This is a genomic window from Klebsiella sp. PL-2018, from assembly GCF_019048985.1.
GTDB lineage: Bacteria > Pseudomonadota > Gammaproteobacteria > Enterobacterales > Enterobacteriaceae > Klebsiella > Klebsiella michiganensis.
The window spans coordinates 4,078,266-4,193,608 of record NZ_CP077673.1; the positions used below are offsets into that span (position 1 = coordinate 4,078,266).

Annotated in this window: 108 protein-coding genes (2 of these 108 cut by a window edge); 24 read left to right on the plus strand and 84 right to left on the minus strand. The window is 56.1% G+C overall.

Annotated features, from left to right (window positions below):
- Positions 1–271, minus strand: the 5' portion of a protein-coding gene (locus tag MKleb_RS18975; RefSeq protein ID WP_025106697.1) for a nicotinamide mononucleotide deamidase-related protein YfaY. It extends 926 nt beyond the left edge of the window; the window shows 271 of its 1,197 coding nt (coding positions 1–271); it begins with the start codon at positions 269–271; its stop codon lies off the left edge, out of view.
- 96 nt (positions 272–367) lie between these two features.
- Positions 368–910: a YfaZ family outer membrane protein gene (locus MKleb_RS18980; RefSeq protein ID WP_004123076.1), complete on the minus strand. Its 543-nt coding sequence runs from the start codon at positions 908–910 to the stop codon at positions 368–370.
- A gap of 269 nt (positions 911–1,179) precedes the next feature.
- On the opposite strand from MKleb_RS18980, the gene MKleb_RS18985 reads away from it, so the two are divergent.
- The gene (locus MKleb_RS18985; protein WP_025106696.1) at positions 1,180–2,628 is read left to right on the plus strand and encodes a catalase; all 1,449 of its coding nucleotides are present in this window, start codon (positions 1,180–1,182) and stop codon (positions 2,626–2,628) included.
- 48 nt (positions 2,629–2,676) lie between these two features.
- Here MKleb_RS18985 and MKleb_RS18990 read toward each other — a convergent pair whose 3' ends face one another.
- The gene (locus tag MKleb_RS18990) at positions 2,677–3,657 is read right to left on the minus strand and encodes an Rpn family recombination-promoting nuclease/putative transposase (protein ID WP_025106695.1); all 981 of its coding nucleotides are present in this window, start codon (positions 3,655–3,657) and stop codon (positions 2,677–2,679) included.
- Positions 3,658–3,794: 137 nt separating this feature from the next.
- On the opposite strand from MKleb_RS18990, the gene nudI reads away from it, so the two are divergent.
- Positions 3,795–4,220, plus strand: coding sequence for a nucleoside triphosphatase NudI (gene nudI / locus MKleb_RS18995; protein WP_014230231.1), 426 nt, complete (start codon positions 3,795–3,797; stop codon positions 4,218–4,220).
- On the opposite strand, the gene MKleb_RS19000 is transcribed toward nudI, so the two are convergent.
- Positions 4,212–5,627, minus strand: a complete 1,416-nt coding sequence (locus MKleb_RS19000) for a sensor histidine kinase (protein WP_025106694.1) — start codon at positions 5,625–5,627, stop codon at positions 4,212–4,214. The two genes, nudI and MKleb_RS19000, sit on opposite strands and share 9 nt — an antisense overlap.
- Positions 5,614–6,288, minus strand: a complete 675-nt coding sequence (gene tctD / locus MKleb_RS19005; protein WP_014230233.1) for a transcriptional regulator TctD — start codon at positions 6,286–6,288, stop codon at positions 5,614–5,616. Before tctD ends, MKleb_RS19000 begins: the two co-directional genes overlap by 14 nt.
- Before the next feature lie 140 nt (positions 6,289–6,428).
- Between tctD and MKleb_RS19010 the strand changes: the two genes are divergently transcribed.
- The 4 genes from MKleb_RS19010 (at position 6,429) to MKleb_RS19025 (ending at position 10,111) form a co-directional block, all read left to right on the plus strand.
- Positions 6,429–7,403, plus strand: coding sequence for a Bug family tripartite tricarboxylate transporter substrate binding protein (locus tag MKleb_RS19010; protein ID WP_171820948.1), 975 nt, complete (start codon positions 6,429–6,431; stop codon positions 7,401–7,403).
- Positions 7,404–7,418: 15 nt separating this feature from the next.
- Entirely contained in the window at positions 7,419–7,850 is a 432-nt protein-coding gene (locus MKleb_RS19015; RefSeq protein ID WP_025106692.1) for a tripartite tricarboxylate transporter TctB family protein, read from the plus strand.
- Between the two features lie 11 nt (positions 7,851–7,861).
- Positions 7,862–9,382, plus strand: coding sequence for a tripartite tricarboxylate transporter permease (locus MKleb_RS19020; protein WP_025106691.1), 1,521 nt, complete (start codon positions 7,862–7,864; stop codon positions 9,380–9,382).
- A gap of 105 nt (positions 9,383–9,487) precedes the next feature.
- On the plus strand, positions 9,488–10,111 hold the full coding sequence (locus MKleb_RS19025; RefSeq protein ID WP_025106690.1) for a DUF2238 domain-containing protein: 624 nt from the start codon (positions 9,488–9,490) through the stop codon (positions 10,109–10,111).
- Here the strand turns inward: MKleb_RS19025 and menE are convergent.
- The 7 genes from menE to MKleb_RS19060 form a co-directional block, all read right to left on the minus strand.
- The gene (gene menE / locus MKleb_RS19030) at positions 10,088–11,479 is read right to left on the minus strand and encodes an o-succinylbenzoate--CoA ligase (protein ID WP_025106689.1); all 1,392 of its coding nucleotides are present in this window, start codon (positions 11,477–11,479) and stop codon (positions 10,088–10,090) included. The two genes, MKleb_RS19025 and menE, sit on opposite strands and share 24 nt — an antisense overlap.
- Positions 11,476–12,441: an o-succinylbenzoate synthase gene (gene menC / locus MKleb_RS19035; RefSeq protein WP_025106688.1), complete on the minus strand. Its 966-nt coding sequence runs from the start codon at positions 12,439–12,441 to the stop codon at positions 11,476–11,478. The genes menE and menC overlap by 4 nt, the downstream gene beginning before the upstream one ends.
- Entirely contained in the window at positions 12,441–13,298 is an 858-nt protein-coding gene (menB, locus tag MKleb_RS19040) for a 1,4-dihydroxy-2-naphthoyl-CoA synthase (protein ID WP_004123101.1), read from the minus strand. Before menB ends, menC begins: the two co-directional genes overlap by 1 nt.
- Positions 13,299–13,312: 14 nt before the next feature.
- Positions 13,313–14,071: a 2-succinyl-6-hydroxy-2,4-cyclohexadiene-1-carboxylate synthase gene (gene menH / locus MKleb_RS19045; protein ID WP_025106687.1), complete on the minus strand. Its 759-nt coding sequence runs from the start codon at positions 14,069–14,071 to the stop codon at positions 13,313–13,315.
- Entirely contained in the window at positions 14,068–15,738 is a 1,671-nt protein-coding gene (gene menD / locus MKleb_RS19050) for a 2-succinyl-5-enolpyruvyl-6-hydroxy-3-cyclohexene-1-carboxylic-acid synthase (protein WP_025106686.1), read from the minus strand. Before menD ends, menH begins: the two co-directional genes overlap by 4 nt.
- Positions 15,739–15,815: 77 nt before the next feature.
- Positions 15,816–17,111, minus strand: coding sequence for an isochorismate synthase MenF (gene menF / locus MKleb_RS19055; RefSeq protein ID WP_025106685.1), 1,296 nt, complete (start codon positions 17,109–17,111; stop codon positions 15,816–15,818).
- 97 nt (positions 17,112–17,208) lie between these two features.
- Complete coding sequence (locus MKleb_RS19060; RefSeq protein WP_004852808.1) at positions 17,209–17,670, minus strand: GNAT family N-acetyltransferase; 462 nt, start codon at positions 17,668–17,670, stop codon at positions 17,209–17,211.
- A gap of 184 nt (positions 17,671–17,854) precedes the next feature.
- Between MKleb_RS19060 and rnz the strand changes: the two genes are divergently transcribed.
- Entirely contained in the window at positions 17,855–18,775 is a 921-nt protein-coding gene (gene rnz, locus MKleb_RS19065; RefSeq protein ID WP_014230243.1) for a ribonuclease Z, read from the plus strand.
- A 46-nt stretch (positions 18,776–18,821) separates the two neighbouring features.
- On the opposite strand, the gene MKleb_RS19070 is transcribed toward rnz, so the two are convergent.
- The 21 genes from MKleb_RS19070 to MKleb_RS19170 all read right to left on the minus strand — a co-directional run bounded on the left by MKleb_RS19070 (position 18,822) and on the right by MKleb_RS19170 (position 42,583).
- Positions 18,822–19,352 carry a tyrosine-type recombinase/integrase gene (locus MKleb_RS19070; protein WP_025106684.1) on the minus strand — a complete coding sequence of 177 codons (531 nt, stop codon included), beginning with the start codon at positions 19,350–19,352 and terminating at the stop codon, positions 18,822–18,824.
- A 33-nt stretch (positions 19,353–19,385) separates the two neighbouring features.
- Positions 19,386–19,895 carry a fimbrial protein gene (locus MKleb_RS19075; protein WP_025106683.1) on the minus strand — a complete coding sequence of 170 codons (510 nt, stop codon included), beginning with the start codon at positions 19,893–19,895 and terminating at the stop codon, positions 19,386–19,388.
- Positions 19,896–19,907: 12 nt separating this feature from the next.
- Positions 19,908–20,948: a fimbrial protein gene (locus tag MKleb_RS19080; RefSeq protein WP_025106682.1), complete on the minus strand. Its 1,041-nt coding sequence runs from the start codon at positions 20,946–20,948 to the stop codon at positions 19,908–19,910.
- 19 nt (positions 20,949–20,967) lie between these two features.
- The gene (locus MKleb_RS19085; protein WP_025106681.1) at positions 20,968–23,517 is read right to left on the minus strand and encodes a fimbria/pilus outer membrane usher protein; all 2,550 of its coding nucleotides are present in this window, start codon (positions 23,515–23,517) and stop codon (positions 20,968–20,970) included.
- A 30-nt stretch (positions 23,518–23,547) separates the two neighbouring features.
- The gene (locus tag MKleb_RS19090; protein WP_014230248.1) at positions 23,548–24,210 is read right to left on the minus strand and encodes a fimbrial biogenesis chaperone; all 663 of its coding nucleotides are present in this window, start codon (positions 24,208–24,210) and stop codon (positions 23,548–23,550) included.
- A 62-nt stretch (positions 24,211–24,272) separates the two neighbouring features.
- The gene (locus tag MKleb_RS19095) at positions 24,273–24,809 is read right to left on the minus strand and encodes a fimbrial protein (RefSeq protein ID WP_014230249.1); all 537 of its coding nucleotides are present in this window, start codon (positions 24,807–24,809) and stop codon (positions 24,273–24,275) included.
- A 425-nt stretch (positions 24,810–25,234) separates the two neighbouring features.
- Positions 25,235–25,786: a tyrosine-type DNA invertase gene (locus tag MKleb_RS19100; RefSeq protein ID WP_025106679.1), complete on the minus strand. Its 552-nt coding sequence runs from the start codon at positions 25,784–25,786 to the stop codon at positions 25,235–25,237.
- A gap of 201 nt (positions 25,787–25,987) precedes the next feature.
- Positions 25,988–27,445, minus strand: a complete 1,458-nt coding sequence (gene nuoN / locus MKleb_RS19105) for an NADH-quinone oxidoreductase subunit NuoN (protein WP_004852828.1) — start codon at positions 27,443–27,445, stop codon at positions 25,988–25,990.
- 6 nt (positions 27,446–27,451) lie between these two features.
- Complete coding sequence (gene nuoM, locus MKleb_RS19110) at positions 27,452–28,981, minus strand: NADH-quinone oxidoreductase subunit M (protein ID WP_004104059.1); 1,530 nt, start codon at positions 28,979–28,981, stop codon at positions 27,452–27,454.
- Positions 28,982–29,144: 163 nt separating this feature from the next.
- On the minus strand, positions 29,145–30,986 hold the full coding sequence (gene nuoL, locus MKleb_RS19115; protein ID WP_217076072.1) for an NADH-quinone oxidoreductase subunit L: 1,842 nt from the start codon (positions 30,984–30,986) through the stop codon (positions 29,145–29,147).
- Positions 30,983–31,285, minus strand: coding sequence for an NADH-quinone oxidoreductase subunit NuoK (gene nuoK, locus MKleb_RS19120; RefSeq protein WP_004104062.1), 303 nt, complete (start codon positions 31,283–31,285; stop codon positions 30,983–30,985). The genes nuoL and nuoK overlap by 4 nt, the downstream gene beginning before the upstream one ends.
- Entirely contained in the window at positions 31,282–31,836 is a 555-nt protein-coding gene (nuoJ, locus tag MKleb_RS19125) for an NADH-quinone oxidoreductase subunit J (protein WP_014230252.1), read from the minus strand. The genes nuoK and nuoJ overlap by 4 nt, the downstream gene beginning before the upstream one ends.
- A gap of 10 nt (positions 31,837–31,846) precedes the next feature.
- On the minus strand, positions 31,847–32,389 hold the full coding sequence (gene nuoI, locus MKleb_RS19130) for an NADH-quinone oxidoreductase subunit NuoI (RefSeq protein WP_004104066.1): 543 nt from the start codon (positions 32,387–32,389) through the stop codon (positions 31,847–31,849).
- A 14-nt stretch (positions 32,390–32,403) separates the two neighbouring features.
- On the minus strand, positions 32,404–33,381 hold the full coding sequence (gene nuoH, locus MKleb_RS19135) for an NADH-quinone oxidoreductase subunit NuoH (RefSeq protein ID WP_004104068.1): 978 nt from the start codon (positions 33,379–33,381) through the stop codon (positions 32,404–32,406).
- Entirely contained in the window at positions 33,378–36,104 is a 2,727-nt protein-coding gene (nuoG, locus tag MKleb_RS19140; protein WP_025106677.1) for an NADH-quinone oxidoreductase subunit NuoG, read from the minus strand. Before nuoG ends, nuoH begins: the two co-directional genes overlap by 4 nt.
- Before the next feature lie 32 nt (positions 36,105–36,136).
- The gene (nuoF, locus tag MKleb_RS19145) at positions 36,137–37,474 is read right to left on the minus strand and encodes an NADH-quinone oxidoreductase subunit NuoF (RefSeq protein WP_004852841.1); all 1,338 of its coding nucleotides are present in this window, start codon (positions 37,472–37,474) and stop codon (positions 36,137–36,139) included.
- A complete protein-coding gene (gene nuoE / locus MKleb_RS19150; RefSeq protein WP_004104075.1) occupies positions 37,471–37,971 on the minus strand; it encodes an NADH-quinone oxidoreductase subunit NuoE in 501 nt (166 codons plus the stop codon). The genes nuoF and nuoE overlap by 4 nt, the downstream gene beginning before the upstream one ends.
- A 2-nt stretch (positions 37,972–37,973) precedes the next feature.
- Positions 37,974–39,782, minus strand: a complete 1,809-nt coding sequence (gene nuoC, locus MKleb_RS19155) for an NADH-quinone oxidoreductase subunit C/D (protein WP_025106676.1) — start codon at positions 39,780–39,782, stop codon at positions 37,974–37,976.
- 86 nt (positions 39,783–39,868) lie between these two features.
- Positions 39,869–40,543 carry an NADH-quinone oxidoreductase subunit NuoB gene (gene nuoB / locus MKleb_RS19160; RefSeq protein ID WP_002913178.1) on the minus strand — a complete coding sequence of 225 codons (675 nt, stop codon included), beginning with the start codon at positions 40,541–40,543 and terminating at the stop codon, positions 39,869–39,871.
- A gap of 15 nt (positions 40,544–40,558) precedes the next feature.
- Positions 40,559–41,005: an NADH-quinone oxidoreductase subunit NuoA gene (gene nuoA / locus MKleb_RS19165; protein ID WP_004123140.1), complete on the minus strand. Its 447-nt coding sequence runs from the start codon at positions 41,003–41,005 to the stop codon at positions 40,559–40,561.
- Between the two features lie 651 nt (positions 41,006–41,656).
- The gene (locus tag MKleb_RS19170; protein ID WP_014839121.1) at positions 41,657–42,583 is read right to left on the minus strand and encodes a LysR family transcriptional regulator; all 927 of its coding nucleotides are present in this window, start codon (positions 42,581–42,583) and stop codon (positions 41,657–41,659) included.
- An 888-nt stretch (positions 42,584–43,471) separates the two neighbouring features.
- On the opposite strand from MKleb_RS19170, the gene alaA reads away from it, so the two are divergent.
- Positions 43,472–44,689 (plus strand): alanine transaminase AlaA, encoded by a 1,218-nt coding sequence (gene alaA, locus MKleb_RS19175; protein WP_004852849.1) that lies wholly within the window; start codon positions 43,472–43,474, stop codon positions 44,687–44,689.
- Positions 44,690–44,776: 87 nt separating this feature from the next.
- On the plus strand, positions 44,777–45,376 hold the full coding sequence (yfbR, locus tag MKleb_RS19180; RefSeq protein WP_004852850.1) for a 5'-deoxynucleotidase: 600 nt from the start codon (positions 44,777–44,779) through the stop codon (positions 45,374–45,376).
- 52 nt (positions 45,377–45,428) lie between these two features.
- On the opposite strand, the gene MKleb_RS19185 is transcribed toward yfbR, so the two are convergent.
- From MKleb_RS19185 to yfbV, 4 genes are all read right to left on the minus strand, one after another.
- A complete protein-coding gene (locus MKleb_RS19185; protein ID WP_025106673.1) occupies positions 45,429–47,261 on the minus strand; it encodes an SLC13 family permease in 1,833 nt (610 codons plus the stop codon).
- A 76-nt stretch (positions 47,262–47,337) separates the two neighbouring features.
- Positions 47,338–47,997: a sugar phosphatase gene (locus MKleb_RS19190; protein WP_009654668.1), complete on the minus strand. Its 660-nt coding sequence runs from the start codon at positions 47,995–47,997 to the stop codon at positions 47,338–47,340.
- A gap of 11 nt (positions 47,998–48,008) precedes the next feature.
- Complete coding sequence (locus MKleb_RS19195) at positions 48,009–48,503, minus strand: YfbU family protein (RefSeq protein ID WP_004123152.1); 495 nt, start codon at positions 48,501–48,503, stop codon at positions 48,009–48,011.
- An 86-nt stretch (positions 48,504–48,589) separates the two neighbouring features.
- The gene (yfbV, locus tag MKleb_RS19200) at positions 48,590–49,045 is read right to left on the minus strand and encodes a terminus macrodomain insulation protein YfbV (RefSeq protein WP_004104090.1); all 456 of its coding nucleotides are present in this window, start codon (positions 49,043–49,045) and stop codon (positions 48,590–48,592) included.
- 336 nt (positions 49,046–49,381) lie between these two features.
- Between yfbV and ackA the strand changes: the two genes are divergently transcribed.
- Together ackA and pta are read left to right on the plus strand one after the other, a co-directional pair.
- Positions 49,382–50,584, plus strand: a complete 1,203-nt coding sequence (ackA, locus tag MKleb_RS19205) for an acetate kinase (protein WP_025106672.1) — start codon at positions 49,382–49,384, stop codon at positions 50,582–50,584.
- Positions 50,585–50,784: 200 nt separating this feature from the next.
- Positions 50,785–52,929, plus strand: a complete 2,145-nt coding sequence (gene pta / locus MKleb_RS19210; RefSeq protein WP_014230257.1) for a phosphate acetyltransferase — start codon at positions 50,785–50,787, stop codon at positions 52,927–52,929.
- Positions 52,930–52,975: 46 nt separating this feature from the next.
- Here the strand turns inward: pta and MKleb_RS19215 are convergent, their stop codons facing one another.
- From MKleb_RS19215 to MKleb_RS19235, 5 genes are all read right to left on the minus strand, one after another.
- Positions 52,976–53,929, minus strand: coding sequence for a transketolase family protein (locus MKleb_RS19215; RefSeq protein ID WP_046877181.1), 954 nt, complete (start codon positions 53,927–53,929; stop codon positions 52,976–52,978).
- Complete coding sequence (locus MKleb_RS19220) at positions 53,922–54,752, minus strand: transketolase (RefSeq protein WP_163586175.1); 831 nt, start codon at positions 54,750–54,752, stop codon at positions 53,922–53,924. The genes MKleb_RS19215 and MKleb_RS19220 overlap by 8 nt, the downstream gene beginning before the upstream one ends.
- Positions 54,749–56,140, minus strand: coding sequence for a PTS ascorbate transporter subunit IIC (locus MKleb_RS19225; RefSeq protein ID WP_004852862.1), 1,392 nt, complete (start codon positions 56,138–56,140; stop codon positions 54,749–54,751). The genes MKleb_RS19220 and MKleb_RS19225 overlap by 4 nt, the downstream gene beginning before the upstream one ends.
- 20 nt (positions 56,141–56,160) lie before the next feature.
- Entirely contained in the window at positions 56,161–56,433 is a 273-nt protein-coding gene (locus MKleb_RS19230; RefSeq protein WP_004870916.1) for a PTS sugar transporter subunit IIB, read from the minus strand.
- A 79-nt stretch (positions 56,434–56,512) separates the two neighbouring features.
- Positions 56,513–56,956, minus strand: a complete 444-nt coding sequence (locus MKleb_RS19235) for a PTS sugar transporter subunit IIA (RefSeq protein ID WP_025106670.1) — start codon at positions 56,954–56,956, stop codon at positions 56,513–56,515.
- Between the two features lie 235 nt (positions 56,957–57,191).
- Between MKleb_RS19235 and MKleb_RS19240 the strand changes: the two genes are divergently transcribed.
- Positions 57,192–58,211: a LacI family DNA-binding transcriptional regulator gene (locus MKleb_RS19240; RefSeq protein ID WP_014230261.1), complete on the plus strand. Its 1,020-nt coding sequence runs from the start codon at positions 57,192–57,194 to the stop codon at positions 58,209–58,211.
- Between the two features lie 4 nt (positions 58,212–58,215).
- On the opposite strand, the gene yfcD is transcribed toward MKleb_RS19240, so the two are convergent.
- The 3 genes from yfcD to yfcF are packed head-to-tail and all read right to left on the minus strand — an operon-like array spanning position 58,216 to position 60,081.
- Entirely contained in the window at positions 58,216–58,770 is a 555-nt protein-coding gene (gene yfcD / locus MKleb_RS19245) for an NUDIX hydrolase YfcD (protein ID WP_004852867.1), read from the minus strand.
- 58 nt (positions 58,771–58,828) lie between these two features.
- Positions 58,829–59,380, minus strand: coding sequence for a phosphodiesterase (yfcE, locus tag MKleb_RS19250; protein ID WP_128334602.1), 552 nt, complete (start codon positions 59,378–59,380; stop codon positions 58,829–58,831).
- Between the two features lie 56 nt (positions 59,381–59,436).
- A complete protein-coding gene (yfcF, locus tag MKleb_RS19255; protein WP_116280128.1) occupies positions 59,437–60,081 on the minus strand; it encodes a glutathione transferase in 645 nt (214 codons plus the stop codon).
- Between the two features lie 209 nt (positions 60,082–60,290).
- Here yfcF and yfcG point away from each other — a divergent pair, with 209 nt between their 5' ends.
- From yfcG to MKleb_RS19285, 6 genes are all read left to right on the plus strand, one after another.
- The gene (gene yfcG / locus MKleb_RS19260) at positions 60,291–60,920 is read left to right on the plus strand and encodes a GSH-dependent disulfide bond oxidoreductase (protein ID WP_025106668.1); all 630 of its coding nucleotides are present in this window, start codon (positions 60,291–60,293) and stop codon (positions 60,918–60,920) included.
- Between the two features lie 65 nt (positions 60,921–60,985).
- Positions 60,986–61,348: a dihydroneopterin triphosphate 2'-epimerase gene (gene folX / locus MKleb_RS19265; RefSeq protein WP_004104107.1), complete on the plus strand. Its 363-nt coding sequence runs from the start codon at positions 60,986–60,988 to the stop codon at positions 61,346–61,348.
- 20 nt (positions 61,349–61,368) lie between these two features.
- On the plus strand, positions 61,369–62,262 hold the full coding sequence (locus tag MKleb_RS19270; RefSeq protein ID WP_148850896.1) for a TIGR01777 family oxidoreductase: 894 nt from the start codon (positions 61,369–61,371) through the stop codon (positions 62,260–62,262).
- Between the two features lie 215 nt (positions 62,263–62,477).
- Entirely contained in the window at positions 62,478–62,732 is a 255-nt protein-coding gene (locus tag MKleb_RS19275; protein ID WP_025106666.1) for a hypothetical protein, read from the plus strand.
- A gap of 3 nt (positions 62,733–62,735) precedes the next feature.
- Positions 62,736–63,302, plus strand: coding sequence for a hypothetical protein (locus MKleb_RS19280; RefSeq protein WP_025106665.1), 567 nt, complete (start codon positions 62,736–62,738; stop codon positions 63,300–63,302).
- A 67-nt stretch (positions 63,303–63,369) separates the two neighbouring features.
- On the plus strand, positions 63,370–63,867 hold the full coding sequence (locus MKleb_RS19285) for a GNAT family N-acetyltransferase (protein ID WP_025106664.1): 498 nt from the start codon (positions 63,370–63,372) through the stop codon (positions 63,865–63,867).
- A gap of 41 nt (positions 63,868–63,908) precedes the next feature.
- Here MKleb_RS19285 and hisP read toward each other — a convergent pair whose 3' ends face one another.
- The 15 genes from hisP to pdxB form a co-directional block, all read right to left on the minus strand.
- The gene (hisP, locus tag MKleb_RS19290; RefSeq protein ID WP_004852881.1) at positions 63,909–64,682 is read right to left on the minus strand and encodes a histidine ABC transporter ATP-binding protein HisP; all 774 of its coding nucleotides are present in this window, start codon (positions 64,680–64,682) and stop codon (positions 63,909–63,911) included.
- Positions 64,683–64,689: 7 nt separating this feature from the next.
- On the minus strand, positions 64,690–65,406 hold the full coding sequence (gene hisM, locus MKleb_RS19295; RefSeq protein ID WP_004852883.1) for a histidine ABC transporter permease HisM: 717 nt from the start codon (positions 65,404–65,406) through the stop codon (positions 64,690–64,692).
- A complete protein-coding gene (locus MKleb_RS19300) occupies positions 65,403–66,089 on the minus strand; it encodes a histidine ABC transporter permease HisQ (RefSeq protein WP_014230269.1) in 687 nt (228 codons plus the stop codon). Before MKleb_RS19300 ends, hisM begins: the two co-directional genes overlap by 4 nt.
- Before the next feature lie 66 nt (positions 66,090–66,155).
- Complete coding sequence (gene hisJ, locus MKleb_RS19305; protein WP_004123203.1) at positions 66,156–66,938, minus strand: histidine ABC transporter substrate-binding protein HisJ; 783 nt, start codon at positions 66,936–66,938, stop codon at positions 66,156–66,158.
- 257 nt (positions 66,939–67,195) lie between these two features.
- Positions 67,196–67,978, minus strand: a complete 783-nt coding sequence (gene argT / locus MKleb_RS19310; protein WP_025106663.1) for a lysine/arginine/ornithine ABC transporter substrate-binding protein ArgT — start codon at positions 67,976–67,978, stop codon at positions 67,196–67,198.
- A 291-nt stretch (positions 67,979–68,269) separates the two neighbouring features.
- A complete protein-coding gene (locus tag MKleb_RS19315; RefSeq protein WP_004852887.1) occupies positions 68,270–68,839 on the minus strand; it encodes a UbiX family flavin prenyltransferase in 570 nt (189 codons plus the stop codon).
- A 135-nt stretch (positions 68,840–68,974) separates the two neighbouring features.
- Positions 68,975–70,492, minus strand: a complete 1,518-nt coding sequence (gene purF, locus MKleb_RS19320) for an amidophosphoribosyltransferase (RefSeq protein WP_004123211.1) — start codon at positions 70,490–70,492, stop codon at positions 68,975–68,977.
- Between the two features lie 33 nt (positions 70,493–70,525).
- Entirely contained in the window at positions 70,526–71,014 is a 489-nt protein-coding gene (cvpA, locus tag MKleb_RS19325; protein WP_004104143.1) for a colicin V production protein, read from the minus strand.
- A gap of 199 nt (positions 71,015–71,213) precedes the next feature.
- Positions 71,214–71,903, minus strand: a complete 690-nt coding sequence (gene dedD / locus MKleb_RS19330; RefSeq protein WP_025106662.1) for a cell division protein DedD — start codon at positions 71,901–71,903, stop codon at positions 71,214–71,216.
- Complete coding sequence (gene folC, locus MKleb_RS19335) at positions 71,893–73,161, minus strand: bifunctional tetrahydrofolate synthase/dihydrofolate synthase (RefSeq protein WP_025106661.1); 1,269 nt, start codon at positions 73,159–73,161, stop codon at positions 71,893–71,895. Before folC ends, dedD begins: the two co-directional genes overlap by 11 nt.
- Before the next feature lie 72 nt (positions 73,162–73,233).
- Complete coding sequence (gene accD / locus MKleb_RS19340) at positions 73,234–74,148, minus strand: acetyl-CoA carboxylase, carboxyltransferase subunit beta (protein WP_004870882.1); 915 nt, start codon at positions 74,146–74,148, stop codon at positions 73,234–73,236.
- A 194-nt stretch (positions 74,149–74,342) separates the two neighbouring features.
- Positions 74,343–75,002 carry a DedA family protein gene (locus tag MKleb_RS19345; RefSeq protein WP_217076074.1) on the minus strand — a complete coding sequence of 220 codons (660 nt, stop codon included), beginning with the start codon at positions 75,000–75,002 and terminating at the stop codon, positions 74,343–74,345.
- A gap of 27 nt (positions 75,003–75,029) precedes the next feature.
- Positions 75,030–75,842 (minus strand): tRNA pseudouridine(38-40) synthase TruA, encoded by an 813-nt coding sequence (truA, locus tag MKleb_RS19350; protein ID WP_009654666.1) that lies wholly within the window; start codon positions 75,840–75,842, stop codon positions 75,030–75,032.
- Positions 75,842–76,855, minus strand: a complete 1,014-nt coding sequence (locus MKleb_RS19355) for an aspartate-semialdehyde dehydrogenase (protein ID WP_025106660.1) — start codon at positions 76,853–76,855, stop codon at positions 75,842–75,844. Before MKleb_RS19355 ends, truA begins: the two co-directional genes overlap by 1 nt.
- Positions 76,856–76,917: 62 nt before the next feature.
- Positions 76,918–78,054, minus strand: a complete 1,137-nt coding sequence (gene pdxB / locus MKleb_RS19360) for a 4-phosphoerythronate dehydrogenase PdxB (RefSeq protein WP_025106659.1) — start codon at positions 78,052–78,054, stop codon at positions 76,918–76,920.
- Positions 78,055–78,177: 123 nt separating this feature from the next.
- Here pdxB and flk point away from each other — a divergent pair, with 123 nt between their 5' ends.
- On the plus strand, positions 78,178–79,137 hold the full coding sequence (gene flk / locus MKleb_RS19365) for a flagella biosynthesis regulator Flk (RefSeq protein WP_025106658.1): 960 nt from the start codon (positions 78,178–78,180) through the stop codon (positions 79,135–79,137).
- 39 nt (positions 79,138–79,176) lie between these two features.
- On the opposite strand, the gene MKleb_RS19370 is transcribed toward flk, so the two are convergent.
- Together MKleb_RS19370 and fabB are read right to left on the minus strand one after the other, a co-directional pair.
- A complete protein-coding gene (locus tag MKleb_RS19370) occupies positions 79,177–80,352 on the minus strand; it encodes an MFS transporter (RefSeq protein ID WP_014230275.1) in 1,176 nt (391 codons plus the stop codon).
- Positions 80,353–80,556: 204 nt separating this feature from the next.
- Positions 80,557–81,774: a beta-ketoacyl-ACP synthase I gene (fabB, locus tag MKleb_RS19375; RefSeq protein ID WP_025106657.1), complete on the minus strand. Its 1,218-nt coding sequence runs from the start codon at positions 81,772–81,774 to the stop codon at positions 80,557–80,559.
- A gap of 158 nt (positions 81,775–81,932) precedes the next feature.
- Here fabB and mnmC point away from each other — a divergent pair, with 158 nt between their 5' ends.
- Positions 81,933–83,921: a bifunctional tRNA (5-methylaminomethyl-2-thiouridine)(34)-methyltransferase MnmC2/FAD-dependent 5-carboxymethylaminomethyl-2-thiouridine(34) oxidoreductase MnmC1 gene (mnmC, locus tag MKleb_RS19380; RefSeq protein WP_025106656.1), complete on the plus strand. Its 1,989-nt coding sequence runs from the start codon at positions 81,933–81,935 to the stop codon at positions 83,919–83,921.
- A gap of 54 nt (positions 83,922–83,975) precedes the next feature.
- On the opposite strand, the gene MKleb_RS19385 is transcribed toward mnmC, so the two are convergent.
- From MKleb_RS19385 to prmB, 6 genes are read right to left on the minus strand one after another with little or no spacing between them, the layout of a single operon-like run.
- Positions 83,976–84,254 carry a YfcL family protein gene (locus MKleb_RS19385; protein WP_217076076.1) on the minus strand — a complete coding sequence of 93 codons (279 nt, stop codon included), beginning with the start codon at positions 84,252–84,254 and terminating at the stop codon, positions 83,976–83,978.
- A 31-nt stretch (positions 84,255–84,285) separates the two neighbouring features.
- Positions 84,286–84,834 carry an elongation factor P hydroxylase gene (locus tag MKleb_RS19390; protein WP_014230279.1) on the minus strand — a complete coding sequence of 183 codons (549 nt, stop codon included), beginning with the start codon at positions 84,832–84,834 and terminating at the stop codon, positions 84,286–84,288.
- Positions 84,834–85,643: a sulfite exporter TauE/SafE family protein gene (locus MKleb_RS19395; RefSeq protein WP_014230280.1), complete on the minus strand. Its 810-nt coding sequence runs from the start codon at positions 85,641–85,643 to the stop codon at positions 84,834–84,836. The genes MKleb_RS19390 and MKleb_RS19395 overlap by 1 nt, the downstream gene beginning before the upstream one ends.
- Positions 85,643–86,467, minus strand: coding sequence for a penicillin-insensitive murein endopeptidase (mepA, locus tag MKleb_RS19400; protein ID WP_032750757.1), 825 nt, complete (start codon positions 86,465–86,467; stop codon positions 85,643–85,645). The genes MKleb_RS19395 and mepA overlap by 1 nt, the downstream gene beginning before the upstream one ends.
- The gene (gene aroC, locus MKleb_RS19405; protein WP_014230282.1) at positions 86,468–87,556 is read right to left on the minus strand and encodes a chorismate synthase; all 1,089 of its coding nucleotides are present in this window, start codon (positions 87,554–87,556) and stop codon (positions 86,468–86,470) included.
- Between the two features lie 37 nt (positions 87,557–87,593).
- Positions 87,594–88,526, minus strand: coding sequence for a 50S ribosomal protein L3 N(5)-glutamine methyltransferase (gene prmB, locus MKleb_RS19410; RefSeq protein WP_009652591.1), 933 nt, complete (start codon positions 88,524–88,526; stop codon positions 87,594–87,596).
- Positions 88,527–88,693: 167 nt separating this feature from the next.
- Here prmB and smrB point away from each other — a divergent pair, with 167 nt between their 5' ends.
- On the plus strand, positions 88,694–89,245 hold the full coding sequence (gene smrB, locus MKleb_RS19415) for an endonuclease SmrB (RefSeq protein ID WP_004123257.1): 552 nt from the start codon (positions 88,694–88,696) through the stop codon (positions 89,243–89,245).
- A 20-nt stretch (positions 89,246–89,265) separates the two neighbouring features.
- On the opposite strand, the gene sixA is transcribed toward smrB, so the two are convergent.
- The 4 genes from sixA to MKleb_RS19435 all read right to left on the minus strand — a co-directional run bounded on the left by sixA (position 89,266) and on the right by MKleb_RS19435 (position 93,859).
- Positions 89,266–89,751, minus strand: coding sequence for a phosphohistidine phosphatase SixA (gene sixA / locus MKleb_RS19420; RefSeq protein WP_014230284.1), 486 nt, complete (start codon positions 89,749–89,751; stop codon positions 89,266–89,268).
- Positions 89,752–89,960: 209 nt separating this feature from the next.
- Complete coding sequence (gene fadJ / locus MKleb_RS19425; protein ID WP_217076078.1) at positions 89,961–92,105, minus strand: fatty acid oxidation complex subunit alpha FadJ; 2,145 nt, start codon at positions 92,103–92,105, stop codon at positions 89,961–89,963.
- Entirely contained in the window at positions 92,105–93,415 is a 1,311-nt protein-coding gene (fadI, locus tag MKleb_RS19430) for an acetyl-CoA C-acyltransferase FadI (RefSeq protein ID WP_025106653.1), read from the minus strand. Before fadI ends, fadJ begins: the two co-directional genes overlap by 1 nt.
- A gap of 159 nt (positions 93,416–93,574) precedes the next feature.
- Positions 93,575–93,859: a YfcZ/YiiS family protein gene (locus MKleb_RS19435; RefSeq protein WP_014230287.1), complete on the minus strand. Its 285-nt coding sequence runs from the start codon at positions 93,857–93,859 to the stop codon at positions 93,575–93,577.
- Positions 93,860–94,230: 371 nt separating this feature from the next.
- On the opposite strand from MKleb_RS19435, the gene fadL reads away from it, so the two are divergent.
- Entirely contained in the window at positions 94,231–95,595 is a 1,365-nt protein-coding gene (fadL, locus tag MKleb_RS19440) for a long-chain fatty acid transporter FadL (protein ID WP_014839142.1), read from the plus strand.
- A gap of 62 nt (positions 95,596–95,657) precedes the next feature.
- Here fadL and mlaA read toward each other — a convergent pair whose 3' ends face one another.
- Entirely contained in the window at positions 95,658–96,419 is a 762-nt protein-coding gene (mlaA, locus tag MKleb_RS19445) for a phospholipid-binding lipoprotein MlaA (protein WP_217076080.1), read from the minus strand.
- 257 nt (positions 96,420–96,676) lie between these two features.
- On the opposite strand from mlaA, the gene MKleb_RS19450 reads away from it, so the two are divergent.
- Together MKleb_RS19450 and MKleb_RS19455 are read left to right on the plus strand one after the other, a co-directional pair.
- Positions 96,677–97,573, plus strand: coding sequence for a formate/nitrite transporter family protein (locus MKleb_RS19450; RefSeq protein ID WP_032694845.1), 897 nt, complete (start codon positions 96,677–96,679; stop codon positions 97,571–97,573).
- A 267-nt stretch (positions 97,574–97,840) separates the two neighbouring features.
- A complete protein-coding gene (locus MKleb_RS19455) occupies positions 97,841–98,080 on the plus strand; it encodes a DinI family protein (RefSeq protein ID WP_217076082.1) in 240 nt (79 codons plus the stop codon).
- A 54-nt stretch (positions 98,081–98,134) separates the two neighbouring features.
- Here MKleb_RS19455 and MKleb_RS19460 read toward each other — a convergent pair whose 3' ends face one another.
- The 11 genes in view from MKleb_RS19460 to MKleb_RS19510 are tightly spaced (at most 58 nt apart) and all read right to left on the minus strand, a layout consistent with a single transcriptional unit that may run on beyond the window.
- Positions 98,135–107,770, minus strand: a complete 9,636-nt coding sequence (locus tag MKleb_RS19460) for a TipJ family phage tail tip protein (RefSeq protein ID WP_217076084.1) — start codon at positions 107,768–107,770, stop codon at positions 98,135–98,137.
- A gap of 10 nt (positions 107,771–107,780) precedes the next feature.
- Entirely contained in the window at positions 107,781–108,392 is a 612-nt protein-coding gene (locus MKleb_RS19465) for a tail assembly protein (RefSeq protein WP_217076086.1), read from the minus strand.
- A 58-nt stretch (positions 108,393–108,450) separates the two neighbouring features.
- Positions 108,451–109,164 (minus strand): C40 family peptidase, encoded by a 714-nt coding sequence (locus MKleb_RS19470; RefSeq protein WP_217076088.1) that lies wholly within the window; start codon positions 109,162–109,164, stop codon positions 108,451–108,453.
- 11 nt (positions 109,165–109,175) lie between these two features.
- Positions 109,176–109,928: a phage minor tail protein L gene (locus MKleb_RS19475; RefSeq protein WP_217076089.1), complete on the minus strand. Its 753-nt coding sequence runs from the start codon at positions 109,926–109,928 to the stop codon at positions 109,176–109,178.
- Entirely contained in the window at positions 109,925–110,272 is a 348-nt protein-coding gene (locus MKleb_RS19480) for a phage tail protein (protein WP_217076091.1), read from the minus strand. Before MKleb_RS19480 ends, MKleb_RS19475 begins: the two co-directional genes overlap by 4 nt.
- A gap of 4 nt (positions 110,273–110,276) precedes the next feature.
- Positions 110,277–113,333: a phage tail tape measure protein gene (locus tag MKleb_RS19485; protein WP_217076093.1), complete on the minus strand. Its 3,057-nt coding sequence runs from the start codon at positions 113,331–113,333 to the stop codon at positions 110,277–110,279.
- A complete protein-coding gene (locus MKleb_RS19490) occupies positions 113,317–113,625 on the minus strand; it encodes a phage tail assembly protein T (protein WP_217076760.1) in 309 nt (102 codons plus the stop codon). Before MKleb_RS19490 ends, MKleb_RS19485 begins: the two co-directional genes overlap by 17 nt.
- 8 nt (positions 113,626–113,633) lie before the next feature.
- The gene (locus MKleb_RS19495) at positions 113,634–114,092 is read right to left on the minus strand and encodes a phage minor tail protein domain-containing protein (protein ID WP_127719118.1); all 459 of its coding nucleotides are present in this window, start codon (positions 114,090–114,092) and stop codon (positions 113,634–113,636) included.
- Positions 114,093–114,103: 11 nt separating this feature from the next.
- A complete protein-coding gene (locus MKleb_RS19500) occupies positions 114,104–114,841 on the minus strand; it encodes a phage tail tube protein (RefSeq protein WP_416381395.1) in 738 nt (245 codons plus the stop codon).
- 9 nt (positions 114,842–114,850) lie between these two features.
- Complete coding sequence (gpU, locus tag MKleb_RS19505; protein ID WP_217076094.1) at positions 114,851–115,252, minus strand: phage minor tail U family protein; 402 nt, start codon at positions 115,250–115,252, stop codon at positions 114,851–114,853.
- Positions 115,253–115,284: 32 nt separating this feature from the next.
- Positions 115,285–115,343, minus strand: the 3' end of a protein-coding gene (locus MKleb_RS19510) for a phage tail protein (protein ID WP_217076095.1). It continues 520 nt past the right edge of the window; only the last 59 of its 579 coding nucleotides appear in the window; its start codon lies off the right edge, out of view — the gene reads right to left on this strand; its stop codon occupies positions 115,285–115,287.

The following is a 115,343-nucleotide window of genomic DNA, read 5'->3' on the forward strand; positions in this document are numbered from 1 at the left end:
TTAACCCTTCGCCTTTGGCCGTCGCCGCGGCCAGCGCGCTCAAATCGTCGCTGGTCGGCCCCAGGCCGCCGTTAACGATCAGCACGTCAGCGTGTTCGCTGCGCTCGCGTAAAATCGCCACCAGGGAGTCGAGGTCGTCACCCACGGTATGGCGACGCTTTAAGGGTAATCCTTGATTAAAAAAGAAATCCGCCAGCCACGCGGCATTGGTGTCGATGATTTGCCCATGCAGCACTTCATCGCCGGTGGACAGCATTTCCACGTTTAACATTGTGAACTCCAGCCTGATAAGTAGAAATACTATATCGCAAAGCGGCTGGTGAAAAAGCCTGAAAATCAGGCGCGGCGGAATACCGCGCCGGAGAGATTAGAAGCTGGCGTTGACGCCGACGTACGGACCGTCCGCGACCGCGTTATCGCGGTTGCCGTCTTTACCCGCCAGGTTAAGGTAGCGGTAACCAGCTTCGATGCTCAGAGGGCGCATAATGGTAAAGCGCGCGCCGGCATTGGCTTCCTGATAGCTGTCGATACCGCTGGAGAGTGAATCGGGAGAGTAATAGTATTCGCCGAACAGACGGAAGCTGTCGCCGATTTTCCACTGCAGACCGCCGCCAACCGCCGCCGCGTAGCCCTCATCGCCATTGTTCGGGTTGGTGTAAACGCCTTTTCCGCCCACGGTGGCCAGGAATGGCCCCAGGGGAATGTTCAGGCCCAATCCCAGCCCCGCCGCATCGCCGTCGTCATCATTGTGCAGCCAGTTGCCGGTTACCGCCAGGCCGGTCGATTCCGTACCGAATCCGACGCCAAGGTTAGTGTAGTGCTCGCCGGCCTGCCCGCTGACGCTGATCGCATTTGCCGCCGTCGAGACGAACATCATGCCGGCCAGGGCCATAAATATGCTTTTTTTCATTTTTATCTATCCAGAAAATAATAATAAGAAAATCCCAAAAAACCGCGAAATTGTACTGCTCCGTTTTAAGGAATCAATGCGTTATAGCGCGCTTTTACCGCGTGATTGTAACCAGTTGCTTCGGGAGCCTTGTTAACGGTCTCAGATATCAATTCAATAGTCAGGGTCAAATTGCTGGGTCTCAGCCTTTATTATACAAATAGGCTCCAGCTTATTTCGTCGTCGCAAAGAGATGAATAAGTTACATAAAACTTTGTCAGGAGATAAAGATGAGCAAAAAAGGATTAACCACCGCCGCCGGCGCCCCGGTTGTCGATAATAACAATGTCGTCACCGCAGGCCCGCGCGGCCCGATGCTGCTGCAGGATGTCTGGTTTCTGGAAAAACTGGCCCACTTCGACCGTGAGGTTATCCCGGAACGCCGAATGCACGCTAAAGGCTCCGGCGCTTACGGTAAACTGACCATTACCCGCGATATCACCCGCTATACCCGCGCAAAACTGTTTGGCGAAATCGGTAAAACCACCGATCTGTTCCTGCGCTTCTCAACCGTCGCCGGAGAACGCGGCGCCGCTGATGCCGAGCGCGATATTCGCGGTTTCTCGATCAAGTTTTATACCGAAGAAGGCAACTGGGATCTGGTGGGCAACAATACGCCCATTTTCTACCTTCGCGACCCGCTGAAGTTTCCCGACCTTAACCACGTCGTGAAGCGCGACCCGCGCACCAACCTGCGTAACCCCACCTGGAAATGGGACTTTTTCTCCCTGCTGCCGGAAACGCTGCATCAGTTAACGATTGATTTCAGCGACCGCGGCCTTCCGCGCTCCTATCGCCATATGCACGGTTTCGGCAGCCACGCGTTCAGCTTTATTAATGCCGATAACGAACGTTTTTGGGTGAAATTCCACTTCAAATCCCAGCAGGGGATCGCCAACCTGATGGATGATGAAGCGAAACGCCTGGTGGCAGAGGACCGCGAGAGTTCGCAGCGCGATCTCTATGAGTCGATTGAAAAAGGCGATTTCCCGCGCTGGACCTTCTACGTGCAGATCATGCCGGAAGCGGACGCCAGCCGGGTCCCTTATAACCCCTTCGATCTGACCAAAATCTGGCCGCACGCTGATTATCCGCTGATGGAAGTCGGCGTGCTGGAGCTCAACCGCAACCCGGACAACTACTTCGCAGAAGTTGAGCAGGTCGCGATGAATCCGGCCAATGTGGTGCCCGGGATCGGCTTCTCTCCGGATCGCATGCTGCAGGGACGGCTGTTCTCCTACGGCGATACCCAGCGCTATCGTCTGGGCGTCAACCATCATCAAATTCCGGTCAATGCGCCGCGCTGCCCGTTCCATAACTACCACCGCGACGGCGCGATGCGCGTTGACGGCAATAGCGGCAACGGCGTCACCTATGAACCCAACAGCTTTGGCGCGTTTCAGGAACAGCCGGACTTTAGCGAGCCGCCTTTAAGCCTTGAAGGCGCGGCGGTCCACTGGAATCATCGGGAAGATAACGACTACTTCAGCCAGCCGCGCAGGCTGTTTGAGCTATTAAGCGAAGATGAACATCAGCGTATGTTCCAGCGTATCGCCAATGATATGCGGGATGTCCCTGAGTTTATTCAGCAGCGACAAATTGGCCTGTTCAGTGAAGTCCACCCCGACTACGGCGCGGGCGTGGCTGCGGCGCTGAAAGCCTTAAAGCACGGAGAGTAATACTGATGGCAGCCCTTGCGGCTGCCATTTTACTGTTTTTAAACGCGCTTAGTGCCGAAGCTTAGCGAGCTGCCGCAGCGACAAACCGGTTAGCTTTGCGACCTGAGAGGGCTCAAGCCCATCATCCAGCATCGCCTGAGCAATGCGCTGCGTCGCCTCCTGCCGTCCTTGATGACGGCCTTCATTCCGGCCTTCCTGTCGACCCTTTCGTAAACCTTTTTCTATCCCCGCCTTCATTCCCTGAAGGACCCCCTCTTTACGGCCACGCTCTTCCAGAAAATGAGCAATATTCATCAGCGTCTCCTTATGCGGCTTGAGTGGCGTCTTTTGCGCGAGCTTGCGTAAAAAGGCCACCGGATCGGCGGCGTTGCCCGCCTGAAGCATATAATTCAGCAAAGTTTTAAACTGCCGACGCGTAGTGTATCCCAAGGATAATATCCTGACCAGTTGCTCAGAAATGTCCATCAAATCCCGCTGGCGGATATGTTTTTGCAGCAGTTCCAGCATAGCGACACGGCGGTGCTGCACAAGCCGATCGTCAGGAATCACCGTGACGTCTATCAGTGGAAAACGCTGGCTATACAGCCGCTCGGCCACCTCTGGCTGAGGGAAATCATCCAGCCAGCGCGTCGAGTACGGGTAAGGAGCGATCCTGCCGTGATAAAATAGCAGAGGAATAACCAGCGGCAGCTGATGATGCCCTTTATCAAGGTGGCGCTGCATGGCCGCGATGGCGTATCGCATCAGGCGAAACGCCATATGCCTGTCGGGAGAGCTTTGATGCTCTATAAGAATGTAGATGTACCCCTCTCCGTGCTGGGTTTTTAGCGAATAAAGAATATCCGAATGGCTTGCGCGTAGGTCCTCTTCAATAAAACTGCCGGATTCCAGCTGCAGCGTTCGCAGATCGCACTGTTCCCGCAAATGCTTCGGCAAATGAATAGACAAAAAATCGCGCGCCGTTGCCCGTTGGGACAAAAGGTGTTTAAACACCGCATCGTGCGGTGAGTGGCTTGCTATCTGTTCCATGATGGCCCCTGACCCGTTAACCTACGCTCACCCTACCACCGCACGCGTTCGCCGCGCGTTTTCGCTTGCGGTTTGCCGAGGCGGCTCGCAAACTGGGCCTTCCCGTTAGTTATCCCTGTCATCAGTAAGGAGAAATCATGCGTCAAAGGACTATCGTCTGCCCGCTCATTCAACATGAAGGCCACTATCTGCTGTGCAAAATGGCCGACGATCGCGGCGTATTTCCCGGCCAGTGGGCGCTCTCCGGCGGCGGCGTCGAGCCAGGCGAGCGCATTGAAGAGGCGCTGCGGCGAGAAATTCGCGAGGAGCTGGGCGAAAAACTGCAGCTGACCCAGATTACGCCGTGGACCTTTAGCGACGATATCCGGGTTAAAACCTACGCCGATGGCCGCCGGGAAGAGATTTATATGATTTACCTGATCTTCGACTGCATCAGCGCCAATCGCGAAGTGACGATCAACGAGGAGTTTCAGGACTACGCCTGGGTGAAGGCAGAAGATCTTCCCCACTATGATTTGAACGCGGCGACCCGCAGGACGCTCACCCTGAAAGGCCTACTCTGAACCCACGGTCAAAAAGCGCAGTCTGACCTTCAGCCCGCCCAGCGTTTCGCTACGCAGCAGCTGCGGATGGCTGCGGTGCAGGCGCGCAATATCGCTGACCAGCGCCAGTCCAAGCCCGGCGCCGGGGTTGTCACCCACGTTTTCCAGACGATGGAACGGCATGAGCGCCTGCTGAATCTGCGCATCATCGATCCCCGGCCCGCTGTCTTCGACGTCCAGCAGCACCGCCTCTCCGTCACGATGCAGGCTGACCGTGACGATACCGCCCTGCGGCGTATAGCGAATCGCGTTATCCAGCAGATTCGCGCACAGCTCGCTCAACAACACGCCATCGCCGGCAATGGTCACCGTCGAGGGTTCCCCCTCATAGCCGAGATCGATAGCCTTGCTCCGCGCCTGCTGAAGACGCGAAAAACAGCTGTTGTGGACGATCTCATGCAGGTCCACCGGCGGGAACGCGTGTTCGCCCTGCTCTTTCCGTTTGATGGTAGCCAGCTGCAGCAGGCGTTCGGTAAGCAGAATAGTACTGTCAAGCGTGCCGCTCATCGCCTCCAGGCTCTCTCGCCACAGCCGGGGATCGCCGCTCGCCAGCGCCACTGAGGCCTGCGTTTTCAACACCGCTAACGGCGTTTTGAGCTGATGCGACGCGTCGGCGCTAAAGCGCTCCTGGCGGGAGATCATCACCCGTAACCGGTCGATATAGCGGTTAAAGGCCACGATCAGCAGACGGGTTTCCGACCACGGCAGCAGCTCCGGCAGCGGCGTCAGCAGGCCGGGTTCGCGCCGCACCATGAGCGCCGAAAGCCGGCGCATCGGCCGCAGCACGCGGCGCAGCAGCCAGCCGGTGAGCACCAGCGTCAACAGCACTAATAGCCCCTGCGAGATCCATGATGAAAACAGTAGCTGTCCCGCCAGCCAGCGCCGCGACTGCAGCGTTTCGGCGATGTAGATTTCCGCCATGCCGACAACGCCGCCTTCGTTAACCGGCTGCAGCAGGCGCGCCACGCGGATGGCCTGACCGCGATATTCAGTATGATAAAACCACGCCAGCGCCGGATAGAGCTCGGTTCGAGAGGTCGATGGCGGCATCGATGGCAGGTCGTCAAAACCGGAAATCACCCGCTTCTCGGGATCGAGTACCTTATAGTACAGCCGATCGTTCATATTCAGCTCGAAGCTGTCCAGCACCACCCAGGGGACATTCACCTCCAGCCTACCGCGGCGAACCACCAGGCGTTCCGCCACCGTGCGGGCGGATGAAAGCAGCGTGCGATCGTAAGCCTGGGTTGCCGCCTGCAGAGCGCTGACGTAGCTATTGAACGCCGACAGCCCCCATAGCAAAACCAGCGGCAGGCCGAGAAACAGCAACAGTTGAGCGAATAACGACTGCGGTTTACCCCACCTCATGAGCGAGCTCCAGCACGTAGCCCAGGCCGCGCAGGGTCACGATACGCACGTTGCTCTCCTGAAGTTTCTTACGCAGACGATGGATATACAGCTCGATGCTTTCCGGGCTGACGTCATCGTTCAGGCTGAAAACCTGTTCAAACAGCTGCTGGCGCGACACCGGCCGCGTACGGCGAAACATCAGCACCGTCAGCAGCGCCTGCTCGCGCGGCGTCAACGACAGCGTTTGTCCGCAGAGTAAAAAATAGCCTTCATCGCGATATTCCAGCGCGCCGATCTGCTGAACCTCATGCACCTGGCCTTCGCTACGCCGCAGCAGCGCGCGCAGCCTGGCATCCAGCTCTTCAAGCTCAAAAGGTTTCGGCAAATAGTCATCGGCGCCGACGTTCAGCCCTTTAACCCGATCCGCCACCGCGCTGCGGGCAGTGAGTAGCAAGACGGGAAGGGTCTGCCCGCGCTTTCGCAGGCGCTGCACCACCTCCAGACCGTCGAGTCCCGGCATGCCAATATCCAGCACCGCCAGCGCATATTTTTCGCTTTGCAGCAGATGATCGGCCGCGCGACCATCCAATACGCAGTCCACGGCAAACCCGCCCTGCACCAGCGCTTTCTCCAGCCAGTGAGCCAGCTCACGGTTATCTTCTGCCAGTAAGAGACGCATATCACATCCTGAAAAGTTGCTGCCGCATTGAAAGGGAAATGAAAGGTAATTGTTTTAACAATCACGCAACCGAATAGCCACATGCCGGTTCACATAATTAAAAAAACGTCTCCTGTATCTGACTGAGGAAGCTTATGAATATGCCATTCCTGCGCCGTGCTGGCGCCATTGCATTATGCCTTTTAACCGCCTCTGCCCTGGCCGCCGAGGCGCCTTCCCGTACCGAATGTATCGCGCCCGCCAAGCCCGGCGGCGGCTTCGACCTCACCTGCAAGCTGATCCAGGTCAGCCTGATGGAAACCGGCGCCATCGAAAAACCGATGCGCGTCACCTACATGCCCGGCGGCGTAGGCGCTGTGGCCTACAACGCGATCGTCGCCCAGCGCCCCGGCGAACCCGGTACCGTAGTCGCGTTCTCCGGCGGCTCGCTGCTCAACCTGGCGCAGGGCAAGTTTGGCCGCTACGGCGTGGATGATGTGCGCTGGCTGGCCAGCGTCGGCACCGATTACGGCATGATCGCCGTCCGCGCCGACTCGCCGTGGAAAGACCTGCCGTCGTTTTTGGCGGCGATGGAAAAAAATCCCGCCAGTATCGTCATCGGCGCCGGCGCCTCCATTGGTAGCCAGGACTGGATGAAAGCGGCGCTGCTGGCGCAAAAAGCCAACGTCGATCCGCACAAAATGCGCTACGTGGCGTTTGAGGGCGGCGGCGAACCGGTCACCGCGCTGCTGGGCAATCACGTGCAGGCGGTCTCCGGCGATCTTAGCGAAATGGTGCCTTATCTCCAGGGCAATAAAATCCGCGTGCTGGCGGTGTTCGCTAACGAAAGGCTGCCGGGTGACCTCGCCGATGTGCCGACCGCCAAAGAGCAGGGCTATGACCTGGTCTGGCCGATTATTCGCGGCTTCTTCGTGGGTCCGAAAGTCAGCGACGCCGACTATCAGTGGTGGGTGGATGAGTTCACGAAATTGCAGCAGACCGACGCGTTCAAAAAGCAGCGCGAGCTGCGCGGCCTGTTCGAATTCAACATGAACGGTAAGGAACTGGACGCCTACGTTAAACAACAGGTGGAAGCGTATCGCCTGCAGGCGAAATCCTTTGGCCTGGCCAAATAATTTACGGAGGTTGCGATGAGCGATCGTATTTTTGCCGGAGTGTGGCTGCTGCTCTGCGCGGGTGGAATGTTTATCGCCTGGCAAATTCACAGCGAATACGCCTATGAGCCCGTCGGCCCACGCCCTTTCCCGGTCGGCATTATCGGCCTGATGCTGGCATGCTCTGTTTTGCTGCTTCTGCGTCGGCCCGACGCCATCACGTGGCCCGGGCGCCGGGTTTTACAACGACTATTAACCATGGTGGTTGCGCTGGGGATCTATGCGTGGGGTTTTGAATGGCTGGGTTTTCCTCTGGCCACCGCGCTGCTGACCGCCGCGTTTGGCCTGCTGTTTGGCGCCACCCTGCCCGCCGCCGGGGTAGCCGGCGTCGCGATGGGCATCGCGCTGTGGTACGTCTTTGACGCCCTGCTTGATGTCACCCTGCCGCTCGGCGTTTGGTTGAGTTAACGGAGAAGGTTATGGATATCTGGATTTATTTATCACAGGGCTTCGCCGTTGCCATGACGCCGGGCAACCTGACCATCGCGCTAATTGGCTGCTTTGTTGGCACTATCGTCGGTCTCCTGCCGGGTCTGGGCCCGATTAACGGTGTCGCGATCTTACTGCCGCTGGCCTTTGCTCTGCACCTGCCCGCGGAATCAGCGCTAATCCTGCTGGCTACGGTCTATATTGGTTGTGAATACGGCGGGCGCATTTCGTCTATCCTGCTTAACGTACCCGGTGATGCCGCCGCCATTATGACCGCTCTCGACGGTTATCCGATGGCGCAGCAGGGGCGCGGCGGCGTAGCGCTGTCGATCTCTGCCGTGAGCTCCTTTGTTGGTTCAATGATCGCTATCGGCGGGATCATCCTGTTCGCCCCGGTGCTGGCGCAGTGGTCGCTGGCGTTCGGCCCGGCGGAATATTTCGCCCTGATGATTTTTGCCATCGCCTGCCTTGGCAGCATGATGGCGGAAAATCCGCTGAAGTCATTTCTCGCCGCGTTAATCGGTTTGGGGCTGGCGACGGTGGGCGTTGATGCCAATACCGGCGTGTACCGCTTCACGTTCGACAGCGTTCATCTTTCCGACGGCGTGCAGTTTATCGTGGTGGTGATTGGGCTCTTTTCGGTTTCGGAGATTTTGCTGATGCTGGAGAGCACCAGCGGCGGGCAGAAGCTGGTACGGAAAACCGGACGCATGCTGTTTAACGCCAAAGAGGCGGGCCAGTGCGTGGGCGCGACCCTGCGCTCATCGGTGGTGGGTTTCTTTGTCGGCATTCTGCCGGGCGCAGGGGCGACCATTGCCAGCGCCATCACCTATATGACCGAGAAAAAGCTTAGCGGCAATAGCGCTACCTTCGGGAAGGGCGATATTCGCGGCGTCGCGGCGCCGGAAGCGGCGAACAACGCCTCCGCCTGCGGCTCGTTTATTCCGATGCTCACGCTCGGCGTTCCCGGCTCCGGGACCACCGCGGTGATGATGGGCGCCCTGACCCTCTACAACATCACGCCGGGACCGGCGATGTTTACCGAACAGCCGGATATCGTCTGGGGGTTAATTGCCGCGCTGCTCATCGCCAACGTGATGCTGCTGATTATGAACATTCCGCTGATCGGCCTGTTCACCCGCATGCTGACGATTCCGTTATGGTTTCTGGCCCCGGCCATCGCCGCCGTGTCCGCGGTCGGCGTCTACGCGGTGCACAGCACCACCTTCGACCTGCTGTTGATGGTTGGGCTGGGCCTGCTGGGCTACATTATGCGTAAGATGCACTTCCCGATGTCGCCGCTGATCTTAGGGTTTGTGCTGGGAGAGATGCTGGAGCAGAACCTGCGCCGCGCGCTGTCCATCAGCAACGGCAACGTGGCGATTCTGTGGCAAAGCGGCGTAACGAAAACGCTTCTGTTTCTGGCCATCGCGGTGATTGTTGTCCCTCCGCTGCTGCGGTACTGGCGGAAGCGCCAGCTTAATACGCAGGGCGACCTGCCCTCTTCCTGATGCTCAACGTCATTGGCGGTCGCTCAGCGCCGCCAATGACGGTATACGTTGAATTTCCACCACATCTGCCTGATAGTTATCGTTTTAACTTTCTGGTGATCCGTTATGACCGTCGCCGCATCCCGTTCGGGGTTAACATTCGCCGCGCTGGCGCTGGCCCTGATGCTTGTTTACACCGGTATCAGCGCAGGGGATAAGCTCACCTGGCTGATGGAAGTGACGCCGGTGATTATCATCGTTCCGCTTTTGCTGGCCACGCGCTCGCGTTATCCGCTAACGCCGCTGCTTTACACGCTGATTTTCTTCCATGCCATCATTTTGATGGTCGGCGGTATGTACACCTACGCGAAAGTGCCCATCGGCTTTGACGTACAGGCGTGGCTGGGACTGAGCCGTAACCCCTATGACAAGCTGGGGCACTTTTTCCAGGGGCTGGTGCCGGCGCTGGCGGCGCGGGAGATTCTGCTGCGCGGCGGCTACGTTCACGGGCGTAAAATGCTCGGTTTCGTGGTCTGCTGTATTGCGCTGGCGATTAGCGCCGTCTATGAACTGATCGAATGGTGGGCGGCGCTGGCGCTGGGACAGGGCGCGGATGAGTTTCTCGGCACCCAGGGCGATCCCTGGGATACCCAGTCGGATATGTTTTGCGCCCTGCTCGGCGCGCTGACCACCGTTTTAGCGCTGGGCCGCTGGCATACGAAGCAGCTACTGACCGTCCAGCGCGTCTGAGTCGGGCATCGCCTGCTGGTTGACCCAGTCACGTAGCGCCCGGCGGGAAATTTTAATTCCGCCGGTTTTCAGCGATTCAGGCAGCCGCAGCCAGCGCACCGGCTGCTGAAACCGCGCCAGCTTATCGGCGCACCAGCCCGCCAGCGCGGACGGGTCGTCATTCTCGCCGCACTCCACCACCGCCACCGGCCGCTGGCCAAACTCCGCATCATCCTGCGGCACGATGAAAACTTGCGTAATCCACGGATGAGCGCCAATCACCCGCTCCACTTCTTCCGGCTGAATACCTTCTCCGCCGCTAAAAAAGAGGTTGTCCACTCGTCCGAGGATAGTCAGCCTGCCGTGCTCCAGCCGGCCCCGATCGCGAGTGGCGAACCAGCCGTCGGCATTAGCGAGGGGGACAATTTGCCCATCGCGCCAGTAGCCTGCGGCGATGCTGTCCGACCGCAGCCACACTTCACCATCGACAATCCGCACTTCGCGCCCCGGCAGCGGCTGCCCGACATCCGCCAGGCCGTCCGCCTCCTTGGCGCATACCGTGGAGGCAAACTCGGTGAGGCCGTAGCCGCACCAGCAGCGAATACCGCGCTTACCGGCCTGCTCGGTTAGCGCCACCGGGATCGCCGCGCCGCCGAGCAGAACCGCTTTCAACGACACCTCGGCGTCGCCGCTGAGCAGGCGCCAGAGCTGGGTCGGCACCAGAGAGGCATGGGTACAGCCGCGTAACGCCTGTTCCAGCGGCTGCTTGTCGCGTACCGTCAGGCCTGCGCCAGCTAACAGCCAGCGCCAGAGAATCCCCTGGCCGGAAACGTGAAACAGCGGCAGCGACAGCAGCCAGTCGTCCTGCGGCGCAAAGGGTATCATCGCCAGCACGCCTTCTGCGCTGGCAAGATGGGCGCGAAAAGCGTGCACCGCCGCTTTCGGTAGTCCCGTCGACCCCGAGGTTAGCGTCATGGACGCGATACGATCTTCTCGCCAGGCGACCGCGTGCACGCCGTCGCCGGCGCACAACGCTAATGAATTAAGCGCCACCGGAAGGTCGCCGCCGTTTAGCACCAGCGCGTGGCGCAGTCCCAGAGACGGCAGCAGTTCCACCAACAGAGGAGCAGGCAGCTGCGGATTCAGCGGCAGGACGCGCGCGCCGCACTGCAGGAGGGCCAGCCACGCCAGCAGAGCATCGGGCTGGTTGTAAGCGCGAAGCAGCACGCCATCGCCGTCGCGAACGCCCTGGGCGTGAAATCCCCCCGCCAGCGCATCAATTTGCGCGCACAGTTCCCGCCAGCTTAGCCGCCGCTCGTTCAGGCGCAGCGGCTGAGCCTCTTCCCTCAGCCGCCTCCAGTGGCGCCAGGGCCAGTCGCTAAAGGTCACAGCAGCGGTTCCAGCTCATCAACGTTCAGACACGGCAGCTCGCTTTCCGGCCAACGGCGCACCAGCTGGGCACGCATCAGGCTCAGCGTGTCCAGACCGGGGATCGTGTCCGGGGTCAGCCAGGCGGCGATTCGCGCCAGCTGCGTCAGGCCAAGGCTCGACTCAATGGCTGAACTGATGACCGCCGTCAGCCCCAGGGCATGCGCCTGCGCCACCTGCTGCCGCACTTTTTGCAGACTGCCGGTCAACGTCGGTTTAATCACCACCGCCCGCAGCCCCGGCTCGGCGGCAAAGGTAAAGTCCGCCTCGCGCAGGCTCTCATCCCAGGCGATAGCGATACCCGTTTGTTGGGCGAAAGCGCGCGAATCATCGCGGTTTTTACAGGGTTCTTCGAGAAAGGCGATGCGGCTGCGATAGTGCGGATCCACGTATTTGGCAAACTGCTGCGCTTTCAGCGGCGTCCAGGCGCGGTTAGCGTCGAGGCGTAGCGTCAGATCGGGAATCGCCTCCAGCAGCAGGTTGACCACCATGCCGTCGCGCACCGCCTCATACAGGCCGACTTTGACCTTAGCGACTTTTTCGCCGGGCATCAGCGAAAGCCTGGCGAACAGCTCGTCCGGATCGCCGGCGCAGAGCGGCGCCGCGCGATAGTCCGCCGCCTGCGGCAGCTCGCCGCACAGTTCCGCCAGTGCGCAGCTCGCCCCGAAAGCCGCCGACGGCGGCGTTGGCAACGCGCCCTCTTCGCCATCGCGCCAGGCGCTCGCCCACGCCAGCAGCGCAGCCTGTGCCTCATCCAGCGTTTCCAGGCTGAATCCGGGCAGGGGAGATATTTCCCCCCAGCCTTCGCGCTCGCCGTCGCGTAGGCGCAGAAGCAAACCATCGCGGGTTTTTAACCGCCGTTCACGCAGCACCACTCCCGCGTCCATCGGTAGCTGCCAGCGGTAGACCTGCGCCTGCCGCATTACGGATTCCGTTTAAATTTGCTGAAGTCCGGCTGGCGCTTCTGATTGAAAGCGTTGCGCCCTTCCTGACCCTCTTCGGTCATGTAAAACAGCATGGTGGCGTTACCCGCCAGCTCCTGCAGTCCCGCCTGGCCGTCGCAGTCGGCGTTCAGCGCCGCCTTCAGGCAGCGCAGCGCCATCGGACTGTTCTGCAGCATTTCCCGGCACCAGCGCACGGTCTCTTTTTCCAGGTCCGCCAGCGGCACCACCGTATTCACCAGCCCCATATCCAGCGCCTGCTGCGCGTCGTACTGGCGGCACAGGAACCAAATCTCACGGGCTTTTTTCTGCCCGACGATGCGCGCCATATAGGAGGCGCCCCAGCCGCCGTCGAAAGAGCCGACTTTCGGGCCGGTCTGCCCGAAGATGGCGTTTTCCGCCGCGATAGTCAGATCGCACATCATATGCAGGACGTGGCCGCCGCCGATGGAGTACCCCGCCACCATCGCCACCACCGGTTTCGGGCAGGTGCGGATCTGGCGCTGAAAATCGAGAACGTTGAGGTGATGAACGCCGGAATCATCCTGGTAGCCGCCGTAGTCGCCACGGACTTTCTGATCGCCGCCGGCGCAAAATGCTTTATCGCCTTCACCGGTCAGAACGATGACGCCAATATTGTCGTCATAGCGGGCATCCGCCAGCGCCTGAATCATCTCTTTGACGGTCAGCGGGCGGAAAGCGTTGCGTACCTGCGGGCGGTTGATGGTAATTTTGGCAATCCCGTCCGCCGATTTTTGGTAACGAATGTCGGTGTAGCCTTCGGAGCAGTCCTGCCATTCAATCGGGGCGTAAAGCATGGCTTCATCAAGAGAGATCATAAAGTGTCCTTCGGTTAACTCGCTAAAAACTGCGCCAGACAAGCCACGACAGCATCGGGGTTTTCCCGATGCGCGTTGTGTCCGGCATGATTAATCACGTGCGCGGTGGCGGAGAGTTCATCGGCGATGGCGCGAAACTTGCCGTCGCGTTCGCCGCAAAGGTAATGAAAAGGGAAATCGCGCGCCCGTAACGACGCGCGCAGATCGGGTTGTTCCGCCAGCGAGCTGGCCTGCAGCATCGCCGCCAACGCTCCGCCGTTATTGCGGCTGCGTAGCGCAACCAGTGCCGCCCGCTGCGCTGCGTCCAGGGAAGCGAAGACCGGCTGCTGATACCAGTCGGCAAAGACCTGGGTCAGCGGCTCGCGGCGAAAGCGTTCAGCCCAGGCGGCATCGCTGTGCCGGCGCAGCCTACGCTGGTTATCATCCCCCAGGCCCGGATGCCCCCCCTCGACGACAAGCCCGCAGAGCCCTTCGCGCGGCTGGCTGACATAGAACATCGCCACCCGTCCGCCGAGGGAGTATCCCACCAGCCAGTACTTAAGTATGTTGTAACTATTAAGCGTATTCTTAATCAGCTCGCTGACATCGGCAAAATGGTTGACGGTAATATGCGCCGATCCGCCGTGGCCAGGCAGGTCAATATAGAGACGCGGATACGCGCCAAACGCCTGCCCCACCGTGCGCCACTCATGACTATCCCCGGCAAAACCGTGCAAAAAGACCAGCCAGGGATAGCCCGGCAGGCCGCTTTCAGCCACCGCGTGCAGCGTCATAGCTGACTCACCTGCGCCAGCAGCTGCTGAAGCGTTTGCGTACCGTCGGTTTCATTAACCGCCAGCTCAATCAACGTCGCGCCGGGTCCTCGCCAGGCAACGTCCAGCGCCTGCTCCAGCTCATTCCAGTCCGCAGGGCGATGGTAAGTCAGATTGAACATCGCCGCCGCGTGCGCGAAATGGATATTCTGCGGCATCAGATAGAACTGGCTGCGCTGCTCCTGCGGCGTGGGCAGCAGGGAAAAAATCTGCCCGCCGTTATTGTTGACGACAATCAGCACCAGCGGCGCGGAGGCCTGATGCAGCAGGGCCAGCGAGTTGAGATCGTAAAGCGCCGAAAGATCGCCGACGATAGCCAGCGTCGGACGCGCGCTGGCGCGCTGTACCCCGGCCGCCGTCGCCAGCAGGCCGTCTATTCCGCTGGCCCCGCGATTGCTGTAGACCGGGTAACCTACCGGTAGCTGCGACAGCGCGTCAATTAAGCGCACCACCAAGCTGTTGCCGACAAACAGCTGGCCCTGTTCCGGCAGATAGCGCCGGATTCGCTGCGCCAGCTGGGCTTCGCCGAAATCCTCGCTGCTGGCGACCGCCGCCTGCCATGCCTGGCGCGAAAGCTCGGGAATGACGGTGGGCCACGGCTGTCGTTTTTCCGCCGGATGCTGTTCAAGCCAGCGGTCGATGGCGCACACCAGCCGGCGACCGCGATGCTGGGCGGGATCCAGTCGCCCCGGCAAATTATCCACCAGCCAGTACTCTTCGGGTTCGCAGGTGGCCTGCCACTGCAAAACGCGTTTGCTGGTCAGGCTGCTGCCCAGTTGAACAACGATTTGCGCCTGCGCCAGTTCACTGACCGCCTTGCCGTTGCCCAGCCACAGGTCGGCGCAGGGGAGCGGCTGCCCGGTTTGCGAGAGCACATCGCCAATCAGCGGCCAGCCGAGGGTTTTCGCCCACTCGGCCACCTTGACGCCCTCTTCCGCGCTCATCCGTCCGGCGACCACCACGCCGCGTTTCTGCCGCCAGAAAAACCAGTCGCGCTGCTTTTCACTTTCCAGATGCAGAGAGTGACGCAGCCAGGGCTTGTCGCTCTGCCACCAATCACCGAGCTGCTGCTGCCACTCGGCGCCGGTGTCGTCCATATCGCCATACAGCGGTTCGGCAAACGGACAGTTAATATGAACGCCGCCGCAGTGTAGCGCGCCGAGCGCCTGGTCGAGGGTCGAGACCAGCCAGCGGGCGGAGATATCCTGCGACGGACGCGGCAGGGATAGCGTCTGCGACGGGTGCGAAGCAAACATGCCCGGCTGGCGAATCGCCTGATTCGCGCCGCAGTCAATCAGCTCCGGCGGCCGGTCGGCGGTCAGTAAAATGAGTTTTTCACCGGTCAGCCCGGCTTCAATCAGCGCCGGATAGAGGTTAGCCGTCGCGGTACCGGAGGTCACAATCACCGCCACCGGCTGACCGCTGGCTTTCGCCAGCCCTAACGCCAGATGGCCGAGGCCGCGTTCATCAAAGTGGGTATGGTGAATAAATGCGCGGTTTTCCGCCGCCGCCAGGGTTAAAGGTGTCGAGCGCGATCCGGGCGCAATGCAGATATGCTGCACGCCGTGGCGCGTCAATGCTTCAAGGATCACCGCCGCCCAGCGTCGGTTAAATGCGCTTACAGACATGAATTTGTCCAGTATCAAATATTGAGGCTAAGTATAGATAAAGCAAACTGTTGCCGTTTTGATATGCATCGTTTTCTCTATACTTCTGACAGCAGTAACGAACGCAATCCCGCGGCTTTATTTTCAATTTCCTGCCACTCCTGCTCCGGGTCGGAACCGCTGACGATCCCCGCACCGGCGTAGAGTCTGAGCGTACGCTGTTCGATTTTCGCCGAACGCAGAGAAACGCAAAATTCGCTTTGCGCCAGCGACAGATAGCCGGCGGAGCCTGCATACCAGCCGCGGGTAAAAAGCTCATTACGGGTGATAAAATCCAGCGCAACCCGGCGCGGTAAACCAGCAACCGCCGCCGTGGGCTGGAGCTGATGAAGGCAGCGGGCATCGTCAGGCTTCTCCAGCTCGGCCCAAATACAGCGCCGGAGATGCTGTACTTTCCGCAAACGGACAATCTGCGGCGGCAGGACTTCCAGCGCGCGGGTCTCCCCTTGCATCCGCTGACAGATATCCTCCACCACCAGCATATTTTCGCGCTGGTTCTTATCGTCGGCCATCAGCCAGCTACCCAAACGCTGCGCCTGGCGATCGTCCGCATGACTGGCAACGGTTCCCGCCAGCGCTTCGGTACGCAGCAGCGCCCCGCGACGCCGCCACAGCCGTTCCGGCGTAGAGCCCATAAAGGCCTCTTGCGCGTTAAAGACCATCAGGAAGTGGAAGCAGTTAAGGTTGCTGCGGCGGCTGGCCGCCATAATCGCTCCGGCGTTTAACGGGGCGGCGAAGTGCAAATCGGTGGCGCGAGCCAGCACCACTTTATCCATCTCCCCCGCCGCTATCGCCTGCGTCGCCTGCGCAATCAGCTCTCGCCACTGCGGATAAGCCGGGAAATGCTGTTCGCTCAGCAGAGAGGGCATCGCGGTAGTCTGCGCCTGTTTCGCCACCAGCGAATCGAGAAATTCACGTGCCGCACGGGCATCGTCGCGGAGCGAGGTCTCGCTATATAACACCAGGCGTAGCGTGGCGCTGCCGCCCAGTCGACGCCACTCCAGCCTCGGTAAGATCAACAGACCCTGCTGAGGATGAAAGGCGTTAAGGCCGCAAATTCGCAGATCGTCACGCCCCTGCTGGCGCAAAAAAGCGTGCGCCTGCTCAAGGGAAGCAAAGATTTGCACCGCCCCCAGCGCGGCCAACTCTTCATCGCCGCTGCGCTGCTGCCAGTAGAACTGCGGCCACTGCGGCTGATGCGTGCACCACAGAAGGGGATCAAATGCGTCATTCAGCGCGAAGGGGATATCGAAAATTCGCGTACCGGGCAAGTGCGGGAACGCTTCATCCAGGCAGCGATACAGGCTTTCCAGCGCGGTGGATACAGACAGCACGCAAACCTCCACGGAGTAAAAACCCCACATTATACGGGGTACTACTGAGGAATAGCAGTACCCACGATGAGGGAGCGGTTTTTAATTAGCGCGGCGGTTAGTGGGTGGCGATTTCGAAGGCCATGCCGATATGGTCGATGCCGTCCTCGTCGTAAACCTCGGTCACCGGCACAAAACCGAAGCTGGCGTAGAATTTTTGCAGGTGCGCCTGGGCGCCAAGATAGATAGCCTTTTGCGGCCAGTGTTGCCGGCAGCTGGCCAGCGCCTGTTCCATCAGCTGATAGCCCAGCTTCTCGCCGCGCACCGCCTGGCTGACAATCACCCGGCCAATCACCACCGGTTCAAACTCATCATCGCTCTTGAGAATGCGCGCGTAGGCTACCAGCTCATCGCCGCGCCAGCCGAGAAGATGGCGATTCTCCCCCACCAGATCGTCGCCGTCGACGTCCTGATAGGCGCAGGTTTGTTCGACAACGAACACCGCACAGCGTAATTTCAGCACGGCGTAGAGCTGTGGGACGGTCAGTTCACCGTGGTGAAGATCCTGCCATGTAATCATCTGCGCTTCCTTAATTAATTTTAACCCTAAATAATTCAAGTGGCATGAAGGCGGCCAGCGAGCGAATCCCCTGGAGCTTACATGAGTAAGTGACTGGGGTGAACGAGTGCAGCCAACACACATGCAACTTGAAGTATGACGGGTATACTTTGTTTTTTGACTCACGCCCTAAGGACACTGGACGATGGAATTACTCTTTTTGGGGACATCCGCTGGCGTGCCTACCCGTACGCGTAATATGACGTCGATAGTGCTGAATTTGCAACAGCCAACAATGGCTGAGATGTGGCTGTTCGACTGCGGGGAGGGAACTCAGCATCAGTTTCTGCGCACCCCTTACCATCCCGGCAAGCTGAATAAGATTTTTATTACGCATTTACATGGCGATCATCTCTTCGGTCTCCCCGGCCTGCTGTGCAGCCGCTCGATGCAGGGTAATTCTCTGCCGCTGACGCTGTACGGACCGAAAGGACTTAAAGCGTTCGTGGAAACCGCGCTGCGCCTCAGCGGCTCCTGGACCGATTACCCGCTGACGATTATCGAAGTCGGGCCGGGACTGGTGCTCGATGAAGCCGGCTTCCGGGTCACCGCCTGGCCGCTCAACCACCCGGTCGAATGCTACGGCTATCGTATCGAACAGCATGATAAGCCGGGCACCCTTGACGCCGCGCAGCTTATCGCCGAAGGCGTGCCTCCCGGTCCGTTATTTCAGCGCTTAAAACAGGGATTAACGGTTGAGCTGGAAGATGGACGGCGGATTGACGGCAGCCGCTACCTCGGCCCGGCAACGCCGGGTAAGAAGCTGGCTATTTTCGGCGATACCGCCCCCTGCGAGGCGGCGCGGGAGCTGGCCTGCGGCGTGGATGTCATGGTTCACGAGGTGACGCTCGAACAGGCGATGGCGGAAAAAGCGAACAGCCGCGGGCATTCAACCAGCCAGCAAACGGCGGCGCTGGCGCGCGACGCGGGCGTCGGCACGCTTATCGCCACCCACTTTAGCTCTCGCTATGACGCTGAAGGCTGCCAGCGTCTGCTGGCAGAGTGCAGAGAGATATTTCCGTCTACCGTGCTGGCGGAAGATTTCATGGCGTATAGCGTAGAATAAAAAAGCGGCGTACCGCGGCAGAGAGACGCCGCGAATACGCCAGCCATTACTCTTCAGCGTAGCTGTTATAACGCAGAATAGATTTTAAATTGCGATAGCCCAGGTAATCCTGGATCGAGTCGTCATCAATTCCTTTTTTTCCCAGCTCATAGCCGCACGCGTGGCGCAGCATCCTGGGATGAATATTTTGCTTCAGCTTCGCCAGCTCGCAGCACTCGCGAATAATTTGATAAAAACGCTGGCGCGTCATCTGATTGCCCCGGGAAGAGATAAACAGCAAATCGTTATGAGCCGGGTAACACTCTCTGGCCAGTAGCCAGCGCTGTAATGAGATAATTTCTTTGGGTTGTAAGGGATGATACCCAGAGATACCGTGACGCGCCCGGCGAATATAAACCCGTTTTCGCGACAGGTCGACATCCCGCAAGGTCAAGGCGGTAATTTCGTTAATCCGACAACCGTGCAAAAAACACATCTGGATCATGCAGCTATTTCTTTCCGGGTGCGCACAATAATGTGCAGCAAGTACCAGACGCTCAACGTCCTTGACGCTAAGATATTCCGTATCTACCTGCATACGTTATTCCTTTTCATCCATTTGACTATAAAATTACTGATAGGTAAATGTCAGCTGTACAATAGACTCAAATTTACCCACCGTTGCTCCACCCCGGGTTGAATATAAACGGGCAGCCAGCGGGAATACGCCTTTCCCGGTACTGCCGTCGATAGCAATACTCATCTGGTCCTGATTTTTATAAAGAGTAGAGTGATCGCTACTGGTGATTTGCAGTGCGATATTCTGCGCCGCATCGCTGGCGGCCATATTGGCAAAATGTCTGGCATCATCAACGTCGATAACGCCGTCAAATTTTACCGTTGCTTTTGTTGTCCCCGCCGGGCAGTTTTCGACATTCAGGTAAAAGGATTTCCACTCTGAAGCGTTGCCGGCCGTTTGAAAGTCAATATTCAGGAGCGGGCCAAAATTAACCTCTTGATACTTCGTGTCGGTACTGACGTCACAGGGGAGATAATAAATATTGCCGGTAATATTCAAAGGGATCCCGCCCGAGGATGAAAAAACAGGCAGCAATAATGCCAGCCATAACGTCTTTTTCATTATCTACTCCTGCTATTCAATTTCTGCCTGAATGGTTGCCGTAGCGGTAAAGCCTCCGCCGCTGGGTAAATTCCCGGTGGTATTAATCGGATAAATTTTCATAGTGGTGTCCCCGGTCTGACTCGGGTAATTAAAATTGACCGGCAGCAGACCTGAAATGACCGGTATTTTGACGCCGGTAATATTTTCAATGCGCACCGCAATATCGCGATTGGTGGTCGCCAGCGCAGTGCTATCGTTAGTATCCGCCATTCCCTGGAACGACAGCGCGATTTTTACCCCGGCGGAAATATTGGTACAGGCCACCGTCATATTAACAACATGTGGAGAGAAGCCCTTCGGCATCTGGCCCGCGGTTTTAAAATGGTTGGCGGCAATATCCTCAAAATCAATATTAATCGCTTTACCGGTATTAATCTCGCAGGACTGCGGAACCGTTACCGACCCGCTCATTGAAATTTGCGTCAGGGGGATACCGCTGTAGCTGCCCGTTTTTCGCGTCCCGTAAACACTCAGGATAACCGTCGGAGGGATCGTCACCTGGCCAACAAAAGGCCGGGTAAAATAAAGCGAAATATATCCCAGTGACCCTGTGTCAAAAATGGAGCCGCCGGGATTACAGGCAAAACCTTGATTATTCTGATTACTCTTATCCTCAATCGGCGTAGGAATATACTTATTCACACCCCCTGCAATAAATAACTCGGTGGCAATTTCCAGGTATTTATTTAGCTGGTAATAATTTAATCCGTTGCGGCTTTGCGTCGCGGTAAGGCCTGGCACCGTGGCTTTAAAATACGTCACCCCGCTGGCACTATCACAGTCACACTTTGCCTTGTAGGTTCCCCCGGTACTCCAGTGGTACAAACGGGAAAACTCCATTCCGGCCTGATTTTGTGAGGGATTAGTAAAGCTTTCAATAAATGAAAAGCTATCCTGAAAAGGCGCCCCGCCATTACCGGTATTCTGACACCACCCGGTTGCCGCCATCGCCTGCGGCGCGATCGCCAGCGCCGTCAGGCCCGCTAATATTCCCCATGAAAATCGTTTCATTGTCTCTGCATCCTTTCGATTATCGGCATTGCGCCTGGGCCACAATAATGCCGGTAAGTTCTTTTGCTGACGGCAGCGCATAGTGGATCTGGCAGCGGTCTTGCGTCCCGGAGCCCCACTTCACGTTGAGTACGCCGTTAGATTCCAGTCCGGTCAGGTAGACCTGTCCGCCATCGCCAACGATGAACGCCTGCTCAGAGGATGCCGCCCCGGGGACGCTGACCATGGCCCCGAAAGGCAGGGGTTGCCCGTTCTCCTGGCGTACCGTCATCAGTACCCGGTTACCCACGCTGGTGGCATAATTTGCGCGAACCACCGCCCCACGGGTAGGCACAACCGTCTGCGTCGCCAACTCGAGGTCGACATCGTCCGGCATCGTCGTGGTATCGAGCGTCAGGATATTCTTACGATACGGCGAGGCGTAAGGCACGACGGTATAGCCTCGCCAGTCGGTTCTGACCCCTGTCTGGCTATTCACGCCGACGCCGGCGGCGCCGGGCGCCCTGATGAGAGCGACGGTTTCGCCGAAAGGCTGCCCCAGCGTCAGGCCGTTTTCATGTACCAGCGCTCCGCCGCGCAGGGCGTAGTTCAGCCGATGGCTGTATTTATCATGGCTGTAGCCGCCGGTAAGTTCAGCATAGGTTGCACGCCAGTCCGCATTGACGCTGCCGCTCTCCCCTCTTCCCTGGCTGGTGTAGCCTTCCTGCACGCTCCAGCTCAGGTTATTACGCTCCAGCAAGGTGCCGGAGAGGCCCAGATTGTTGCTGGTGGAGCCATTTTTACTGCTGTTCAGGGAGTAGTTGGCATAAACCGGCTTCGGTAGCCATTCCCCCAAAGGCACGCTGATGCTCAGGGCAAAAAGGTGGTCTTCATCATTACGCTTACCGGTGTTCTGGTCGGTCGTATTGCGGTTATAGCTGTAGTTCATACTATAGCTGATGCCGCGCCAGCTATTGTTGTATCCGACGCCCACTGACTCCATAGTGCGGCCGGTATTCCAGTAATCTTCGCGAATATAGCTCAGCGACAGCGACCCCATTTCTTCGCCAAGGCTCTGGCTGATCGTCACCTCCCCGCGGTTGCGCCTCCGTTCAATAGAAGGCGTGTAGTTGTCATCCCGATAGGTATCCAGCACTTCCTGCATATCCCAGTAACCGCTGGTCGCATAGCGATATCCCGCCAGGCTTACGTTAGTCCCCAGGCCCGGGAGGTCTTTGCTGTAACGCAGACGTACCGACTGCCCGCTCTCTTTATCTTTATCCTGTCGGGTCGACCAGGCCTGGATGATATCGGTCGATACGGCGCCCAGTTCACCGAGGTTTTTCCCCATTCCCAGCGCCACCGACTGGTACTTACTGCTAAACTGGCCGCCGCCGTACAGGGTTAACCCCCAGGGCAAGCCGTAGATTGCCGTCGCCTGCGTGAGGGGCGTTTCGTCAATGCTGTTGTCGTAGGCGCGATACACGCCGGAGGTCATGCTATATTTCAGCCGCCCTTCGCGCTGCAGGACAGGGAGCGAAGCGTAAGGTACGATCAGGTTCTGCTCGCTGCCGTCCGCCTCTTTGATGGTGACGGCTAAATCACCCGAGCCGCCGGTCGGGTACATATCGGTGATTTCAAAAGCGCCAGGCGCGACGTAGGTCTGGTAAATCTCATAGCCGTTCTGGCGAATAATGACCTGAGCATTAGTGCGCGCAATCCCGCGAACGACGGGCGCGTAGCCGCGCAGGCTTTCCGGCAGCATATCGTCATCGGAAGCCAGCATCGCCCCGCGAAAGGGAACGCCCTCAAAAACGTCGGCGTCCGTGCTGCTATCGCCCAGCGTCATCACCCCCTGTAGCGATTTGATGTTGCGCTGCGCATAAGTATAAACCGTGTCCCAACTATTGCTGGACTCTCCCCCGCTGCTGCTGCGCGACCAGGTCGTGTAGTTACGTAAACGCCACGGCCCGACGTTGATACCGGGGCGCAGGTTAACGTATTGATTATCGCTGTCCGGCGTATCGTTCTGACGTGACCAGTTATTTGCCCCGCTAAAGGAGTAATTCAGCAGGATCGCCGGCACCCCCTCATCCCACTGTTTCGGATCCACCCAGCCGCGGGCGGCGCTGGTCACCGCCGCCTGCGGGAAGCTCAATAGCAGGCGCTGCTGGCTGAAGCGAAAATCAGATTTTGCCTGCGGTATCACGCTGATATCCGCGCAGCCGGGCGATCTGCGGCCCAGCTCTGGAAATTGGGAGACGCGCACGCCCCATTCGGCCAAATCGTCTACCGTCAGGCAAGGCTGTAATTCCGTTATTCCCGGCCCTTTGCTCTGCTGAAAAACCACATCGCGGGTGTCCATAAAAACGTTATTAAGATAAATATCTACCCGATAGGTCCCCGGCAGCTGTCCGCCAGCCTGCTCGTAAGCGGATAAATCCCTGACGCCCGTATGCGGGCCGTCCATTTCCAACAGGGCCGGGTTAAAAACCTCCCGCGCCAGGACATCTTCACACAGCGGTAGCAGCGCAACGGCCAGAGCGCCGGCTATCCGGTTAAGCCGCCATTTATTATGATTATTTTTCATTTTCCCTGGAACTCCCTGGCCTGAAAGCCTCTACAAATTCGCGTGGTGCAGCGCGCCGGTACCGCCATAATCGTTAATCAGTTTCCACTGCAAAGCGCCCGCGCTGACGCCCGGCAGTTGAAAGCGCGCCGTTTCTCCTGGCCCCACCCAATTGGCCTCTTTAACTTCGGCGCCCCCCACTTTGACCTCGGCAAAATTCATATAAAAGGCGGTGGGATTCATGACCTGTAGCGTATTGCCGCTGCGCGTCCAGCGAAGCTGCTCCGTCACCATCTCCGGCGTTCCCTCAACGGATTTAGGTCGATAAATTAATTTGATGCGCGTTTTGATAGCGATCTGTAGGGTATTGGCGCCGGCTTTAGCCTGCGAGGAGGGAATCGCTTTGATGTTCATCCAGAACATACTTTCTTTATTTTCCGGTAAGCCGCCGCTGTAAATTACCCGCAGTCGGGTTTGCTGCTCGCCCTCAAGGCGAAATAAAGGCGGCGTTAACAGAAAAGGGGCTGCGCCCTTATTACTTTCAACCCAGCTTTGAATGAGATAAGGCGTAGCATCATTATTGGTTACGCTCAGTGAGGACTCTTTTTTACCGCCGGGATAAATCAGACGAGTTCCGCCGGTCACCACGCCCGCATGCGCCGCAGCGCCGACCAACAGCCATCCAGCTATTAGCACTTTCAGGTATTTTTGCATCTCCAGCTCCCTGGAAAAGCGAGCCACATAGGGCTCGCTAACACTGTCATATAGACGGAAAATTAGTTATAGCTGATGGTAAAGTTGGCTGTACCGTCAGCTTTACCCGCAACGATAGTGCTTTCAGTCTGGATATAACGGACGCGGAACGGCAGATCGATATTGCCGGTAGCGGGGATGGTCAGGCTGGCAGAACGCGTATAGAGCGGCAGCGTCGCGTTGCTGCTGGCGTCAACCAGCTGCAGGGCCACGCCTTCGGCAACGGCAGGATCGGTACCCGCTCCGGTCAGCTGCAGTTTATCATTATCACCGTTGACGTTAGCGCCGGAGAACAGTACCGATGCTTTGGTGACGGTAGTCGGGCAGTTTTCCAGTTTAATCGCGAAATTCTGTTCAGCCGCAGTAGACCCCGTACCGCTAAACGCGGTCTTGGCAATCTGCCCCATCTGAACTTCCAGCGGGTTGGACAGGTCGTTCACCACGTCGCAGCCCGCATCGATAATATCGCCGATAAACTTCACCTGACCGTCATCCGCCAGCGCAGCACCAGAGAACGCCGCGCAACCGGCGACAACAGCAGCAAGTAATGTTTTTTTCATGATTTATCCTTTTCAATGCAGTCGATGCATTAACTTATAAGCGCAATACCCTGCGCATCCTTTTATTTACGTTTGATATTAATAACGCAACAAAACATTGACCCATGAAATGGATATAATATTTTGAAGTGGTCATTATGTATCAATATGACCACTTCAATTAATTAGAATATAAATTGCCAGGGAAGGCGTTTTTGATTTCATATTTATCAGGAAAAATCCCAATAAACACGATAAAAAGCTAAAGAATGAGAGGCGGAACAAACCATACATAAAGCCAATTAAAACAATTAAAAAATACATGACACCTATACTTAATATAACTATATGAAAATAATAGTAAAAAATATTGTTAATCATAAATTGACATTGTTACTACCTGTGGATAGCATAGGAGTCAGTTTGATACAAAATGACTATTCCGTTTACCAAACTTCTCTAAACCTCGCATCGTTACTGGCTGTATAGATAACCGTGTGCTGAATATTCCGGTGTCCAAGAAAGTCCTGAATTAATCGCGTATCCACCCCCTTATTAGCCAGCGCGAAACCGCATGCGTGGCGCAGCATATGCGGATGCGCGTTGATTTCCAGCTGGGCGACGAGGCTCAGGTTCTTCATCATCTGGTATATTCTCTGCCGGGATAAAGGCTGGCCATTTCGTGACAGAAAGAGCCAGCCAGAATTATTTCCGGGATAATTATCACGCACGCGCAGCCATTCGTTGAGTACCTTTACCTCTTGTTTATAAATAGGATGAGTGGTTGAAAAGCCGTTCTTCAGTCGACGAATATAAATGACCCCGCTTTGAATATCGATATCAGAGAGCTTCCAGTGACGAATTTCGCTCACTCGACAACCATGATTAAAACACATCCACAGTAAACAGACATCGCGCTCCGGGTTTGCTCCCCGCCTGGCCGCTTCAACCAAACGCTGAACCTCCCCGACAGTCAAATGCTTACGTCTTGTTTTCATTCACTTTCTCCATCTACAAAACACAATAGCGTGCGTAGTAATAATAGTACGGAAAATAAGAGGATGAGTGGAAACGTAAAGTGAGATTAATATGATAAAAAGCATGAATAATACGAAAAAGAGTAAAGAAAGCGCCTGGCGCTTTTGCGTAGATAAAAAAAGGACCGCCGAAGCGATCCTTTTCTCTGGCTAAAGATAGCATTACATCAGCGGCGTAGCCAATTGTACGATGCTGATGAGCGGCTGCGGCCAAACGCCCAGCACCAGCACCAGCAGCGCGGAGATGAGCACCACGATGCCTCCGGCGCTGTACTGCCAGTTAGACGGCGCATCGCGATTCAGTTTCTCCGGCGCGCTCAGATAGAGGCTTACCGCCACGCGCAGGTAGTAGTAGAGGCCAATCGCTGAACCCACCACTACCGCGCCGACCAGCCACCACAGGTGCGCATGCACACCCACCGCCAGCACGTAGAACTTACCGATAAAGCCCAGCGTCATCGGAATACCGGCAAGAGACAGCATCATCACCGTCATTACCGCCGACAGAATCGGACGATGCCAGAACAGGCCACGGTAGGAGTAGAGCGAATCGGCATCCGGGCCGCGGTACGGGCTGGACATCAGGCTCACCACGCCAAACGCGCCGAGGCTGCTGAACAGGTACCCTGCCAGATAAACGCCCACCGCTTCCATCGACATCTCACCGCTCTGCAGAGCAATCAGCGCCACCAGCAGATAGCCAAGATGAGAAATGGAAGAGTAGCCGAGCAGACGTTTAATATTGGTCTGGCTCAGGGCCATCAGGTTCCCGAAGATAATCGAAGCAAAGGCGATCAGGCCCAGCACCACGCGTACCGCCTCGCTGTCGCCCACCGGCATATAGAGGAACAGGCGCATGACCACGCCAAAGATGGCGATTTTACTGGCGGTCGCCAGGAAGGTGGAAACCGGAGCAGGCGCGCCCTGGTATACGTCCGGCGTCCACAGATGGAACGGCACCAGCGACAGCTTAAAGCCGAGACCGACAATCATCAGACCGAGACCAGCCAGCAGCAGCGGCTCGTGCAGCATGCCATCCGTCAGGCTCTTACCGAGCGCCAGGAAGGAGAGGTTACCGGAGTTGGCATACACCAGCGCCATACCGAACAGCAGAAACGAAGAGGCAACGGCGGACAGAATCGTATATTTGATACTGGCTTCCAGCGAACGTTTCTGGCGGAAGGCGTAGCCCACCAGGCCGAACAGCGGCAGCGAAATCAGCTCAATGCCGAGGAACAGCGCCGCCAGATGGTTAGCGCCCGCCAGCAGAATACCGCCCAGCGCGGCGATCAGCACCAGAAGATAGAACTCTTCTTTGTTGTCCTTGTAACCCTCAAGCCACGGGTAGGCGAAAGTACAGGTGGCGAGGCTCGCCAGCAGCACCAGCCCGGTATAGAGCATCGCGTAACCGTCAACGCGAATCAGCGGCGTGACGTCCATCGCTCCGTTCTGACCCACGAACCAGAGTGATATCAGCGCGGCGTTCAGGCCGAGAACCGACAGCGTGGCATTGAGGAAATGATTGCGTCGCCACGCAATGGAGAGCATCACAACCACCACCGTCAAGCCGACGATCAGCAGCGGTAGCAGTGCGATCAGTTGTTGTGGAGTTATTGTCATGGCGAATTACGGCCTTGTAGTAGAAACAGAATTAACAAACCACTGCTGAATGTTGCTCATCGCAGAGTGCGAGGTGTCCAGAATCGGCTGCGGGAAGAAGCCCAGCAGCACCAGCAGAACGACCAGCAGCAGGATGATCGACAGTTCACGCAGGGACATTCCCGGCAGCGCTTTCGCGGCGATTTCGCTTTTTGCTTTACCAAAGTACGCGCGATGCAGCATCGACAGCGAGTACACGGAAGCGAACACCAGACCAAAGGTCGAAATAACGGTAATCACCGGCACGGTTTTATAGCTGCCGAACAGAATCATAAATTCGCCGACGAAGTTACCGGTACCCGGCATCCCGAGGGTCGCGACCGCAAAGAACATCGACAGCGCAGGCAGCCACTTGATCTTGCTCCACAGACCGCCCATCTGACGCATATCGCGCGTATGCAGACGCTCGTAAAGCTGACCGCAAAGAATAAACAGGCCGGCAGCGGACAGACCGTGAGCAATCATCTGAATCACCGCGCCCTGATAAGCCAGCTGGCTGCCGGTGTAGATAGCAATCAGCACGAAGCCCATGTGGGAAACGGAGGTGTAAGCAATCAGACGCTTGATATCGTACTGGCTGAAGGCCATCCACGCGCCGTAGAAGATACCGATGACGCCCAGCCACATCGCGATGGGGGCAAATTCGGCGGAAGCGTTCGGGAACAGCGGCAGCGCAAAGCGCAGCAGGCCGTAGGCCGCGGTTTTCAACAGGATCCCCGCGAGGTCAACGGAACCCGCGGTCGGCGCCTGAGAGTGCGCATCCGGCAGCCAGCCGTGCAGCGGAACCACCGGCATTTTTACCGCGAAAGCGATAAAGAAGCCCAGCATCAGCAGGTATTCCACGCCGTGGGACATCGGCGTCTTCAGCAGCTCTTCATAGTTGAAGGTCCATACGCCGGTAGCGTTGAAGTGAACAAACGCCAGCGCCAGGATGGATATCAGCATCACCAGACCGCTCGCCTGGGTATAAATGAAGAACTTGGTTGCCGCCGTGATACGCGTTTTACCGTCGGAAGCCTTATGGCCCCACAGCGCGATCAGGAAGTACATCGGCACCAGCATCATTTCCCAGAAGAAGAAGAACAGGAACAGGTCGATAGCCAGGAATACGCCGATCACGCCGCCCAGGATCCACATCAGGTTAAGATGGAAAAACCCCTGATATTTCTCGATTTCGCGCCATGAACAGAGCACCGCCAGCACGCCGAGCAGCCCGGTCAGCACCACCATCAGCAGCGACAGACCGTCGATAGCCAGATGAATGCTAATCCCGAATCGCGGGATCCACGGCATCACGAATTCCGACTGCCACTGCGGAATACCGGTAGATTGCGTGAGAGAATAGCCGCCCTGCATCCACAACTGCAGGCCAAGCAGAAACGTCAATCCCATAGTGATCAGCGCGATCCAGCGCGGCATCTTCACGCCAAAGCGTTCAGTCTGCCAGCACAGGAAGCCGCCGATGAAGGGAATTAATATTAGCCAGGGTAATAACATGGCGATCTTTATTCCTTGTTAAAGTCCCGTTCAGGACCGATTTTCAACGAATTCTCACAGAAAATTCACTTCGGATTGCGGGTGTTATTGCCCGGCAGCGCTATGCTTGCCGGGCCTACTGCTTGTAAGTCGGGTTAACCGACAACGCCCACAATCCTCAAACTCAACGCAATACCATCAGCAGCGCCAGCACCACGACAGCGCCGATGCCCATAGAAGCCACATACCAGCGCAGATAGCCGTTCTCGCTCACCACCAGGCCTTTGCCTGCGAAACGGGAAAGGATCGCCGGAATGTTCATCAGGGCATTCAGCGGATCGCTCTTCAGCAGCCACGCCACGCCGAGGAACGGCTTAACGAACACTTTGTCATACAGCCAGTCAAAGCCCCAGGCGTTGTACCACCAGGTATCGAGCAGACGACCCGGCGCGCTGTTGGCAATCGACGTCACCAGCGTGCGTTTACCCAGCCACAGCCAGGCGGCAATCAGAATACCGGCGATAGCAATCACCCCGGAGGCAATTTCCAGCGTCATGACGCGTCCGTGTTCAAGCTCGGTGGTCTGCGGCAGTACGCCTTCCAGCGGCGGCACAATCAGCGCGCCAACAAAGGTCGAGAGCACCAGCAGCACAATCAGCGGCAGATGATGGGTAATCCCCTTCCCTGCGTGAGCGTGAATTTGTTCTTTGCCGTGGAACACGATGAAAATCATACGGAAGGTGTACAGGGAGGTCATAAACGCCCCGACCAGGCCGGCAACCATCAGATTCAGATGACCGTTCGCCATCGCGCCCGCCAGAATCTCATCCTTACTGAAGAAGCCCGCCGTCACCAGCGGCAGCGCGGACAGCGCCGCGCCCCCCACCAGGAAGCAGACGTATACCAGCGGAATAGACTTACGCAGGCCGCCCATCTTGAAGATATTCTGTTCGTGGTGGCAGGCCAGAATCACCGAACCGGACGACAGGAACAGCAGCGCTTTAAAGAACGCATGGGTCATCAGATGGAAAATCGCCGCATCCCACGCCTGCACGCCGAGCGCGAGGAACATGTAGCCAATCTGGCTCATGGTGGAATACGCGAGCACGCGTTTGATATCGGTCTGCACCAGCGCGGCGAAGCCTGCCAGCACCAGCGTTACCGCTCCGACGATACCCACCAGATGCAGAATTTCCGGGGTCATCAGGAACAGGCCATGGGTACGCGCAATCAGGTAGACGCCAGCGGTCACCATGGTGGCGGCGTGGATCAGCGCGGAGACCGGGGTTGGGCCGGCCATCGCGTCCGCAAGCCAGGTCTGCAACGGCAGCTGCGCGGATTTACCCACCGCGCCGCCCAGCAGCATCAGGGTTGCCCACCACAGCATGTTATTACCGGCTTCGAAGTGCGCAGGCGCCAGTTCAACCATTTCGCGGAAGTTCAGGGTGCCCAGCTCGTTGTAGAGAATGAACAGCGCGAACGCCAGGAACACGTCGCCGACGCGGGTCACCACAAAGGCTTTCATCGCCGCCGCGCCGTTCTTCGGATCGGTGTAATAGAAGCCGATCAGCAGATAGGAGCACAGGCCCACGCCTTCCCAGCCGAGATACATCAGCAGCAGGTTATCAGCGAGCACCAGAACCACCATGCTGGCGATAAACAGGTTGGTATAGGCGAAGAAGCGGGAGTAGCCCTCTTCGCCGCGCATGTACCAGGAGGCGAACATATGGATCAGGAAGCCGACGCCGGTCACCACGGACAGCATGGTCAGAGAGAGACCGTCCAGCACCAGGTTGAAGCCGACGTTGAAGTCGCCCACCGACATCCAGGTCCACAGCGGCACGCTGACCGCCTGTTTGCCGTTGGCGAAGAAGTCAACGCCGACAAACGCCGTGACCAGCGCCGCCAGGCCTACCGAGCCTACCCCCACGGTGGCGGATAAGTTTTCCGACCAGCGGCCGCGAGAGAAGGCCAGCAAAACAAAGCCAATCAATGGCAAAAGAATGGTTAAGGCAAGCATGTTCATCCGCGCAACTCACTTACTGAATCGATGTTCAGGTTCTGGCGACGACGATGGAGCTGCAGCAGCAGCGCCAGGCCGATACTCGCTTCCGCGGCGGCGAGGGTGATGGCGAGGATATACATTATCTGGCCATCGGTCTGGCCCCAGTAGCTCCCTGCAACCACGAAAGCCAGCGCCGCGGCATTGATCATGATCTCCAGGCTAATCAGCATAAACAGCAGATTGCGGCGGATGACCAGCCCCGTCAGGCCGAGGACAAACAGGACAGAGGCGAGGATCAGTCCATGTGTTAAGGGGATCATGCGTGTTCCTCCGTTTTTCTTTTATCGCTGTCGTTCGGACGGTTGCTCAGCACTTCCCCGACGCGCTCTTCACGGCCGATATGGAAGGCAACAACCAGGCCCGCGAGCAGCAGCATGGAGGCCAGCTCCACCGCCAGAACGTACGGACCAAACAGCGCAATACCGACCTCTTTGGCGTTAATCGCCGCGCCGTCGATACCCTGATCGTTAATACCAAGGATGGCGTAAACGATAACCACCAGCAGTACCGCTGCGAGAATGGCCGGACCGATCCAGATCCCAGGTTTCAGCCACTGGCGCTCCTGCTCGATTTCGCTGCCGCCCAGGTTGAGCATCATCACCACGAACACGAACAGCACCATGATGGCCCCGGCGTAGACGATAATTTCCAGCGCACCGGCGAAATAAGCCCCTAAGGAGAAGAACACCCCGGCGATCGCCAACAGCGAAATGATCAGGTACAGCAGCGCGTGCACCGGATTGGTGTGGGTGATCACCCGCAGGGTTGCGAGGATGGCTATCAGGCCACAGATATAAAAAGCGAATTCCATTGCCCTCTCCTTACGGTAACAGGCTCTTGACGTCGATAGGCTTAGCTTCGTTCTCTGCTTCGCCCTTATCTTTGCCGTCGATTGCCATACCAGCCATCCGGTAGAAGTTATATTCCGGGTATTTACCCGGACCGGAAATCAGCAGATCCTCTTTTTCGTACACCAGATCCTGACGTTTGTATTCGCCCAGCTCAAAATCCGGGGTCAACTGAATCGCCGTGGTCGGGCACGCTTCTTCGCACAGGCCGCAGAAAATGCAGCGCGAGAAGTTGATGCGGAAAAACTCCGGGTACCAGCGGCCGTCTTTGGTCTCCGCTTTTTGCAGAGAGATACAGCCTACCGGACAGGCTACCGCACACAGGTTACAGGCAACGCAGCGCTCTTCGCCGTCCGGATCGCGCGTCAGCACGATGCGGCCACGGTAGCGCGGCGGCAGATATACCGGCTCTTCCGGGTACATCCGAGTTTCACGTTTGGCAAAGGCGTGCATCCCGATCATGCAGATACTGCGGACCTGGGTGCCAAACCCTACCAATAATTCTTTTAAGGTCATGGTCAATTCACCCCTTATTGCGCCTGCCAGAGAATGACAGCCGCCGTTACCAACAAGTTGATCAGCGTTAACGGCAGGCATACCTTCCAGCCAAAGGACATTACCTGGTCATAGCGCGGACGCGGTAATGATGCGCGGATCAAAATGAACATCATCATAAAGAACGCGGTTTTCAGCGCGAACCAGATGAAAGGAGGTAACCATGGGCCATTCCAGCCGCCGAAGAACAGCGTCACAATCAGCGCCGATACGGTAACAATCCCGATATATTCACCGACGAAGAACAGACCGAACTTCATGCCGGAGTATTCGATGTGATAACCGTCAGCCAGCTCCTGTTCCGCTTCCGGTTGGTCAAACGGGTGACGGTGACATACCGCTACGCCCGCAATCGCAAAGGTCACGAAGCCGAAGAACTGAGGGATGACGTTCCACAGATGCGCCTGGTTGTTGACGATATCGGTCATGTTGAATGAACCGGCCTGCGCCACCACGCCCATCAGGGAAAGCCCGAGGAACACTTCGTAGCTCAGGGTCTGGGCAGAAGCACGCATCGCGCCAAGCAGCGAGTATTTGTTGTTGCTCGACCAGCCGGCGAACAGCACCGCATAGACCGCCAGACCTGCCATCATCAGGAAGAACAGGATCCCGATGTTCAGATCGGCCACCACCCACGTCGGGCTGACCGGCACAATGGCGAAGGCCAGCAGCAGCGAAGTAAAGGCAATCACCGGCGCCAGAGTAAAGATCACGCGATCCGAGAAGCGCGGAACCCAGTCCTCTTTAAAGAACATTTTGATCATGTCGGCGACGAGCTGCAGCGAACCGCCCCAGCCCACGCGGTTAGGCCCGTAACGGTTCTGGAACAGGCCCAGCAGACGACGTTCGCCAAAGCTCATAAACGCGCCGCAGGTCACCACCACCAGCAGAATCACCACCGCTTTAAGGATGCCTAACAGAATGTCGATGAGATCGGGAGTTAACCAACTCATGCTTTCGCCTCCTGCAGAGTATCAATACGCGCTCCGGTCAGCACCGGTGCAATCCCTGGCATGCCCATCGGTAAGCCAACCTGCCCTGCCGTCAGCCCCGCCGAGATTACCAGCGGCAGGCTAAGCGCCTGGCCATCAACGCTGAAGGAAACCATCGCCCCTTCGTTCACGCCAAGCTTCGCGGCATCTGCCGGGTTCAGCTTAACGTACGGCTGCGGCATGCGGCTCTGGAATACCGGAGCACGCTGCGACAGCTCGTCGCTGCCGAACAGATGATAGTAAGGCGCGATACGCCATTTCCCTTCTTCAGCCTGGAAGCTTGCCGGTACCGCGGTAAAGTACTCAAGACCGCTGGCGGAGGCTTCAATCAGACGCACGCCCGGATCGCCGTGGCGCAGTTTACCACCCACTTCATCCTGGAACTTGTTCCACGCCTGCGGGGAGTTCCAGCCCGGAGCCCAGGCAAAGGGAATTTGCGAGCGCGGCGCGGACGGCTGGTTGTTCCCTTCCATGGAGAAGGCAAACATGGTGTCTTTATCCTGCGGCTGACGGGGTTCATGCACGCTAATGTTGGCGCGCATCGCCGTACGACCGCTATAGCGATGCGGTTCACGGGCAAGCTTCTGACCGCGAATGCGGAAGGTCGCATCCGGCGCGGCGTCTTTGATACCGGCCAGCTGCGGCAGCGCGGCAATGGCGGCGTCAATCACGTGGTCCAGCTGCGTCCAGTCAACCTGGCGGTTGTTAACGGTGCTGTGCAATGAGTGCAGCCAGCGCCAGCTTTCCAGCATCACGGTTTTCGCGTCGTAGTAGGCCGGGTCGTAAACCTGGAAGAAGCGCTGGGCGCGACCTTCGTTGTTGACCACGGTACCGTCGCTTTCCGCGAAGCTTGCCGCGGAGAGCACCAGATGCGCTTTTTCCATAATCGCCGTACGCTGATGGTCAACCACCATGACCAGCGGCGCTTTCGCCAGCGCCGCGTCAACGCGGGCGGCTGAAGCGTGGCGGTGCAGGTCGTTTTCCAGCACGATAACCGCATCGGCGTTACCGGTCTCCAGTTCGCTCAGCGCCTCTTCAAGCGAGCCGCCGCCGATCATCCCGAGGCCTACGCTGTTTACTGCCCGGGCAACCATGGTCACGCCAACGTCAGCGCCGCGGCCTTTCAGGGCTTTCGCCACGTTCGCGGCGGCCTGAATCACCTCGATGCTGCCGGCGTTGGTTCCGGAAACAATCAGCGGTTTTTTCGCTCCGGCTAACGCCTGAACGATCACGTCGATTTTGCCTTTCAGCTCGCTGCTCAGCCCTTCGACCGCCGGCGCGCTATCGTCCAGCGCGTGGGCGATGGCGAAGCCAAGACGCGCCTGATCTTCCACCGGCGCGCGGTAGGTCCATGCGGCGATATCATCAAGACGCGTGTCGTCGATATTGGTCACGAACAGCGGATGCTTCGCGCGCTGGCCGATGTTAAGGATCGCGGCGATCTGCCAGTCGGCGACTTTCTGCGCCGCCGCCATTTCACGCGCTTTGCCTTTCACCGCCTGACGCACCGCCAGCGCGATACGCGCGCCGGTCTGGGTGATGTCCTCACCGAGGATCAGCACCGCATCGTAGGATTCGATCTCGCGCAGCGCCGGGGTATGAATACCGCCTTCGCGCAGCACTTTCAGCATCATCTGCAGGCGCGCTTGTTCGCCCTTCGCGATGCCGGTATAGAAGTTTTCGGCGCCGACCAGCTCGCGCAGCGCAAAGTTGCTTTCAATGCTGGCGCGCGGGGAGCCGATACCAATTACCTTCTTCGACTGGCGCAGGATATCTGCCGCCCCCTGCATCGCCTGTTCGGCGTTGAGGGTGATCAGATCGTCGCCGCGGCGCTGAACCGGCTGACGCGGACGATCTTTCAGATTGACATAGCCATAGCCGAAACGACCGCGGTCGCAGAGGAAGTAACGGTTAACAGTACCGTTATAACGGTTTTCGATACGACGCAGTTCGCCGTAGCGCTCGCCGGGGCTGATGTTACAGCCGATGGAACACTGCTGGCAGATGCTTGGCGCAAACTGCATGTCCCACTTACGGTTATAGCGCTCGGAGTGCGTTTTATCGGTAAAGACGCCGGTCGGACAGACTTCCACCAGGTTACCGGAGAACTCGCTTTCCAGCGTACCGTCTTCCGGACGGCCAAAGTAGACGTTGTCGTGAGCGCCGTAGACGCCCAGGTCGGTACCGTCAGCATAGTCTTTGTAGTAGCGAACGCAGCGGTAGCAGGCGATGCAGCGGTTCATTTCGTGAGAGATGAACGGCCCCAGATCCTGGTTGCGGTGGGTACGCTTGGTAAAGCGGTAGCGACGGAAGCTATGACCGGTCATTACGGTCATATCCTGTAAGTGGCAGTTGCCGCCCTCTTCGCACACCGGACAGTCGTGCGGGTGGTTGGTCATCAGCCACTCAACTACGCTTTCGCGGAACTGCTTCGCTTCTGCGTCGTCGATGGAAATAAAAGTGCCGTCGGATGCCGGTGTCATACAGGACATCACCAGGCGGCCACGCGTGTCTTCCGCGTTCTGATATTGCTTCACCGCACACTGGCGGCAAGCACCAACGCTTCCCAGCGCCGGATGCCAGCAAAAGTAAGGAATATCAAGACCCAGAGAGAGACAAGCTTCTAACAGGTTGTCCGCTCCGTTGACCTCGTACTCTTTGCCGTCTACATGAATCGTAGCCATTAGCGTGCTTCCAAAATAAAAAAACCTTTAGATTACCAGCGCGTCTTAAGCAGGTTCGGCTGAATCCCGTTAATTGCATGGGTATTGCTGAACTGCTGTTTAATGCCAGCTTCGAATTCTTCGCGGAAATATTTAATCGCGCTCTGTAGCGGCTCAACCGCACCCGGCGCGTGCGCGCAGAAGGTTTTACCCGGACCGAGGAATCGACACAGTTGCTCAAGCGTCTCGATATCCCCCGGCTGGCCTTCGCCGCGCTCGAGAGCGCGCAGAATTTTCACGCTCCACGGCAGACCGTCACGGCAAGGCGTACACCAGCCGCAGGACTCACGGGCAAAGAACTCTTCCAGATTGCGTACCAGCGGCACCATGCCGATCTCATGGTCAACCGCCATCGCCAGCGCGGTGCCCAGACGGCTGCCCGCTTTACCAATGCTTTCGAACTCCATCGGCAGGTCGAGATGCGCTTCGGTCAGGAAGTCGGTGCCCGCGCCGCCCGGCTGCCAGGCTTTGAACTTCAGGCCATCGCGCATGCCGCCCGCGTACTCTTCGAGGATCTCGCGCGCGGTGGTGCCGAACGGCAGCTCCCAGACGCCCGGATTCTTCACGCGGCCGGAGAAACCCATCAGCTTGGTGCCGGCGTCTTTACTGGTCGAAATGTTCTGATACCACTCGACGCCGTTGGCCAGAATCGCCGGGACGTTGCACAGGGTTTCAACGTTGTTTACGCAGGTCGGTTTGCCCCAGACGCCGGAGCTGGCCGGAAACGGCGGCTTCGAACGTGGGTTGGCGCGGCGGCCTTCGAGGGAGTTAATCAGTGCGGTTTCTTCGCCGCAGATATAGCGCCCTGCCCCGGTGTGCACAAACAGTTCGAAGTCAAAACCGGTACCAAGGATATTTTTACCCAACAGGCCCGCTTCGGTCGCTTCGGCAATGGCCCGGCGCAGATGCTGCGCCGCTTCGATATATTCGCCGCGCAGGAAGATATAGCCGCGCCAGGCTTTCAGCGCGAACGCGGAGATCAGCATGCCTTCCACCAGCAGGTGCGGCAGCTGTTCCATCAGCAGGCGGTCTTTATAGGTGCCCGGCTCCATTTCATCAGCGTTACACAGCAGGTAACGGATGTTCATGGACTCGTCTTTCGGCATCAGGCTCCACTTCAGACCGGTGGAAAAGCCCGCGCCGCCGCGCCCTTTCAGGCCAGCGTCTTTTACCGCAGTGACGATTTCATCCGGCGCCATGCCGGAGAGCGCTTTACGCGCCCCGGCGTAGCCGTTTTTACTCTGGTATTCATCCAGCCATACCGGCTGTTTGTCGTCGCGCAGACGCCAGGTTAACGGATGGGTTTCGGCAGTACGAATAATGGTTTTCATTTATACCGCTCCAGGAGGTCAGGAATCGCTTCCGGCGTCAGATAACTGTGAGTGTCCTCATCAATCATCATGGTCGGCCCCTTGTCGCAGTTGCCCAGGCAGCAGGTCGGCAGCAGGGTGAAGCGGCCATCAAAGGTGGTTTGACCCGGTTTGATATCCAGCTTCTTCTCAATCGCCGACTGAATGCCCTGGAACCCGGTGATGTGGCACACCACGCTGTCGCAGTAGCGAATCACGTGACGGCCCACCGGCTGGCGGAAAATCTGGCTGTAGAAGGTCGCAACGCCTTCTACGTCGCTGGCCGGGATCCCCAGCACATCGGCGATAGCGTAGATTGCGCCGTCCGGCACCCAGCCGCGCTGCTTCTGAACGATCTTCAGCGCTTCAATGGACGCCGCACGCGGGTCTTCGTAGTGGTGCTTCTCGTGCTCAATCGCCTCACGCTCTGCCGCACTCAGCTCAAAAGCCTCGGTTTGTGGTTGTTGATTCTCGTGCATAATTAGCGGTCCACGTCTGACATAACAAAATCGATACTACCCAGATAGACAATCAGGTCGGAGACCAGACTGCCGCGAATAGCGGCCGGGATCTGCTGCAGGTGCGCGAAGCTTGGCGTGCGCACGCGGGTGCGGTAGCTCATGGTGCTGCCGTCGCTGGTCAGGTAGTAACTGTTAATACCCTTGGTCGCTTCAATCATCTGGAAGGATTCTTGCGCCGGCATGACCGGGCCCCAGGAAACCTGCAGGAAGTGCGTAATCAGGGTTTCGATATGCTGCAGCGTGCGCTCTTTTGGCGGCGGCGTCGTCAGCGGATGATCCGCCTTGAACGGGCCTTCCGGCATGTTATCGAGGCACTGCTGAAGAATGCGCAGGCTCTGGCGCAGCTCTTCCACTTTCAGCATCACGCGGGTGTAGCAGTCGGAGACGCCACCGCCGGTCGGGATCTCAAAGTCGAAGTTTTCATAGCCAGAATAGGGACGCCATTTACGTACGTCGAAGCCGATGCCGGTCGCGCGCAGGCCCGCGCCGGTGGTGCCCCACTCCAGCGCTTCTTTCGCGTTGTAGGCGGCAACCCCTTTCGAACGACCGATGAGGATGGTGTTGCGCAGCGCGGCTTTCTCATAGGAATCCAGACGCTTCGGCATCCACTCGAGGAATTCGCGCAGCAGGCGATCCCAGCCGCGGGGCAGGTCGTGCGCGACGCCGCCGATGCGGAACCAGGCCGGGTGCATACGGAAACCGGTGATCGCTTCCACCAGATCGTAGATCTTTTGACGGTCGGTAAAGGCAAAGAACACCGGCGTCATCGCCCCGACGTCCTGAATAAAGGTGGAGATGTACAACAGATGGCTGTTGATACGGAACAGCTCGGAGAGCATCACGCGGATCACGTTGACGCGATCCGGCACGGTTATTCCCGCCAGTTTCTCAACCGCCAGCACGTAAGGCATTTCGTTAACGCAGCCGCCGAGATATTCAATACGGTCGGTATACGGAATGTAGCTGTGCCAGGACTGGCGCTCGCCCATTTTCTCGGCGCCGCGGTGGTGGTAGCCGATATCTGGCACGCAGTCGATGATCTCTTCGCCATCAAGCTGCAGAATAATACGGAACGCACCGTGAGCGGAGGGGTGGTTCGGGCCGAGGTTAAGGAACATGAAGTCCTCGTTTTCGGTCCCGCGCTTCATGCCCCACTCTTCCGGTTTGAAGGTCAGCGCTTCCATTTCCAGATCCTGTTTGGCTTTGGTCAGCTCAAACGGGTCAAATTCGGTGGCGCGCGCCGGGTAGTCTTTACGCAGCGGGTGACCTTCCCAGGTCGGCGGCATCATGATGCGGCGCAGATTCGGGTGACCATCGAAGGTCACGCCAAACATCTCCCAGGTTTCACGCTCATACCAGTTGGCGTTAGGGAACAGTTTGGTGAAGGTCGGCAGATGCAGATCGTTTTCAGACAAGGCAACCTTGAGCATGATGTCGCGGTTGCGGTCTATGGAAATCAGATGATAGAAAACGGAAAAATCCGCGGCGGGTAAACCGTCGCGGTGCGTGCGCAGACGTTCATCCATGCCGTGCAGGTCAAACAGCATCACGTAAGGCTTCGGCAATTTCCTCAGGAAATCACCCACCTCAAGCAGCTGTTCACGCTTCACCCAAACCACCGGAACGCCGGTGCGGGTTGGCTGAACGGTAAAGGCATCCGGCCCAAAACGGTTGCGCAGTTCGCCGATCACCGGGTCATCAAGGTGATCGCGGGTTTGCCAGGCTGGTGCGGCGTCATGCGCGGTTAAATCGGTCATATTGTTCACCATTGCAAAAGGTCCGTGGTGACTGCCGGCGAGGCTTCGCGCTGTAGTAGATTGATTTGCGAAGTTTTTATCCCGCCCGCAGGCGCAAGTTAAATCTCGTCCGGAGTCCGCAGATTGGTCACTGCAATACGTTCGCCGCGTTTACGCTCGCGTTCCGACTGCATATTGGCGCGGTACACGCCCTGATCGCCAACCACCCACGAGAGCGGACGGCGTTCTTTACCAATGGATTCCTGCAGCAGCATCAGCGCCTGCATATAAGCTTCCGGACGCGGCGGGCAGCCCGGGATGTAAACATCGACCGGAATAAACTTATCTACGCCCTGGACGACAGAGTAAATATCGTACATTCCGCCGGAGTTGGCGCATGCGCCCATCGAGATAACCCACTTCGGCTCCAGCATCTGGTCATAAAGACGCTGAATGACCGGCGCCATTTTGGTAAAGCAGGTGCCGGCAACCACCATCAGGTCAGCCTGACGCGGGGAGGCACGTAATACTTCTGCACCAAAGCGCGCAACGTCATGCACCGCGGTGAATGACGTCACCATTTCCACGTAGCAGCAAGAAAGGCCGAAGTTGTAAGGCCAGATTGAGTTCTTACGGCCCCAGTTCACCATGTCATGCAAGGCGTGTTCGAGTTTCCCCATATACACGCTTTTATTGACTTCTTGCTCCAGGGGGTCGGTTACGATCTCCTGTTTTTGCAGGGGGTAACGGTCGTTCTCACCGTTAGGATCGATGCGGGTGAGCGTATAATCCATCTTATTGCCTCGCTTTTACTGCGTATGACGGTTAGTGGGACTGTCTGTTTCCGGGTTAACCAGCGTGCGACGGGAGCGCGCAGGCGTCCAGTCCAGTGCGCCGATACGAACGAGGTAAACCAGACCAGCCAGTAGCACTAAAATGAAAATTGCGGCTTCCACAAAGCCGACCCAGCCGCTTTCACGGATAGAAGTCGACCATGCGTAGAGATACAGGGCTTCCACGTCGAAGATAACGAAGAACATGGCAACCAGATAAAACTTCGCAGAAAGACGTAAGCGAGCCGAACCGACGGAGTCGATCCCGGATTCAAACGGCGTGTTCTTGCTTCGCGCGCGCGCGCGTCCGCCAAGGTACCAGCCGCCGACGAGCATCAGGCAGCACAGGCCGATAGCGATGATGAGAAATATAGCGAATGCCCAATGATGAGCGATGACTTCAGTGGATGTTGACATACGCATTGCTTAACCAAAAAAGTGTAGCGCTAAAACCCTCTGCTCTTACTGGCAGATGAACGCCACAGCGTTTCACGGGGAGGAATAAAAAAATAGCCGTGCAAAAAAGCGTCCCTGGGTGATGTGGAAGGCCAGTTGCGGTGGCTTTTTACTCCTTTCATTAACCTTTTGTCAACTTTAACAAAAGTTTTCACAACATTAATTTACATTGGATTTTTTTCATTAACATTAAATGCCCTTTCATGCGGAATAACCTTGCATACTGTTCGGCTTTAGTGTTGTTGAATCGTGTCCGTTTCCGCCGTAAATCAAAATGGCCCGCCTATTTTGACAGGATTCAGACACGATTCCTCCCCCTAAGGAGGGGTATTTTCTTGATCTGCGACACGCTTTTGTTAATTCAACCAAGAAAACAGCAACAAACCAGATGGTTTTTTAACATTAGCAGGAAGTATTGAAAGTGCAGAGAAAAGTCGAGAAATGAGAGGAGGAGCGGATCTAACCTACTGATTTAGCTCAAAAGAAATCAACAAAAGTTTCTATTAATCAATAAAATTTGAAAAAAACGAACCGCAGCGGCAATTTCACACGTCTGGGGTTCGTTTTTACACTTACATTTTGTTACCAGTTTTTGTGATGTTTGTTAGCTTTTCCCGCTCAGGAAATAAGGGAATTATCTCCCCCTTCGGGAGTATAAACGCGTTGCGTTGACCACGGCTGGTACTCTGCGCTCAACGACTGAAAAATGGCCTGCGTCAGCTCGCTTGCCTTCTGCGGATTGCAGTTCAGCATGTAGCGGGTATCCGGCAGTACGGGTAAACCGTCACTCCGGCCCGGTACGCGAAATTCGGGGCTCATCATCTCTACCGGCTGCGCGGTCACGCCAAGCCCGGCTTTCACCGCCGCCTTCACCCCCGCCATTGAGCTTGCCGCATGGGAAAGATGCCACGCAACGCCGGCGGCGTTGAGTACCTCAACGATCTCTTCCCGAAACGGATCCGGGGCATCCAGCAAAACAAGCGGGACAGACTCGCCCTGAGGGAGGACATAATCCGCTGCGCAGTACCACAGCGTTGGCGACGTGCGCAGCGTCAGCATGTCAGAACCCTTGGTTTGTCGGGTCGTCAGCGCAAGATCGATTGCCCCGCTCTTCAGCATATCGACGATATCAAGGTGTTTGAGGACTTTGATTTCCAGCGTCAGCCTGGGATAAAAACTACCAATCCGGTTTAACAGGCACGGTAAAATGGTATCCGCCGTCTCATCAGAGGCTCCGACGGTCAGCGTTCCCTGCAGGCTGCCAAACATGAGCGACATACAGGCTTCATCGTTAAAGCGCAGAATTTTCCGCGCATAGCCCAGCAGCTGAATGCCCTGCTCGGTCAGAAGCTTATTGCGCCCGTGGCGAGCAAAAAGCTCTTTGCCAACCAGCTGCTCCAGCCGCTGCATCTGCTGGCTCACCGCTGACTGGGTCCGGCGCACCGCGACGGCGGCAGCGGCAAAGGTACTGAGATCGGCGACGGCAACAAAGGTTCTCAAGAGATCGAGGTCTAAATTTAGTATCGAACGATTTTCATTTATCATATTTGCTTCACATTCAGGCGGCTAATGCTTACCTGCCTTGTTGATGCTGTGCTCCAGGCTTCCGGCTAATCCTTAAGCTTCGCGTTACCCGCCAGAGACGGACGGATGAACAACTGGACGAACGTTATTGCATTAGAAAGCACTCATCCGCAGCAAATGCGCGGAATTTCAGAGTAATATTTTGCTCGTACGCCTAAGCGCTTTTAATTACGACGCATTTGTTTTTGTGATGTGACGCAAAAAAATAGCCGTCAATGACCATTGTCTGCATCCTCACCGGCGACAAACCTTGCCATCGGGCTCAGGCAGAACAAAAACCTGCAATAACAATGTATTAATAAAGAAATAAGCTATCTGGCATAGCCATATGTCGGTATTAACGGCGATATTCTAACCGAAAACCACAATATTTATAAGCGTTAATCAGTATTATCTCAGGCCACTTTAAATGCTGGTCAGCACTTTAATTAAATTAACAGATCTAAGAATATTCCTTGCATAAAATAAAACTCATTTAGCTATTAAATACTTTCATTAAAAATATCTAGCAAAGTTGTTACAACCTTCAGCGTATTGTGAATTAAACGTTCACCAGACGATGATTCGTTTTACGCGCAAAAAACAAGCGCCGGTCCTCTTTAAATCAACAAACCAGATAAACGTTCGCCAAAACACCACCAGGCACAACATAAGACCATCAATAAAATTATTAAAGGTGTAATGTATAAACAAAATCGCTTTCCACCAGAGAAATTGATTAAACAAAAAAGCGATGAATAGCAAAATCTTCTCCTGTTAACCCTTCAAAACAGCGGGGAGGCGGAGTACATTATTCCGTGCTGACTTCCACGGCAGGGAGTGGCGATAACAGCTAAAAGGTCAAGGTTCATGTCCCCCATCGAAAAATCCAGCAAGTTAGATAACGTCTGTTACGACATCCGCGGCCCGGTTCTGAAAGAGGCGAAACGCCTTGAAGAAGAAGGCAATAAAGTCCTGAAGCTGAACATCGGCAACCCAGCGCCGTTTGGCTTTGACGCGCCTGACGAGATCCTCGTTGACGTTATCCGCAACCTCCCTACCTCGCAGGGCTACAGTGATTCAAAGGGCCTCTATTCCGCCCGTAAGGCCATCATGCAGCATTACCAGGCCCGCGGTATGCGTGATGTGACGGTCGAAGATATCTATATCGGTAACGGCGTTTCGGAGCTTATCGTCCAGGCCATGCAGGCGCTGCTGAACAGCGGCGATGAAATGCTGGTCCCGGCGCCGGATTATCCGCTGTGGACCGCCGCGGTCGCGCTTTCCAGCGGTAAAGCGGTGCACTATCTTTGCGATGAGTCTTCCGACTGGTTCCCGGACCTCGACGATATCCGCGCGAAAATCACCCCGCGTACCCGCGGCATCGTGATTATCAACCCGAATAACCCAACCGGCGCGGTGTACTCAAAAGAGCTGCTGATGGAGATCGTCGAGATCGCCCGCCAGCATAACCTGATTATTTTCGCCGATGAGATCTACGATAAGATCCTCTACGATGAAGCGCAGCACCACTCAATTGCGCCGCTGGCCCCGGATCTACTCACCGTTACCTTTAACGGCCTGTCAAAAACCTACCGCGTTGCCGGCTTCCGCCAGGGCTGGATGGTGCTGAACGGGCCGAAGAAACACGCAAAAGGCTATATCGAAGGCCTGGAGATGCTGGCCTCTATGCGCCTGTGCGCCAACGTCCCGGCCCAGCATGCGATCCAAACCGCTCTCGGCGGCTATCAGAGCATCAGCGAATTTATTGTTCCCGGCGGACGCTTGTATGAACAGCGTAATCGCGCCTGGGAGCTGATTAACGACATTCCGGGCGTCTCGTGCACTAAGCCGAAAGGCGCGCTGTATATGTTCCCGAAAATCGACGCTAAACGCTTTAATATTCACGATGACCAGAAGATGGTGCTCGATTTTCTGCTGCAGGAGAAAGTCCTGCTGGTTCAGGGTACCGCCTTTAACTGGCCGTGGCCGGACCACGTGCGTATTGTGACCCTTCCGCGCGAAGACGATCTTGAAATGGCAATTACCCGTTTCGGGCGTTTCCTTTCCGGCTACCACCAGCTCTGATTTTATCTGTCCAGCCGCCGGGATTTGCATCCGGCGGCAATCCCTGCGCACAATGGCACCCGACGTCGTAACTGATTAAGGGTTCCTATGAGTCAGAGTCATTTCTTTGCCCACCTCTCCCGCCTGAAACTGATCAACCGCTGGCCGCTGATGCGTAATGTGCGCACCGAAAACGTCTCCGAACACAGCTTACAGGTCGCGATGGTGGCCCATGCGCTGGCGGCGATCAAAAATCGTAAATTCGGCGGCCGGGTTAACGCCGAACGCATCGCGCTGCTGGCGATGTATCACGATGCCTCGGAAGTCCTGACCGGCGACCTGCCGACGCCGGTAAAATATTTCAATTCGCAGATCGCGCAAGAGTACAAAGCCATCGAAAAAATCGCCCAGCAGAAGCTGGTCGATATGGTTCCTGATGAACTGCGCGACATTTTTGAACCGCTGATCGATGAACATCACTACAGCGAAGAGGAAAAATCCCTTGTCAAGCAGGCGGATGCGCTTTGCGCCTACCTGAAGTGTCTGGAAGAGCTATCGGCGGGGAACAATGAATTTCTGCTGGCCAAAGGCCGCCTTGAGAAAACGCTGGAATCGCGCCGCAGCGCAGAGATGGACTACTTTATGCAGGTGTTCGTCCCGAGCTTCCATCTTTCCCTCGATGAAATCAGCCAGGATTCGCCTTTATAACCCCACACTTCCCCGGCCAGCGTCAGCCTGACCGGGGAAGGATGCCGCTGAATCAGAACGGAAACAGCGCCGGGATCAGCAGGACGCACACCACCATCACCAGGAGGGTGAACGGCACGCCGATTTTGACAAAATCGCTGAATGAATATTTCCCCGGCCCCAGCACCAGGGTGTTCACCGGCGACGATACCGGGGTCATAAACGCCGCCGAGGCCGCCATGGCGACCACCATCGCAAAGGGATAAGGCGAAACGCCCATCGACTTTGCCGCGGCCAGCGCAATGGGCGCCATCAGCACCGCGGTGGCGGTATTGGAAATAAACAGGCCGATAGCCGCGCACATTACGAACAGGCAGCCAAGCATCAGGTACGGTCCTTTGCTCCCCGCCACATCCATGAGTCCCTGAACCACCAGATCCACGCCGCCGGTTTTCTGCAGCGCCAGAGCAAAAGGCATCATTCCGACAATCAAGATAATGCTCGGCCAGTGGATAGCTTTATAGGCGCTCTCGGCGTTAATACAGCGGAATTTCCCCATCAGCAGGCAGGCAATGATGGCCGCTATAGGGTTAGGAATTTCGTCAGTCAGCATCAGTGCGACCATCAGCACCAGACAGAAAATCGCGTGCGGCGCCTGGCTGTGCGCCGGCGAGGCGTCGTTGACCTCGATGGGCATATTCAGCACCACAAAGTCACGGCCCCGCTTAGCCAGCAGCGCTATCTGCCGCCAGTTGCCCACCACCAGCATGATATCGCCAAGCTGCAAGGCTTCATCGGTCACCGCGCCGTCAAGGGCTTTGCCATCGCGTTTCAGCCCCACGATGTTCAAATCGAAACGGGTACGAAAAGCGATTTCGCGCACCGACTTGCCAATCAGTTCTGAATCCGGGATCAGAGAGACTTCCGCCATCCCCACGTCCAGCGCCTGATCGGAAAAATATTCGCCGCGCAGCACCATCGGTTCGAGCATCTGCTCGCCGCAGAACTGGCGTAAATCCACGTCTGAGGCCGACATATCGATCAGCAAGACGTCGCGGGCGCGGAATTCCGATACGCCGTTAACGTTAACGATAACCCGTCGAAAGCGCCGCCAGCGCTCAACGCCGATAACGTTCGCCCCGTAGCGCTCGCGTAGCTTCAGGTCGTCCAGGCGCTGGCCAATCATCGGCGAGCCGGGGCGTATGGCCAGGCGGCGCGCGCGCCCCGTGAGATGATAATCTTTAATGAGATCGCGGAAGGTGCTTCTTTTTCGGCCATCTCGCGCTTGCTCGCCCTCTTCCCCTTTGAGCATAAAGCGCATCACCAGCATATAGAAAACGCCCAGAACCAGCACCACCAGACCTATCGGCGTAACGCTAAAAAAGCTGAATCCTTGCAGCCCTTCGCGTAAAAGTTCGCTGTTAACGACCAGGTTGGGCGGTGTGGCCACCAGGGTCATCATCCCGCTGATAAGTCCGGCAAAACTGAGCGGCATCATCAACCGCGAAGGGGAGGTGTTCATGCGCATCGACACGCTGAGCACCACGGGGATAAAAATGGCCACCACGCCGGTCGAGCTCATAAACGCCCCTAATCCGGCAACGGTTAACATCAAATAGACCAGCATTTTGGTTTCGCTGTTGCCGGCAACCTTCACCAGCCAGGAGCCCATTTTGGTGGCGACCCCGGTGCGCACCAGCCCATCGCCAATAATAAAAAGCGCGGCAATAAGAATAACGTTAGGATCGCTAAAGCCGGAGAAGGCCTCGCTGAGCGTTAAAGTGTCGCTGAGGACGAAAGCGACAATCACCAGCAATGCGATAGCGTCCATGCGCACTTTTCCGGTGGCAAAGAGCACGACGGCTACGGCAAGAAGAGATAACACCCAAATCAATTCACCGTTCACAACTTATCCTTGTCAGAAGATGGAGTTGGAAGTCTGGCATAAAAAAGCCCCGCCGGCGCGGGGCTAAATCATGAGATTAATCTTTAAGGATAATATTCACGTTGCCGTCAGGCAGGCGTTCAACCTGCAGGCTCTCCAGCGTCGTTAATACTAAATCCGCTTCATCAAGACGCGGCGCATCGGCGGGCACATTGACCGCGATGGTGCGACAGCCGGCATTCAGCCCGGCGAGCAGACCGGCAGGCGCATCCTCCACGACGGCGCAATCCCCCGGCGCCAGCCCCAACAGTTCAGCCCCCAGCAGGTAGGCGTCCGGTGCGGGTTTCCCGTGCTTTACGCGCTCGGCGGTAACAAAAACCTTCGCCTCAGGCAGCCCCGCGGCACGATGACGAGCGTGGGCGACGGGTATCGAACCCGACGTCACGATCGCCCACGGAATCCCCGCGCGATCGAGCGTCCTGAGCAACGCCACCGCGCCCGGCAGCGCCGTTACGCCATCCGTATCCGTTGCTTCTACCGTTTCCAGCAGGGTGAACTCTGCCTGAATCTCCTCTTCGCTGCGGCCGGGGAGAAAATGACGCAACGAGGTTATCGCCTGTTTGCCATGAATGAAGTTCAGCACTTCATCATGAGGGATACTGAACCGATCCGCCCATTTGCACCACGAACGCTCCACTACCGGCAACGAATCGACCAATGTCCCGTCAAGATCAAACAGGAAACCTTTACACTGCACGGGAACCTCCATCAGGCGTTGATAATTTGGTTAATTTCGTTACTGCTTAAATGGTACTGACGCGGGCAGGAGTGCCAGGTGCTCAGCATGCGCTGGTATTTTTCCCACATCGGGGTCTGGGAGTTAAAACCGTGAGTGCCGGCGTCAAAGTGGCTGTAGCGCCCTTCAACGTTAACCATAAAGCGAACATAGCCGAGATAGCGGGCTTCGGTCGCCACGTCGAAGCCGAGGAAGGTGACCCGACGCTCGTCAATTCCGCTGGCATCCTTCAGGTTCGTCCAGGAGACATGCAGCGCGTGATACATCTCCATGATATCAATGATGGTACGACACGTTTCCTCGGTAAGCTGGCCAAACTCGCGGTCCAGCTCGCGCATCTGCAGCCCGTATCCACGCTCAATGATGGTCTGCAGGCGGCGGTAACGTTCAGCGTTGTCCGGATCGAGCATCGTCATCATTTTGTATTGATTCGACAGAATCAGACGCTGCGCATTGGTCATTTCCATTTTTGACTCCTGTGGCACTTTTACGACGTGAAAAAAGAAGGCGCATAATTCATGCGCCTTCTTTTATATGCGTTTTCCCGATGCAATTACAAATCATCAAGGAAAGTTTTATCCAGTTGTTTGAAGGCGCGCTTAAGCGTGTCAGCTAAAGCCTGATAATCCGGCTTGCCGTCAACCGGCGTCAGCGCTTGTCCCGCCTCCTGCAGTTTACCCCGTACTTCATAAAACCAGTTCAGTATCGACGGCGGCAGCGGCGTTACCGAACGCTTACCCAGCCACCATAAGCCTTGCATCGGCAGACTCAGCGCGAACAGCGCGGTAGCCACGGCAGGGCCCAGCTGGCCGCCGAGGGCGATTTGCCAGCACAGCGTGAAAATCGCCACCGGCGGCATGATGCGAATCGCATAGCGCGTGGCGCGAATAATACGGTTTTCAATAAACACCGGGGCAAGGCGCTTATCCAGGGGCCAGGTCTTTGCATAGTGCTGCCCGTGGCGAAACAAGCCAAAAAAACTCACAGGGCGATTCTCGGGACCGGACATGGCTTACCTCAACTTTACATATAAAACTTAAAAAATTTGTGCAAAACACCAACTGTGCATGACAACGTTCAAAAGATTTTGGCAATGGCGGCCTCAATCAGGTATTCTGTGCGCACCTGAGGGGCGGTTAGACCCTTTTACCAGGTTAGTCAAATTATCGCATATTCTGCCACCGGCTGAAAATTATGCAAAATGACATAAAATCAAATGTACTTCTCTCATCGTGCCCGAAAACAGTACAAGGCATGATGTTAATCATAAATGTCGATGTCATCCTGCGCTACGCTTTGTGACACACTGACGTTTTTTTAGCCACGTATCATAAAAGGTACTTCCATGTCGAGTAAGTTAGTACTGGTTCTGAACTGCGGTAGCTCCTCTCTGAAATTCGCTATCCTTGATGCCGTCAACGGCGACGAATACCTGTCTGGTTTAGCAGAATGTTTCCATCTTCCTGAAGCCCGTATCAAATGGAAAATGGACGGCAGCAAGCAAGAAGCCGAATTAGGCGCTGGCGCTGCTCACAGTGAAGCGCTGAACTTTATCGTTAACACTATTCTGGCACAAAAACCAGAACTGTCTGCTCAGCTGACCGCAATCGGCCACCGCATCGTTCACGGTGGTGAAAAATACACCAGCTCCGTCGTTATCGATGACTCCGTGATTCAGGGAATCAGAGACTCCGCCTCTTTCGCTCCGCTGCACAACCCGGCGCACCTGATCGGTATCGCTGAGGCGCTGAAATCTTTCCCTAATCTGAAAGACAAGAACGTTGCCGTGTTCGACACCGCGTTCCATCAGACCATGCCGGAAGAATCTTACCTCTATGCCCTGCCGTACAGCCTGTACAAAGAACACGGCGTACGTCGCTACGGCGCGCACGGCACCAGCCACTTCTATGTGACTCAGGAAGCCGCGAAAGTTCTGAACAAACCGGTTGAAGAACTGAACATCATCACCTGCCATCTGGGCAACGGTGGTTCCGTTTCCGCTATCCGCAACGGTAAATGCGTTGACACTTCCATGGGGCTGACTCCGCTGGAAGGTCTGGTTATGGGTACGCGTTCTGGCGATATCGACCCGGCAATCATTTTCCATCTGCACGATGCCCTGGGCATGAGCGTAGATGCCATCAACAAAATGCTGACCAAAGAGTCCGGTCTGCTCGGTCTGACCGAAGTGACCAGCGACTGCCGCTACGTTGAAGACAACTACCAGGAAAAAGCTGACGCTAAACGTGCCATGGACGTTTACTGCCACCGCCTGGCGAAATATATCGGCTCCTACACCGCGCTGATGGACGGTCGTCTGGACGCCGTCGTATTCACCGGTGGTATCGGTGAGAACGCCGCGATGGTTCGCGAACTGTCTCTGGGCAAACTGGGCGTACTGGGCTTTGAAGTTGATCACGAGCGCAACCTGGCTGCCCGTTTCGGCAAGTCTGGCTTCATCAACAAAGAAGGCACTCGCCCGGCTATCGTCATTCCGACCAACGAAGAGCTGGTCATCGCGCAAGACGCCAACCGTCTGACCGCCTGATTCCACACCGCCAGCCATAACCCTAAATAATTCGAGTTGCAGGAAGGCGGCGACGCAGAGAATCCCCAGGAGCGTACGAGTAGTACGTAACTGGGGTGAGCGAGTAAAGCCAACGCACATGCAACTTGAAGTATGACGGGAAGCTGGTGGTGCAGTTTTGTATCCCGCCTGATACTGGCGGTAACGAAAGAGGATATATCGTGTCCCGTACAATCATGCTGATCCCTACCGGAACCAGCGTAGGCCTGACCAGCGTCAGCCTCGGTGTTATCCGTGCTATGGAACGTAAAGGCGTTCGTCTGAGCGTCTTTAAACCTATCGCTCAACCGCGTGCCGGTGGCGATGCGCCAGACCAGACTACCACTATTATTCGCGCGAACTCCGACCTTCCGGCCGCAGAACCGCTGAAGATGAGCCACGTTGAGTCGCTGCTCTCCAGCAATCAGAAAGACGTGCTGATGGAAGAGATCATCGCCAACTACCACGCCAACGCGCAGGATGCGGAAGTGGTGCTGGTTGAAGGTCTGGTCCCGACCCGCAAACATCAGTTTGCCCAGTCTCTGAACTACGAAATCGCGAAAACGCTGAACGCTGAAATCGTTTTTGTGATGTCCCAGGGTACCGATACTCCTGAACAGCTGAAAGAGCGCATTGAGCTGACTCGCAGCAGCTTCGGCGGCGCGAAAAACACCAGCGTCACCGGCGTGATCGTCAACAAGCTGAATGCGCCGGTTGACGAACAGGGCCGTACTCGCCCTGACCTGTCGGAAATCTTCGACGACTCTTCCAAAGCAAAAGTCGTGAAGATCGATCCGGCTCAGCTGCAGAGCGGTAGCCCATTACCGGTTCTGGGCGCGGTGCCGTGGAGCTTCGATCTGATCGCCACCCGCGCGATTGATATGGCGCATCACCTGAACGCCACCATCATCAACGAAGGCGACATCAATACCCGTCGCGTGAAGTCCGTCACCTTCTGTGCGCGTAGCATTCCGCACATGCTGGAACACTTCCGCGCAGGTTCCCTGCTGGTCACTTCCGCAGACCGTCCTGACGTTCTGGTCGCCGCCTGCCTGGCCGCGATGAACGGCGTGGAAATCGGCGCTATCCTGCTGACCGGCGGCTACGAAATGGACGCCCGCATCAGCAAACTGTGCGAACGCGCGTTTGCAACCGGCCTGCCGGTATTCATGGTTAACACCAACACCTGGCAAACCTCTCTGAGCCTGCAGAGCTTCAACCTGGAAGTTCCGGTTGACGATCACGAGCGCATCGAGAAAGTTCAGGAATACGTGGCTAACTATATCAACGCCGACTGGATTGAATCGCTGACCGCAACTTCCGAGCGCAGCCGTCGCCTCTCTCCGCCAGCCTTCCGCTATCAGCTTACCGAGCTGGCGCGTAAAGCAGGCAAGCGCGTCGTGCTGCCGGAAGGCAACGAGCCGCGTACCGTTAAAGCCGCGGCTATCTGCGCCGAGCGCGGTATCGCCACCTGCGTACTGCTGGGTAACCCGGATGAAATCACCCGCGTGGCCGCCTCTCAGGGCGTAGAGCTGGGCGCCGGTATTGAAATCGTTGACCCGGAAGTGGTTCGCGAAAGCTACGTTGCTCGCCTGGTCGAACTGCGTAAGAGCAAGGGGATGACCGAAGCGGTTGCCCGCGAGCAGCTGGAAGACAACGTGGTTCTCGGCACCCTGATGCTGGAGCAGGACGAAGTCGACGGTCTGGTATCCGGCGCGGTTCACACCACCGCCAACACCATCCGTCCGCCGCTGCAGCTGATCAAAACGGCGCCGGGCAGCTCCCTGGTCTCCTCCGTATTCTTCATGCTGCTGCCGGAACAGGTTTACGTTTACGGCGACTGCGCGATCAACCCGGATCCGACCGCTGAACAGTTGGCTGAAATCGCCATCCAGTCCGCAGACTCCGCAATTGCCTTCGGCATCGAACCGCGCGTGGCCATGCTCTCCTACTCCACCGGCACCTCTGGCGCCGGCAGCGATGTAGAGAAAGTACGCGAAGCCACGCGTCTGGCGCAGGAAAAACGTCCTGACCTGATGATCGACGGCCCGCTGCAGTACGATGCGGCGGTCATGGCTGACGTTGCGAAATCCAAAGCGCCGAACTCCCCGGTTGCCGGCCGCGCTACCGTGTTCATCTTCCCGGATCTGAACACCGGTAACACCACTTACAAAGCCGTACAGCGTTCTGCCGACCTGATATCCATCGGGCCGATGCTGCAGGGGATGCGTAAGCCGGTGAACGACCTGTCCCGTGGCGCGCTGGTTGACGATATCGTCTATACCATCGCCCTGACCGCGATTCAGTCGTCCCAGCAGCAAGCATAATCTGCCCGCTGCATGAAAAAAGGCGACCGGATGGTCGCCTTTTTATTTACAGCAGCTCTCGCGCCGCCGAGACAATATCATGCGCCGTCAGGCCATACTCCTTCTGCAAGAAATCCTGCGTTCCCACCTGGCCATAGCGCTCCTTCACCCCCACGCGACGCATCGGAACCGGGCAGGTCTCCACCAGCACTTCCGCCACCGCCGATCCCAGTCCGTTATGAATACTGTGGTTTTCACAGGTCACGATACGCCCGGTTTTCTCGGCATAATTTTTCACCAGCATGCGGTCGATGGGCTTCAGGGTAAACATATCAATCACCGCCGCGCTGACCCCTTCCTGCTCAAGCTGACGCGCCGCCTCAAGGGCTTCCGCCACCATGATCCCGTTGGCAATCAGGGTAATGTCGTCGCCTTCGCGCAGCACATTCCCTTTGCCGATGGTAAACGTCGAACCCGGCGCATAGACGCTCGGCGCCTGTTTGCGGATCGTGCGTACCCAGTAAAAACCGTCGAGATCGATAAGCTGCCGCAGAATATCCTCAAACATCACCGCATCGGTCACTTCCAGCACCACCGAATGCGCCAGACCGCGCACGATCCCCATATCTTCAAACGACATATGGGTTCCGCCGTTATGGCAGGCGGTCACCCCGGCATCAGAGGCGATCACCTTGACGTTATTCCGCTGATAATCGAGCGACATAAACAGCTGGTCGAAGCAGCGGCGGCTGGCGAAAGCGGTAAAGGTATGGACAAACGGCTTGCGTCCGGTCAACGATAGCCCGGCGGCGGTGCCGATCACGTTGGCTTCCATAATGCCGCAGTTGATGACGTGCTGCGGATGCTCCCGCGCGACGCCATCCATCGCCATGGAGCTCATCAGATCCGCTTCCAGCGCGATAATCGGGCTCCTGGCTTCAATTTGCTGCGCGACGAATCCGGCATAGACTTTACGCATCTCTACGGCATCTTTTTGCCCTGCGGGTGCAACCTTAATCATGTTCAGCCTCCAGTTGGCGAATCGTCTCGTTTAGCGTCTCTTTCATCTCCGCCGTCAGGCGTAAATGGTGGTTATTACTGAGATTCTCGATATACGGCACGCCCTGGCCTTTCACGCTATCGAGAATAACCACGCGCGGGCGCGCATCGACGGGAGGTACGGGTTGAACCGCGGCCAGCAGCCCGGGGATGTCATCGCCTTTGACGGTGACAACATCAAAACCAAAGGCGCGGAATTTATCCTCCAGGTTGAAAGCGCAAATGATTTCATCCAGCCTGCCGTCAAGCTGTAGCTTGTTCCAGTCAACAAACACGGTCAGATTATTCAGACGGTGATGGGCAATAAACTGAAAGGCCTCCCAGCACTGGCCTTCATTCAGCTCGCCGTCGCCAACGATACAGAACACGCGATTCGCCCGCCCCGCCAGCTTATGCGACAGCGCCATGCCGCCGGCGATGGAAATCCCCTGCCCCAGCGAGCCCGTAGTGGCGTCCACCCCACGCGTTTTCAGCCGGTCCGGATGGCTTGGCAGTCGCGTACCGTTCTGGTTTAGCGTACTCAGCTCCTCCATCGGGAAATACCCCTTAATCGCTAACGTACTGTACAGCGCGGGGCCGGCATGACCTTTTGATAACACAAAGTAGTCGCGCTCTGGCCAGTCCGGGTCCGCGGGATCAATTTTCATCACCGCGCCGTACAGTACCGCCAGCGTCTCCACGACCGACATACTGCCGCCGTAGTGGCCGAAACCGAGGTCCGTCAGCGATTTCAGGGTAGCGACGCGAATGTCCCGCGCCAGGTTAGTCACTTCTTGCACATTCATGATTTCGCTCCGCTGTTCTCCTGCGCGCCGCCGCCCACAGGTTTCTTTTTCACAAAAACGTTGTACGCCACCAGCAGCACAAACAACGCCACAACAAGGCCGGTAATCGCAAACGGCGACAGGTAGCGGGCCAGGTTACCCAGCACGATACCCACGGCGCCGAAATCCGCATCCGAGAAAGTGGTGTTGGCAAAGCCAATCGCCCCCAGTACCGGCAGCAGCAGCACCGGCAGGAAGGTGATCAGCAGGCCGTTGGCAAACGCGCCAATCATCGCCCCGCGCCGCCCGCCGGTGGCGTTGCCAAAGACGCCTGCGGTCGCGCCGGTAAAGAAATGCGGCACCACGCCGGGCAGGATCAGCACCCATTTAAACTGCCCGCAGAGGAACAGCCCGACCAGACCGCCGAGGAAGCTAAACAGGAAGCCAATCAGCACCGCGTTGGGCGCGTAGGGGTAAACAACCGGGCAGTCCAGCGCCGGACGGGCGTTGGGCACCAGCTTTTCTGAAAATCCGGTAAAGGCCGGCACGATTTCCGCGAGGATCAGACGTACCCCTTGCAGGATGATGAACACCCCGGCGGCGAAGGTAATCGCCATAATGATGGCGTAAACCAGGTAGTTCTGGCCTCCGCTAAAGGTGCTTTCCACGTACTCGCGCCCCGCGCTCACCGCCATAATCAGATAAATAATCATCATGGTCAGCGAAATGGAGATGGAGCTGTCGCGCAGGAAGCTCAGGTTTTTCGGCAGGTTCATCTCTTCAGTTGAACGCGATCCTTTACCGCAGACGCTACCGATCCAACCCGACAGCACATAGCCCAGGGTGCCGAAATGGCCGAAAGCGATATCATCCGTACCGGTAATACGCTTCATATAGCGCTGGGCCAGCGCCGGGAAGAACGCCATCACCAGCCCGAGGATCAGGGAGCCGGTAAAGACCAGCCCGACGCCTTCGAAACCCGCCACGGTAAGAATCACGCCGATCATACAGGCCATATAGAAAGTGTGGTGACCGGTCAGGAAGATATACTTCAGACGCGTAAACCGGGCGACCACAATATTCGCTACCATCCCGAACGCCATAATCAGCGCGGTTGAAGCACCGTATTTTTCCAGTGCAATAGAAACAATCGCCTCGTTATTAGGAATAATGCCCTGAATATTAAAAGCATGTTCAAACATGCCCCCCAGCGGATTCAGCGAACCGACTAATACCGTCGCACCGCCGCCAAGAACAATAAAACCCAGAATTGTTTTAATGGTTCCCTTGACGACATCGGAGAAAGATTTCTTTTGCGCTACCAGACCAATTAACGCAATTAAACCGACCAGCACCGAGGGTACTTTTAGAATATCAACAACAAAATTCAGCGTTTCAAGGATAAACATATCCACCTCGCTATCAATAATTATTGTCTGGCGAACCACGCGCGCAGCTGCGCTTCGAGTTCGTTAATATCGATGATGTTGGTAATCACCACCAGCTGGCTTTCCGGCACGCTGGCGCTGGCGGCAATGTCTTTTGCCATCACGAATAAATCCGCCGCGCCCGGCGTTGCCGACGACAGATCGGAGTGCTCTACCTCGGCCTCGATATCGAGTTTTTTAAGCACTTTTTTTATATTCATCTCAACCATAAAACTACTGCCCAGGCCAGAGCCGCAAATTGCCATAATTTTCATTGTTATCACCTTTTTTGGGTAGAGTACGTCCACATCACGCAGGCGCGTAATGGGTTATAAGCCGGATAATAAAATTGAATCAGTAGCGCGCGATGATCGTTTTTATCTCCTCAATATTGGTTGCCTGATGTAATTTATTCATATCTTCATCGCTGGAAAATAATTCCGCCAGGGCAGAAATCATTTCGATATGGCTATGTTTATCCGGCGCCGCAAGCATAATGATAATATCAACCGGGTCGAACTCCTCAGAGCCAAACGATACCCCTTGTTGCAGTTTCAACAGCGACAGCCCCAGGCCCTTCGCGCCCTCCTCAGGCCGCGCATGCGGCATCGCCAGTCCCGGGGCCAGCACGTAGTACGGCCCGAGCCGCTGGTGCTGCTCCACGATGGCCGTCACGTAGGCAGGTTCGATAACGTCGGCCTTCAGCAGCGGCCGGGCGCAGATATCCAGCGCCTGTGGCCAGGTCTCTACGCTTTGCCGCAGCGCGATGGTGGCATCAGAGAGCCAAGTCGTGAGCATTTTGTCCCGCCTCTTTTAGCAAAAGATGGGCAAACTTTATGCAAGCAGCCAATAGTTATCTGCGAGAACGATCACAAAGATAGCGCTACCAATGCTGAACATTCAGATTTGTGATAGCGCTATCAATTCGTAATCATCCCATCAAAACGCAGCAAAAAGGCCCGTTTAAGGCGTATACTCCCTGACACGTGAAGTAATGGATGATAATAAAAACGTCTGTTTAGCAGGAACATGTATGTCTCTAACCCGAAAACGGCGTAGTACCGGTAAAGTCACGATCGCCGATGTTGCTCAGCTGGCTGGTGTGGGAACCATGACCGTGTCCCGCGCCCTTCGCACGCCGGAACAGGTTTCCGATAAGCTACGTGAAAAAATCGAAGCGGCGGTGCAAGAGCTAGGGTATATGCCTAATCTCGCCGCCAGCGCGCTGGCGTCTGCCTCCTCAAGAACCATCGCGATGGTGGTACCAAATCTTGCCGAGGCGGGCTGTTCGGCGATGTTTGCCGGGCTTCAGCAGATATTACAGCCGGCAGGGTATCAAATCATGCTGGCAGAATCGCAGCACCGTCTGGAGCAGGAAGAAAAGCTGCTGGAAACGCTGCTGGCCTCTAACATCGCCGCCGCCATTCTGCTTAGCGTTGAACACAGCGATACCGTACGCCACTGGCTGAAGAACGCCTCGATTCCGGTGGTGGAGATGGGCGCAATGCGCGCCGATCCGATCGACATGAATATTGGCATTGATAACGTGGCGGCGATGTTCGAGCTGACGGAGATGCTTATCCACCGCGGCTATCAGAATATCGGTCTGCTGTGCGCCAATCAGGAACAGTGGATTTTTCAGCAGCATTTGCAGGGGTGGTATAAAGCCATGCTGCGCCATCATATGTCGCCTAACCGGGTAATTAACGCCGCGCTGCCCGCCAACTTTTCCACCGGCGCTTCACAGCTGCCGGAGTTTTTGCTGGCATGGCCGGAGCTGGATGCGCTGGTTTGCGTTTCCGATGAGCTGGCATGCGGAGCGCTGTATGAATGTCAGCGTCGGCGCATAAAGGTACCGGATGATTTAGCCGTCGTCGGTTTTGGCGACAGCGACGTGAGCCGGGTCTGCCAGCCGCCGTTAACGACCATGGCGGTACCGCACCATAAGATTGGTATAGAAGCCGGGCGCGCCCTTCTGGAGCGTCTTACGGAGGGAAACTGGAGCGACAGAAAGCCCATCGCGTCCAGTTTATGCATGAGGGACAGCTGTTAGAAAACTACTCAGCCTCTTCCTGCTTTTCGCTTTTTGCTGACTCATTATTCGCATTGCGGGTCATCCACAGCGCCAGCGCTTTTAATGAGTCCGGAGTGAACTCATCGCAGCGGGCGGTGATCTCTTCCGGCGTCAGCCAGCACACTTCGCTCACTTCTTCTTCCTGCAGCGCGAACGGGCCGTGCGATACGCAGCTAAACAGGCCGCCCCAGACGCGGCAGTGTTTATCTTCGTAGTAGAACTGCCCGTGGTCAGCAAAAGGCACGCCGGCAATACCGAGCTCTTCTTCCGCCTCACGGCGCGCGGATTCCAGCATTTGCTCGTCAGCCTGCACCACGCCGCCGGCGGTGGCGTCCAGCATACCCGGCTGGAAATCTTTTGTTTCGGTACGACGCTGCACCAGGATTTTGCCCATCCCATCATGAACAACAATGTAGGTCGCTCGATGACGCAGGCACTCCGCACGCATTTGTTCGCGGCTGGACTGTGCTATCACCTCATTGTTTTCATTAACAATATCGACCCATTCTGTGCTTGCCAAATGATTCTGTTCCGCCATCAGGAAACCTTACTTTTTAAAGCGCTCTTGCGGCGCGTCTATACGGTTGAGGGGTAAATTACGGGTAAATTGCGACCTCTGCAATAACCTGATTATCATCGAGTGCTAAAACCTGCAATTGCCCCTCGTTCAGAAGACCGTAGCTGGCGGTAAATCCCCCTTTAGGGATGCTGACCGAGCCGGGATTGTAGAGAAAAATCTCGCCGCGTTTCTCGGCAACCGGAATATGAGTATGGCCATAAGCCAGCACATCGCCAGCGGCGAGAGGAGGCAAATTTTCGGGGCTATACAGATGCCCGTGGGTCAGAAACAGACGGGTTCGCGCGCTCAAAACCTGCTGCCAGGGGGCGGTAATGGGGAACCGCAGCAGCATTTGATCGACTTCGCTGTCGCAGTTGCCGCGTACGGCAATCACCCGCTCCGCCACGCTATTTAGCGCCTCCGCGACCAGGGCCGGCGCATAGCCTTCGGGAAGGGCGTTACGCGGCCCGTGATTGAGCACATCGCCGAGGATAACCAGCCACTGCGCCCCACTGCGCGCGAACAGCGCAAGCACGCGTTCAGCGGCAGGCAGAGAGCCGTGGATATCCGAGGCAAACATCAGCTTCATACATTTCATCTCCACGCATTACGATGCCGCTATGATAACGGAACCGCTGGCGCTTATCAGCCCGCGCGTTTGGCTGAGAGTGCGACGTAGCGCTGAACCGACGCCCGCTGCCACTGGAAGGTGGCGTAATCCACCAGCGCGGCGGGAACCTCATCGCCGTTCAGGACCAGGCGATTGAGCATCAGCGCCAGGTCGGTATCGGCAATGGACCATTCGCCAAATAGATTCTGCCCGCCATGGGACAGCAGAACGCCAGCCGTTGCAAACAGCTTGTCGGCGCTTTTTTTCCCGGCTTCGCTGAGCGGAGGTTTCTTTGCTGCGGCAAAGACCACGTCCGTGGAGCGCTCTTCGCGAATCGGCATTAAATCGCTACGCAGCCAGGCCTGCACCTGACGCGCCCGCGCGCGCTTTTGCAGGTCATGCGGGTAAAGCCGCTCCCATTCCGGGGGCGCAAAGCGCTCATCCAGATATTCGGTAATCGCGGAGGATTCGCTCAGGAAGAATTCCCCGATCTCCAGCAGCGGTACGCGACGCGTCGCGCTGTAGCCTTTCCAGCCGCTTTGCAAATGCTCGCCGCTGTCGAGGTTGATGGTTTTCAGGGTAAAAGGCAGGCTCTTTTCCTGCAGGGCAACGTATACGGACATCACATATGGCGAGAAAAAATCGGCGTCGGACCACAGGGTAATCGCGGGCTGGCTCATAGCATCCTCAATGGCTAATGTAATGGGGCGATACGCCAACATATCCTGTCTTTCAGAGGATGTCACTGACCGCCACGCTGAGGATCTTACATACTTCTCAGGGGGTGAATGCGATCGGCGAAAGTCATCCAGGATAAGGCAAACCTGTCGGATGATGCCAGTTCACCTATACTCGAAAAGTTTGCGACCTGTGACGGCGAGGAATTTTCATGATCGATTTTTACTACGCACCCACTCCTAATGGCCACAAAATCACGTTATTCCTCGAAGAAGCGCAGCTGGCGTATCGCCTCATCCGGGTGGATATCGGCAAGGGGGAACAGTTTCATCCGCAGTTTCTCGCGATCTCACCCAACAACAAGATCCCGGCGATCGTTGACCACGCTCCCGCCGACGGTGGTGGCCCATTAAGCCTGTTTGAATCCGGCGCCATCCTGCTCTATCTGGCTGAAAAAACGGGAAAATTACTGAGCGGCGAGCTCCGCGAGCGCCACGTCACCCTACAGTGGTTATTCTGGCAGGTCGGCGGGTTGGGGCCGATGCTCGGACAAAATCATCACTTCAACCACTTTGCCCCGCAGGCGGTGCCCTACGCCATTGAGCGCTATCAGGTGGAAACGCAGCGCCTGTATGGCGTGCTCAATCGGCGCCTTGGCGAGAGTCCCTGGCTTGGCGGTAATCACTACAGCATCGCCGATATCGCCTGCTGGCCATGGGTGAATGCCCACCAGCGCCAGCGTATCGACCTTGCCAATTTCCCGGCGGTGCATAACTGGTTTGAACGCATTCGCCAGCGCCCGGCCACCGTTGAAGCGCTTCTGAAAACAGAAGCCCATTAACCCCCTGCTCGCCCGGGAAGCTTTGATGTATGATTGCGGAAATTACTACACGGAGGAAGCCTGCCATGTCTCAACCAGACGCCATTATTCGAATTAAGAACCTGCGCCTGCGTACTTTTATCGGAATTAAAGAGGAAGAGATCGCCAACCGCCAGGACGTGGTGGTTAACGTCGCGATCCACTACCCGGCGGAAAAATCGCGCAACAGCGAAGATATTAACGATGCGCTGAACTACCGCACCATCACCAAGCGCATTATTAGCCATATTGAGAATAACCGCTTCTCTCTGCTGGAAAAATTAACTCAGGATGTGCTCGACATCGCACGCGAACATCACTGGGTCACATATGCTGAAGTAGAGATCGATAAACTGCATGCGCTGCGCTACGCCGATTCGGTATCCATGACGATGAGCTGGCGGCGCTAGATGCATCTTAGGGAGGCGCTATGAACGTTCTGCTTACTGGCGGTACCGGCCTGATTGGCCGCCATCTGATCCCCCGGCTACTGGAGCTTGGACATCACGTAACGGTTTCTACGCGCAGCCCTGAAAAGGCCAAAAGCCGCCTCGATTCGCGCGTCACCCTGTGGCGCGATTTCGAGCAGCAGGCGAACCTCAACGGCATTGATGCCGTCATTAATCTGGCCGGCGAGCCGATCGCCGATAAGCGCTGGACGGCGGAGCAGAAACAGCGTCTCTGCCACAGCCGCTGGGATACCACCCAAAAGCTGGTCACGCTGTTCAACGCCAGCGATACGCCGCCCTCGGTGCTGATTAGCGGCTCCGCCGCCGGTTATTATGGCGACCTCGGTGAAGTCGTGGTAACCGAAGAGGAGCCGCCGCACAACGAGTTTACCCACAAGCTTTGCGCCCGCTGGGAGCAAATCGCCTGCGAAGCGCAGAGCGATCGCACCCGCGTCTGCCTGCTGCGTACCGGCGTGGTGCTGGCGCCGCGAGGCGGTATTCTGGCCAAAATGACGCCGGCCTTTAAGCTTGGCCTCGGCGGCCCTATCGGTAGCGGAAGGCAATATCTGGCGTGGATCCACATCGACGACATGGTCAACGGTATTCTCTGGCTGCTGGATAACGACCTGCGGGGGCCGTTTAATATGGTTTCCCCTTACCCTGTGCGCAACGAGCAGTTCGCCCACGCGCTGGGGCATGCGCTAAATCGCCCTGCCATTTTCCGCGTCCCGGCGGCGGCCATTCGCCTGCTGATGGGAGAATCTTCCGTTCTGGTACTCGGCGGCCAGCGCGCGCTGCCTAAACGCCTGGAAGCCGCCGGATTTGGCTTTCGTTGGTACGATCTGGAAGAAGCGCTGGCCAACGTGCTGCGGTAGTCCAGGTCCATCAGGGAGAGTATCGCTCTCCCTGATTAATTAATTTATGGAACCCGCCTCGCAGCGCGCAAAAATCACCAGTCCTGTGTCGCCTTAACTGTGAATCTCATTCCAGTGATATGCCTATCACTCTGCCATAACCCCTGCGTGTAATTTAACACCATCACACCGTTGACACCCGTCAACAACTTATTCAGCATTACCAGGACGAATTGATGAAGGAACATCCGGATAAACATATCAGAGCAGCTATTGACTACGCGCTGACACGAGACTGGATTTTTATCACTGGCGGCAAAAGCACTCACTGTTTTGGCAGGTTGATGTGTGGGACAGCCCGGCACCGGGAACATATGATGAGCATCTGGTCAACGCCTGCGGTACCCATTAACCACGCCAGGCAAATTATCAGAATGGTCGACCGCTGCCAGCCGCCTGCCTCGGGTCAGATTAACCACAAGAAGGATTAAACCATGGCGCTGTATAATTTTACGCTCACCCTCTCCGGCGTAACAGCTCGTACCGTGGGTCTGGAAGATGCGCTGCATGCCGCAGGCTGCGCTGACGCCCTGGTCTGTTTTTACGGAACGGCGGTCTATCTGGAGTTCGATCGCGAAAGAGACTCTCTTGAGCAGGCTATTCTGTCAGCGATTGCCGATATCGAATCCGCATCGGCTCTGAACGCGCGGGTTGAATCCGTCGATTCCGCGCTGGTCGGTTTAAGCGATATTGCCGAACTTACCGGCCTGACGCGACAGGCCGTCGCCTTATTAAAAGATGGCGCACGAGGCTCAGGTCAGTTTCCCGGGCCGGTACAGCGGGTTAAAGGCAATTCCCCGCTGTGGCGCTGGAAAACCGTCGTGGGCTGGCTGGTGATGGAAGGACGGCTTGCCGAAGATTCACCGCTGGTCGCCCACGCGACAGTTCTGGATAACCTCAACCTGGCGCTACAACTGAGGGCGACGCCGGAGAGCACCACCGTGCTGCGCTATCTTCGCGGCTTCGAAAATCAGCCCCGGGCTTGTCCGACGGTTGCTTAGACGCATTGCCCTTCCGGCGCTTTATGATGTTAAGGTGGCGGAATAATCCACCGCTATGGACCGCTTTATGAGAATACTCACCACTCCGCGCCTGCGCCTCTCTCCGTTTCACTCATCCGACTGGTCTTTTTTCCTGCGCTTACGACGAGACCCGGAAGTGATGCGCTATATGGGCGAGATTCTTGAGGAGCCGGCGCTGCGGACGCTGTTTGCATCACGCTGCGCTGACCCGGGCGTATTCGTACTGCGCGACGCCAGCGGCGCGGCGGTTGGCGATATTGGCCTGCGCATCAGCGGTAAAAATCCGCACGAAGCGGATGTCGGATACGCTCTCCTGCCTGAGGCTCAGGGGAAGGGTTACGCCAGTGAAGCGCTAAAAGCGATTTGCGACTACGGATTTCAGCAGCTCGGCGTTCACGCAATAAATGCCTGGGTGCTGGGCAGTAACGCGGGCTCTTCCCGTCTGCTGGAAAAACACGGCTTTATCCGCATTCAGGTGCTCGAAAAAGCATATCATCTGAACGGCATTGACTATGACGACTGGGTGTATCGGCTGGAGCGTTAGCCGCCCCGACGGAGAGTGTTCCGCCGGGGGCTGGACAGTGTTTACTTCAAAGAGCCCTTCAGGAACTGCTGCAGACGCTGGCTTTTCGGGTTGCCGAAGACCTCGTCAGGATGCCCTTCTTCTTCAATTTTGCCCTGATGCAGGAAGATCACGTGCGAGGAGACGTGGCGTGCAAAGCCCATTTCATGGGTGACCACGACCATGGTTTTCCCCTCTTCCGCCAGCTGCTGCATGATCCGCAGCACTTCGCCCACCAGTTCAGGGTCAAGCGCCGACGTCGGTTCATCAAACAGCAGTACGTCGGGCTCCATCGCCAGCGCGCGGGCAATGGAAACGCGCTGCTGCTGGCCGCCGGAGAGATGAACCGGATATTTAATCTGCTGGCGTTCATCAATACCGACTTTCGCCAGGTATTTTACCGCCCGATCGCGCGCTTCCTGTTTACTCAGGCCCAGCACCTGAATCGGCGCCTCCATCACGTTTTCCAGCACCGTCATATGGCTCCACAGGTTAAAATGCTGGAATACCATCGTCAGGCGAGTACGTAGCAAACGTAGCTGGTTTTTATCAGAAACCTTTAACTGGCCGTCTTTATCGCGAACCAGGCCAATGTTTTGCCCGTTAACAACGATCGTCCCTTCGCTGGGCTTCTCAAGAAAGTTAATACAGCGCAAAAAGGTACTTTTCCCGGAACCGGATGAGCCAATAATACTGATCACGTCTCCGGCTTTCGCCCGCAGTGAGACGCCCTTCAGTACTTCATGCTCGCCGTAACGTTTATGCAGATCGATTACATTTAATTTATTGTCGGACATGGCGTTCTCAGTGCGTCGAAGAAGGTTTGATATGCTGGAGCCAGCGCTTTTCCGCCCTGCGGAACAGGCTAATCAACACATACGAGATAATTAAATACAGTACTGCGGCAATACCGAAGGCGGTAAACGGCTGGTAGGTTGCCGAGTTAATATCGCGGGCAATTTTCAGCAGATCCGGCACCGTGGCGGTAAAAGCCAGCGCGGTGGAATGCAGCATCAGAATCACTTCGTTGCTGTATGCAGGCAGCGCAATACGCAGCGCGGAAGGCAAAATAATGCAGCGATACATTTTGACCGAAGAAAAACCGTACGCCCGGGCGGCTTCTATCTCGCCTGCCGGCACTGAACGAATCGCCCCGGCGAAAATCTCCGTGGTGTAGGCGCAGGTGTTCAGCGTCAGCGCCAGCACCGTACAGTTCAGGCCGCTGCGAAAGAAGGCGTTCAGCAGTTCTGTGCCTTTGACGACCTCAAGCGTGTACATTCCGGAATAGAACACCAGCAGCTGGACGTACAGCGGCGTGCCGCGAAAGATATAGGTGAACAGCCAGATGGGGAACTGGATAAATTTATTGCTCGACACTCGGCCAATGGCGAGGAAAACCGCCAGGATGCCGCCCATCACCACGGAAGAGATCAGCAGCCAGAGCGTAATCGCCACGCCGGTAAAGCGATAGCCGTCGGTCCACAGCAGGGATTTCCAGTACTCCTGAATAATATCAATCACAGGTCGGCCCTCTTCACGCCCACAGAATAACGGCGTTCGAGCATCAGCAGCACACCATTGGAAACCGTTGTAAATACCAGATAAATCAGGCCACAGACGATGGCAAAGTAGAACGGCTCCCAGGTGCTTTTACCCGCCAGCTGGGTTGCCTTGACCACATCTTCCAGTCCCAGCAGTGAGACCAGCGCGGTCGCTTTGAGGATAACCTGCCAGTTGTTGCCGATTCCGGGCAGCGCGTAGCGCATCATTGCCGGAAACAGAATACGACGAAAGGTTTGCCCACCGCTAAAGCCGAAGGCCGTCGCCGCTTCAATATGTCCCTTTGGCACCGCCAGGAAGGCGCCGCGAAAGGTTTCGGTGAAGTAGGCCCCGTAAATAAAGCCCAGCGTGATGATCCCCGCCACCATGGGGTCGATATCAAACTGCGCCAGGCCAAGCGCATCGGTTACGCCGTTGAGCGCAATCTGTAGCCCGTAGAAAATCAGCAGCATCAGCACCAGATCGGGCACGCCGCGGATTAAGGTGGTATAGCCTTCAAAAATCAACGCCAACGGACGATTGTTGGAAAGTTTCGCCCCGGCGCCCGCCAGACCGATAAGCACCGCCAGAACGACCGAGCTTAACGCCAGCTCAAGGGTGACCAGCGCGCCCTGAAAAATAACCTGTGAAAACCCGTACAGCATGCTGTCTGCCCTGTCTGTCATCAACCATCGCGCGCAAAATAACGCGCGACGGGGTACGCGGGATGGTTAGTCGCCGTACACGTTAAAATCGAAATATTTCTTCGCCAGCTTGTCGTAGGTGCCATCCTGGCGCATCTCGGCAAAGGCTTTATTCAGTGCTTCACGTAGTTCGTTATCCTCTTTGCGCAGCCCCATACCGGTGCCGACGCCGAACAGCTTCTCGTCTTTAATCGACGGACCGCCGAACTGATAATCCTTGCCGATAGGCTGTTTGAGGAAGCCTTCGCTGGCGGCGACTTCATCCTGGAACGCCGCGTCAATGCGTCCGGCAGTCAGGTCGGAATAAATATTGTCCTGTCCCTGATAGGAAACGATTTCAATGCCTTTTGGCGCCCAGTGCTCGTTGCCGTAGGTTTCCTGGGTGGTACCCTGGAGAACACCGACGCGCTTGCCTTTCAGCTTCGCGAGGTCTGGCGTAATATCGCTGCCTTTTTTCACGACCAGGCGTGAATCAGCCGCGTACAGTTTGTCGGTGAAGGCAATTTCCTGCTGGCGTTTTTCGGTGATCGAAAGCGAAGACATGATGGCGTCGATTTTCTTCGCTTTTAAAGAAGGGATCAGCGCGTCCAGCGGGTTCTCAATGAAGGTACATTGCGTATTGATACGCTTACAGAGCTCTTTTGCCAGATCGATGTCAAAACCCACCAGTTCACCCTGCGCATTCTTCGATTCGAACGGGGCATAAGTAGGATCGGTGCCGATGCGGACTTTTTGCGGAATGGCTGCGAATACAGTGGAAACGCTGGAAAGGGCCAGCGCTAAAGAGAGAGACAACGCCAGTTTTTTCATAACTATCCTCAACAGACTGTCATTCTAACGGATTTATTAGAAGTACTTACGGCAGTTATCGTGCCATTATTCGCCCCGGTAAGGCAAAGCATTCTGCGCCGGAAAGCAAATTTTTTCGCATCGGAAACGCTTAACTATGCACTTTTTAACATCGCGTGCGCAATTTCCTGCACCAAATTGATCCGCTAAAAGCGCAGCTGCACCAAAATCAGACAGAAAGGGATGCGCATGGCCCGGCGTCCGGGCCAGCGGGCGTCTTAATCACCGTAAACGTTGAAGTCGAAGTATTTCTTCGCCATTTTGTCGTAGGTGCCGTCTTTACGCATGTCGGCCAGCGCTTTATCAAACGCGGCCTTCAGCTCGCTATCGTCCTTACGCAGGCCGATGCCGGTACCATCACCGAAGAACTTTTTGTCTTTAACGGAAGGACCGGCAAAGGCAAAATCTTTACCGGCAGGTTGCTTGAGGAAGCCCTCGCTGGCGGCCACTTCATCCTGCAACGCGGCGTCCAGGCGACCCGCAGCAAGGTCTGAGTAGATCAAATCCTGATTCTGATAGGCCACAACGTCCACGCCGTGGCTGCGCCAGCGTTCATTACCATAGGCCTCCTGGGTGGAGCCCTGCAGTACGCCAACATGCTTGCCTTTGAGGGATTCCAGCGTCGGTTGAATCGGCGAGCCTTTGGCGGCGATCAGGCGGGAGTCGGCCGCGTAGAGCTTGTCAGAGAAGGCGATTTCCTGCTGGCGTTTTTCCGTAATCGACAGCGAAGAGATAATGGCGTCGATTTTCTTGGCCTTCAGCGACGGGATCAGGGAGTCGAAATCGCTGCCGACCCAGGTGCATTTTACTTTGATGCGCGAACAGAGCTCGTTACCCAAATCAATGTCAAAACCCACGAAATCCCCTTTCGCATCCTTTGAAGAGAAAGGCGCGTAGGTGGCATCGGTGCCAATGCGGATATTCTGCGGCAGCGCGGCGAACGCGCTGGAGGCGCTGCAAATTCCCATCATTAAAGAGAGAGCCAGGACCGTCTTCTTCATAGGTTACCCTTAAGTGTCGTGATGTTGTTATGCGATGCGTTATCTTGTTATTTGTACTGCCGGCAAAATCTTGCACGTTTTATGCCATTTTCTCAGTGCGTGCTGGAAATGGCGTTAAATATGTTAAATAAAGGTTGCAAGTTTGTCTTAAAAGGGAAGATACCAGCAATAACGGATAAACCGCAGTGCCGCAGCGCAAAAAAACAAATTAAATGTTGAGGATTTGATCGAGGCGACAAAATTGCACTGCAGGGAGGCGGATGTGAACAAAGCGCACTATCTTAGTGCGCCCTACGCGCCCTGCCAGCGGGAAAAGAGGTCTTGCGGAAGAGAGATATCGAACTGATCGATCACGCGATTGACCGTCTGATTGATCACATCGTCCAGGCTTTTCGGGCGATGATAAAACGCCGGAACCGGCGGCATAATCACCGCGCCCATTTCCGCCGCCTGGACCAGCAGCCGTAAATGGCCAAGGTGGAACGGCGTTTCCCGTACGCACAGCACCAGCGGCCGGCGCTCTTTAAGCACCACGTCCGCCGCCCTGGTCAGCAGCCCGTCGGTATAGCTATGAACGATGCCGGAGAGGGTCTTCATTGAGCATGGCAAAATCACCATCCCGGCGGTTTTAAAAGAGCCGGAAGAGATGCTGGCGGCGATATCGCGGGCATCGTGCACCACGTCGGCTAACGCCTGCACCTCGCGCAGGGAGAAATCCGTCTCCAGCGCCAGCGTCTGGCGCGCGGCCTGGCTTAAAATAAGATGGGTTTCGACATCCGAAACTTCGCGCAAAACCTGGAGCAAGCGTACGCCGTAAATCGCGCCGCTGGCGCCAGAAATACCGATAATGAGTCGCTTCACGATGATTGCCCCTTTCACACAATGGCGCAGACTTTGCCGGATTATAGTCTCCGACGCAACCGCGGACCCGCATTTGGCGCGAGAAAATAAAAAGCCCGCGGCCGTCAGACCGCGGGCTCTCAGCAAAACAGAGGATTACCCTTCGTTGTGCATCTCTAAGTTTTCAACTTCATTCTGCAGCTGAACCGCTTTCGCGTCGTCGTTACGCAGAGAGTCGAGATAGTCCAGATACTGCTGATCGACATCTTTAGTGACGTAGATACCGTTGAAGACCGAGCATTCAAACTGCTGAATATCCGGATTCTCCGCGCGCACCGCGTCAATCAGATCGTCCAGATCCTGGAAAATCAGGCCATCGGCGCCGATGATCTGGCGGATCTCATCTACCTCACGCCCGTGGGCTATCAGCTCATTGGCGGTTGGCATATCGATGCCATACACGTTCGGGAAGCGAATTTCCGGCGCAGCGGAGGCCAGATACACTTTCTTCGCCCCGGCTTCGCGCGCCATCTCGATAATCTGCTCAGAGGTGGTGCCGCGCACGATGGAGTCATCCACCAGCAGCACGTTCTTATCCCGGAACTCGGCGCGGTTGGCGTTAAGCTTACGGCGCACGGACTTACGGCGCAGCTGCTGGCCCGGCATGATAAAGGTACGGCCAACGTAGCGGTTTTTAACAAACCCCTGGCGATACGGCTTATCGAGGATGCGGGCAATTTCCAGCGCGATATCGCAGGAGGTTTCCGGAATGGGAATGACCACATCGATATCCAGATCTTCCCACTCGCGGGCAATTTTCTCGCCCAGCTTCGTGCCCATATTGACGCGGGCGCTGTAAACGGAAATTTTGTCGATGAAGGAGTCTGGACGCGCAAAATAGACGTACTCGAACAGGCACGGGTTGCTGACCGGGTTTTCCGCACACTGGCGAGTAAACAGCTGGCCTTTTTCGGTGATATATACCGCTTCACCAGGCGCCACGTCGCGCAGGAACTCAAAGCCCAGCGTATCCAGCGCCACGCTTTCCGAAGCGACCATATACTCGGTGCGGCCATCGCCGATATCGCGCTTGCCCAGCACCAGCGGACGAATGCCGTTCGGGTCGCGGAAAGCGACCATGCCGTGACCGATAATCATCGCCACGCAGGCATAAGCGCCGCGAATCTGGCGGTTGGTGGCGGCGATCGCCGCAAAAATGTTGTCTGCTTCCAGCGGATAGTGGCGGAAGTTGTCCAGCTCGCTGGCGAAGATATTGAGCAGGATTTCGGAATCAGAGGTGGTGTTGATGTGGCGGCGTTTTTCTTCAAACAGCTTTTTACGCAGCTCGTGAGCGTTAGTCAGGTTACCGTTGTGCGCCAACGTAATGCCGTACGGCGAGTTGACGTAGAAAGGCTGTGCCTCGGAGGCGCTGGAGCTGCCAGCCGTCGGGTAACGAACGTGACCAATACCCATATTGCCCTGCATACGCTGCATATGGCGAGCTTCAAAAACGTCGCTCACCAGACCGTTCGCCTTACGCAAACGGAAACAGTTGTTCGCATCAATGGTGATGATGCCTGCGGCATCCTGGCCACGATGCTGAAGCACCGTTAACGCGTCATAAATCGACTGGTTTACCGGCATAACACCGGCGATACCGACAATACCGCACATACGTCTTTTCCTCGTTAAGCTACATCCCAACGCTTATGCTTTGGGCAAGAAACTTGACGAGCTCTGCAGATAGTCAAAGAACCATCTGATAACGAAACTGAACTGCGGGATAAGCTCAGACTTTTGCCAGTCTTCGCTTTTCGCCATACCGGTAAAGCTATCGAGAAAGAACAGAATCGCCGAGACGATTAGCACCCCGCGCAGGGCGCCAAAGCAGATCCCTAACACCCTGTCGGTTCCCGACAGGCCGGTTTTTTCCACCAGTTGACCTATCACAAAGTTAACGATAGCGCCGACGATAAGCGTTGCGATAAACAGTATCGCGATAGCAATCCCATTTCGGACCAGTTCGTCTTCAAAGCCCGTGAACCAGACAGCCAGGTAAGTGTAGTAATGACTGGCAACAAAGAAAGCGCATCCCCAGGTTACCAGCGATAAAGCTTCACGAACAAAGCCGCGGATCAGGCTAACCAGTGAGGAAAAACCAATCACCGCAATTATGGCGTAATCAATCCAGACCATATACGTCCCACGATTTTACGCCCTGTCGTCCGGTTCGGGGCGCATTCTAACAGAAAAAGAAAACGTTTGCGTAGGGATTTCCGTGCCCTACAGAAATAAAAATGGCGCTGAAAAAACATTCAACGCCATACTGCCTTTCGCCTCTTCAGGGCGCGTCAGACAGGGGTTTCAGCACTCTACTCCTTTAAAAAAGAGAGAGTTAGTTCGGGCTGTAGCCCATGACCACGCCGCTAAGTCCCGAAAGCTGCTTCAGCTCACCAAGCTGACCTTTCAGCTTATCCTTCGAGGTATCCGGCCCCACGAGAATACGGGTAATTTTACCCTGCACCGGCGTCGAAGGCGACGTGTAAACTTTAAAGCCGGAAGCGCGCAGCTTACCGACAATCTCGTTAACCTTATCGGCGTTCTTCAGCGCCCCAAGCTGCACCACATAGGCTTTACCGGTTGGCGCCGGAATTTCAGCCTGCTGCTGCGGTTTAGGGGGCGGCGTCTGCGCCGTAACCTGCTGCTGCTGTGGTTGCGGTTGCGGCTTCTCTACCGGCTTCGGCTGAGGTTTCGGCTGTGGTTTCGGTGCGACCACCGGCTCCTGCACCACATCAAAACTGTTGTTATTCACCGGTATCCGCGACGGATCCAGCGATGGCGCAGCGGCATCGCCGGCCCTCACCTCTTCCGCCGCCCCTTCAGGAGGCTGCGAAGGCAGCGCCTGGGTCGCCGCTGGCAGCATATCCGGCTCATCGCGATCCCCCGGTTTTGGCACCAGCGGAATGGCGGCAAACTCATCCTGATAATGTTTTTTCTGACCATCCAGCAGCCCTGGCAGGATAATCACCCCCAGCGCCACCAGCACAATCGTCCCGACTAAACGGTTCTGAAACTTACTCGCCACCGATTCTCCCCGCGTCTATTTCTTCCATTACATGCGCCACCGTATGGAATGAACCACACACCAGCACCGTATCTTCAGGCCCGGCGTCCGCCATCGCGGCATGCCACGCCTCAGCGACGCTAGTATAGACTTTACCTGTGCGCAAATGTTCCAGCAGCTGCTCCGCCGTGGCTCCGCGCGGACCTTCCAGCGGCGCGCAGTACCAGTCGTCAACTTCGGCCTGCAAATTTGCCAGCGTTCCTGCAATATCCTTGTCATGCAGCATACCAATAACCGCCAGCACGCGCCCCGTTTTCGATAAGGTTTTGAGACGCCCGGCGAGATAGGCCGCCGCATGCGGATTATGGGCAACATCCAGGATCGTCCGGGGAGCATCGCTGATTATCTGGAAACGCCCCGGCAGCATCGCGTTTTGAACGCCATCGCGCAACGCCTGCTCGCTTACCTTAAGCCCGCTGGCGCGCAAGGCCGCAATCGCCGTTGCCGCATTCGGCAGCGGGATCTGCGGCAGCGGCAGATCGCTTAACGCCCCCTGACGATCGCGGAAAGACCAGCCTTGTTCACTGGCGTCATACTGCCAGTCAACGTCACGGCGCAGGAGCCGCGCCCCTTTTTCGCTCGCCACCTCAGCGATGGTCAACGGCATATCGGGTTCGCCGACGACAGCCGGTTTACCAGGGCGGAAAATCCCCGCCTTTTCGCGACCGATGCTTTCGCGATCGGGCCCCAGCCAGTCGGTATGGTCGAGAGCAATACTGGTCACCACCGCCACGTCAGCATCGACGATATTGGTCGCATCCAGGCGGCCGCCCAGGCCCACCTCAAGAATCACCACATCCAGCCGCGCCTGCTGAAACAGCCACAGCGCGGAGAGGGTGCCAAACTCAAAATAGCTCAGGGAAATCTCGCCGCGCGCGGCTTCAATTTCGGCAAAAGAGGTCGTATGCGCGAGCTCCGCCAGCTCTTCGCCCTGCACCCGCACCCGCTCTGTGTAGCGCACCAGATGCGGCGAACTGTAAACGCCAACCTTATAGCCCGCCGCCATCAGCACCGACTCCAGGGTACGGCAGGTGGTGCCTTTGCCGTTGGTCCCCGCCACCGTAAAGACAAACGGCGCAGGTTTCATTACCGCCATCCGCTGCGCGACCTCGCTGACGCGCGCCAGCCCGAGATCGATAGTTTTGCTGTGCAGATGTTCCAGATAAGAAAGCCACGTAGCCAGGGGCGACGTGGCCTGAGGAATAGGTTGTTTTTCCATGATGTCCGGCAAGAGTTAGGATAACTACGCGTAAAAAAAAGGGCAGCGCCGTCAGGCCTGCCCTCTGCATTATCAGGCCTCTGGTTCCTGATCCGGCACCGGTGGCACCACCTCACCTTCGTGAGCGGGTTCCGGATTTGGCGCCGGAAGGTTCATCAGCTTCGCCAGAATGCTGGCCAGCTTCAGACGCATTTCCGGGCGGCGTACGATCATGTCGATCGCCCCTTTCTCAATCAGGAACTCGCTGCGCTGGAATCCCGGCGGCAGCTTCTCGCGAACGGTCTGCTCGATAACGCGGGGGCCGGCAAAGCCGATCAGCGCTTTTGGCTCAGCGATGTTGAGATCGCCCAGCATCGCAAAGCTCGCAGACACGCCGCCCATGGTTGGGTCGGTCAGCACGGAGATATACGGCAAGCCGCGCTCCTGCATTTTCGCCAGCGCAGCGGAGGTTTTCGCCATCTGCATCAGCGACATCAGCGCTTCCTGCATACGGGCGCCGCCGGATGCGGAGAAGCAAATCAGCGGGCAGTTGTCTTCCAGAGCCTGCTCAACCGCGCGAACAAAGCGCGCGCCGACCACGGAGCCCATCGACCCACCCATAAAGGAGAATTCGAAAGCGGCGGCAACAACCGGCATATCATGCAGGGTGCCTTTCATGACCACCAGCGCGTCTTTTTCGCCGGTCTCTTTCTGGGCGGACGCCAGACGGTCTTTATACTTTTTCGAATCGCGGAACTTCAGCACATCTTTCGGCTCGAGCTCGCTTCCCAGCTCCACGAGGGAACCTTCGTCCAGCAGGCTATGCAGGCGGTTGCGCGCCGACATACGCATGTGGTGATCGCACTTAGGGCAAACCTCCAGGTTGCGCTCCAGCTCTGCGCGGTACAATACCTGACCGCAGCTGTCGCACTTGGTCCATACACCTTCAGGGATACTTGCCTTACGGGTGGGGGTTATATTGCTTTTAATTCGTTCAATCCAGCTCATTGATAACCTTTCTACCTGAACCTGGTCGATGCCAGTTTTGTCGCAAGGGGCGCATAATGCCATTTTTGCCCCTCACAGACCATGAATGTTGCACATTAAATCATAACATCCCGTAACATGGGATAAAAAAGTGGTCGAACCGCTCACACTTCACTCTTCGGGCGGCGGCATACCGCCCGAAGATCGTCGCCGCGTTATTTCGCCTGTTTCGCCGCCGCCCGCTTGTGGCGGATGACTTCAATCACGCCCGGCAATACGGACAGGATGATAATCGCCACGATTAGCAGCTTAAGGTTTTCCTGGACGATCGGCAAATCGCCGAACAGATAACCCGCGTAGGTAAATAACAGTACCCACAGCAGCGCGCCAACAACGTTATACATCGCAAAATGACGATAGGACATATGCCCCATTCCCGCCACAAACGGCGCAAACGTTCTGACGATCGGCACGAAACGGGCCAGGATGATGGTCTTACCGCCGTGGCGTTCGTAGAAGCTATGGGTCTTATCCAGGTAGCTGCGGCGGAAAATTTTCGAATTGGGATTACTGAAGAGCTTTTCGCCAAACAGCCGGCCAATCGTGTAGTTCAAGGCATCGCCAACAATCGCGGCAATGACCATCAGCAGCACCATTAAATGCACGTTGAGATCGTTGGTCGGCAGCGCGGAGAGCGCGCCTGCCACAAACAGCAGCGAATCCCCCGGCAGGAACGGCGTGACCACCAGGCCGGTTTCGCAGAACAGAATCAAGAATAAAATCGCGTATACCCAAATGCCGTACTCCGCGACCAGCTCAGCCAGATGCACATCAATATGCAGGATAAAATCAATTAAAAAGTGAATCAGGTCCATAGTTTGCGTTAGCCCTTAATAACCCGGTTAGTCCGCCAGAAACAGCGGGCCCATCGGCATGACCGGGAGGTCGTAGTGGGCCGGGTAGTCCACCGACACCAGATACAATCCTTCCGCCTTTGCCGTTGCGGCGGCAAGCGTCCTGTCTTTTGCCGCCAGAAGTTCTGCAATCCAGCTCTCTGGCTGGTTACCGGCACCTACTTCCATCAGACTGCCGACAATGTTCCTTACCATATGATGTACAAAGGCATTCGCTTTGATGTCCACCACCACATATGCACCATAACGGGTGACGTTAATATGCATCACGTTGCGCCACGGCGTGCGCGACTGGCACTGTACCGCACGAAACGAGGTGAAATCATTCTCTCCCAGCAGACACTGAGCGGCGCGCTGCATCCGCTCTGCATCCAGCGGGAGGTAATAATGGGTTACGCCGCGGCTCAATACCGCCGGTCGCAGACGATGATTATAGATAACATAACGATAGCGACGCGCCGTGGCGCTGAAGCGGGCATGAAAATCCGGTGGAACCGGCTTTACCCAGCGCACCGCAATATCGCCGGGCAAATTCGCATTTACGCCCAGCGTCCATGCGGCATCCTGACGCTGCGCGCGGGTTTCAAAATGCACGACCTGACCGGTACCGTGAACGCCGGCATCCGTACGGCCCGCGCAAAAAACGTTAACAGGCTCGTTCGCTACCTGCGAGAGCGCCTTTTCCAGCTTCTCCTGTACGCTGCGGACTTCGTTCTGCCGCTGCCAGCCGTAGTACTTGCTGCCATCGTATTCGATGCCCAGCGCGATTTTGTAGACCGGCGGCTGCTCCATCTCAGACATCAGTACAAATACTCCTGAACCAGCTTCTCAGCGATTTTTACCGCCATCAGCGCGCCGCCAAAACGGACGTTATCGGCGACGGACCAGAACTGCACCTGCTCAGGCATACCGTAGTCGTTATGCACGCAGCCGACGGAGAGGCGGGCGTTACCGGAAGCATCGCCGACCTGCGTCGGGAACTCGCCCTCCTCGGACAGTTCGATATCTTCGCCAAGGCTAAAGGCATCGCGCGCCTCTTCGGCGGCCAGTGGACGCTGCGCTTCAAAACTCACCATCTGCGCATGGCCGTAAAACACCGGCGACTGAACGACGTTTGCGGAGATCATCAGGCCATCATCCTGCAGGATTTTGCGGACCTCATCGACGATACGGCGCTCTTCACGCACGCTTCCTTCACCATCGGGCAGCAGCGGCAGCATATTGAACGCCAGCTGACGACCGAAGAAATCATCTTCGTCGATCGGAATACCGTTAAGCAATTTGGCGCTCTGCCCCGCGAGGGCATCGACCGCTTTTTTACCGTGAGCGGAAGCGGAAAGCAGGCTGGTCACGCTGATACGCGCCAGGCCTCCCCGATCGATCAACGGTTTCAACGCCGACAGCAGCTGGCTGGTCAGGCTATTCGCGACCGAGATAACGTTGCGATTGCGGTAATCCGCCAGTACGAACGGGTTAACATCCGGCACCACCAGCGGCACATCCGGCTCCAGCGCAAACAGACCGCTTAAATCAATCACCAGGCAGCCCGCGTTAGTGGCGTCTTCGATATACGCGGCGGAGGCCTCTACACCGGCGGCAAAAAAGGCCAGCTGGGCCTGGGTCCAGTCAAATTCCGCCGCATCCTGAACGATAACCGACTTGCCCGAAAAACGCAGATGTTCACCGGCGCTATCGCTACGCGCCAGCGCATAAATATCCCCCACCGGGAACTGACGATCGGCAAGCGTTTCGAACAGGGCTTCGCCTACGGCGCCCGTTGCGCCCAGTACGGCAATATTCCAGCCTTCAGACATGGTGGTGTACTCCAGAAAAAAGCGGCCCTGCCGGATTATCCAGCAGGAGCATTAAGATGATATTAACGAACAGGATGATGAACGGCGTTAAAGCCCAGCTGGCGCAACAGCGTCGCCGCCTGCGCATCGCTGCACTGTACGTACAGCGAAGACCATTCACGGCGTTCCCGATAATTTTTGCGCAGTTTGTCGAACTCGCCCGCAGCGCCCGCGACTTTTCGCAGCGGCGCATCATCGCGGCGCACATCATACACCAAATGCGCCAGCCGTTTTAGCGTTGCCTGATCGAGCGGCCCGTGCAGCGTAATGCGGCCAAACTCCGGCGCCGGTAGCAACGTGTCCAGCGCCACCTGCTGTGGATGACCAATAAACGCGCTGTAGGCCTCAAAAACCTGCGTCGTACCGCGCGCTTTGCCTTCAAGGGTATAGCCGGCAATATGCGGCGTACCAATATCCACCCGCTTGAGCAATTCGGTATTCAGATCCGGCTCCGGCTCCCAGACATCCAGCACCACGCTTAATGCCTGCCCGGCCTGCAGCCGCTGCAGCAGCGCGGCGTTATCCACCACCGGACCACGGCAGGCGTTGATTAAAATCGTCCCCGGCTTCAGGCGGCGAATCAGCGCCTCATCCGCCAGGTGCAGCGTTTTGTACTGCCCTTCCTTATAGAGCGGGGTATGGAACGTCAAAATGTCCGCGTCCTGCACCAGCTCGTCAAGGGAGCGGAAATCCCCCTCGTCGCCGCGATCGGCGCGCGGCGGATCGCAGAGCAGCGTTTTGATTCCCAGCGCCTCAAGGCGTTTTTGCAGACGCCCGCCCACGTTGCCGACGCCCACGATCCCGACGGTACGGTCGGCCAGCGCAAAACCGTCACGCTCGGCCAGCATGAGCAGCGCGGAAAACACATATTCCACCACCGCGATAGCGTTGCAGCCCGGCGCCGCGGAAAAACCGATTCCCGCCTGCTGTAGCCACGCCTGATCGACATGATCGGTACCCGCCGTCGCGGTGCCAACAAATTTGATCGCTTTGCCAGAAAGTAGCGCTTCGTTAACTTTGGTGACGGATCGCACCATCAGCGCATCGGCGTCATTCAGCGCTTCAACCGGGACAGGGCGACCTGCAACGGCCTTCACTTCCCCCAGGCGGCTAAAAAGCTCGCGCGCATAGGGCATATTTTCATCAACGAGGATTTTCACGGTTCAGTACCTGTCTGAGAGCGAGAGTAAACCGGGGAAGTGTGCCATAATCTGCCCGCCAGGAACATCACCACCCGGCCCTTAGTACAGTAATTTAGTACAGCAATACGCAAAGGATTAATCATGACGCAACCCGTTTCAGGTATGTCCGATCGCCCTCCGGGCTCAGGCGAACCTCCGCTCACCACTCAGCAGCGTACCGCGCTTGAGCGGCTCATTACGCGCCTGGTGGCTTTAACATCCCAGCAAAATGCGGAAGTGTGGGCCTGCGTAAAACACGATCTGAGCCTGAAAAACGACGCGCCGCTGCTGGCAAGCCATTTTGCCGCCGCCGAGAACAGCCTGAACCAGCGCCTAATCCTCGCCCAGCAAAATCATCACCGTCGGCAAATCCTGGCGCAGCTGAGCGAGCTGCTGAATCAGGGCAACAATCGCCAGGCGGTCAGCGATTATATTCGTCAGCATGACGGTCAAACCGCCCTGCATGCCTTGTCCCAGCCGCAGCTGGAGAATGTTCTGCAGCTCCTGCAAAGCGGCCAGCTCTCGATTCCTCAGCCGCAGCAGCGCCCGCCAACGCATCGTCCGCTGCTGCCCGCGGAGCACAACACGCTCAATCAGCAGGTGACCAAACTCGCGGCGGCCACCGGCGAGTCCAGCAAGCTTATCTGGCAATCCATGCTGGAGCTAAGCGGCGTCAAGAGCGGAGAGCTGATCCCGGCGACCCACTTCACTCCCCTCTCGTACTGGCTACATGCCCGGCAAACGCTCAGTTCGCAGGCTGCACCGACGCTAACCTCGCTGCAGGCCGCATTAAAACAGCCGCTTGAAGCCGCGGAATGGCAAAGAGTGATGGATTTTGCCCAAACCCACTGGCACGCGACGGCGCAAACGCCGCTCAGCGCGGCGCAGTTGCTGACGCTGCTCAACAAAATTTTCGTGCTCAGGGTCGCCAGAGCCCAGGAGACGCTGGCGATCCCGCCGGTTCAGGCGCCTCCCGCCTCACCGTGGCTGGTATTGAAAAAACCGTGGGTTATCGCGCTGGCAGCTATCGTGGTGCTTGCCCTGCTGTGGCTGGTGATTTAAGGAGATATCATCGGCCCGCATGCCGGGCCGAATGAAGCGCTACTTACGCAGCGACACCAGGCTAACCAGGATCCCCAGCACGGCGCATATTGCCGCGGCCAGGAAGACGGAAGAGTAGCCTAACGACGTCGCCAGCAGCCCGGTAAGCGGGCCGGTGACGCCGTAAGAGATATCCTGAAACGCGGCATAGCCGCCAAGCGCCGTTCCTCGTACCTGCGGCGGTACCCGCTTCACGACCTCGACGCCCAGCGCCGGGAAGATAAGCGAGCATCCGCAGCCGGTGAGCGCCGCCCCCGCCAGCGCGATCCAGGCATTGGGCGCCTGCCAGAGCAGCGCTAGGCCTATCGCTTCAATCAGCAGCGAAACGATGGCCACTTTCACCCCACCGAAGCGGTCCGGCATCCAGCCAAACAGTACGCGCATCAGGACAAACGCCCCGCCAAACGCGGTCAGCGTAAAACCGGCCATCGCCCAGCCGTTGCTGGCGAAATACAAAGAGACAAATGTGCCAATTACCGCGAAGCCGACGCCCTGAAGGCCAAGACCGATACCGGGCCGCCAGATCATTCCCACCACGCTCCACAGCGACGGCCGCTCGCCGCCGTGAGCAGGAATTTTACGCACCGTGCCGTTAATCGCCCAGGCCACTAACGGCAGCACCATGGTGACGCAGGCCAGCGCCGCGACGCCGTAATGGCTGTAGATCAGCAGCCCCAGCGGCGCCCCGGCCGCCAGAGAGCCGTATATCGCCATACCGTTCCACGACATGACTTTACCGGAGCGCATGGGCCCCACCAGCCCCATCCCCCAGCTTAAATTACCGGTGAGCAGCTGGCTTTCACCAAAACCCAGGATCAGACGGCCAAGCACCAGCAGGCCAAACTTCGCCATGACCGGCACCGGCAGCAGCGCGGCGCACAGCCAGGCGCCCCCCGCCAGCGCGCAGGCCAACATCCCCTGCAGGACAGAGCGTTTGGCGCCGTACTGATCGGCAAGGCGGCCGGCATAGCCGCGGGTTAATACGGTCGCCAGAAACTGGATACCGACGGCGACGCCAACCATGGTATTGCCAAATCCCAGTTCCTGATGGACAAACAAAGGGATAACCGGTAGCGGCAGGCCGACGGTCATATAGGTGAGAAAAACGGCGAACGTGATCCGAAACAGCGAACCATTCGCTGAAGGAGTGCGTTTTGTTTCAGTGACTGCGGACATGCTTTACTCCAGTTCGCAGAGTAAGGCGAGGTGAGACCACGCCCTCTCCACCTGATTATCAGGGTTAAGGCGCGTTGGATGACGTTAAACGCTTACGCATTATCTGAGAGAATAATGTTGTGCCAGGAGTTTGCCTTTTCTCCCGGGGGTCTGTCAAGAATACAAAAAAGGGAGCCCGTTGGCTCCCCTTGTAAAGCGTGTTCGTTATGCGCGGTATTTGCGCATGACCAGCGTGGCGTTAGTCCCGCCAAAGCCGAAGCTGTTAGACATCACGGTCGTCAGCGCGCGTTCGGTCGGCTCGGTCACGATATTCAGGCCGGCTGCCTGCTCGTCCATCTCTTCGATGTTGATGCTCGGCGCAATAAAGCCGTGTTCCAGCATCAGCAGAGAGTAGATAGCTTCCTGTACGCCAGCGGCGCCCAGGGAGTGGCCGGTCATCGCTTTGGTCGCGGAGATCGCCGGGCTGTTATCACCGAAGACTTCACGAATCGCCCCCAGCTCCTTCACATCGCCTACCGGAGTAGAAGTACCGTGGGAGTTCAGGTAGTCAATCGGCGTATCAACGCCGTCCATCGCCATCTTCATGCAGCGAACCGCGCCTTCACCGGACGGGGCAACCATGTCTGCGCCATCGGACGTTGCGCCGTAGCCAACGATTTCAGCATAGATGTGCGCGCCGCGCGCCAGAGCATGTTCCAGCTCTTCAACCACAACCATACCGCCGCCGCCCGCGATAACGAAACCATCACGGTGGGTGTCATAGGTACGAGACGCTTTTTCTGGCGTTTCGTTGTATTTGGTGGACAGCGCGCCCATCGCGTCGAATTCACACGCCATTTCCCAGCACAGCTCTTCGCCGCCGCCGGCAAACACGATGTCCTGTTTGCCCAGCTGGATTTGTTCAACAGCGTTACCGATGCAGTGGGCGGAAGTCGCACAGGCGGAGCTGATGGAGTAGTTCACGCCGTAGATTTTGAACGGTGTTGCAAGGCAAGCGGATACCGCGGACGCCATCGCTTTGGTCACCACGTAGGGGCCAACCGCTTTCAGACCGCGCGGGCTACGCATTGCATCAGCGCCGAAAACCTGAGATTTAGAAGAACCGCCAGAACCGGCAATCAGGCCCACGCGCGGGTTTTGCTGATAGACTTCCTCTTTCAGGCCAGCATCTTCAATTGCCTGCTGCATGGAAAGATAGGAATAGATAGAGGCATCGTTCATGAAACGAACCACTTTACGGTCGATCAAGCCGGTGGTGTCCAGTTTGACGTTGCCCCATACGTGGCTGCGCATTCCTGAATCTTTAAACTCTTCAGAGAAAGTGATCCCGGAGCGTCCTTCACGCAGAGATGCCAGGACTTCCTGCTGGTTATTACCAATACTGGAAACGATGCCCAGGCCAGTAATCACTGCACGTTTCATTCAATACCTCTGTAAGTCGCACTATATTAAGTTTCGAGTCGCACAATAGCGTACACTTGTACGCCGAACAAGTCCGATCAGCCAATTTGTGTATAAATTTGCGCCCTCAGGCACACATCGTTAAGATCGTTCTACGCCTTGTGATTCGAGTAACTTACGTGAAACAAAACGCCATACAACCCGCCAACCTGGAATTCAACGCTGAGGGTACACCTGTTTCCCGAGATTTTGACGATGTCTACTTTTCCAATGACAACGGTCTGGAAGAGACGCGCTACGTTTTCCTCGACGGAAACCAGCTCAAGGAACGCTTCCCTGAGCATGCACGTCCGTTCTTTGTGGTTGCCGAAAGCGGGTTCGGTACCGGCCTGAATTTCCTCACGCTGTGGCAGGCGTTTGACGTTTTTCACCGCGATAATCCAGAAGCTACCCTGCAAAGATTACATTTCATCAGTTTCGAAAAATTTCCGCTGAAAGCGGAGGACCTGCGCCTTGCCCACCAGCGCTGGCCGGAGCTTGCAACCTGGGCCGAGCAGCTGCAGGCGCAGTGGCCTCTGCCCATCGCGGGCTGCCATCGTCTGCTGCTGGATGAAGGGCGGGTCACGCTGGATTTGTGGTTTGGCGATATTAATGAACTGACCAACGAGCTCGATGATTCGCTTAATCAGCAGGTGGACGCCTGGTTTCTTGATGGCTTTGCCCCGGCAAAAAACCCGGACATGTGGACGGCGGAGCTGTTTGCGGCGATGGCTCGTCTGGCAAGACCCGGCGGTACCCTGGCCACCTTCACCTCCGCCGGCTTTGTGCGCCGCGGCCTGCAGGAGGCCGGTTTCAGCATGCAGAAGCGCAAGGGTTTTGGCCGCAAGCGCGAAATGCTGACCGGCGAAATGCGTGAAACGCCGGAGATCCCCGCGCGCGCGCCGTGGTTTGCCCGCAGCGGTACGGAACAGCGCGATGCCGCGATTATCGGCGGGGGGATCGCCAGCGCCCTGCTCGCGCTGGCGCTGCTGCGCCGCGGATGGCAGGTAACGTTATACTGCGCCGACAGCGCGCCGGCTGAAGGCGCATCCGGAAACCGCCAGGGCGCGCTCTATCCGCTGCTCAGCCAGCACGATCCCGCCCTGGCCCGCTTCTTCCCGGCGGCATTTACTTTCGCCCGCCGCGTGTATGACGCTCTGCCGGTGATGTTCGATCATGACTGGTGCGGCGTGACGCAGCTGGGCTGGGATACGAAAAGCGCGCAGAAAATCGCCCAGATGATTGCGCTTAACCTGCCGCCGGAAATCGCCGTCGCCGTGGACGCCCGAACCACTGCGCAACAAACCGGTGTGGAAACCGGCTGCGGGGGCATCGCCTATCCTGCCGGCGGCTGGCTTTGTCCGCAGCAGTTAACCGCTGAACTGCTGGCCCTCGCCGCCACTCGCGGATTGCACGTGCGCTACGATTATCCGGTCACGGAGCTCAGCGCAGACAACAACGGCTGGCAATTAAACCAGCGGCAGTACCACGAGGTCGTGGTGCTGGCCAACGGCCATCAGCTGACCCGCTTTAGCCAGACGGAGCATCTTCCCATGTATCCGGTTGCCGGTCAGGTTAGCCATATTCCGACGACGCCAGGGCTATCGAAATTGCGCCAGGTCCTGTGCTACAACGGCTACCTGACGCCGCAAAACCCGCATAATCAGCAACACTGCATTGGCGCAAGCTACCACCGCGGACAGGCAGAGGCCGCGTTTAGCGCCGAGGATCAGCAGCAGAATCGCCAGCGCCTGATTGACTGTTTCCCGCAGGCGGAATGGACGCGGGAGGTAGACGTGAGCGCTAATCAGGCCCGCAGCGGCGTGCGCTGCGCAACCCGCGATCATTTGCCGATGGTCGGCAGCGTGCCTGATTATGAGGCCACCTTACGCGAATATGCCTCGCTGGCTGAACGTCAGGAGCAGGCCGGAGAAGCGCCGGTTTACCGCAACCTGTATATGCTAGGCGCGCTGGGCTCGCGCGGCCTGTGCTCCGCGCCGCTGGCGGCTGAAATTCTGGCGTCGCAAATGAGCAATGAGCCATTACCCATGGATAAAGAAACGCTGGCGGCGCTGAATCCTAACCGGCTGTGGGTAAGAAAACTGCTGAAAGGGAAAGCGGTGAAATAATTGCGGGAAATAGAGCCCGGCTTAGCGAATGCCGGGCTTTGGCGGAGGGCAGAACTATTTCTGCATCGCCTTCTGGTACAAACTGTTCCACATTTCCTGCACCAGAACCTGATCCGGCGGCGACAGTTCGCCCGCGCAGATGGCTTTTTCCAGGCTCCGGGATACCTTGTCATGTACCGCTTGCGCAGTATGCTCGCCCTCTCCTTCCAGCTCGGCCACCGCCAGCGTCAGGTGGCCGCGCAGATAACCGCCGGCAAACAGTTCGTCATCACTGGCGTGGTCGACCATATCATCAATTAACGCCAGAATGCGTGATTCAAACTCCGCGATCATCTTCTTTCCTCATAGTATGTAAAGTGTGGCCTTAGTGCAGGTCTTCCGGCCACGGGAACTGTTCTGCCGTCAAGGGCGGCGTTTGGTAATATTCTTGCAGCGCCTGAATGAAACGCGCGGGACGCTCAGGGATCCCCTGCTCCAGATAGGTCATCACCTGGGCATGCACGCGCCGCTGAAAAGCGATCCGGTCGGGCTCAAAATCCCCTTCCAGGTTGTCGCAGCTGACGTTAAATGGATATCCCGCCGCCACGCAAAACAGCCAGTCAAACGCCTGAGGCTTCACCTCAACGTCTTCAAATTGAGACTGGGTCATCGCGTCGCGACCGTCCGGACAGTACCAGTAACCGAAATCTACCAGCTCACGTCGCGCCTTCCCGGCAATGCACCAGTGCGATATCTCGTGCAGTCCGCTGGCGTAAAAGCCGTGGGCAAAGACGATACGGTTGTAAGGCACGTCATCATCTGCCGGAAGATAGATCGGTTCGTCATCGCCTTTAATCAGACGGGTATTAAAATCTTCAGCAAAACAGCCGTCGAAAATTTCGATCAGCTGTTCATATTTATGCGTGCTGTTCATTAGTTCATCCCCAGCCACTGGAGGAACTCCTGTCCATGGCTGTCATAAAGCAGTTTTGCACTCATCACCGCCGACACCACGACGATCATCGGTCGAATCAGTGACTGTCCTTTGCTCAGCACCAGCCGCGATCCCGCGCGGGCGCCGATAAATTGCCCGGCCAGCATCACAAAGCCGGTAGCCCATATCACCTTGCCGCCAATAATAAACAACAGCAGGCCGCCAACGTTAGACGTCGCGTTAAGCAATTTTGCATGCGCGGTCGATTTCGCCAGATTGAACCCCGCGAGGGTGACGAAAGCCAGCGCGTAAAAAGATCCGGCGCCCGGACCAAAGAAACCGTCGTAAAAACCGACGCAGCCACCAGCCACCAGGGCAAACGGCAGACCATACAGACGTCGCTGCCGGTCCTCTTCGCCGAGCTTCGGCATCAGCAGAAAATAGAGGCCAATGCCGATAACCAGGATTGGCAGTATCTGCTTGAGAATATCGGACTGGACGTGCTGGACCAGCAGCGCGCCGCCCGTCGAGCCGAGAAAGGTCATCAGAATATTGAGCTTCTGGTCGGCCAGATTCACCACCTTGCGGCGGATGAAATAAAGCGAGGCGGACAGCGACCCGCCGCAGGCCTGCAGCTTATTCGTTGCCAGCGCCTGCGCAGGGGGAAGACCCGCCGCCATCAGGGCCGGGACGGTCAATAACCCGCCGCCGCCCGCCAGTGAATCGATAAATCCCGCCAGAATGGCCACGAAAAACAGTACGACCAGTACCGTCGGTGACACCATAAAAACGTCGATAAAACTATCCATTAAAGAATATGCTCATCCAGTAGCGCCTGGCAGGAAGGCGGCAGCGGAGGCGGCGTCTTCTTCACAGGAGGGGTTGATCCTGGCTTAGGGGGTTCAAACCAGCTTTGCAATTCCGCACCGCAGCCATCGCCCGCCGGAGGCGGGGCCTGGTCTTCACACTCGAGGCTGCCGGCCGGGCAGCGCAGGCGCACGTGCATATGCGCTCGGTGCTGGAACCATGGGCGAACTTTGCGTAGCCAGTCGCGATCGCTACCGGCATCCAGGCACAGCTGCTGCTTAATCGCCGGGTTGACGAAAATACGCGTAACGTCGCTATCTTGCGCCGCCATCTTAATCAGCTGGCTGATTTGCGGGCTCCACAGCGACGGCACTACGCGTTTGCCGTCGCGGGCCACCAGGTCCAGCGCCTGCGGCTTCAGCAGCTGAGCTGAACTCCAGCGCGCCTGCGGCAGCTGAAGAAAAATATCGACGTCCAGTCCGGACTGATGGCTGGCGTGGCCGCCGTTAAAGCGTCCACCGGCCGGCATACCCATGTCGCCAATCAGCACCGTTCCCATGCCTTTATTGTGCGCCTGATTGCTCAGACGCTGAATAAACTGCACGAGGTCCGGATGGCCGAAGTAGCGGTTCTGATCGGTACGCATCACCTGATAGCCGGTGGCGTTTAACGGCAGCGCCTGCGCGCCAACGATACAGCCATTGGCAAACGCGCCAATGGACTGCGGGCTGCCGCTAACGGGCTGCGTAATTTTCTGCCACGGCGTCGCCGCCAGGCTGGTACCGCTGGCGAGGAGCGCCAGCAGTGCGATAACGGTGTTTTTCATCTATGACCAGCGTGGAATTGATGTCGTCACGTCGCCATTTTGCGCGCGCTGACGCATAAAGTGATCCATTAACACGATCGCCAGCATCGCTTCGGCAATAGGTACCGCACGAATACCGACGCAAGGATCGTGACGCCCTTTGGTGATCATCTCAACTTCTTCGCCAAAGCGATTGATCGTGTGACCCGGGACGGTGATGCTGGAGGTCGGCTTCAGCGCGATATTCGCCACGATCTGCTGACCGCTGCTAATGCCGCCGAGAATGCCGCCCGCGTGGTTGCTCTGGAAGCCCGCTTTGGTAATTTCATCGCGGTTTTCGCTGCCGCGCAGCTTCACCACCTCAAAACCATCGCCAATTTCCACGCCCTTCACCGCATTGATGCTCATCAGCGCGTGCGCGATATCGGCATCGAGACGGTCGAATACCGGCTCGCCCAGTCCCGGCGGTACGCCATCGGCCACCACGGTGACCTTCGCCCCGATGGAGTCGCCCTCTTTTTTCAGGCCGCGCATCAGTTCATCAAGCGCTTCGATTTTGTCCGGATCCGGGCAGAAGAACGGGTTCTGCTCTACCTGATCCCACGCTTTTATCGCCAGCGGGATATCGCCCATCTGGGTCAGGCAACCGCGAATCACAATACCAAATTTCGCGGCGAGGAATTTCTTGGCAATCGCCCCTGCGGCCACGCGCATGGCGGTTTCACGCGCAGAGGAACGACCGCCGCCGCGATAGTCGCGCAGGCCATATTTCTGCTCGTAGGTGTAGTCAGCGTGTCCCGGGCGGAAAACGTCCTTAATGGCGCCGTAGTCCTGAGAACGCTGGTCGGTATTCTCAATCAGCAGGCCAATGCTGGTCCCGGTGGTCACCCCCTCGAATACGCCGGAAAGGATCTTCACCTGGTCCGGCTCGCGGCGCTGGGTGGTATAGCGTGAGGTTCCCGGACGACGGCGATCGAGATCGTGCTGGAGATCGGCTTCGGTTAGCGGAATGCCTGGCGGCACGCCGTCAACGATGCAGCCCAGCGCCAGGCCATGCGACTCGCCGAACGTCGTGACGCGAAAGAGTTGTCCAATTGTGTTTCCTGCCATCACGGCTCCGTTTTTGTCGTTATGTTTGCGTGTTGTTTTAGTCTTTATAAATACCGAAATGCGCGCGGGCGGCAATCAGCTGCGGTTTAGTCAGCATAAAGACGCCATCGCCGCCGTTTTCAAACTCCAGCCAGGTAAATGGCACGTCAGGATATTGCTCCATCAGATGTACCATGCTGTTACCGACTTCACAAATCAGGATACCGTCATCGCTGAGATAATCCGGCGCGCAGGCGAGGATCCGGCGGGTTAACTTCAGACCATCGCTACCGGAAGCCAGCCCCAGGACCGGTTCATGGCGATATTCACCCGGCAGGTCGGACATATCTTCTTCATCGACGTACGGCGGATTGGTCACGATCAGATCGTATTGCACCTTCGGCAGATCGCGGAACAGATCGGAGCGAATCGGCGTAACGTTATGAATTAAGCCGTGATCTTCCACGTTCTGCTCGGTAACGGCCAGCGCGTCAGGGGAAATATCCACCGCATCGACTTCCGCTTCCGGGAAAGCGTAAGCGCAGGCGATAGCGATACAGCCGCTGCCGGTGCACATATCAAGGATGTGCTGCGGATAGTGGTCAATCAGGCCGGAAAAATGGTTGTTAATGAGTTCGCCAATCGGCGAGCGCGGTACCAGCACGCGTTCATCGACGTAAAACTCATGGCCGCAGAACCAGGCTTTGTTGGTCAAATAAGCGACCGGAATGCGCTCGTTAATACGACGAATGACGCGCTCAACGATGCGATGTTTTTCGCTGGAAGTCAGACGCGCGGTACGCATATCTTCCGGAATATCAAGCGGCAGATACAGTGAAGGCATCACCAGCTGTACGGCTTCATCCCACGGGTTATCGGTGCCGTGTCCGTACCAGATATTTGCAGCGCTGAAGCGGCTTACCGCCCAACGCAGCATGTCCTGAATGGTATGAAGCTCATTAACGGCTTCATCAACAAAAATTTTATCCACGCTATCCCCCAGGGCACGCTCTGCTATAAATTCGGCGGCTAGTTTGCCACGAAGACGGGGATAAATCAGCATTCTTACGTCAGGCTGAGGGGGAAAAATAGGTTTTCCTTGCCTGGATGCGTGGCGAGTCGGGTAAACTACCGGCAAAGAAAAAATGAGATCAGGTAATGAAAAAGAAAACATCGCTAAGCGAGGAGGATCAGGCATTGTTCCGGCAGCTGATGACCGGCACGCGTCAGATTAAGCAGGACACCATCGTTCATCGCCCGCAGCGTAAAAAAATCGCTGAAGTACCACCCAAGCGGCTGCTCCAGGAGCAGGCGGATAACAGTCACTATTTTTCCGATGAGTTTCAGCCGCTGCTGAATACCGAAGGGTCGGTTAAGTATGTGCGCTCGGACGTCAGCCATTTTGAGCTGAAAAAACTGCGTCGGGGTGATTATTCGCCGGAGCTGTTTCTCGACCTGCACGGTTTAACCCAGCAGCAGGCCAAGCAGGAACTGGGAGCCTTGATTGCCGCCTGCCGTCGCGAGCACGTATTCTGCGCCTGCGTGATGCACGGGCATGGAAAGCATATTCTCAAACAGCAAACGCCGCTGTGGCTGGCCCAGCACCCGCATATTATGGCGTTTCATCAGGCACCAAAAGAGTACGGCGGAGACGCCGCACTGCTGGTTCTGATTGAAGTTGAAGAGTGGCAACCGCCGGAGCTTCCGTAAACGTCAGCCCCGGGAGGGAATCAGATAGCCTTCGCCATCTTCAAATTGCAGGGGCTCATTTGCCAGTTGAATTCGCCTTTGCCGCTGGCATCAAGCGTGACGCAGGCAATCGCCGAAGTGGTGAACATCGGGGGAGTTTCCCCCGGGCACAGCTCTGAGACGAGGTACCCCACCAGAGGGAGGTGAGACACGACCAGCGCCGTCGCCACACCTTCATTCGCCAGCGCCTGCAGATAAGCGCTAACCATGCCAACGTCGCCGCACGGCGTGAGTTCCGGCATCACGTCGACATCTTTTGGCAGATTCATGCACTCCCCAACAATTTCCAGCGTCTGTTCTGCACGCAGGTAGGGACTCACAAGAACCCGCTCAATATCCACTTTTTGACCTTTCAGCCAGGTAGCCATCTGACGAGACTCATCGCAACCGCAGACGGTTAATGGACGAACCGAGTCACTGGCTGCATCGAGGGCAGCGTCGCCGTGACGCATGATAAAAACTTGCATATTGCACCGCTTTTGTTAACCAGAAGCACCGCGGTCTTACCCACGTAGACGATACGCAGGTGACCCGGTGGCCGGGCATTGTGCCTGATCCATTCAACGAATGAAACGCTGTTTTTTACCTCAATGGCGTAAGTATAGTCAACTATTGCTTACAAAATCGCCAAAGCGCAGCGCCGTTCATTACCGGATTTACCTTCTTTGACCACAACTTAGGTCGTACGTTCCTCAGCGGGCCAAAAGGTCGCCCCCTGCTCGGCCATGTGTAACAAAGTGTCACATGGTGTAAAACGCGGGCCGTACTGAGCAGCCAGGCGCTGTAATATCGCGGCGACCTCCCCCGCTCCCAGGGTATCCATATAGCGGAACGGGCCGCCAAGAAACGGCGGAAAACCAATGCCAAATACGGCGCCGATATCACCATCGCGGGCGCTGCGAACCACTCGCTCATCGAAGCAGCGCGCCGCTTCGTTAAGCATCATCATCACGCAGCGTTCCGCCACCTGCTGCGCGGACAAGCGCGCCTGCGGTGAGGAAATACCCAGTAAAGCGTAGATCGCAGGATCGGGCCGTTTTTTGCTTTTACGCCCTTTTGCCGCATAAAGATAGAAACCCCGGTTATTTTTTCTCCCTTTGCGATCGTCATTCAGAATCGAACTAATGATGTTTGCAGGCGGGCTAAAACGATCTCCCCATGCGGCCTCCAGCACCGGGATAATTTTGGTACCGGTATCGATTCCCACTTCATCAAGGAGCTGAATAGGGCCAACCGGAAAACCGAATTTAACCAAAGCGTTATCAATATGCTCTACCGGCTCGCCTTCCATCAACAGGCGCATGGCTTCATTTATGTAGGGGGCCAGAATGCGGTTATCATAAAAGCCCGCTTTATCGGCGACGACAATCGGCGTTTTACCCTGCAGTTTCGCCAGCTTAACCGCCGTCGCAATTGTTTGCCGATCCGTACCACTATGCGGAATCACCTCCACCAGCGGCATTTTGTCTACCGGGCTAAAGAAGTGAAGCCCGATGACCCGCTGCGGCCTGCTTGCATGCGCCGCGATCTCGCCGATCGGTAAAGACGACGTATTAGAAGCAAAGATCGTCTCCGGGCGGCAGTGCTGTTCAACTTCGCTGACCATCTTCTGCTTGAGCGTAAGGTCTTCAAACACCGCTTCGATCACCACATCGCGATGTGCGAATCCCTGGTAATCCAGCGAACCGGATATTAACCCCATCTGGCGATCGCGCTCGCTGGCGCGCAGATAGCGGCGACGCACCTGTTTATCGAGCAGATCCCAGCTGTACTTCAGTGCGTGATTTATCCCGCGCGGCTGGATGTCCTTTATGCGTACCGGTAATCCGCCTTTGCAGGCGGTGACGTAAGCGATACCGCCCCCCATAAGTCCTCCGCCCAGAATGCCCACGCTGCGCAGCACGACGGGATCAGCATCCGCGCCGCGATCTTTTTTCAGATCGGTGCTGGCGAAAAAAATCGACCGTAGCGCCTGCGATTGCGGCGTCATCGCCAGCTCGCCAAAAGCGCGGGCCTCCTCGGCGTATCCGCTGCTGCAGCCCTGCGCCAGTCCAGTTTCAATCACCTGCAGAATGCGCTCAGTTGCCGGGTAGTTCCCCTGGGTTTTGTGATGCGTCTTTTTCGCGACCAGACGAAACAGCAGGCTGCGGCCAAGCGGGCCTGCGAGAATACGTTCGCGCGCCGGAACAGCGCGGCTTGCCGGGCGACCTTTGAGCGCCAGTTCAATCGCGGTTTGCAGCAGGATAGTCTGCGGCACCACCTCATCAACCAGCCCTGCCTTCAGGGCCTGACGCGGGCGAAGCTGCTTACCGGTCAGGATCATCTCCAGCGCGCCGCTGACGCCAATTAATCGCGGTAGACGCTGAGTTCCGCCAGAGCCGGGCAGCAGCCCCAGCTGAACTTCCGGGAGGCCAAGCCGGGTTTTATCGTCATCGCTGCATACCCGCCCGTGGCAGGCCAGCGCCAGTTCAAGGCCGCCGCCCAGGCATGCGCCGTGGATAGCGGCAATCACCGGAATCGACAGACCGTGGATCTCGGCCATGATTTGCTGGCCCTGACGGGCAAGCGCCTCCGCCTCCTGCGCGGAATGGCAGCGGGCAATCATATTGATATCCGCCCCGGCGATAAAGTTATCCGCTTTTGCCGAGATAAACACCGCGCCGCGCAGCTCCTTATTGTCGCGGATCTGGCGGATGATCCCCCGTACCTCGCTGGCGAACTCAGCTTTCAGGGTATTCATTTTTTCACCGGGCGCGTCAATGGTGATGACGGCGATATTGTCCGGGCGAACCTCAAGCGTAAATGCCGATACGGTTTCCATTATTCGGCCTCCAGAACCATCGCTGAACCCAACCCACCCGCCGCGCAGGCGGTGACCAGACCAAATCCGCCGCCGCGCCGCCGCAGTTCATGCAGCGTTTGGGTAATCATTCGCGCGCCGGTGGCGGCAAAGGGATGACCGTAGGCAATCGAGCCGCCAAGCACGTTAAATTTGCTCTCGTCCACTTCCCCGGTAGCCTGAGAGCGGCCAAGCACTTCGCGGGCAAAGCGATCGCTGGCCATACATTGCAGGTTGGCCAGCGTTTGCGCGGCAAAAGCTTCATGCATATCAATCAGGGTCAAATCAGCCAGCGTCAGCCCCGCTCTTTCCAGCGCCAGAGGCGTCGACCACGCCGGGCCCAGCAGCATATCCTGGCGAACATCAATCGCGGTGAAAGCGTAGCTTCGCAGATAGCCCAGCGGAACAAGGCCCAGCTCTTTAGCCCGGGATTCTGTCATCAGGATCACCGCCGCCGCTCCATCGGTTAGCGGCGTACTGTTCGCGGCGGTTACGCTCCCGTGTTGACGATCGAAGGCCGGGCGTAACTTTTGGTAATCCGCCAGGGTTGAATTTTTACGAATATTATTATCCTGTTCCAGCGGCTCACGGAACGGCGGCGTGTACGCCGTCATCACTTCTGCCGAGAGCTTACCTTCCTCCCAGGCTCTGGCGGCAAGCTGGTGTGAACGCAGCGCCAGCGCATCCTGCCGTTCGCGCGTGATAGCCCACGTTTTCGCCATCTGCTCGGCGGTATCGCCCATCCGCAGGCCGGTTGAGTATTCGGCAACCGCTGGCGGTACGGGCAGAAGGTCGCGAAAACGCAGCCGAGAAAATAGCTTCAGACGCTGTCCCAGGGTGCGAGCTTTGTTGGCATCAACAAGCGTTCGGGCGAGTTTTTTGCTGACGCCAATAGGTAATACGGAAGAGGAGTCGGCTCCGCCGGCGATACCCGCGCGAATAGTGCCTGCCATCAGGCTTTCCGCGACGTTGGCTACCGCCTGAAAGCTGGTCGCACAGGCGCGGCTGACGCTGTAGGCATCGGTATGCACGCTCATGCCGGTCCCCAGCACAATTTCCCGGGCGATGTTCGGCGCTTCCGGCATCTGCACCACCTGGCCAAATACCAGCTGGTCTATTATGTCCGCGGGGATGTTGCTGCGAGCCAGCATTTCGCCGACCACCAGCTTACCTAAATCAACGGCCGGCACGCCGTGAAAAGCCGTCGCCTGTCGGGCAAACGGAGTACGTAAACCGCTGACTATCGCGATACGATCGCCCTGGCGGGTGACTAGCGGTAATGCCTGACTCATAACGCTCCCCTGTTAACCGATAAAACAAAGTGGTCTGACCTGATAACAGTTTTAACTAATATTTTACATTAAGCCAATCGGGGAACCGAAAAAGTGGGAGCCAAAACACATTGATTAGAAAAGGTAACGCCCCTGCCATGAGGGGCATTAAGGGAAGGATTAACGCAAGCCGAGCTGGAAAATCAGGGTTTCAGCTTCACAGCTGAACACGAAATCGATATCCAGCTTCACGCCGCCATCAACGTCGGTAAAGGTCGGGGTGATTTTGCACGGCTCTGATTCAACGTTACGCGCTCTTTCGCTTAATGCGGCGAGCGTTTCTTCGGCTTCGGCACGGTTCGCAAACACGCGGCTATAAGAGGCGGTGCAATCGGTGTTGTCCATAATGGTGCCAACATCCATACAGCAGCAAACCGGGGTTTCATCAGCACTGCATTTACTCATCGTAGATTTCCTCTGTATATGCACTCAAGGTGCCAGACAAATAATGTGCGTATTTTACGCCCCGGGCATGCCTGCCTCCAGTCGTTAATGGCGACAAACGGGATAAGTGACCGAAATCACACTTAAAAATGATCCAAAACAAAAAGCGCCTACTTTGGGTAACAGGTACCCGGGCAAATTTGCCAACTGGATCGCGTTTCTTAGATCACAATTGAAAAAACTTATAAACAAACTTGCAACATATCATCTGGTCAGACCTATACTCAGCGCACTGGTCTGATTTCTCTGTCGTAAAGCAGACCCTACACTTCGCGCTCCTGTTACAGCATGTAACATTGTTTAAATAAAAATAACTCTATGAGGTTATGGGCATGAGCCAGAAAACCCGCCTTACCCAATCTGCCCTTGCAGTGGCTGTAGCACTCGTTTCAACCCAGGCCTGGTCAGCAGGCTTTCAGCTAAACGAATTCTCTTCATCGGGCCTTGGTCGCGCCTATTCAGGTGAAGGCGCTATTGCTGATGATGCGGGAAACGCCAGTCGTAACCCGGCGTTAATCATGATGTTCGACCGTCCAACCTTCTCCGGCGGCGCTATTTTCGTCGATCCTGATGTCAACGTCACCGGTAGTTCAGTTATCGGTAATGACGCCAGCCAGGACAATATTGCGCCTACCGCATGGGTGCCGAATCTGCACTTCGTGGCGCCGATTAACGACCAGTTCGGTTGGGGAGCTTCCCTGACCTCTAACTATGGTTTAGCCACCGAGTTCAACAACGATTTTGCCGCGGGCTCGATGGGCGGTACCACCGATCTCGAAACGCTTAACCTGAACCTGAGCGGCGCTTATCGTCTCAACGACCACTGGAGTTTTGGTCTGGGCTTTGACGCCGTGTACGCTCGAGCAAAATTAGAGCGCTATGCGGGTGATTTACCGGAAATTATCGGCGCACAGCTACCGGGAATGGTGAAAGCCGGCAAACTCTCCCCGGCTCAGGCTGCGGCCATCGGTCAACAGGCCGGCGGTATCAGCCGCGACACCCAAATTGCTCGTCTGAAGGGTGATGAATGGGGCTTTGGCTGGAATGCCGGTATTTTATATGAAGTCGATAAAAACAACCGCTATGGCTTAACCTACCGCTCTGAAGTCAAAGTTGATTTTGACGGGGATTACAAGAGCAGCCTGCCGTCGTCCCTTAACCCCATCAACTCCGCTCTGGGACTGGGCCTACCGTACGGCACCGGCGGCTCCACGATTGGCGGTTCTCTGACGTTGAATCTGCCAGAAATGTGGGAAGTATCAGGTTATAACCGCGTGGCGCCAAAATGGGCCGTTCACTACAGCCTGGCATACACCAGCTGGAGCCAGTTCCAGGAGCTGAAAGCGACCAAAACCAGCGGTGGTGAAACGCTGTTCTACAAGGACGAAGGTTTTAAAGATTCCTACCGTATCGCGCTGGGTACGACCTATTACCACGACGATAACTGGACCTTCCGTACCGGTATCGCCTTTGATGATAGCCCGGTCCCGGCTTCCAATCGCTCTATCTCTATTCCGGACCAGGATCGCCTGTGGCTCAGCGCCGGTACGACTTACGCCTTTAATAAAGATGCCTCAGTCGACGTCGGTGTGTCTTATATGCACGGTCAGCACGTTGAATTTACAGAAGGGCCGTATACATTTAAATCAGAAGGTAAAGCCTGGCTGTACGGCGCGAACTTCAACTACCGTTTCTGATAATGTGAAGCCACAAAAAAGGGTGAACATCATGTTCACCCTTTTTACTTTCTACCCGTCGGTTACTGTGAATCGATATCTTTGTGATCGCCCTCAATCGCCTGCGCGTTCGGGTTTTCATTCGGGGAAAGTTTACCGCCGTTGGCGATAAAGTCGTGACGCTGGAAGTAGGCTTCACGCATTAAAATATACGGATCGGAGGACTGACGGAGCAAGCCGTCTGAATCCAGCAGCTGCGCGCGCGTTTCAACGCCCTCAACCATCCATTTGCCGATAGACATCGGCCATGTCAGCCAGGAAAGAACCGGATACAGGTCATCAGCCATATCGCCACCCTCATCACGCAGGGTGAAGCTGCCGTAGAAAGGCAGTTGCACATATGGACCATAGCCGACGCCATAGTGACCCAGCGTGCTACCGAAGCGGGCAGGCTCAACGCGCTGTAGTTTCGGATTCGCCATCCCGGCCACATCAACCAGGCCACCCATACCAAGGATGGTGTTCAGGAAGAAACGCGTAAAATGCACCATTCCTTTATAGGGATCGCCTTTCAGGAAGGAGTTCACCATTACCGCCGGCTCTTCGAGGTTGCTGGTAAAATTACTCAGCCCGTTACGCGCCGGCTGCGGAACGTAATCACGCCACGCCACCGCGACGGGGCGAAGGACATAGGGATCGACAACGTTGAAGTTGAAGTTGAACATGGTACGGTTAAAGCCTTCAAGCGGATCTGAACGCCCCTGCGGCCGATCGCCAGAACTAGAACTGGCGCATCCCACCAGCAATGTGGCGCCAAGCGCAAGCGCCGACAGGCGAAAATTCATAGGTGTCTCCCTGTTAATTTAAGCTATCGCTGGGGGTTATCGGGGGACAGCAGCCTCCATAAAGATATCGCCCGTAAGCATGTGCCTGCTTTCAGCATAGCCTTTTTTAGCATCATTGTTGGTGTCCCGATTCTATACACATTTTGCAATTTCCGTATTGCTAATCTTGTCATTGTGAAGAATTTAGGAGCTTATCCGACCCGAACAGCCGAAACCGCTCTAGGATTATAATAAAGACCCGCCGTTGAGGAAAAGTTATGAAACCGCAAACTCACCATGATAATGAGGATGTTGAAGTAGAGAGTGAAGAAAAGCAGAATGGTGAAGAAATTGAGGTTGATGAAGAACGCCTGCCTTCACAGGCGATGGCCACTCATGAAGTGATTCGCCAGGAGGGCGAGAAAGAGCTCGAACGCGATGCCATGGCGCTATTATGGTCAGCGATTGCTGCCGGGCTTTCAATGGGGGCCTCGCTGGTCGCCAAAGGTATCTTCCATGTCCATCTGAACGAACTTCCCGGCGGCTTCTTGCTGGAAAATCTTGGTTATACCTTTGGTTTTGTGATCGTCATTCTCGCTCGCCAACAGCTGTTTACCGAGAACACCGTCACCGCCGTCCTGCCTATTATGCATAAACCCACGCCAGGCAACATCGGCCTGCTGTTACGTTTATGGGGGATTGTGCTGGCAGGTAACTTAATCGGGACCGCTATCGCGGCTTGGGCGTTCGATGTTATGCCTGTGTTCGATGAGCCCACTCGCGAAGCCTTTCTTAAAATTAGCCTGAAGGTGATGCAAAACCCGCCGCTGGAGATGTTTGCCAATGCAATTATCTCCGGTTGGCTGGTCGCCACCATGGTGTGGATGTTTCCTGCCGCAGGTTCTGCAAAGATTGTCGTCATCATTCTGATGACCTGGCTTATCGCCCTCGCGGACACCACGCATATTGTGGTTGGCAGCGTCGAGATTTTCTACCTGGTATTTAACGGGACGCTACCGTGGCAGGAATTTATCTGGCCTTTTGCTCTGCCAACGCTTGCCGGCAACATATGCGGCGGGACCTTTATTTTCGCTTTACTAAGCCATGCCCAGATTCGCAATGACATGAGTCATGAGAAGAAGGCTCGTGCAGCCGAGGAGGCAAAAAAGCGCTAAATGGCTATAGATTAAGCAGTTGGCCCGTACAAGCTTAACGAGCGCCGAAAATAACGCTATAATCCCGGCGCTTCGTCCCCTTAGTTAAATGGATATAGTTTTCATAAGACCTATCTATATGTTTTTCATGGCATTAAATCCAAAATAACAAAATTAAACGTACACAAAATTGTACACATAAATCATTTTCATCTTGCCCGCCCTTGAAACTGTATAAATAACCAGTTAAATTTAGGCTGTATATTTAACCAGTGCCAAGGGGTATTTATGTTCGTTGAGCTCGTTTATGACAAACGGAATGTAGAGGGATTGCCTGGTGCAAAAGGCATCATCCTTGATGAGTTAACCAAGCGCGTGCATCGCATCTTCCCTCAAGCGGAAGTTAGCGTTAAGCCAATGCAAGCCAATGCTCTTAACAGTGATTGCTCCAAGACAGAAAAAGAAAAACTCAATCGAATGATTGAAGAAATGTTCGACGATGCTGACATGTGGCTCGTGAAGGGTTGATTATACAAAAGGGGCCATTCGGCCCCTTTCCTTTCTCAGTCCTTTGCGCCGCTTCTATCCATCTTTACTCACCAGAACGAGAATGTTCGGCATTACCGTTCCGTAGTTCACGCCGACTTCGTAGCTGAGGGTGGTTCCCCGATTCGCTTCAAGATAACCCAGCCAGGAATTCAGCCCCACTGGATTTAACTTCGTTGCCGATGTTTGTGCCACCCGCTGTCCGTCGCGTTTTATGTAAACAGTCTGGTTCCCATTTCCATTTTGCAGAGAGGCGCAGGCCATGATGGTGGGAATGGAAATTAGCCTCTTGTACGGCTGCGCAGGAATGTAAACAGAGCCTCTTACGGGAAGGCTATATGTTCTTACTACGTCGCCCTGAATACGGTCCGCATAAACAGTGCCCCTGACCGTGCAGTTTTCATTTATCGTAACGTTATCCAGTGTTCCGCTTCTGGCTTCAATTTGACCCGTGAACTTTCCGCTGTTTGCATATATCGTTCCTCGCACAACAGCGTTGCTAAGTTCGCTGGCCCCCGCCTTCGTAATACGCCAGCCCTGGCTTCCTGCAACATAGTTGTTTGACTGAATATCACCTACCTTCGCCGAGCCTATCGAGCCATTCTTGATCCGGGCGGTATCAATGTACAGCTCGTTACCCTCAGCAATCATCACCGGTACGGCCTGTTTACTGTTCTGGTTAAACAGAGAGAAGCGGTTGGCGTAAAAAATCATGTCACTGGTGGAGCCGTCGCTCCCCAGCACAATACCCGCGCTGACCTTCTTCCCGTTGTTCGTTTCAACCTTGAGGGAATACATCGCCTTTAGCTGTTTGTCATTGCTGACCAGCGTCTCTCCCTGCGTTTTCACCGTGGCATTCAGGCCGTTTTTTCCATTCAGGTTAGAGTTGATAGAGCCAATTTGTGTGGTATGGGCGGAGACCTTGCCCTCTGCGTCGGTGACGCGTGTTTCGAGTTTATTCACTGCCGATGCATCAGCCTTGCCTTTAATCGAGGTACTCAGGCCGGTTATCTGGCTGGTGTGGGTCTCTAACGTCTTCTCCGTTTTGGTTACTCTGGTGCCCAGCTCGTTAACAGCTGAGGCGCTGGCTTTGTTGTTAACCTCACTTTTCAGAGAAGTTACCGCCTCGCCCTGAGCATCAATGGTGTCCTCTGTTTTTTTCACCCGGCTGGTAAGATTGGTAACGGCGGTGTTTGTCGCCGTCACGCCGTCGAGGGCGGCGCTGGCATCGGTGACTTCCGTCATCACAAACTCATCAATATACAGGCTGTAGCCCGGTGTATTCGCGCCATTGGCACCTCGCGGGGAAATCCAGATGACCGCGCGGGTTTGCCCCACGCCTGAGTTTTTAGCCAGCCCGGAGAATTTCACCCATTTACCCCGGCCACCCAGCGCGGATTCTGTGATTGTTACTCCCGGCTTCCAGCCGTTGCCACCGTTTTTATCCTGAGCATTAAAGCCCACAACACAATTCCAGCCAGTGGATGGTTTTTCGCTGGCGGGCATCATCGCCCAGAATTCAACCCGGTAAACAGCGTTGTCCCGAATGGCCTGCCGTGAACCGATTAAGCAATCCGCGTTTCCGTTGGTGTTCGGGTTGCGCGTTACCCGCATTGAGCGCGTCCCGGTGAAAGAGGTTCCCACGATAACTTTTGCACTACCGCCCAGCGTCTGCCCGTCTGCATAGGTGTCAAACGTGCCATCTATCCACGGGTTAGTGCCTTTCCGGTTAGCTGTGTTAATCGAATTGCTCAGACTGGTTAGCGTACCGCTCTGAGTATTCAGGGTTTTGCCCTGTTCGGTCACCGTGTTTTGCAGCGTCTGCAGGGATGCGGAATCTGCTTTTTTGGCCACATTCTGATTCGTGCTGTTAAGCGAGTTAGTGAGCTTTGTAATCGATTCGCTTTGCGTCTTTATGCCATCTTCCGTTTTCGTCACCCGGCTGTTCAGAGAGCTGATAGCCGTTGAGTTTAGCGATATATCCACCTCATCGGTGATATCGAACACATAGAAAGAATCTATCCAGATTTCAGCCGCTGAAGGGTGGCAATACAGGCCGAATGCATGGGCATCACTGGCTGTGGATGACAGCACCGTTTCCCATGTGTAGGTTTTCCAGGCTGAATCCAGCGTGATGGTTTTATCCGCGTGAGCGCCCTCTTTGCCGCCAGCGTAATTCCACCGGCGCAGGAGCATGCTTTTTGCACCGCACACCCCTCTGGCCCGCACGATGTAACGATAACGGCGCTGCCCGTTAACCGGCACGGGACGCTTATTGTTCACAAACAGCCCCGGCGAGGTTGAATTGGTTTTCACCATCTTCACACCTCTGGAGCCGTCGCCGTAATCACCAAACATTACCGGGTTTTGAGCATTTTGATGAATCCCCCAGCATGCGGAGCCATGAGAGAAATCACCGTTTTCCACAATGTTTCCGCCCATACCGCGCAGGCCGTCTACGTTGGCATTCGTCGAACTCAGGCCGTTTTTCAGTTCAGTGAGTGTACCGCTCTGAGAAGTCAGCGTTTTGCCCTGCTGGTTTACCGTGTTCTGTAGCGTCTGGAGCGCTGCCGCGTCAGCCTTTTTACTCACATTGTCATTGGTGGTCTTTAAGCCATTCTCCAGCTTCGTGGTGCGCGTTCCCACGCTGGAGATGTCCTTGCCCTGCTGTGTAACCGTATTACTCAGTGTGTCCACGGCTCTGGCGGTCGCGTCAGCGGTACTCTGCGCTTTAGCTGCGGCGGTGATGTTCCGCAAATGCCAGTCCGTCACGTACCAGATAGTGCCGAAACCTGGTCCACTCTGGTTTATCTGCAGGAAAGGTCGAAAATAACCCCGGTCCACCATTGCCTGGCTTACCGTGAAACGCCATGTCACTCGCTTCCATTGCGCTGTAGCTTTGGTGTTCCCACCTGTAAACAGAGGGCTGGCAACGGAGCCGTTTGAGCTGGTCGTCGTGGCGAGATAAAAATTAAAATCCGCTTTTCCCGCGCCGCAGGCCACCAGGGCGCTCATTTCATACACATCGCCGGCCGTTGCCGCTATCGCTGCAAAATTCGGATGATGGTCGCGCACCGTCAGCTTCGCCACATTCGCAAAGGGGCAACCCGCCGGCACACCACTGGCACTTCTGGAGACAACCGGAAGCCCCATCTGTGAGAAGGCCGGGTCAAAGGTCGGGTTGCTGATAAAATCCCCGCTGCTGGCGTTTCCCGCGCGCACTGCTGCGGTGAGCGTGGTGACGTTGCTGTTGGTTGCCTTTAAGCCGGACTCGGTTTTATCAACCCGGCCAGAAAGAGAACTCAGTGCGGTCTGGTCCGCCTTTTTGCTCACCGCGTCACGGGTGGTCTGGAGGCTGTTTTGCAGGCTGATAAGGCTCGCACTGTTGGCGCTCAGCGTTTTTCCCTGCTGCGTCACGGTGTTCTGTAACGTCTGCAGCGCCGAGGCATCGGCCTTTTTGCTTACGGTCGCACTGGTGCTCTTCAGACTGTTGTTCAGGTTCGTCAGGGCCGCGCCCTGCGATGTTAACGTCTCGCCCTGCCGGGTGACGGTGCTCTGTATTGTCTGCAACGCCGCAGACGTCGCTTCGAGGTTTATCCGGTCGGTGACATCAATCACATGGAACGAATCGAAATAACGCGCCCCGGCGGTCACCCGATTATGCAGTGAAACAAACAGGTTCCCACTCTCGGTTGCTTTCCATGTGCCGGAAATCAGCTTCCAGTTAGTGTCCAGCATCGGGTTATTAAAGGGTTTTGTGAAAACCGGCTGGCCGCTCGCGCCTCCCACCCTGATTTTGTTATCACCTTCTCCGTTGTCGGTTGTCCCGCCCAGCTGCTTAGCCCAGACGCCAATCAGGTAGGAATTCCCCTTCACAAAATTTACATATTGCCCCGGCGTGGCCATGCCGGTGATTTTTAGTGCCATCGTGCCTGAGTGGGGCACCTGCAGCTTTTCAGTTACCGAATAGCTGTTAGTACCGGAATAGCCTGTTAACCCATTCTCAAAGCTGGCGTTTGAAATCATATTACCGGGCATCGATACCGATAGCGCTTCATCGGCGTTCATGCCGGTGATGGCGTTCTGCATTTGAGTGATCGCGCTGCTGTTCGTACTCAGCGTGCTCCCCTGCTGCTTAACGGTATTCTGTAGCGTCTGCAGCGCCTGCGCATCGGCTTTTTTACTGACGTTCTGGTTGGTTGTCGCCAGTGCATTATTCAGCGTGGTGATCTGGCCGCTCTGGCTTTCAATCCTGCCCTCTGCGCTGCTTACCCGACTTGTTAAGTTCGTGAGCGCTCCCGAGTTGGCGGTGATGTTTACGCGGTCGGTAATGTCGATAAAATAGAAATCATCGAAATACTGTTTCCCGGCTTTCAGAGAAGAGTTGACAGAAACGTCAACATTGCCGGTCAGCGTCGATTTCCACTCCAGCGCAATTTCTTTCCACGTTGAGCCGGTCGGGAGATCCGCCGGTGATATCAGACAATCTCTCAGCAACGTATTACTGCCGATCCTGATTTTGTTATTACCGGCGTTATCTACGAACGTACCACGCTCACATCGTGCCCACACCCCAAGACGGTATGTTCTGTCTTTAGTCACTGCGATAGTTTGTGCAACTGAAGCAGTGCCGACCTCACAGGAAAGGAGCTTGCCACCAGTGTGTGGTGAGGCGGCATTGATCACCCTGATAAACGATGCACCGCCCGAATACCCTGTTAACCCCCTCTCAAAGGACGGGTTTACAATCAGGTTACCGGGTATTTTTCCGGTCGAGTCCATGTCTGCAACGGTCGAATCAAGACTGTTTTTCAGGCTTGCAATCGACTCAGTGTGAGACGCCAGGTTTTTTCCCTGCTGCGCGACAGTATTCTGCAGCGTCTGCAGGGCTGCAGCATCGGCCTTTTTATTGAGACTGCCGTTCGTCGTGGACAGATCGTTATTCAGCTTCGTGATCGCCTGGCTCTGGCTGGTTAGTTTACCCTCTGCTGTATCCACCCGTGATGTCAGCGCGGTTACCGCCTTAGCGCTCGCGTTATCTTCCGGGGCCGCACTCCACGCCGTCGGCACATTCCCCCGCTCAAACTTCGGCGAACTCAGATACACCGCCTGGTCTGTTGAACCCGGATTGATACGCGCAACAATCAGCTTTTTACTGCCGCTACCCGCACTCTGCGTCCATTTCACCCAGTAACGCTGCCATTCCGTTGTCAGGGTGAAATCACACAGCCCGTCTGAGTTGGTGAACGTGTTGCCCTGGCTGCATACCGACTTTTTCGTGCTGTTCGGGCTGTAGAAATGGCTCCGGACCTTCTGCCCGTTTACCGCCGCCTTCGCGTAAAAACTCAGCACGTACTCCGTTCCGTCCACCGGCGCGGACAGGTCAATACTGATGAGATCGCGGTATGCGGCTCCGGCTTTCAGCGTGAATGCCATCACCCCGTTGCCGTTGTATTTTTCCGCGCTCATATTGCCATATCTGGCCAGACTGCCGGAGTCGGGGATCTGGTTCGTCCCGCCCACATCCAGCGCATTCAGCGTGTTTTCCAGCGTGGTTATTGCGCCGCTCTGAGAAGTCAGCGTTTTCCCCTGCTGGTTTACCGTGTTCTGTAGCGTCTGCAGTGCTGCCGCGTCAGCCTTTTTCGCCACGGTCTTATCCAGAGTCGCCAGCGTGTTATTCAGCTTCGTCAGGGTATTACTGCTGGAGGCGATATCCTTACCCTGCTGCGTGACCTTTGAATCAAGCCCGCTCAGTGCCTGGCTGTTAGCCGCAGTCGTCCCCTCGGTTTTCCCCACGCGGTTTGACAGGGAGGTCAGCGCGTCTGACTGCGAAGTCAGGGTTTTGTCGTGCTGGTTAACCTGGCTCTGTAACGTCTGTTGTGCTGCGGCATCGGCCTTTTTCCCCAGTGAAGTCTCCAGCCCGGAAATCTTCTTCGCCTGAGCGCTTTGCGCTGTCGAGAGCGTGCTGAGTTCCTCCGCCACGCTGGCCCGGTTTTCGTTAAACAGCGTCTGCAGCGCTTCGCGTTTTGTCGCTTCCGCTTTATCACCGCTGATACGTGCCGTTTTTTCATCAAAAATCAGGCCTGAGCGCAAATCTGCCAGGCTGTTACTGTCGGTGCTGCCCCGAATCTGTGCCGCCAGCGCGGAGCGTTTTGTCGCTTCCGCTTCATCCGCTTTTGTTCGGGCCAGCGCTTCATCGCGCAGGGCTGCGGTACTCGCCCCCGGTGCCGGGCGACCAACCGAAAACCACTGGACAAGGAAATAGTTCTTCGCGTCCTGTTTCACGGCCAGCGCGAGCTTATACCGGCGTACAGGCGCGGAGCTGTTCCACGGAATATCTGCAAGGGCGACAACGGAGACACCTTCGGCGTCAAATTCAGGCTCACGAACAGCCATCATGCGCTGCGTATTCCAGCCCTGTTCATCCTGACCAGACCAGAAGAACTGGCCTTTCCACGCTGGATTGCCCACGCGCTTAATGCGCATCATGGCAGTGCGATATGCCGCGGCGGGGATTGCCTGCCCGTTGGGCGAAATACAGGTGGCCGTGCTATTTGCGGGCTTCAGCCAGCCCTCAGCGGTGACCGGAATAGCGACTTTTCCGGCGTCGTCCTCTGTCCAGCCCTGGGCGGATTTATCAAAATAGAAAATGTTGAAGGAGTCAAATTGCTGACCGCTGCCTGCCGAGATTTCCGCTATCTGTCGGGCAAGCGAATCATCGCCGTCCTGAATCACCTGCTGCAGACCCTCAATGGCGGCCACGCGGTCCTTTTTCTCATTGAGTAACTGGTCAGCGGCCTTTTGGGCTGCCGAGTTGATGTTTTCAATGCGGTCTTCTGTTTCCTGCTTAACCGCTTTTTGCCAGCCGGTATTCGCCTGTGCAATCGACTGTTTAAGCTGATTTTCAGCGCTCTGAAGCGCTTTCTGACCTGCGCTTTCAACGGCGGTGATGTCCTTCTGAGCCTGTTCAATGCTCTCGCTGGCCGTGTCGAGTTGCGCCTGCAGCACCCTGTCGCCCTCAGCTATCTGCTGGCTGACCGATTCGCTTAAATCGCTGACGGTCTTGTCAACCTGCTGGTTGATGGACTCAACCTCGCTTTCAAGTTCTTCACGGATTTTTTCTGTCTCAGCCACCATCTGCTGGTGATTGTCCGTGATGTCCTTCTGCGCTTCCTGCCAGGCTTCCGTGTCCTTAATCGCATCGGTCAGTTTGTCGTAATACTCGCCGATATCGGCGCTCGATTGCCCGACAATCCAGTCAGTGAAACGACTTGCATTACCTGAGCGATCAACGAGACGGGCGCGATAGAAAAACAGCGCACCTATTGACAGCCCCAACTGCTCATATGTTTTCGCCGGGTAGGCCACATCGGACAGTAAACGCGCATCTGTTCCGTCTTTATCGGTGCTGTATTCTATCTCCGTCTTGAGCGTGTCGCCGGAATCCTCCGGGAACTCCCAGCTTAATGAAACACCGTGCAAAATTGATTTAGTTGCAAAATCAATTGGCGCAAGCGGTGAGCCCGTTTTACCGTTTAACGTGGTAACCGGCGCATAACCCCAGCTACTGGAAACACCAGCCGCATTAATTGCGCGTACTCTCACAGAGTATTGACCGGTATATATTCCACTAACCTCAAACCCCGTTGTCGAGCTGCGCGGAATATTAATCCAGTTATCGTTATTTCTGCGCCATTGCGCCTCATAAGACACGGCACCTTTTGCCATGTCCCAGTCTACTTGCATACTTTCTATGCGTATGCCCTGATTAATGACAAAAGTAGACTTAATCGTTATGTTTTCCGGCGCTGCCTGAGTCGCTCCCGGCAATACGCTAATTGGCCTCCCGTCAATGATAGCGCCTGAATCAATGCGTTTGTATTTGTCCGGGTCGTGGTAAATGCCGGAAATGGTATAAGTACCATCAGCATTATTTTTAACTGATAACGTGCGGTATTGCTGCGCGTATAAATCAGAATACTCAACAACCCAGACCGCTTGCGCTTCTGGCGTTTCGCTATATTCCGTTGTTACTGTTACCTGTCGTTTTCCGTTGATAGATTGAATAGTACGCGCCTGAGATAATCCAGACGGCAAATTAATCTGTAAACGGTCTCCAGCCTCAGCCGGGATATCTCTGTCAAGCGTAATCACCCGGCCATTAACCGCGCTAATCCTGCCGCCGATCACACGCCCGGCCAGGCGCTCATCTGCATAGCTGAAAATGTAGCCCGGTTGCGGGAATTTCCCGTCCATACCGACATCAATTTCAATAACCCTGTCCCGGTTATTGGTGTGGATAGCCCACAGACCGCGCCGGTAGGCTTCGCTCTGACGGGTACACCCTATCGCGGTTAACTCCAGTTGCTGGAAGTCATAACGCGAAACGTATTCAGTCACGAACGCCGGTTGTACAGCTTCAGAGTAAGCGTTTTCCGGGTCAGACCATGACACCAGCGCGTTTGTGTAGCGGTCTTTTGCCGTGGTGCTCGAATAGCGCGGATTGCCAACGGTACTGGCGCGGGTAAAGTTATAATCCACATCACGCGGCATATCTGCCGTAACCAGAATCTGCTCACCGCTCCAGCAAACCATGCCTCCAAAAATAGCGGAAAAGTCACGAATAAAATTATAGGCCGCGTTTCTTTCCTGAATATAAACATCACAGAGATAGCGGGGTTCTTTTCCGTCTCCGCCTTTACCATCAGGCACCAGCTCATCACAATAACGCGCGATGGTGTATAGATGCCATTTTGATATATTCTCAGGCCTGATATTGCGCCCCAGGCCAAAGCGCCCCTCCACAATGATATCGTAAAATATCCATGCCGGGTTATTTGTCCACGCCCATTTAAATGCCCCGTTCCACGTGCCATTGTAAGTGCGCACGTGCGGGTCGTAGTTATCAGGGACGCGAACAATTCGCCCGTATGGCTCGCACGTGACCTGTGGGATTTCTCCATTAAACTGACTTGAGTCAAACTCAATATAAAGCAGCGCCGTGTTCGGATAACGCAATTTAACATCGATGACTTCTGTGTAACTTTCCAGAATCATCGTATCACTGACTTTTCGTGATTTATCCGCTTCTGAGGTTTTTGTGATCCTGACCGTCCAGGATGTTTTAGCTTCCGGCAATGTGACACGATGGCTTCGTTCGTAGGCTGACGATTTTTTTCCATCGACTGCGGATTCTATAAAGGTTTCCCATGCCCCGCCGTCAGCCTGTACCTCAATCTTATAATTAACTTTTGCGCCGGTAATATCGCCGTTATCATGCTGGGTCATGAGTGAGGGCCATTTAAACCGAAATCGCAATGCTGAAAGCGTCGTGTTTGTAATGGTTCTTACCCACGGCTTATTTAGTTTTAGCTCAACATTGTTTAAACTGATTTCGTTTTCAGTTCCCGGCATCCCCGGAATATATTTCTGGTCTTGCGTTCCCGGTCTGAACTCCCATTTAACGCCAGCAAAGTTTTGCGTACCCTCATCACTTTCGAGCGGTGTCCCATCGAGAAATATTTGTTTTCCGGTAAGCTGGCCATAAAATTCACCCTCTCCCAGCGCAATCAGCATTTTTGCTTTAGCAACTGACTGCAAATCATCCGGGCTTTCTACTGGCGTATGACCGCCACCGCCGCCGCCCTTGCGGCCTGAAATTAATTTTTCCATGCTGAACCTTTTACTGCTGGTCTTCGACATAAATACCGGCGGAAATAATCGCCCCACCAATGCGGCGCTTTCCGTAAAGCAAGCCAACCGGGTAGCCCTGCGCCGTGGTATTTTTCGCGCTGCCGAAACCGTATGAGGCTTTATTATCCGGTGACTCACTTCGGGATAACCCAGCGGGTTGCGGTGACAGCATCTGGATAGCGCCACCCAGCGCCGTGGCCGCACCTGCAGCAAAAAGCATGTCACTTGCCGCTATGCCTATGCCGGGCATCCAGATAGAGGCAATAATGATGGCCACGCCGATAATAAGCTGCAGCGCACCCGCCTTTTTGCTGCCAACCACTACCGGCACAATGCGGATCACATCGAATGAGTGAACACCACGCTGCGTTAACGCCTCCTGACTCACATTTTTACCGTCGAGAAATACAGCAAATCGCAACCCCCGCTCTTCACTCTGGATCATGAAACGCTCAAAGCCGGGCAAGGTATGCGCAAGGGCAACTCCTGCCTCAGCGGCATTATCAAGATGGCGCATGTGCCTCTTACCAAAGCGTCTCCCCAACTCACCGGACAGAATGATTTCTGTTTCTCGCCCGCCTGTTTCATCGCGTTTGTGCATTATTTTACCTCAACAAAAAACCCGCTACGGAGGCGGGTTGTTAACGATTAAAGGCAAATCAAAGAAGGTCTTTGTGCCTGAGTATTTTCATCGTCCTGTCACGCCAGTAACCGCCGTATGGCACACGCTTACTCAGGTGGCCATAAAGGTGATGTAGCAACATCCCCCCGTCGACCAGCACACCGCCGTGATTCCACTTATTCGACTGCACTTGCATAATCACTAAATCGCCGTCGTGTGGTGGCCCGTCAAATTCACGGAATCCGCATGCATGCCAGCAATCGTGATAAAAATTGTCCGGGTATTCATCCTCCCACCACGGATAGCTCACTCTGAAATCATCCAGGGTGATTCCATGCGTTTGCTGAAAGTAGGACATAACCAGCCCCCAGCAATCGTAAACCCCCAGCACAAAATCACGCCCGATAAGGGGGAGATCGTCGCGCGGGTGATATGTCCTCAAGTCGCCCTCCGGGTAACTGAAAATATGCCAGGGTAACCGCGTAGCATCGCACATCGCCAAATCGGTAGGGCTTGCGCGCGCGGCCGCGTCCGGGTGGCTATGTACGATAGCCACAACCTCTCCCCAATCCTCAGCGGCGGCATAGTCGCGCGGATTCAAAGTAAAACATTCCTCTGAGTTTCCGCCGGTGATGTTCCCGCATCTGAAATACCGTTCAACATCCCCGGTTTTAGCCACCACGCCGCAAGCCTCGCGCGGGTAGTCAGCAATGGCATGCTGTCGGATATCCTCAATCGTTTGAGCCTCCACAATGCCTCCTGTCAGCTTCTGATTAAACTTGTACCCGGAAAGCCGCCGAAGGGTAATTCGCTATCTTCACCAAACCGCGCTTTACAACCTGCCACAGTTCCAGAACACACATCCTTTGAGGGGTCGGAAACGGGTTTATTGTTCCGGTCAAAATAGCGATTTCCGGCATAGTCACAGCCATCACCGCTCCGGTACTGGTTGCGAATACACCAGGTACAAACCGCGTGATATTGCCGTGTAGGAATCATCAGCCCTTCCAGATCCATAGGGCTGGCCAGCTCAAACTCAACTACCGTATCAAGCTCTTGCGTTTTGGCATCAATCATCCAGAGTGAGCGCTTTTCCTGCGTCGGGTCGGCGGTCGGGTTACCTTCTTTAAAATTCTCAGCATCGAGATATTGCGCCAGCGTCTCATGAATAATAACGCGGGCTTTTAATAGGTCGTCGTAGGCGAGGCATAAAGCAGTAATAGAGCCATCAATATTCCCCACGCTCAATTTTGGCCGGGCGGCGCTGCCGGTGGTGGATGATTCCTCACCCTCATAATGACAAGGCCAGGGTTTATATTCCTCACCCTGCCACCAGACAGACTTTGAGCGCAATTTATCAGCATCAAAGCCAGCCGCTTTTAATTCCTCCCCGGTGTAAGGTATCAGGTGATTATGAAAATACATTTTCTCTGATAGTCCGCAATTTGTTGCGTCTATCTCAAATAATATGATTTCGTTTCCCGGTTCTAATTTCTGGTAATCACTGGTAATCATGGGTTGAACGCCTGTTCAAAAGTTGCCGTTACGTTAACAATCGTTTTGCTCACAACGGAATATTGCAAAGAATCCGCTTGCACACGCCAGAGCGTAAGCTCGCCAAAGGGCGGTTTAAATGCAAATGACTTTGTTTTATGCCGCCTGAGAAATGCATGAATATCCATCGCGGCATCAATATTCCCACTAAAAGCAAAACTGAATATCAGCTGTTCATCATTCAGACCAGAGCCGGATACCTGAGTATAACCATCACCAAACTGAACCTTCCTGATATTATCTTTGCTGCTGAGAGTGGGCTGGCTGTTTGCCTGTATACGCCATGCAAATGTTTCAATTGGCATTACGTTACTTTCTCCTCTGAGCCATATAAATCATCCCACCCGGCCTGAGCGATGTTTTTATTCCCTCGGTCACAGAACGCTCTACAACCATTTTCAGGCTTTTTTCCATCTTCTTATTATCGGCTTCGCTGCTGTTGCTTTCTCCCTCTCCCGAACCATTAACAAACGTTACCGGCGCATAAACATTGATACCGCCACCTGCAAACGCGCGCGTGTCTGCCGGGCTGGAGGCATTACCCACATAGCCGCCGGTCGCATAGCCGCGCATCTGTCGGTAAAGGTTAGCCACCCCGATCCGCTTCGTGGCCTCCTGAGTGAAAACAAATTCCCCTTTGTGAACAACGCCCGCCGGTTCATGCTTCCCGCCGTGGCCGGTAAAGCCGCCAGCATCAAAACCCGGTGGACGATATGAGGGGACAGGCATGGACTGCCCTGACGGCGCGGGACTGGCCCCGCCGACTATCCACCCCAGCGCACTCTGTATCGTCCACGCCACAATAAGCTGGTTAATCACCTGTGCAATCATTTTCAGCATCGACACGCCAAACTCTTTGATGTTCGCTTTCCCGGTCGTGGTCAGTTCCGTGAGCTGAGAGGACAGCCCGGAGTAAAGACTCCCGGAAACAGATTTCAGGGCGCTGTACGCGTCGGTTGCGGTGTCGCGGTACTCGGCCCATCCCGCCTTTGCACCGGCGAGCCAGTTTGAGCGTAAATCATCCTCAGCGGCGTATAGCTCGCGCTGCTTCGCTAATACCTGTTCGCTGGTGCCGGAATCGTCCTGGTATTTAGTGCGGAGGGTGTCCAGCGTCGAATCACGCTGAGATTCGCGCTCTGTCTTGCCGGTGGCGAGCCCCTGCAGCCGGGTTATCTCTGCGTTTTTCTGGTCGGTGAATTTGCTGGCCGCGTCCCTGAGCTTGTTTAACCGCTCCTGCCTGGCCACCTCATCACCCAGCGCGGCCGCCTGTTTAAGATGCTCAAGGGTTTCTGTCTTCGTGGCCAGAATCGACTTTTCTTGATCCGTCAGTTTTCGACGGCGCGCCGCTTCCTCCAGGACAGTGTATTTATCCTCCGCTTTCATCAGTGCAAGCCGTTGCTGGCTTATCCTGTCATCTGGTCCGGAATAGCGCTGCAGCGTCTTAAGCTGAGTCTGAAGCGTTAAAAGTTCGGCCTGAGCCTTTTCACTGGCCAGCTCACCGGCCGGGGCTTTGTACTTCGGCCCCTTTGGGGTTTTATTCTCATTCTCAAGCGCTTTTTTATGTCGCTTGTTTTCGCGCTCAATCGCTTTGTTTCTGACTTCAGCGTCTGCGTATTCCAGAGCCTTAATTTTTGCCAGTTCTCTGGTGTGCCGTGAGTTTTCATCCTCATTGAGTCGGTTTAGTGACGCGTTCTGAGCATCCCGGCGCTTCTGCAGCTCCTGCGCGTTTTTCTCTGCCCGGTCTTTAGCCGCTGCTAAATCTTTCTGATATTTTTCCTCCTCTAACGCTTTTAGCCTGTCGCGGTCTTCATTGCTGGCTGGCATGTACACCCTGCCAACCTGTACACCGCCCGCGTCAACCTTCTTCCTGAGTTCCGCGATGCGTTGCTCCAGCGTCCTGTCGCGGCCCACATCCATCATGGCGGAAATGGCATCGCTGGCAGCGTCCTTAACCCCACGCCATGCTCGCTCCAGATAGCCGAGGTTTTCCACCACTTTAGGCATACGCTCGCCCATTGCTTCAGCAAAGGCGTTAACCGCTATCGTGCTGGCTTCCGTCTCCCTGCCCTGCTCGCTCAGTACGCGGATATTTTCTTTTTGCTCAGCGGTGAGAAAGTGGATCGCTTTGTCGAGCTCGTTCGCCGCGTTCACCGGGTCATCTTTCAGGCGCTGGAATTGCTTAACCGTCTCGTCTACTGACTTCCCCACGGCTTTTTGCATCAGTAACGCGGTACGGGTCACTTTCTGCAGCTCGTCGCCCTGAAAAGATCCCGAGCCCACCACCGTGGCCAGTGCGCCCGCTGCATCGTGCTGATTAAAGCCATTACCGGACATTGTGCGCGCCAGCTGCATAAGCTGATCGCGACTCCTTCCAGCGTAGTTACCCGTTAAAATCAGCTGCTTGTTAAATTCCTCCCCTTCCTGCGCGCCCTGATACCAGACCTTAGCCAACAGATAGAGAGAGGCCGTCACACCGCCCACCAGCCCGGCAATCCCCAGTCCACGCAAGGATAAGAGCTGGTCAATCCATCCGGCCCGGCTCGCAAGAGTGATCCCTGAACCTTTCAGTGCACCGAAATTGCCGCGTGCCAGCTCAGAAATCAAAACGCTAATTTCTTGCCGCGCCCCTGCGCTTTTCAACCCCAGGCCCTGCGCCGCTTTCCCGGCCGTTTCCATCTTCCTGATATAGATATCAGCAGCATCACTTACACCCAGCTCAGCAGCCTTGACGCGTAACAGCTCAGCCGTGGTTAGCTTCTGCGCGGTGAGCTGAGATTTCAATGACCGGAGAAAACGCTCTTTCTGTTGCGTCGTCTTTTCTTCAGCTACCTGTAGCGATTTCTGGCGGGCGGTCAGCTCAGAAATCAGGGAAAGATAATCACCCTGCGATATTTCACCAGAGCCCCGCGCCGCTCTTACTCTGGCTTGCACAGCTGCCAGAGAGGTGGATTCCCCTTTCAGTGAACGGATGGCTTCAATCTGTTTGAAAAATGATTGCGTTAACGCATCCTGCCGCTGCGCCAGCCTGGCGGCATCTCCAGTTCCTGAGCGGTACTGCTCATTGATTAACTTTACGCGTTGGTGAACTTCATCAACGGATTGTGCTGTCTCCTCGTAGCTTTTCGTTACTTTAGCGCTGGCGGCTTCCTGTCTTCGCTGCGCGGCCTCGGCGGCGTCTGCTGCGCCGCTCATTGTTGCCTTTAGCGTTTCCGTTTGCGCTTGAGCTGATTCGTTAATGCTTCGGCGGGCGGTCGTCGCATCGCTCGCCATGCCATTTAACTGGCCTTTTATTTTCGCTATCTGCGTGGCGAATGATGCCGAATCAACATCGAGATTAATGATTAAGTCGCTAATCTGCTGGGCCATAGCGCGTACCTCCTGCGATACCTTCAGCGGCCAACATCATCGACTCCTCATTTTGTGGTTTTTCTTCGGGCGGGTTTAATAAACTGAAACTCTGAGGCGTGATCGATGTGTTTGAAAGGTCAGCTGAGGCTGCAGCCGTCATAAACTGCAGGTTAGATAAATGGGTGTCTATTAATGCGTCCTGAAAGAGATGTGACTGGTAAAAAATATGCCAGTCGGCCAGCTCCGTGGAAGTCATGCCAGCGAGAAAAGCGCGCCAATCCGCCCGGCGGAATTCGCGCGCAAGTTTCAGGACAAAATTTAATTCACTGGCGTAGGCTTTTCCGCCGTCATTGGCGGGTCTTCGCGTAGTGTCCTGGCGTCTTCGTCGCCCTGTTCCGCTTCTTCCTGCGCGACTTCTTCAGGCTCCACAACTTCCGGCGGCAACATGTTAGAAAGTTCCTTCACGCGCAGCTCAGCCGCCCGGATAGCCTCTGGCGGCCACGATTCCACAATATTAGCGGCGAGCTCGTCCGGCTTCGGCCCTTTTCGGTTCTCTTGCCATAGCGACATACCCACCAGCAAAGCGCCGGTTTCAATATCGAGACGTAAGAGCAAGCGCGTAATTTCAGACTCTGAAAGCGAATCATCAAGGGATGGCAAAACCTTTTCAGACTTCGCGAGGAAATCCAGATAATCAATGCGCTGCAGCGCTGAAAGCTCAGAGAGCGTCACTGTAATATCACGGTAAGTGAAATCACCTTTTTTCAACATATCCATTTTCTATCCCCTTAACCCGTTACCGTTGCCGTGCAAGTTGCCACGATATTTCCGTCATTGGTCATAATGACAATATTTGAAGTCCCTGCCGCCACGCCGGTAACAATGACATTGCTACCACTGGCCACCGCTTTGGCTTTCGACGGGTCAGAACTGGCCACGCGATAGCCTTTATCGCTGGCGCTGGATGGTGTGAACGTGATCGCAATCGTGGCGGTTGCTTTCACCGCTACGCTGAGCGCGTTCTTATCTAATTTGATGCCGGTCAGCGAAATGGGGGCTGCGTCGTCTTCAGCTAATACTGGCTTGCCGGTGTTAGTGATCTGCGCGGTACGGGTCACCACTTCACGCGCCGTAACTGCTTTACCCAGCGATGAGCCCCAGCCCCGGAAAACATCCACGGTGCCATTCGGATATTTGATTTTGTAGTAGCGCGTATCGCCGGACATAAACCACGCCACCAGCGCTTTCTGTCCAGAGTCACCGGGCATCCATGCAAGGGTAAATGACGTGTTCCCGGCAGATTTTGCGCCCTGCATTGTGTTTGCCCAGTCGCCGTCTTCATCATCCAGATAATCATCAGACTCTGATTCTGCCGTCAGTTCACCCGGTGTTAATTCTTTGATTTTCGCCAGACGGAGCCAGTCGGCATCGGATAACGGGTTAGTCAGTGCGTTACCTGTGCCCTTGTACACCCACAATGTTGTATAGATACCTTTCATCGGTGCAGTAGTGGATTTAGCCATCATTTATTTTCCTTACATCGTATATTCAATCTTAAAGGTGAGATCGGCGGAGCCCCAAAACGCCATTTCATCGTCGCGGGTGTAGTCGTAGCCAATCGGGTAGATGTTTTCCACCAGCGCCCCCAGCGCCTCGTTTTTGTTCACCGCCGGATAAATAAAATCTTCTACGCATTGATCCAGCTCGGAATCGGGCTTGCTTGCTTTCAGGAAAACCTGAACATGCAAAACAGCCTCCCAATCATCGGCATCGACTGTTTGCCCGGCGTATTGGGCCTCCGTCAGATAGACGGCGAAAGCGGGCAATGTGCTTTGCTCAACAAATACCGGCAAACCATCGATCACCGTGAATTTGTCCGGGCAAATCTCTTTCAGGTGATTTATTACAGCTGCGCGAATGCCTGAGTGTTTACTCATACGCTCATTTACTCCTTTGATTGTTTTCGTGGCTATCTGGTGAGGTGGATTCTCAGCTGATTTTTAAGCGCGTAAGAGAGCTCTTTGCTCA

Bases quoted from the DNA above. Each gene is read 5' to 3' on its own strand.
- MKleb_RS18980 (WP_004123076.1), bottom strand. From the start codon at position 910: ATGAAAAAAAGCATATTTATGGCCCTGGCCGGCATGATGTTCGTCTCG.
- MKleb_RS18985 (WP_025106696.1), top strand. From the start codon at position 1,180: ATGAGCAAAAAAGGATTAACCACCGCCGCCGGCGCCCCGGTTGTCGAT.
- MKleb_RS18990 (WP_025106695.1), bottom strand. From the start codon at position 3,657: ATGGAACAGATAGCAAGCCACTCACCGCACGATGCGGTGTTTAAACAC.
- nudI (WP_014230231.1), top strand. From the start codon at position 3,795: ATGCGTCAAAGGACTATCGTCTGCCCGCTCATTCAACATGAAGGCCAC.
- MKleb_RS19000 (WP_025106694.1), bottom strand. From the start codon at position 5,627: ATGAGGTGGGGTAAACCGCAGTCGTTATTCGCTCAACTGTTGCTGTTT.
- tctD (WP_014230233.1), bottom strand. From the start codon at position 6,288: ATGCGTCTCTTACTGGCAGAAGATAACCGTGAGCTGGCTCACTGGCTG.
- MKleb_RS19010 (WP_171820948.1), top strand. From the start codon at position 6,429: ATGCCATTCCTGCGCCGTGCTGGCGCCATTGCATTATGCCTTTTAACC.
- MKleb_RS19015 (WP_025106692.1), top strand. From the start codon at position 7,419: ATGAGCGATCGTATTTTTGCCGGAGTGTGGCTGCTGCTCTGCGCGGGT.
- MKleb_RS19020 (WP_025106691.1), top strand. From the start codon at position 7,862: ATGGATATCTGGATTTATTTATCACAGGGCTTCGCCGTTGCCATGACG.
- MKleb_RS19025 (WP_025106690.1), top strand. From the start codon at position 9,488: ATGACCGTCGCCGCATCCCGTTCGGGGTTAACATTCGCCGCGCTGGCG.
- menC (WP_025106688.1), bottom strand. From the start codon at position 12,441: ATGCGGCAGGCGCAGGTCTACCGCTGGCAGCTACCGATGGACGCGGGA.
- menB (WP_004123101.1), bottom strand. From the start codon at position 13,298: ATGATCTCTCTTGATGAAGCCATGCTTTACGCCCCGATTGAATGGCAG.
- menH (WP_025106687.1), bottom strand. From the start codon at position 14,071: ATGACGCTGCACGCGGTGGCTGAAAGCGGCCTGCCGGGCTATCCCTGG.
- menD (WP_025106686.1), bottom strand. From the start codon at position 15,738: ATGTCTGTAAGCGCATTTAACCGACGCTGGGCGGCGGTGATCCTTGAA.
- MKleb_RS19060 (WP_004852808.1), bottom strand. From the start codon at position 17,670: ATGATTACATGGCAGGATCTTCACCACGGTGAACTGACCGTCCCACAG.
- rnz (WP_014230243.1), top strand. From the start codon at position 17,855: ATGGAATTACTCTTTTTGGGGACATCCGCTGGCGTGCCTACCCGTACG.
- MKleb_RS19070 (WP_025106684.1), bottom strand. From the start codon at position 19,352: ATGCAGGTAGATACGGAATATCTTAGCGTCAAGGACGTTGAGCGTCTG.
- MKleb_RS19075 (WP_025106683.1), bottom strand. From the start codon at position 19,895: ATGAAAAAGACGTTATGGCTGGCATTATTGCTGCCTGTTTTTTCATCC.
- MKleb_RS19080 (WP_025106682.1), bottom strand. From the start codon at position 20,948: ATGAAACGATTTTCATGGGGAATATTAGCGGGCCTGACGGCGCTGGCG.
- MKleb_RS19085 (WP_025106681.1), bottom strand. From the start codon at position 23,517: ATGAAAAATAATCATAATAAATGGCGGCTTAACCGGATAGCCGGCGCT.
- MKleb_RS19090 (WP_014230248.1), bottom strand. From the start codon at position 24,210: ATGCAAAAATACCTGAAAGTGCTAATAGCTGGATGGCTGTTGGTCGGC.
- MKleb_RS19095 (WP_014230249.1), bottom strand. From the start codon at position 24,809: ATGAAAAAAACATTACTTGCTGCTGTTGTCGCCGGTTGCGCGGCGTTC.
- MKleb_RS19100 (WP_025106679.1), bottom strand. From the start codon at position 25,786: ATGAAAACAAGACGTAAGCATTTGACTGTCGGGGAGGTTCAGCGTTTG.
- nuoN (WP_004852828.1), bottom strand. From the start codon at position 27,445: ATGACAATAACTCCACAACAACTGATCGCACTGCTACCGCTGCTGATC.
- nuoM (WP_004104059.1), bottom strand. From the start codon at position 28,981: ATGTTATTACCCTGGCTAATATTAATTCCCTTCATCGGCGGCTTCCTG.
- nuoL (WP_217076072.1), bottom strand. From the start codon at position 30,986: ATGAACATGCTTGCCTTAACCATTCTTTTGCCATTGATTGGCTTTGTT.
- nuoK (WP_004104062.1), bottom strand. From the start codon at position 31,285: ATGATCCCCTTAACACATGGACTGATCCTCGCCTCTGTCCTGTTTGTC.
- nuoJ (WP_014230252.1), bottom strand. From the start codon at position 31,836: ATGGAATTCGCTTTTTATATCTGTGGCCTGATAGCCATCCTCGCAACC.
- nuoI (WP_004104066.1), bottom strand. From the start codon at position 32,389: ATGACCTTAAAAGAATTATTGGTAGGGTTTGGCACCCAGGTCCGCAGT.
- nuoH (WP_004104068.1), bottom strand. From the start codon at position 33,381: ATGAGTTGGTTAACTCCCGATCTCATCGACATTCTGTTAGGCATCCTT.
- nuoG (WP_025106677.1), bottom strand. From the start codon at position 36,104: ATGGCTACGATTCATGTAGACGGCAAAGAGTACGAGGTCAACGGAGCG.
- nuoF (WP_004852841.1), bottom strand. From the start codon at position 37,474: ATGAAAACCATTATTCGTACTGCCGAAACCCATCCGTTAACCTGGCGT.
- nuoE (WP_004104075.1), bottom strand. From the start codon at position 37,971: ATGCACGAGAATCAACAACCACAAACCGAGGCTTTTGAGCTGAGTGCG.
- nuoC (WP_025106676.1), bottom strand. From the start codon at position 39,782: ATGGTGAACAATATGACCGATTTAACCGCGCATGACGCCGCACCAGCC.
- nuoB (WP_002913178.1), bottom strand. From the start codon at position 40,543: ATGGATTATACGCTCACCCGCATCGATCCTAACGGTGAGAACGACCGT.
- nuoA (WP_004123140.1), bottom strand. From the start codon at position 41,005: ATGCGTATGTCAACATCCACTGAAGTCATCGCTCATCATTGGGCATTC.
- MKleb_RS19170 (WP_014839121.1), bottom strand. From the start codon at position 42,583: ATGATAAATGAAAATCGTTCGATACTAAATTTAGACCTCGATCTCTTG.
- alaA (WP_004852849.1), top strand. From the start codon at position 43,472: ATGTCCCCCATCGAAAAATCCAGCAAGTTAGATAACGTCTGTTACGAC.
- yfbR (WP_004852850.1), top strand. From the start codon at position 44,777: ATGAGTCAGAGTCATTTCTTTGCCCACCTCTCCCGCCTGAAACTGATC.
- MKleb_RS19195 (WP_004123152.1), bottom strand. From the start codon at position 48,503: ATGGAAATGACCAATGCGCAGCGTCTGATTCTGTCGAATCAATACAAA.
- yfbV (WP_004104090.1), bottom strand. From the start codon at position 49,045: ATGTCCGGTCCCGAGAATCGCCCTGTGAGTTTTTTTGGCTTGTTTCGC.
- ackA (WP_025106672.1), top strand. From the start codon at position 49,382: ATGTCGAGTAAGTTAGTACTGGTTCTGAACTGCGGTAGCTCCTCTCTG.
- MKleb_RS19215 (WP_046877181.1), bottom strand. From the start codon at position 53,929: ATGATTAAGGTTGCACCCGCAGGGCAAAAAGATGCCGTAGAGATGCGT.
- MKleb_RS19220 (WP_163586175.1), bottom strand. From the start codon at position 54,752: ATGAATGTGCAAGAAGTGACTAACCTGGCGCGGGACATTCGCGTCGCT.
- MKleb_RS19225 (WP_004852862.1), bottom strand. From the start codon at position 56,140: ATGTTTATCCTTGAAACGCTGAATTTTGTTGTTGATATTCTAAAAGTA.
- MKleb_RS19230 (WP_004870916.1), bottom strand. From the start codon at position 56,433: ATGAAAATTATGGCAATTTGCGGCTCTGGCCTGGGCAGTAGTTTTATG.
- MKleb_RS19235 (WP_025106670.1), bottom strand. From the start codon at position 56,956: ATGCTCACGACTTGGCTCTCTGATGCCACCATCGCGCTGCGGCAAAGC.
- MKleb_RS19240 (WP_014230261.1), top strand. From the start codon at position 57,192: ATGTCTCTAACCCGAAAACGGCGTAGTACCGGTAAAGTCACGATCGCC.
- yfcD (WP_004852867.1), bottom strand. From the start codon at position 58,770: ATGGCGGAACAGAATCATTTGGCAAGCACAGAATGGGTCGATATTGTT.
- yfcE (WP_128334602.1), bottom strand. From the start codon at position 59,380: ATGAAGCTGATGTTTGCCTCGGATATCCACGGCTCTCTGCCTGCCGCT.
- yfcF (WP_116280128.1), bottom strand. From the start codon at position 60,081: ATGAGCCAGCCCGCGATTACCCTGTGGTCCGACGCCGATTTTTTCTCG.
- yfcG (WP_025106668.1), top strand. From the start codon at position 60,291: ATGATCGATTTTTACTACGCACCCACTCCTAATGGCCACAAAATCACG.
- folX (WP_004104107.1), top strand. From the start codon at position 60,986: ATGTCTCAACCAGACGCCATTATTCGAATTAAGAACCTGCGCCTGCGT.
- MKleb_RS19270 (WP_148850896.1), top strand. From the start codon at position 61,369: ATGAACGTTCTGCTTACTGGCGGTACCGGCCTGATTGGCCGCCATCTG.
- MKleb_RS19275 (WP_025106666.1), top strand. From the start codon at position 62,478: ATGAAGGAACATCCGGATAAACATATCAGAGCAGCTATTGACTACGCG.
- MKleb_RS19280 (WP_025106665.1), top strand. From the start codon at position 62,736: ATGGCGCTGTATAATTTTACGCTCACCCTCTCCGGCGTAACAGCTCGT.
- MKleb_RS19285 (WP_025106664.1), top strand. From the start codon at position 63,370: ATGAGAATACTCACCACTCCGCGCCTGCGCCTCTCTCCGTTTCACTCA.
- hisP (WP_004852881.1), bottom strand. From the start codon at position 64,682: ATGTCCGACAATAAATTAAATGTAATCGATCTGCATAAACGTTACGGC.
- MKleb_RS19300 (WP_014230269.1), bottom strand. From the start codon at position 66,089: ATGCTGTACGGGTTTTCACAGGTTATTTTTCAGGGCGCGCTGGTCACC.
- hisJ (WP_004123203.1), bottom strand. From the start codon at position 66,938: ATGAAAAAACTGGCGTTGTCTCTCTCTTTAGCGCTGGCCCTTTCCAGC.
- argT (WP_025106663.1), bottom strand. From the start codon at position 67,978: ATGAAGAAGACGGTCCTGGCTCTCTCTTTAATGATGGGAATTTGCAGC.
- purF (WP_004123211.1), bottom strand. From the start codon at position 70,492: ATGTGCGGTATTGTCGGTATCGCCGGTGTTATGCCGGTAAACCAGTCG.
- cvpA (WP_004104143.1), bottom strand. From the start codon at position 71,014: ATGGTCTGGATTGATTACGCCATAATTGCGGTGATTGGTTTTTCCTCA.
- folC (WP_025106661.1), bottom strand. From the start codon at position 73,161: ATGGAAAAACAACCTATTCCTCAGGCCACGTCGCCCCTGGCTACGTGG.
- accD (WP_004870882.1), bottom strand. From the start codon at position 74,148: ATGAGCTGGATTGAACGAATTAAAAGCAATATAACCCCCACCCGTAAG.
- MKleb_RS19345 (WP_217076074.1), bottom strand. From the start codon at position 75,002: ATGGACCTGATTCACTTTTTAATTGATTTTATCCTGCATATTGATGTG.
- truA (WP_009654666.1), bottom strand. From the start codon at position 75,842: ATGTCTGAGATGGAGCAGCCGCCGGTCTACAAAATCGCGCTGGGCATC.
- MKleb_RS19355 (WP_025106660.1), bottom strand. From the start codon at position 76,855: ATGTCTGAAGGCTGGAATATTGCCGTACTGGGCGCAACGGGCGCCGTA.
- flk (WP_025106658.1), top strand. From the start codon at position 78,178: ATGACGCAACCCGTTTCAGGTATGTCCGATCGCCCTCCGGGCTCAGGC.
- MKleb_RS19370 (WP_014230275.1), bottom strand. From the start codon at position 80,352: ATGTCCGCAGTCACTGAAACAAAACGCACTCCTTCAGCGAATGGTTCG.
- fabB (WP_025106657.1), bottom strand. From the start codon at position 81,774: ATGAAACGTGCAGTGATTACTGGCCTGGGCATCGTTTCCAGTATTGGT.
- MKleb_RS19385 (WP_217076076.1), bottom strand. From the start codon at position 84,254: ATGATCGCGGAGTTTGAATCACGCATTCTGGCGTTAATTGATGATATG.
- MKleb_RS19390 (WP_014230279.1), bottom strand. From the start codon at position 84,834: ATGAACAGCACGCATAAATATGAACAGCTGATCGAAATTTTCGACGGC.
- MKleb_RS19395 (WP_014230280.1), bottom strand. From the start codon at position 85,643: ATGGATAGTTTTATCGACGTTTTTATGGTGTCACCGACGGTACTGGTC.
- mepA (WP_032750757.1), bottom strand. From the start codon at position 86,467: ATGAAAAACACCGTTATCGCACTGCTGGCGCTCCTCGCCAGCGGTACC.
- aroC (WP_014230282.1), bottom strand. From the start codon at position 87,556: ATGGCAGGAAACACAATTGGACAACTCTTTCGCGTCACGACGTTCGGC.
- smrB (WP_004123257.1), top strand. From the start codon at position 88,694: ATGAAAAAGAAAACATCGCTAAGCGAGGAGGATCAGGCATTGTTCCGG.
- sixA (WP_014230284.1), bottom strand. From the start codon at position 89,751: ATGCAAGTTTTTATCATGCGTCACGGCGACGCTGCCCTCGATGCAGCC.
- fadJ (WP_217076078.1), bottom strand. From the start codon at position 92,105: ATGGAAACCGTATCGGCATTTACGCTTGAGGTTCGCCCGGACAATATC.
- fadI (WP_025106653.1), bottom strand. From the start codon at position 93,415: ATGAGTCAGGCATTACCGCTAGTCACCCGCCAGGGCGATCGTATCGCG.
- MKleb_RS19435 (WP_014230287.1), bottom strand. From the start codon at position 93,859: ATGAGTAAATGCAGTGCTGATGAAACCCCGGTTTGCTGCTGTATGGAT.
- fadL (WP_014839142.1), top strand. From the start codon at position 94,231: ATGAGCCAGAAAACCCGCCTTACCCAATCTGCCCTTGCAGTGGCTGTA.
- mlaA (WP_217076080.1), bottom strand. From the start codon at position 96,419: ATGAATTTTCGCCTGTCGGCGCTTGCGCTTGGCGCCACATTGCTGGTG.
- MKleb_RS19450 (WP_032694845.1), top strand. From the start codon at position 96,677: ATGAAACCGCAAACTCACCATGATAATGAGGATGTTGAAGTAGAGAGT.
- MKleb_RS19455 (WP_217076082.1), top strand. From the start codon at position 97,841: ATGTTCGTTGAGCTCGTTTATGACAAACGGAATGTAGAGGGATTGCCT.
- MKleb_RS19460 (WP_217076084.1), bottom strand. From the start codon at position 107,770: ATGGAAAAATTAATTTCAGGCCGCAAGGGCGGCGGCGGTGGCGGTCAT.
- MKleb_RS19465 (WP_217076086.1), bottom strand. From the start codon at position 108,392: ATGCACAAACGCGATGAAACAGGCGGGCGAGAAACAGAAATCATTCTG.
- MKleb_RS19475 (WP_217076089.1), bottom strand. From the start codon at position 109,928: ATGATTACCAGTGATTACCAGAAATTAGAACCGGGAAACGAAATCATA.
- MKleb_RS19480 (WP_217076091.1), bottom strand. From the start codon at position 110,272: ATGCCAATTGAAACATTTGCATGGCGTATACAGGCAAACAGCCAGCCC.
- MKleb_RS19485 (WP_217076093.1), bottom strand. From the start codon at position 113,333: ATGGCCCAGCAGATTAGCGACTTAATCATTAATCTCGATGTTGATTCG.
- MKleb_RS19495 (WP_127719118.1), bottom strand. From the start codon at position 114,092: ATGGATATGTTGAAAAAAGGTGATTTCACTTACCGTGATATTACAGTG.
- MKleb_RS19500 (WP_416381395.1), bottom strand. From the start codon at position 114,841: ATGATGGCTAAATCCACTACTGCACCGATGAAAGGTATCTATACAACA.
- gpU (WP_217076094.1), bottom strand. From the start codon at position 115,252: ATGAGTAAACACTCAGGCATTCGCGCAGCTGTAATAAATCACCTGAAA.